This is a genomic window from Ulvibacterium sp. (assembly GCF_028285715.1).
Lineage (GTDB): Bacteria > Bacteroidota > Bacteroidia > Flavobacteriales > Flavobacteriaceae > Ulvibacterium.
The window spans coordinates 57,672-173,014 of sequence record NZ_JANQOO010000007.1 but is presented as its reverse complement, the minus strand read 5'-3'; the positions used below and the strand labels follow the sequence as shown (position 1 = coordinate 173,014).

The 115,343-nt window shown below is 41.6% G+C and carries 92 protein-coding genes (2 of these 92 cut by a window edge); 35 read left to right on the top strand and 57 right to left on the bottom strand.

What is annotated here, in order from left to right; all coding sequences use genetic code 11:
- Window positions 1–469: the end of a metallophosphoesterase gene (locus Q0993_RS03020; protein WP_299529636.1), read on the top strand. The gene continues 3,242 nt to the left of window position 1, outside the view; the window shows 469 of its 3,711 coding nt (coding positions 3,243–3,711); its start codon lies beyond the left edge, outside the window; the stop codon is at window positions 467–469.
- Window positions 470–507: 38 nt separating this feature from the next.
- Here Q0993_RS03020 and Q0993_RS03015 read toward each other — a convergent pair whose 3' ends face one another.
- From Q0993_RS03015 to Q0993_RS02995, 5 genes are all read right to left on the bottom strand, one after another.
- A complete protein-coding gene (locus Q0993_RS03015; protein ID WP_299529634.1) occupies window positions 508–1,359 on the bottom strand; it encodes a hypothetical protein in 852 nt (283 codons plus the stop codon).
- On the bottom strand, window positions 1,356–2,708 hold the full coding sequence (locus Q0993_RS03010; protein WP_299529632.1) for a vanadium-dependent haloperoxidase: 1,353 nt from the start codon (window positions 2,706–2,708) through the stop codon (window positions 1,356–1,358). The genes Q0993_RS03015 and Q0993_RS03010 overlap by 4 nt, the downstream gene beginning before the upstream one ends.
- A 334-nt stretch (window positions 2,709–3,042) precedes the next feature.
- The gene (locus Q0993_RS03005; RefSeq protein WP_299529630.1) at window positions 3,043–4,695 is read right to left on the bottom strand and encodes a sodium/sugar symporter; all 1,653 of its coding nucleotides are present in this window, start codon (window positions 4,693–4,695) and stop codon (window positions 3,043–3,045) included.
- 202 nt (window positions 4,696–4,897) lie between these two features.
- Window positions 4,898–6,223 carry a xylose isomerase gene (xylA, locus tag Q0993_RS03000; RefSeq protein WP_299529628.1) on the bottom strand — a complete coding sequence of 442 codons (1,326 nt, stop codon included), beginning with the start codon at window positions 6,221–6,223 and terminating at the stop codon, window positions 4,898–4,900.
- Window positions 6,224–6,226: 3 nt separating this feature from the next.
- Window positions 6,227–7,711 carry an FGGY family carbohydrate kinase gene (locus Q0993_RS02995; protein WP_299529626.1) on the bottom strand — a complete coding sequence of 495 codons (1,485 nt, stop codon included), beginning with the start codon at window positions 7,709–7,711 and terminating at the stop codon, window positions 6,227–6,229.
- Between the two features lie 266 nt (window positions 7,712–7,977).
- Here Q0993_RS02995 and Q0993_RS02990 point away from each other — a divergent pair, with 266 nt between their 5' ends.
- Genes Q0993_RS02990 through Q0993_RS02975 form a run of 4 tightly spaced genes read left to right on the top strand, consistent with a single transcriptional unit; the run spans window position 7,978 to window position 14,520 of the window.
- On the top strand, window positions 7,978–8,739 hold the full coding sequence (locus Q0993_RS02990; RefSeq protein ID WP_299529624.1) for a hypothetical protein: 762 nt from the start codon (window positions 7,978–7,980) through the stop codon (window positions 8,737–8,739).
- Entirely contained in the window at window positions 8,736–11,498 is a 2,763-nt protein-coding gene (locus Q0993_RS02985) for a TonB-dependent receptor (protein WP_299529622.1), read from the top strand. The genes Q0993_RS02990 and Q0993_RS02985 overlap by 4 nt, the downstream gene beginning before the upstream one ends.
- Window positions 11,499–11,510: 12 nt before the next feature.
- A complete protein-coding gene (locus Q0993_RS02980; protein WP_299529620.1) occupies window positions 11,511–12,707 on the top strand; it encodes a DUF4249 domain-containing protein in 1,197 nt (398 codons plus the stop codon).
- 10 nt (window positions 12,708–12,717) lie between these two features.
- A complete protein-coding gene (locus Q0993_RS02975; RefSeq protein ID WP_299529618.1) occupies window positions 12,718–14,520 on the top strand; it encodes a hypothetical protein in 1,803 nt (600 codons plus the stop codon).
- 3 nt (window positions 14,521–14,523) lie between these two features.
- On the opposite strand, the gene Q0993_RS02970 is transcribed toward Q0993_RS02975, so the two are convergent.
- From Q0993_RS02970 to Q0993_RS02940, 7 genes are all read right to left on the bottom strand, one after another.
- Complete coding sequence (locus Q0993_RS02970; protein WP_299529616.1) at window positions 14,524–15,747, bottom strand: hypothetical protein; 1,224 nt, start codon at window positions 15,745–15,747, stop codon at window positions 14,524–14,526.
- A gap of 108 nt (window positions 15,748–15,855) precedes the next feature.
- Complete coding sequence (locus Q0993_RS02965; protein WP_299529614.1) at window positions 15,856–19,158, bottom strand: FG-GAP-like repeat-containing protein; 3,303 nt, start codon at window positions 19,156–19,158, stop codon at window positions 15,856–15,858.
- Between the two features lie 3 nt (window positions 19,159–19,161).
- Window positions 19,162–22,479, bottom strand: coding sequence for a VCBS repeat-containing protein (locus tag Q0993_RS02960; protein WP_299529612.1), 3,318 nt, complete (start codon window positions 22,477–22,479; stop codon window positions 19,162–19,164).
- Window positions 22,469–23,056, bottom strand: a complete 588-nt coding sequence (locus tag Q0993_RS02955) for a hypothetical protein (RefSeq protein ID WP_299529610.1) — start codon at window positions 23,054–23,056, stop codon at window positions 22,469–22,471. The genes Q0993_RS02960 and Q0993_RS02955 overlap by 11 nt, the downstream gene beginning before the upstream one ends.
- Window positions 23,034–26,339, bottom strand: coding sequence for a VCBS repeat-containing protein (locus Q0993_RS02950; RefSeq protein ID WP_299529608.1), 3,306 nt, complete (start codon window positions 26,337–26,339; stop codon window positions 23,034–23,036). Before Q0993_RS02950 ends, Q0993_RS02955 begins: the two co-directional genes overlap by 23 nt.
- A 253-nt stretch (window positions 26,340–26,592) precedes the next feature.
- Entirely contained in the window at window positions 26,593–28,182 is a 1,590-nt protein-coding gene (locus tag Q0993_RS02945) for a RagB/SusD family nutrient uptake outer membrane protein (protein WP_299529606.1), read from the bottom strand.
- Window positions 28,183–28,192: 10 nt separating this feature from the next.
- Window positions 28,193–31,213: a SusC/RagA family TonB-linked outer membrane protein gene (locus Q0993_RS02940; RefSeq protein ID WP_299529604.1), complete on the bottom strand. Its 3,021-nt coding sequence runs from the start codon at window positions 31,211–31,213 to the stop codon at window positions 28,193–28,195.
- 350 nt (window positions 31,214–31,563) lie between these two features.
- Between Q0993_RS02940 and Q0993_RS02935 the strand changes: the two genes are divergently transcribed.
- The 4 genes from Q0993_RS02935 to Q0993_RS02920 all read left to right on the top strand — a co-directional run bounded on the left by Q0993_RS02935 (window position 31,564) and on the right by Q0993_RS02920 (window position 35,223).
- Window positions 31,564–32,595 (top strand): LacI family DNA-binding transcriptional regulator, encoded by a 1,032-nt coding sequence (locus Q0993_RS02935; protein WP_299529602.1) that lies wholly within the window; start codon window positions 31,564–31,566, stop codon window positions 32,593–32,595.
- A 562-nt stretch (window positions 32,596–33,157) separates the two neighbouring features.
- Window positions 33,158–33,316, top strand: a complete 159-nt coding sequence (locus tag Q0993_RS02930; RefSeq protein ID WP_299529600.1) for a hypothetical protein — start codon at window positions 33,158–33,160, stop codon at window positions 33,314–33,316.
- Window positions 33,317–33,630: 314 nt separating this feature from the next.
- On the top strand, window positions 33,631–34,509 hold the full coding sequence (locus Q0993_RS02925) for a DUF6734 family protein (RefSeq protein WP_299529598.1): 879 nt from the start codon (window positions 33,631–33,633) through the stop codon (window positions 34,507–34,509).
- An 18-nt stretch (window positions 34,510–34,527) separates the two neighbouring features.
- Window positions 34,528–35,223, top strand: coding sequence for a hypothetical protein (locus Q0993_RS02920; RefSeq protein ID WP_299529596.1), 696 nt, complete (start codon window positions 34,528–34,530; stop codon window positions 35,221–35,223).
- A gap of 225 nt (window positions 35,224–35,448) precedes the next feature.
- On the opposite strand, the gene Q0993_RS02915 is transcribed toward Q0993_RS02920, so the two are convergent.
- The gene (locus Q0993_RS02915) at window positions 35,449–36,660 is read right to left on the bottom strand and encodes a lanthionine synthetase LanC family protein (protein ID WP_299529594.1); all 1,212 of its coding nucleotides are present in this window, start codon (window positions 36,658–36,660) and stop codon (window positions 35,449–35,451) included.
- Window positions 36,661–37,101: 441 nt separating this feature from the next.
- Between Q0993_RS02915 and pgmB the strand changes: the two genes are divergently transcribed.
- The 3 genes from pgmB (at window position 37,102) to Q0993_RS02900 (ending at window position 42,117) form a co-directional block, all read left to right on the top strand.
- Entirely contained in the window at window positions 37,102–37,776 is a 675-nt protein-coding gene (gene pgmB, locus Q0993_RS02910; protein ID WP_299529592.1) for a beta-phosphoglucomutase, read from the top strand.
- A gap of 131 nt (window positions 37,777–37,907) precedes the next feature.
- Window positions 37,908–40,229 (top strand): glycoside hydrolase family 65 protein, encoded by a 2,322-nt coding sequence (locus Q0993_RS02905; RefSeq protein ID WP_299529591.1) that lies wholly within the window; start codon window positions 37,908–37,910, stop codon window positions 40,227–40,229.
- Between the two features lie 97 nt (window positions 40,230–40,326).
- The gene (locus Q0993_RS02900) at window positions 40,327–42,117 is read left to right on the top strand and encodes an alpha-amylase family glycosyl hydrolase (RefSeq protein ID WP_299529590.1); all 1,791 of its coding nucleotides are present in this window, start codon (window positions 40,327–40,329) and stop codon (window positions 42,115–42,117) included.
- Between the two features lie 57 nt (window positions 42,118–42,174).
- On the opposite strand, the gene Q0993_RS02895 is transcribed toward Q0993_RS02900, so the two are convergent.
- Window positions 42,175–42,591, bottom strand: a complete 417-nt coding sequence (locus tag Q0993_RS02895) for a hypothetical protein (protein ID WP_299529589.1) — start codon at window positions 42,589–42,591, stop codon at window positions 42,175–42,177.
- A 260-nt stretch (window positions 42,592–42,851) separates the two neighbouring features.
- Here Q0993_RS02895 and Q0993_RS02890 point away from each other — a divergent pair, with 260 nt between their 5' ends.
- The 3 genes from Q0993_RS02890 to Q0993_RS02880 are packed head-to-tail and all read left to right on the top strand — an operon-like array spanning window position 42,852 to window position 45,380.
- Entirely contained in the window at window positions 42,852–43,541 is a 690-nt protein-coding gene (locus Q0993_RS02890) for a glycerophosphodiester phosphodiesterase family protein (protein ID WP_299529588.1), read from the top strand.
- Window positions 43,541–44,818 carry an NAD(P)/FAD-dependent oxidoreductase gene (locus tag Q0993_RS02885; RefSeq protein ID WP_299529586.1) on the top strand — a complete coding sequence of 426 codons (1,278 nt, stop codon included), beginning with the start codon at window positions 43,541–43,543 and terminating at the stop codon, window positions 44,816–44,818. Before Q0993_RS02890 ends, Q0993_RS02885 begins: the two co-directional genes overlap by 1 nt.
- 4 nt (window positions 44,819–44,822) lie before the next feature.
- The gene (locus Q0993_RS02880) at window positions 44,823–45,380 is read left to right on the top strand and encodes a DUF1697 domain-containing protein (RefSeq protein WP_299529585.1); all 558 of its coding nucleotides are present in this window, start codon (window positions 44,823–44,825) and stop codon (window positions 45,378–45,380) included.
- 43 nt (window positions 45,381–45,423) lie between these two features.
- Here the strand turns inward: Q0993_RS02880 and Q0993_RS02875 are convergent, their stop codons facing one another.
- Entirely contained in the window at window positions 45,424–45,897 is a 474-nt protein-coding gene (locus tag Q0993_RS02875) for a TspO/MBR family protein (RefSeq protein WP_299529584.1), read from the bottom strand.
- Between the two features lie 94 nt (window positions 45,898–45,991).
- Here Q0993_RS02875 and Q0993_RS02870 point away from each other — a divergent pair, with 94 nt between their 5' ends.
- The 4 genes from Q0993_RS02870 (at window position 45,992) to Q0993_RS02855 (ending at window position 50,102) form a co-directional block, all read left to right on the top strand.
- A complete protein-coding gene (locus Q0993_RS02870) occupies window positions 45,992–47,089 on the top strand; it encodes a diphosphomevalonate decarboxylase (protein ID WP_299529666.1) in 1,098 nt (365 codons plus the stop codon).
- 149 nt (window positions 47,090–47,238) lie between these two features.
- Window positions 47,239–48,177, top strand: a complete 939-nt coding sequence (locus Q0993_RS02865; RefSeq protein WP_299529583.1) for a mevalonate kinase — start codon at window positions 47,239–47,241, stop codon at window positions 48,175–48,177.
- Window positions 48,178–48,240: 63 nt separating this feature from the next.
- Window positions 48,241–49,146, top strand: a complete 906-nt coding sequence (locus Q0993_RS02860) for a geranylgeranylglycerol-phosphate geranylgeranyltransferase (protein WP_299529582.1) — start codon at window positions 48,241–48,243, stop codon at window positions 49,144–49,146.
- Window positions 49,146–50,102, top strand: coding sequence for a carbon-nitrogen hydrolase family protein (locus tag Q0993_RS02855; protein ID WP_299529581.1), 957 nt, complete (start codon window positions 49,146–49,148; stop codon window positions 50,100–50,102). Before Q0993_RS02860 ends, Q0993_RS02855 begins: the two co-directional genes overlap by 1 nt.
- Before the next feature lie 11 nt (window positions 50,103–50,113).
- Here Q0993_RS02855 and Q0993_RS02850 read toward each other — a convergent pair whose 3' ends face one another.
- Complete coding sequence (locus Q0993_RS02850; RefSeq protein ID WP_299529580.1) at window positions 50,114–52,915, bottom strand: prolyl oligopeptidase family serine peptidase; 2,802 nt, start codon at window positions 52,913–52,915, stop codon at window positions 50,114–50,116.
- Between the two features lie 143 nt (window positions 52,916–53,058).
- Here Q0993_RS02850 and Q0993_RS02845 point away from each other — a divergent pair, with 143 nt between their 5' ends.
- Window positions 53,059–53,901 (top strand): pseudouridine synthase, encoded by an 843-nt coding sequence (locus Q0993_RS02845; RefSeq protein WP_299529579.1) that lies wholly within the window; start codon window positions 53,059–53,061, stop codon window positions 53,899–53,901.
- A gap of 13 nt (window positions 53,902–53,914) precedes the next feature.
- Here Q0993_RS02845 and Q0993_RS02840 read toward each other — a convergent pair whose 3' ends face one another.
- The 19 genes from Q0993_RS02840 to Q0993_RS02750 all read right to left on the bottom strand — a co-directional run bounded on the left by Q0993_RS02840 (window position 53,915) and on the right by Q0993_RS02750 (window position 73,826).
- Window positions 53,915–54,343 carry a BLUF domain-containing protein gene (locus Q0993_RS02840; protein WP_299529578.1) on the bottom strand — a complete coding sequence of 143 codons (429 nt, stop codon included), beginning with the start codon at window positions 54,341–54,343 and terminating at the stop codon, window positions 53,915–53,917.
- 218 nt (window positions 54,344–54,561) lie between these two features.
- Entirely contained in the window at window positions 54,562–55,842 is a 1,281-nt protein-coding gene (gene argH, locus Q0993_RS02835; protein WP_299529577.1) for an argininosuccinate lyase, read from the bottom strand.
- Between the two features lie 62 nt (window positions 55,843–55,904).
- Window positions 55,905–56,969 carry a M20 family metallo-hydrolase gene (locus Q0993_RS02830; RefSeq protein ID WP_299529576.1) on the bottom strand — a complete coding sequence of 355 codons (1,065 nt, stop codon included), beginning with the start codon at window positions 56,967–56,969 and terminating at the stop codon, window positions 55,905–55,907.
- A 2-nt stretch (window positions 56,970–56,971) separates the two neighbouring features.
- Window positions 56,972–57,751 carry an acetylglutamate kinase gene (gene argB, locus Q0993_RS02825; RefSeq protein WP_299529575.1) on the bottom strand — a complete coding sequence of 260 codons (780 nt, stop codon included), beginning with the start codon at window positions 57,749–57,751 and terminating at the stop codon, window positions 56,972–56,974.
- A gap of 15 nt (window positions 57,752–57,766) precedes the next feature.
- Window positions 57,767–58,516, bottom strand: a complete 750-nt coding sequence (locus Q0993_RS02820) for an SDR family NAD(P)-dependent oxidoreductase (protein WP_299529574.1) — start codon at window positions 58,514–58,516, stop codon at window positions 57,767–57,769.
- Window positions 58,517–58,521: 5 nt separating this feature from the next.
- The gene (locus Q0993_RS02815) at window positions 58,522–59,466 is read right to left on the bottom strand and encodes an acetylornithine carbamoyltransferase (protein WP_299529573.1); all 945 of its coding nucleotides are present in this window, start codon (window positions 59,464–59,466) and stop codon (window positions 58,522–58,524) included.
- On the bottom strand, window positions 59,466–60,227 hold the full coding sequence (gene proB, locus Q0993_RS02810; RefSeq protein ID WP_299529572.1) for a glutamate 5-kinase: 762 nt from the start codon (window positions 60,225–60,227) through the stop codon (window positions 59,466–59,468). Before proB ends, Q0993_RS02815 begins: the two co-directional genes overlap by 1 nt.
- A gap of 15 nt (window positions 60,228–60,242) precedes the next feature.
- Window positions 60,243–61,439, bottom strand: coding sequence for a glutamate-5-semialdehyde dehydrogenase (locus Q0993_RS02805; RefSeq protein ID WP_299529571.1), 1,197 nt, complete (start codon window positions 61,437–61,439; stop codon window positions 60,243–60,245).
- Window positions 61,436–62,563 carry an aminotransferase class III-fold pyridoxal phosphate-dependent enzyme gene (locus Q0993_RS02800; RefSeq protein WP_299529570.1) on the bottom strand — a complete coding sequence of 376 codons (1,128 nt, stop codon included), beginning with the start codon at window positions 62,561–62,563 and terminating at the stop codon, window positions 61,436–61,438. Before Q0993_RS02800 ends, Q0993_RS02805 begins: the two co-directional genes overlap by 4 nt.
- A gap of 122 nt (window positions 62,564–62,685) precedes the next feature.
- Window positions 62,686–63,486, bottom strand: coding sequence for a pyrroline-5-carboxylate reductase (gene proC / locus Q0993_RS02795; RefSeq protein WP_299529569.1), 801 nt, complete (start codon window positions 63,484–63,486; stop codon window positions 62,686–62,688).
- A gap of 53 nt (window positions 63,487–63,539) precedes the next feature.
- Window positions 63,540–64,514, bottom strand: a complete 975-nt coding sequence (gene argC / locus Q0993_RS02790; protein WP_299529568.1) for an N-acetyl-gamma-glutamyl-phosphate reductase — start codon at window positions 64,512–64,514, stop codon at window positions 63,540–63,542.
- The gene (gene argG, locus Q0993_RS02785) at window positions 64,507–65,697 is read right to left on the bottom strand and encodes an argininosuccinate synthase (RefSeq protein ID WP_299529567.1); all 1,191 of its coding nucleotides are present in this window, start codon (window positions 65,695–65,697) and stop codon (window positions 64,507–64,509) included. The genes argC and argG overlap by 8 nt, the downstream gene beginning before the upstream one ends.
- Complete coding sequence (locus Q0993_RS02780; protein ID WP_299529566.1) at window positions 65,694–66,314, bottom strand: GNAT family N-acetyltransferase; 621 nt, start codon at window positions 66,312–66,314, stop codon at window positions 65,694–65,696. Before Q0993_RS02780 ends, argG begins: the two co-directional genes overlap by 4 nt.
- Before the next feature lie 205 nt (window positions 66,315–66,519).
- The gene (locus tag Q0993_RS02775) at window positions 66,520–67,896 is read right to left on the bottom strand and encodes a mannosyltransferase (RefSeq protein ID WP_299529565.1); all 1,377 of its coding nucleotides are present in this window, start codon (window positions 67,894–67,896) and stop codon (window positions 66,520–66,522) included.
- Between the two features lie 259 nt (window positions 67,897–68,155).
- Window positions 68,156–69,640: a glycosyltransferase gene (locus Q0993_RS02770; RefSeq protein ID WP_299529564.1), complete on the bottom strand. Its 1,485-nt coding sequence runs from the start codon at window positions 69,638–69,640 to the stop codon at window positions 68,156–68,158.
- Between the two features lies 1 nt (window position 69,641).
- Window positions 69,642–70,331 carry a glycosyltransferase family 2 protein gene (locus Q0993_RS02765; RefSeq protein WP_299529563.1) on the bottom strand — a complete coding sequence of 230 codons (690 nt, stop codon included), beginning with the start codon at window positions 70,329–70,331 and terminating at the stop codon, window positions 69,642–69,644.
- Window positions 70,331–70,816, bottom strand: a complete 486-nt coding sequence (locus Q0993_RS02760; protein WP_299529562.1) for a hypothetical protein — start codon at window positions 70,814–70,816, stop codon at window positions 70,331–70,333. The genes Q0993_RS02765 and Q0993_RS02760 overlap by 1 nt, the downstream gene beginning before the upstream one ends.
- Window positions 70,817–70,823: 7 nt before the next feature.
- Window positions 70,824–72,407: a 4Fe-4S dicluster domain-containing protein gene (locus tag Q0993_RS02755; RefSeq protein ID WP_299529561.1), complete on the bottom strand. Its 1,584-nt coding sequence runs from the start codon at window positions 72,405–72,407 to the stop codon at window positions 70,824–70,826.
- Between the two features lie 72 nt (window positions 72,408–72,479).
- Complete coding sequence (locus tag Q0993_RS02750; RefSeq protein WP_299529560.1) at window positions 72,480–73,826, bottom strand: FAD-dependent oxidoreductase; 1,347 nt, start codon at window positions 73,824–73,826, stop codon at window positions 72,480–72,482.
- A 236-nt stretch (window positions 73,827–74,062) separates the two neighbouring features.
- Between Q0993_RS02750 and Q0993_RS02745 the strand changes: the two genes are divergently transcribed.
- The 5 genes from Q0993_RS02745 (at window position 74,063) to Q0993_RS02725 (ending at window position 78,798) form a co-directional block, all read left to right on the top strand.
- Window positions 74,063–74,779: a DUF547 domain-containing protein gene (locus Q0993_RS02745; protein ID WP_299529559.1), complete on the top strand. Its 717-nt coding sequence runs from the start codon at window positions 74,063–74,065 to the stop codon at window positions 74,777–74,779.
- A gap of 85 nt (window positions 74,780–74,864) precedes the next feature.
- Window positions 74,865–75,737, top strand: coding sequence for a hypothetical protein (locus Q0993_RS02740; protein WP_299529558.1), 873 nt, complete (start codon window positions 74,865–74,867; stop codon window positions 75,735–75,737).
- Between the two features lie 50 nt (window positions 75,738–75,787).
- Window positions 75,788–76,789: a glycoside hydrolase TIM-barrel-like domain-containing protein gene (locus Q0993_RS02735; RefSeq protein WP_299529557.1), complete on the top strand. Its 1,002-nt coding sequence runs from the start codon at window positions 75,788–75,790 to the stop codon at window positions 76,787–76,789.
- Window position 76,790: 1 nt separating this feature from the next.
- Window positions 76,791–77,522 (top strand): hypothetical protein, encoded by a 732-nt coding sequence (locus Q0993_RS02730; RefSeq protein ID WP_299529556.1) that lies wholly within the window; start codon window positions 76,791–76,793, stop codon window positions 77,520–77,522.
- Between the two features lie 13 nt (window positions 77,523–77,535).
- On the top strand, window positions 77,536–78,798 hold the full coding sequence (locus tag Q0993_RS02725; RefSeq protein WP_299529555.1) for a POTRA domain-containing protein: 1,263 nt from the start codon (window positions 77,536–77,538) through the stop codon (window positions 78,796–78,798).
- 133 nt (window positions 78,799–78,931) lie between these two features.
- On the opposite strand, the gene Q0993_RS02720 is transcribed toward Q0993_RS02725, so the two are convergent.
- Together Q0993_RS02720 and Q0993_RS02715 are read right to left on the bottom strand one after the other, a co-directional pair.
- The gene (locus Q0993_RS02720) at window positions 78,932–79,858 is read right to left on the bottom strand and encodes an AraC family transcriptional regulator (RefSeq protein ID WP_299529554.1); all 927 of its coding nucleotides are present in this window, start codon (window positions 79,856–79,858) and stop codon (window positions 78,932–78,934) included.
- Between the two features lie 122 nt (window positions 79,859–79,980).
- On the bottom strand, window positions 79,981–80,850 hold the full coding sequence (locus tag Q0993_RS02715; protein WP_299529553.1) for an SDR family oxidoreductase: 870 nt from the start codon (window positions 80,848–80,850) through the stop codon (window positions 79,981–79,983).
- A 355-nt stretch (window positions 80,851–81,205) separates the two neighbouring features.
- On the opposite strand from Q0993_RS02715, the gene Q0993_RS02710 reads away from it, so the two are divergent.
- From Q0993_RS02710 to eno, 3 genes are all read left to right on the top strand, one after another.
- Window positions 81,206–81,976 carry an SDR family oxidoreductase gene (locus Q0993_RS02710; RefSeq protein WP_299529552.1) on the top strand — a complete coding sequence of 257 codons (771 nt, stop codon included), beginning with the start codon at window positions 81,206–81,208 and terminating at the stop codon, window positions 81,974–81,976.
- A gap of 43 nt (window positions 81,977–82,019) precedes the next feature.
- The gene (locus Q0993_RS02705) at window positions 82,020–83,018 is read left to right on the top strand and encodes a phosphotransferase (protein ID WP_299529551.1); all 999 of its coding nucleotides are present in this window, start codon (window positions 82,020–82,022) and stop codon (window positions 83,016–83,018) included.
- A gap of 121 nt (window positions 83,019–83,139) precedes the next feature.
- Window positions 83,140–84,414, top strand: a complete 1,275-nt coding sequence (gene eno, locus Q0993_RS02700; protein WP_299529550.1) for a phosphopyruvate hydratase — start codon at window positions 83,140–83,142, stop codon at window positions 84,412–84,414.
- 145 nt (window positions 84,415–84,559) lie between these two features.
- On the opposite strand, the gene Q0993_RS02695 is transcribed toward eno, so the two are convergent.
- The 3 genes from Q0993_RS02695 to gap form a co-directional block, all read right to left on the bottom strand.
- A complete protein-coding gene (locus Q0993_RS02695) occupies window positions 84,560–84,814 on the bottom strand; it encodes a glutaredoxin domain-containing protein (RefSeq protein ID WP_299529549.1) in 255 nt (84 codons plus the stop codon).
- Window positions 84,807–85,994, bottom strand: a complete 1,188-nt coding sequence (locus Q0993_RS02690) for a cation:proton antiporter (RefSeq protein WP_299529548.1) — start codon at window positions 85,992–85,994, stop codon at window positions 84,807–84,809. Before Q0993_RS02690 ends, Q0993_RS02695 begins: the two co-directional genes overlap by 8 nt.
- A 134-nt stretch (window positions 85,995–86,128) precedes the next feature.
- On the bottom strand, window positions 86,129–87,121 hold the full coding sequence (gene gap, locus Q0993_RS02685) for a type I glyceraldehyde-3-phosphate dehydrogenase (RefSeq protein WP_299529547.1): 993 nt from the start codon (window positions 87,119–87,121) through the stop codon (window positions 86,129–86,131).
- 359 nt (window positions 87,122–87,480) lie between these two features.
- Here gap and Q0993_RS02680 point away from each other — a divergent pair, with 359 nt between their 5' ends.
- Window positions 87,481–88,488, top strand: a complete 1,008-nt coding sequence (locus tag Q0993_RS02680; RefSeq protein ID WP_299529546.1) for an N-acetylmuramoyl-L-alanine amidase — start codon at window positions 87,481–87,483, stop codon at window positions 88,486–88,488.
- Window positions 88,489–88,535: 47 nt separating this feature from the next.
- On the opposite strand, the gene Q0993_RS02675 is transcribed toward Q0993_RS02680, so the two are convergent.
- The 7 genes from Q0993_RS02675 to Q0993_RS02645 all read right to left on the bottom strand — a co-directional run bounded on the left by Q0993_RS02675 (window position 88,536) and on the right by Q0993_RS02645 (window position 94,112).
- Window positions 88,536–89,309: a DUF6503 family protein gene (locus Q0993_RS02675; RefSeq protein ID WP_299529545.1), complete on the bottom strand. Its 774-nt coding sequence runs from the start codon at window positions 89,307–89,309 to the stop codon at window positions 88,536–88,538.
- A 10-nt stretch (window positions 89,310–89,319) separates the two neighbouring features.
- Window positions 89,320–90,204, bottom strand: a complete 885-nt coding sequence (locus Q0993_RS02670; RefSeq protein WP_299529544.1) for an NAD(P)-dependent oxidoreductase — start codon at window positions 90,202–90,204, stop codon at window positions 89,320–89,322.
- 108 nt (window positions 90,205–90,312) lie between these two features.
- Complete coding sequence (locus tag Q0993_RS02665; protein WP_299529543.1) at window positions 90,313–91,179, bottom strand: helix-turn-helix domain-containing protein; 867 nt, start codon at window positions 91,177–91,179, stop codon at window positions 90,313–90,315.
- A 132-nt stretch (window positions 91,180–91,311) separates the two neighbouring features.
- The gene (locus tag Q0993_RS02660) at window positions 91,312–92,016 is read right to left on the bottom strand and encodes a TIGR04283 family arsenosugar biosynthesis glycosyltransferase (protein WP_299529542.1); all 705 of its coding nucleotides are present in this window, start codon (window positions 92,014–92,016) and stop codon (window positions 91,312–91,314) included.
- 60 nt (window positions 92,017–92,076) lie between these two features.
- Window positions 92,077–92,892, bottom strand: a complete 816-nt coding sequence (locus tag Q0993_RS02655; protein ID WP_299529664.1) for a purine-nucleoside phosphorylase — start codon at window positions 92,890–92,892, stop codon at window positions 92,077–92,079.
- 2 nt (window positions 92,893–92,894) lie between these two features.
- Window positions 92,895–93,509 (bottom strand): TIGR04282 family arsenosugar biosynthesis glycosyltransferase, encoded by a 615-nt coding sequence (locus Q0993_RS02650; RefSeq protein ID WP_299529541.1) that lies wholly within the window; start codon window positions 93,507–93,509, stop codon window positions 92,895–92,897.
- Window positions 93,510–93,617: 108 nt separating this feature from the next.
- Window positions 93,618–94,112 carry a rhodanese-like domain-containing protein gene (locus Q0993_RS02645; RefSeq protein ID WP_299529540.1) on the bottom strand — a complete coding sequence of 165 codons (495 nt, stop codon included), beginning with the start codon at window positions 94,110–94,112 and terminating at the stop codon, window positions 93,618–93,620.
- 77 nt (window positions 94,113–94,189) lie between these two features.
- On the opposite strand from Q0993_RS02645, the gene Q0993_RS02640 reads away from it, so the two are divergent.
- A complete protein-coding gene (locus tag Q0993_RS02640; protein ID WP_299529539.1) occupies window positions 94,190–95,749 on the top strand; it encodes a glycoside hydrolase family 32 protein in 1,560 nt (519 codons plus the stop codon).
- 244 nt (window positions 95,750–95,993) lie between these two features.
- Complete coding sequence (locus Q0993_RS02635; RefSeq protein WP_299529538.1) at window positions 95,994–96,941, top strand: TIM barrel protein; 948 nt, start codon at window positions 95,994–95,996, stop codon at window positions 96,939–96,941.
- A gap of 154 nt (window positions 96,942–97,095) precedes the next feature.
- Here the strand turns inward: Q0993_RS02635 and Q0993_RS02630 are convergent, their stop codons facing one another.
- The 7 genes from Q0993_RS02630 to Q0993_RS02600 form a co-directional block, all read right to left on the bottom strand.
- Window positions 97,096–98,067 carry a hypothetical protein gene (locus Q0993_RS02630; RefSeq protein ID WP_299529537.1) on the bottom strand — a complete coding sequence of 324 codons (972 nt, stop codon included), beginning with the start codon at window positions 98,065–98,067 and terminating at the stop codon, window positions 97,096–97,098.
- Window positions 98,068–98,314: 247 nt separating this feature from the next.
- Window positions 98,315–99,694 (bottom strand): enolase C-terminal domain-like protein, encoded by a 1,380-nt coding sequence (locus tag Q0993_RS02625; RefSeq protein ID WP_299529536.1) that lies wholly within the window; start codon window positions 99,692–99,694, stop codon window positions 98,315–98,317.
- Window positions 99,695–100,180: 486 nt separating this feature from the next.
- Complete coding sequence (locus tag Q0993_RS02620) at window positions 100,181–100,369, bottom strand: hypothetical protein (protein WP_299529535.1); 189 nt, start codon at window positions 100,367–100,369, stop codon at window positions 100,181–100,183.
- A 2-nt stretch (window positions 100,370–100,371) separates the two neighbouring features.
- On the bottom strand, window positions 100,372–101,607 hold the full coding sequence (gene larC, locus Q0993_RS02615; RefSeq protein WP_299529534.1) for a nickel pincer cofactor biosynthesis protein LarC: 1,236 nt from the start codon (window positions 101,605–101,607) through the stop codon (window positions 100,372–100,374).
- Window positions 101,607–102,260, bottom strand: a complete 654-nt coding sequence (gene larB, locus Q0993_RS02610) for a nickel pincer cofactor biosynthesis protein LarB (protein WP_299529533.1) — start codon at window positions 102,258–102,260, stop codon at window positions 101,607–101,609. The genes larC and larB overlap by 1 nt, the downstream gene beginning before the upstream one ends.
- Window positions 102,253–103,050: an ATP-dependent sacrificial sulfur transferase LarE gene (larE, locus tag Q0993_RS02605; RefSeq protein WP_299529532.1), complete on the bottom strand. Its 798-nt coding sequence runs from the start codon at window positions 103,048–103,050 to the stop codon at window positions 102,253–102,255. Before larE ends, larB begins: the two co-directional genes overlap by 8 nt.
- A 9-nt stretch (window positions 103,051–103,059) precedes the next feature.
- Window positions 103,060–104,082: an aldo/keto reductase gene (locus Q0993_RS02600; protein WP_299529531.1), complete on the bottom strand. Its 1,023-nt coding sequence runs from the start codon at window positions 104,080–104,082 to the stop codon at window positions 103,060–103,062.
- 745 nt (window positions 104,083–104,827) lie between these two features.
- Here Q0993_RS02600 and Q0993_RS02595 point away from each other — a divergent pair.
- The 3 genes from Q0993_RS02595 (at window position 104,828) to Q0993_RS02585 (ending at window position 109,374) form a co-directional block, all read left to right on the top strand.
- The gene (locus Q0993_RS02595) at window positions 104,828–107,041 is read left to right on the top strand and encodes a DUF748 domain-containing protein (RefSeq protein ID WP_299529530.1); all 2,214 of its coding nucleotides are present in this window, start codon (window positions 104,828–104,830) and stop codon (window positions 107,039–107,041) included.
- Window positions 107,042–107,556: 515 nt separating this feature from the next.
- Window positions 107,557–108,606 carry a sensor histidine kinase gene (locus Q0993_RS02590; RefSeq protein ID WP_299529529.1) on the top strand — a complete coding sequence of 350 codons (1,050 nt, stop codon included), beginning with the start codon at window positions 107,557–107,559 and terminating at the stop codon, window positions 108,604–108,606.
- A gap of 15 nt (window positions 108,607–108,621) precedes the next feature.
- Window positions 108,622–109,374, top strand: a complete 753-nt coding sequence (locus Q0993_RS02585; RefSeq protein ID WP_299529528.1) for a LytTR family DNA-binding domain-containing protein — start codon at window positions 108,622–108,624, stop codon at window positions 109,372–109,374.
- A 65-nt stretch (window positions 109,375–109,439) separates the two neighbouring features.
- On the opposite strand, the gene Q0993_RS02580 is transcribed toward Q0993_RS02585, so the two are convergent.
- Window positions 109,440–111,806 (bottom strand): c-type cytochrome, encoded by a 2,367-nt coding sequence (locus tag Q0993_RS02580; protein WP_299529527.1) that lies wholly within the window; start codon window positions 111,804–111,806, stop codon window positions 109,440–109,442.
- 269 nt (window positions 111,807–112,075) lie between these two features.
- Between Q0993_RS02580 and Q0993_RS02575 the strand changes: the two genes are divergently transcribed.
- Window positions 112,076–113,053, top strand: coding sequence for a hypothetical protein (locus Q0993_RS02575; protein WP_299529526.1), 978 nt, complete (start codon window positions 112,076–112,078; stop codon window positions 113,051–113,053).
- 44 nt (window positions 113,054–113,097) lie between these two features.
- Here the strand turns inward: Q0993_RS02575 and Q0993_RS02570 are convergent, their stop codons facing one another.
- The gene (locus tag Q0993_RS02570; RefSeq protein WP_299529525.1) at window positions 113,098–114,465 is read right to left on the bottom strand and encodes an FAD-binding protein; all 1,368 of its coding nucleotides are present in this window, start codon (window positions 114,463–114,465) and stop codon (window positions 113,098–113,100) included.
- Between the two features lie 182 nt (window positions 114,466–114,647).
- Window positions 114,648–115,343: the 3' portion of an ADP-ribosylglycohydrolase family protein gene (locus Q0993_RS02565; protein ID WP_299529524.1), read on the bottom strand. Its footprint extends 591 nt past the window's final position; 696 of the gene's 1,287 nt are visible here — the last part of the coding sequence; its start codon lies beyond the right edge, outside the window; its stop codon occupies window positions 114,648–114,650.

Below are 115,343 nucleotides of genomic sequence, written 5' to 3'. Positions count from 1 at the left end.
TCGAAACAATGTGAGCAACTCGGGAAGTTTTGGATATGTTGTCCCAAGTCTTACCGTGGCCTACAAACTGGTATCCAGCGGGCGTTTGGTATTGGGAACCAAAGTGAAGGGCCACTTCAATATTGGGGACGGTTATGAGTTTTATCAAGCGGCCAGTATTGGGGGTGTGGACGGACTCCGAGGATTTCGGAACCAAAGATTTACCGGTAAAAAGGCTTATTATCAAAATACCGATATCCGATATAGCTTTCGTAAGATGCGTACAGGAATTGTGCCTACGGCCCTGGGCATGTACGCCGGGTTTGATTATGGGAGGGTTTGGCAGCCTGATCAGGATTCCGATACTTGGCACACCTCCTACGGTCTTGGATTTTTTGCCAATGCTGCGGACATTTTCTCCTTTAGGACCGCGTTGTTCAATAGCACGGACGGATTGCGGTTTACCTTTGGAGTAGGTTTCGGTTTCTAGGAGCTAAACTTTTAAATGCCTATGGAGAAGCCCTAGGGCTATTTGAGTGGAAACGAATATAAGTTTCTTCCCGTGGTTCCGCGTTTCTCATCGGAAATCAATAGGGTAGAGTCATTCATGAAGCAGACGGCTTCCAATTGGGACCGTGCACCCAGATCAATTTCCTTTGAGGTACCCTGTAAGAACTTATCGTCCCTAAAATGGGTTACTTTCCAAAGCTTTCCATAGCTCAAAAGCACTATGGTCCTTTCATCGGGTGAAATATCTACGGAGGTAATCTGGCAGGTTTTCCAATCATCGCACGTTCTGAAGCTACCCATGAAAAGTGCCTTATGTTGGCCCGGATAATCCGGTATTCTGTAGAGTAAAGCCTTTCCAGAAAATGGGCGGGCCCTATTTTTGGTGATGATATACAAGAAATTACCGTGATGAAAAAAAGCTTCCGCATCATAGTACAGCCGTGCTTTTTTTGGAGGAAACCTTTTTTGTTCGGGATAACTGAACCTAATTGGTAGCGCGTCGATTTTGTCGCCCGGTTCTATCTCCGGGTTGGGAAGCTTGTAGATGACCAAATCCTTCCGGTCATTTGAATTGTTTCCAAAATCCCCGATATAGAGATTTCCTTTTTTATCCTTGGTCAAATCTTCCCAATCCTTGTTTTTGGCATTTTTGACCTTCAATTTTTTAAGGAGGTTACCCTTAAGGTCCACCTGATAAATTTCATCAGGGTTGCCACTGTCCTCTATTAACCACAATGTTGTTTCGGAAAACATGGCAATTCCCGAGTTCTCATCCAATTTTTTCGGAAGCTCCGCGATAAAGGTGAGTTGGCCGTAGTTTGAACAACTGCTAAAAAAAACAATACATAGAAAAGGGACCAACCTGATCATTCGTAGGCCAAATCCTTGTTTACTTTCATCCTTAAATTGTCCAACACAAATTTACCTAAGTCACGCCCTTGCTTAACACCGACTTGCACGGCCGCCCTGTAATGGATGCCACCATACATTCTGCTAATGGCCGCCTCATCGGCTGCTTCGTTAAATGAATTAAAACTTCTTATTGGAAGGCCATAAGGGACTTCAGTGTCATCGTCAAAGGCAAAACCATCCCCAAAAACATCGGTCAATGCAGTTGCCGCCGCCCCCGATACTACACTATGTCCACTGGTGTATTCAGGAAATGGGGGAGTTTGAAGTACGGGCTTCCAATCTTCATCTATATGCTGGTTGATCAAGGTTTCCGGGCGGATGAGGTTACTGCGATACTTTTCATCCCAACAGCTGATAAAGGCATCGGCCATAGCTACCGAAGCCTTGGTATACGCATAAACCGTTTTGTCAAAATCACTATTTGTCTTTCGAGCGGCGATTTTGGTGATACCGATCCAATGCGCTCCAGGGGTTATTTTTTTTGTTGCGAACATTAAATGGCCCCTTGTAACCGAGACATAGGGATTACAATCCCAAAACTGTGCAATTTCTATTTCCTCGGATTCATCACCCTTTTCGGTAATTTCTTGGCTTATGTCATAGACTTCCTTCAATTCCTTATAAAAATCCGAACCTTTTTCCATGGAGAATGGCGGTGGCGGGGTAGGTTTAAACTGATTGGCCGAATCTATTACGAAGGGGCGAATTTTGTTCCAATGTGGCTCAATACCGTCCATATAAGCCGGGGGAGTAGGTTGCCAGCGCGTGGGATCGTCCGTATCTACTGTAAATTTTGGCATAGTACGGGTTTGGGCATAATTGTCCTTATTCATCCAAGCACCGATATGGTCTGCTACTTTTAGACCGTAAGCCTTGGAAGCATTAAATACCGTAGGGTTTTTACTTTCCCAAATTCCGTAAAGACTATCTCGGAATACCTCCATTCTTTCTTCGGAAAAAATCAGTCGTTTGTTCAATTCCATATGGGCCGTCAAGGCGGCCAGTTGATAATTGATAGAACTGCCCTTCTCTGGTTTTGGAATGGAATCCAGTTCTCTTAGTTGCCCAGCCAAGGAAAGATAATCATCATTCCCCTGCGCAATGATTTCATAAGCGGCAACATTTGGATAGGCAAAAATACGACTGGCCACCGGTGGGGAGAATATATCATGGATCATGATTTCAGTAACCTTGTCCACGGAAGCGTGTAACTCTTCGGGACTAATTTGTATAGGTTCTTCCTTCTTTTGCGTGCCACATGAAACCCATAACAAAGACATAATACATATCGCCAATATCTTCTTCATTTTTCTACTTTTTATTTTGTTTAAGTACCCTTTTCTGGTTATTTTGATTAAGTACCCTTTTCTGGTGCGAGGTCGTTACTGCCTCTGGTCGGTTTTTTAGATTGTCCTATTAAGATGTCCTAATTAATAATTGGGAAAGATTTAAACCTAATTAGTGAGCAAAATTACATCATTTTCAATTCGTATCAAAACTTGATAATCAGGGTAAAACGGACGTATGCCAATGTAACAGGGACAATTCTGTTTTTGACGAATACGGATTACACCTTAAATAGGCGAAAATGAATGATTCCTTTGGCTAAGATGAAGTATGGTAACATACGTATTCTACCACTTAGCTCCAAAAGAAGGCATAAATGGCAGCTATGATGATCATGGCTGTAAAAGCCCCAATATTGAATTTTGGGCTTGTATCAAAGATACCCTTACGAAGCGAAATGCCTTTGGGATCTTCCTGTCCCTTATTCTGCAATAAGCTTAATGCAACAATGACCAACATGGTAAGTAGGGCGGTGTATCCCATTTGATCCATAAACGGGACGTCCACGAAAAACGGGCTGGAGGACCATCCGTTTTGGGCTACCTTAAAGTATAAGGCAATCGGTATGGAGACCAATGCACCGATAATAGCGGCCTTGTTGGTCGTTTTTTTCCAGAACAATCCCAAGAGGAAGACCGCCAAGATGCCTGGACTCACCAAACCTGTATATTCTTGGATAAATTGAAAGGCTTGATCTATACCTCCCAGTAAAGGGGCCATTATACATGCGATGACGAGTGCAATGGCTGCGGATAATCTACCGACGCCAACGGTATTCTTATCAGAGGCATTTTTGTTAATGTACTGCCGATAAATGTCCATTGTGAAAATCGTAGAAGTGGAATTTAGCATTGATGCCAAGGATGATACCACAGCTGCGGCCAAGGCCGCAAATGCTACCCCTTTTAAACCTGTGGGCAAGAATTGTAACAACCATGGATAAGCCTTATCCGCTTGCTCTAAGGAAGGTGCATTGTTAAGGGCAACATCACCGAGACGGCCCATGGTTTCCGCATCATTTATCATAACATAGGCCGCTATTCCCGGTACGACCACGATAATAGGAATAACAATTTTCAAAAAAGCGGCTAAAATAATTCCTTTTTGGGATTCTCGTAAGGATTTGGCGGCAAGCGTACGTTGAATAATGTATTGATTGAATCCCCAATAGTAGAGATTGGCCACCCATAAACCACCAACTAGAACACCAAGGCCCGGTAAGTTCTTGTACTCTGGATTTGATTCGTCCAATATCATAACAAATTTTTCGGGAACGGATTCGTAAACCGTTTGAAGCCCCGCCAAAACACCATTGCCATCAGAAACCGTATTTAACGCCAGATAAGTGGTTACTAGCCCGCCCAATACCAGGAATACGACTTGGATAACATCCGTCCAGGCCACAGCGGAAAGACCGCCATATAAGGAGTATGCTGCGGCGAAAAGGGCCAGACCAATCACACCGTAGACCATAGGGATACCCATTATAGTCTCTAAGGCCAAGGATCCCAAATACAGTACCGAAGCCAAATTTACAAATACGTAAAGCGCTATCCAGAAAACGGCCAATATGGTCTTTAGGTTGGTAGAGTATCGCTTTTCAACGAATTCAGGGATGGTATATAGCCCCTTCTCTATGAAAATCGGTAAAAAATATTTCCCCACGATCAAAAGGGTAACGGCGGCCATCCACTCGTAGGAGGCAATAGCCAAGCCAACGGCAAAACCGGAGCCGGACATGCCTATAAACTGTTCAGCGGAAATATTGGCAGCAATCAGCGAAGCACCAATGGCCCACCATGGTAAGGATTTGCTAGCCAAAAAATAATCCTCGGCGTTCTTTTGATGCCCTTTTTTATCCCTGGACACCCATAGACCTACCCCAAGGATCAAGAACGCATAGGCTATAAAAATAAAATAATCCCAAAATTCGAAAGACGAAGTCATAATTGTATTGGCTTTGGCTGGTTGTTATCGCTAAAAATTCCGTAACGGTCTAGCAAAGTAACTGTTTTGCTCAAAAAAACCATCGAATTTCTCAAATTCTTTGGTCTTAAATTATCGATTTAACAAAGACCCGCAAGGTTTTATGAAACTTTGCGGGTCAATACCGTTATAGCGTTAACACCCTAACAGTGAAAGCGGATTGCTAAATGTATTGGTTGATGATATTCTCAAATAACTCCTGTTTGCCACTTTGCAATTGAAGTTCTCCATTTTCCTTTGCGATTTCATATAGGTCCTTGAAATCCAACTTACCGCTTTCAAAGTCCTTCCCTTTCCCGGAATCGTAAGAACTGTAACGTTCTTTTCGGAGTGTCGTGTATTGGGATGAGGCAATGATTTTATCGGCGGTTAGCAAGGCACGGGCAAAGGTATCCGCTCCGCCGATATGGGCATGGAATACATCATCCATGTCGGTGGAATTTCTTCGAATTTTGGCATCAAAGTTGATTCCGCCACCCTGAAGTCCGCCAGCTTGTAAAAATACCAGCATTGCCTCGGTAACCTCCGTAAGGTTATTGGGGAATTGATCGGTATCCCATCCATTTTGATAATCACCGCGATTGGCATCCACACTTCCCAACATACCATGGGCAGCGGCCATTTCCAACTCGTGTTGAAAAGTATGGCTGCCCAAGGTGGCATGGTTGACTTCGATATTCAGTTTAAAATCATCTTGTAGTCCATGCTGGTGTAAAAACCCGACCACGGTGGCAGCATCAAAATCATATTGATGTTTCATGGGCTCCATGGGCTTGGGCTCTATAAAGAACGTTCCCGTAAAACCTTGCTTTCGCGCATAATCCCGGGCCATGCCCAAGAACTGGCCCATGTGGTCCAATTCCCGTTTCATATCGGTATTCAAAAGCGACATATATCCTTCGCGGCCACCCCAGAAAACATAGTTCTCTCCATCCAAGGCTATAGTCGCATCCAATGCCAATTTTATTTGTCCTCCTGCGCGGGCCAACACGTTAAAATCGGGATTGGTAGAGGCACCGTTCATATATCTTGGGTTGGAAAAGCAATTTGCCGTTCCCCATAATAATTTGACCCCCGATTCTTCCTTTTTGCCTTTGATGTAATCCACAATGGTGGCCAGTCTTTTTTCGGATTCAGCAAATGTTGAAGCCTCCTGGATCAAATCAAAATCATGAAAACAGAAATAGTCGAATCCCATTTTAGTGATGAACTCAAAGGCGGCATCTGCTTTCGCCTTGGCGGCATCCACCGCATCCGAGGGTTGGTCCCAAGGGAAATTCTGTGTTCCCGGCCCAAAGGGATCCGCGCCCTGTCCGCAGAAAGTGTGCCAATAGGCTACAGCAAATTTAAAATGCTCACGCATTGTCTTTCCTGCAACCACCTGTTCGGGATTGTAGTATTTAAATGCCATTGGATTATCGGAATCCCTACCCTCAAATTTGATTTCCCCAATTCCTTTAAAATATTCCTTGTTTCCTATTAGTGCCATGTGTTATGAATTATTGATTAAGCGTTTTAGTTCTTGTTTCCATTTGTTATATGCAGATTCATATTTTGATTTATCGTTTGAAGGTTCAAACTTCATAAGATAGTCATTGTTCATGATGTGGTTTCCGAAGGTTTTAAAATCACCTTTGTAGAGTTCACAGGCCCTTGCGGCCCCAATGGCTCCAGTGGTGTCATAGATTTCGATTTCCTGTCCAATAAGGGTAGCTATGGTCTTTGAAAAAATATCCGATCGAAAGAGATTATCATTACCTGCTCGTATTACTGTGGGCCGAATACCGTCCGACTCCATGATCTCCATTCCATAAACGAAAGAAAAGGCAATACCCTCCAAAGCTGCCCTGCAAAGATGGGCCTTGGAATGGTTGTTGAGGTTAATACGGGACATTTGTGTGCCCAACGTCTTATTATCCAACATACGTTCCGCGCCATTTCCGAAGGGATGTATAAGTACCCCATCGGAACCTATTGGGACCGAAGCCGCCAATTCGTTCATTTCTTCATAAGAGGAAACATCCAGATTGTTCATAAGCCATCGGTATTGTATCCCAGATCCATTGATACAAAGTAATTTTCCTATCCTCGGTTTTGAAGTATCGTAATTCACATGGGCAAAATTATTCACCCTTGAACTTTCCTTTACCGATAGATTCTCGGTTATAGCATAAACCACTCCTGAAGTTCCCCCTGTTGCCGCAACCTCACCCGGATTGAAAACATTTAGGGAAAGGGCATTATTGGGTTGGTCCCCGGCGCGATATAGAATAGGGGTGCCCTCTACGAGACCGGATTCAGTAGCGCCTTGCTCGGAAACCTTGCCCTGAACGGAAAATGTATCGGTCAGATCAGGGACCATTTTTCTGTTAATCCCATAGTGCTCCAACAACCAATCAGCGATGTCATTGCTCTTAAAATCCCAAAAGATGCCTTCAGATAATCCAGATATGGTCGAACGGATTTCACCGCTGAACTTATAGGCGACATAATCCCCTGGGAGCATAAACTTATATACTTTTTGGTAAATATCCGGCTCGTTATCCTTTACCCATTTAAGCTTGGATGCGGTAAAATTTGCCGGGGAATTTAATAATTGGGAAGCACATTTATCATTTCCTAAGGCGTCGAAAGCCGCCTGTCCGATTTTTACGGCCCTGCTATCGCACCAAATAATGGAGTTGCGCAAGGGAGCACCATTTTCATCCACAACAACAAGACCATGCATCTGGTAGGAGATACCGATTCCCGTAATATCCATTGGATCTATATTGTGTTTTTGAAGCAGGGTCTTTGTGGCCTTACAGATATGCTGCCACCAGTCATCCGGGTGTTGTTCGGCCCATCCATTTTCGAGGGCGATCATCCCCATCTCCACCTTGGGTTCACTGATTACGTCCAAACTTTTTCCGGATTCCGTGATCACCAAGGCGGCCTTTATCGACGAACTTCCAATATCAAATCCGATGGAGTACATACTAAATTTTTTTAAGGGGTTTAAGATATTATTTTGGAAGCGTTATAGCAAATTCAAAGGAATTTATCTGAAAAGCCCTAGCGCATAATTTCCATTGGATTTATATTGAGAATATTACATTGGTACAAGACGTTATCTTTTTCCGTATTTCCAAAAACCACTGCCAATTTTGTTTGTACTTGATTTGGCAAAGGCCTATGAATACTTGCTAAAAACCCCTATCTTGATTCAAAAATGAAGAACCGCTAAATCCCCAGAACGCTAGCTTGAAGATTTCATCCCTTATTTATCATTTTCTGTATGCCAGTGCACTGTTTTGTACAGCGTTACCATCTTCTAGTTTTGGTCAAACTGTGGTAGACGATCCGTCTACATATGTTTGGTTCGATACTATGATAGGGCGGACTAATTCGGGAATGTTCAAAGGAGTGGCCTATACCGAAGAATACCGTGTAATTAATGAAAGACATCAATTTTTTAAGGAACCCGATTTTGCTCTCGGTTCTGTAGTCTATGATGGGCAACCTTATTTTGATGTTGAACTTAAGTATGATGTCTATCAGGGAAATCTTTTGACCATGAATACGGAAGCTTTAGGTTCGTCCATACTGATATTGGATGGAAATAAAGTAACCGAATTTACGATTCACGGAAATAGGTTCAAAAATTTGAATCAAAACCTCGTGGAAAATAAGGCCTATGGATTTCTAGAAGTCTTAGTGGAAAATGACTCCCTTTCCCTTTATAAGAAACATGCCAAGAAAATATTTAAAAGAACGGATAAGGAAATTTTGTACTACGAATTCAAAGACCGGAATTCTTATTACCTACATTATGCCGACACTTATTATTCGTTAAAAAAGGCCAATGACCTTAATGCAATTTTTCCAGAATATCGAAAATCGTTAAAAGCTATTCGCAATCGTTATGCTTCTTTGGGAAAATCAGATCCCGATGCCTATATGAAATCCATTTTGTTAGACTTATCAGCCTTAATCTCAGCCCAAAGCGCTAAGGAGACCCTATGAGAGTCGTAACTACTATAGCGCTATTGTTTTGTTTCACATTTTTAATGGGTCAGGAAAAAGTGCAAAGGATATCCTTGGAAATCCAAGACAAATCCGTAGCGGAAATATTGTCCGAAATAGAACAAAGGACAGATTTCCAATTCTATTATGCGGAACAATGGCTGGATAGTATCCCCTTGAACAAGAGCTACAGAAATGAATCCGTCGAAGTCATTCTTACGGACCTTTTTCAGGACACGGAAATCAATTTCTTCGTTGCATGGGACAACAGAATCGTTTTGACCCGAAACAATAGTATTTATGGAGACCTTCCAGAAGGATTTCTTGATGTTCCCGGACAAGTGGAGGAGGAAACAACCTTTCAGGAGAATGTTGCGACGGGGCCTATTCTTTTGGAAAAGCAAAAGGATGGGCCGGACAAGGTTCTGGAGACCATACGAATAGGTAGGGAACGCAAAACCAATAGACGGACCCGGTTTACACTTTCAGGTTACGTCACCAATACGAACACAGGTGAACCCATAGCGGATTTGGCAATCGTTGTAAGGGAACGAAATATTGGGTCGGTAACGGACAATAGGGGCTTTTATGAAATTGAACTGCCATCTGGGTTGAATATAGTCGAAACTAGTTCTTTGGGTGTAGAGAGCTCCCGAAGAAATGTGATTATTTATGATAACGGAAGGTTGGATTTCAACCTAGAAGAGAATTTTGAACAATTGGACGAGGTAGTTGTGGCCGCTGATGCAACCCGGAATATCGAGGATACTTCAACGGGAAATACAAGGATCGGTTCAGAGGCATCAAAAAATGTTCCATTGGTTCTTGGAGAACGGGATGTGCTTAAGATTGCGACTACCCTGCCTGGGGTTTCCACTGCCGGAGAGGGTTCCGCAGGATTTAATGTTAGAGGGGGAAAAACCGATCAAAACCTTATCCTCTTGGATAATGCGGTAATTTATAACCCCACTCATTTCTTTGGCTTTTTTCAAGCATTTAATCCGTTTGCCATAAACGATTTGAATATCTACAAAGGAAGTATTCCTGCCGAATTTGGAGGTCGGTTGTCCTCGGTGTTCGATATTGGTAGCAAGGATGCGAGTGATACCAATTTTAAAGGGGAAGTCTCTGTTGGCCCCGTAACTTCAAACGCGGTAGTTGAAATTCCCTTGGCCCAGGAAAAGGCAGGACTTATGGTAGGGGCGCGTGGCGCATACTCGGATTGGATTTTGCGCTCCCTGGACGAAGAGAACCTGAACAATAGCCAGGCTTCCTTTTATGATTTTATAACCAAATACAACCATAAGATCAATGACAACAATGAACTAAGGGGGACCGCCTATTACAGTAGGGACATCTTTAGTATAACTTCGGATTCCTTGTTCGATTATAGTAATCGTCTGTTTTCCGTGCAGTGGAACCGTAAACTGGGTGAAAGAAGTTCCGGGACCTTGATGCTGAACAATAGTCAGTATAAATTCAATATCGATTTTGATGGTAGCACCAATAGAAACTTCGAGCAAGGATTTCAAATAGATGAGACCGAGCTGAAGGTTATATTGAAATATTTGCTCAATGAATCCCATACCATTGATTATGGGATTTCCGGAAAATTGTATTCCGTACTTCCAGGAGAGATAGCTCCAAAAAGCCCTAATGATATCATACTGCCGTTGACCGTGCCCGAAGAAAAGGCTCTGGAGTCCGCCCTTTTTATTTCGGATAATTTTAAAATCAATGAACAATTGCAGTTGGATTTGGGACTGCGGTATTCGTTTTATGCCGCTTTGGGCCCGTCCACACAACGGACATATCAAGAAGGGGCACCTAGGACCGAAGCCAATGTAACAGGTTCCGAAACCTTTGACAACAATGAGATTTTTGAAACCTATGGAGGCCCTGAAGTCCGTGTTTCGGGTCGCTATCTTTTGAATGATAGCCTTTCCATCAAGGCGAGCTTCAATAATACGTATCAATTCATACATACCCTTTCCAACAACACAACAGTATCCCCGGTGGATACATGGAAGCTTTCGGACCGTAATATTGAACCCCAACAAGCCAGTCAATTTTCACTGGGGATTTACCAGAACATTAAAGACTATGAACTTAGCCTGGAGGGCTTTTACAAAAGACAGAACAACATCATAGACTTCAAGACAGGAGCCCAATTGTTTTTGAATGAAAATATAGAGACCGAAGTGTTGCAGGGGAAGGGGAAAGCCTACGGGGTGGAATTATTGATTCGCAAAAACCGTGGAAAATTAAATGGCTGGTTAGGCTACACCTATTCCCGATCATTTTTTCAACTGGATAGTGAATTTCCTCAGGAACGTGTAAACGATGGTGAATTTTTCCCTTCGAATTTCGATAAGCCTCATGACCTTAGTCTTGTATTGAATTATAAGCTTACCCGTCGATTCAGTTTTTCCGGTAATTTTGTGTATCAAACGGGAAGACCTGTGACCTTTCCTGTAGGCAACTATGAATTTAACGGGAACGAATTTGTGCTGTACAGCGAGCGAAACCAGTTTCGGATTCCGGATTTCTATCGTTTGGATATCGGTTTTAATATTGAGGGAAATCATAAAAAAAATAAGCTTGCCCACAGTTTCTGGACGATTTCCGTCTATAATGTTTTGGGTAGGAATAACCCGTATTCTGTTTTTTTTGTTTCACAGGACGGGCAGATAGAAGCGTTACAAAGCTCCATTTTCACCATACCGATTCCGTCCATCACCTATAATTTCAGATTTTGAACCTAAACAACAATGCATCCATTGATTACCTATAAAAAACAACTTTCTATACCACTCCTAGGGATGATAGTAGTGTTATGCAGCTTTGGCTGTACCGAACCTTTTGAGGGTACCGTTGATGGTTTTGAGGATGTTTTGGTCATAGATGCTATCATCACCAATGAAAACAAGCGGCAAGAAGTACGTTTAACACGATCTTTTCGTTTTGACGAAGAAGGGCCCCAAGCCGAAGAAAATGCCGTTGTTACAATTGAGGATGGAGAAGGGGAGCAATTTGTATTTAGGGAAGAGGAGCCGGGAATTTACTTGTCCAGTGCCCCATTTGCTGCGGAAATGGGAAAGAATTACAGTCTGTCCATAACCACGACGGATGGCAAGTCCTATCGTTCAGATACTATGCAATTGCCTGCACCCTCTACTACTATAGATGAATTATATGCGGAGCGAACCACCAATGATCAAGGCGAGGAGGGCATGGGCATTTTTGTGGATACCTTTGATCCTTCCCGACAGTCTAATTACTACCGGTATGAATATGAGGAAACCTTTAAAATAATCGCGCCTCTTTGGAGCCCCAATGATGTGGTATTCATTATTCAGCTATCCACAGGCCCTGTTTTTGAGATAATTTTACGGGAACGGGAAGAACGTGTCTGTTATGGTACGAATAGGGAAAAGACCATTGAGATTGCAAATACTTTAAACTTGTCCGAGGACAGATTAAGCCGTTTTCCAGTCCGATTTATAAATCGGGATAACTATATCTTATCGCATCGCTATAGTATATTGGTCAGACAGTATGTACAGACTCAGGAGGCATTTGCCTATTATGAGGATTTAAAAGGATTGTCCCAGTCTCCCAATAGCGTCTTTACCGAAGATCAACCAGGCTTTTTGCCGGGCAATGTCTTTTCCTTGGATGACGACAGCGAGAACGTCGCAGGTTTTTTTGAAGTGACGACGGTAACCGAAGAACGGATATTCTTTAGTTATGAGGATTTTTTCCCGGGCGAGGATTTACCTCCGTATGTCCAGGAGTGCGTTACTTCCCCGGCTTTTGGAGAGGACCTCAAGGGAATATTGGACCGTGGAACCAGTGCGTTTTATGAATTCAACCCCGGGGAAGGCGGCTACATATTAACCTCTAGGGAATGTGGGGATTGTACGGCTTTAGGGAGTAATAAGGTACCGGATTTTTGGGTAGAATAATCTTTGTGCAATGAGACATTTATTATGTGTTTTATCGATATGGCTCATGACCCTTGTTCAAGGGCTGGGGCAGGTTGCACTTAAAACAAATGAGCAGGTTGAGGGATACCGGTCAATTCCGCAAGAGCGGATTTTTGTCCATACAAATTCCTCTCTATTGTTAACGGGCGAATATCTCTATTACAAGGTGTATTGTCTAGAGCGCGAAAGTGGAAGCTTAAGCAAGCTTAGCAAGATGGCCTATGTGGAATTGGTAGGCCCTGGAGGGAATCCCATTTTCAAGCATAAAATCCTACTGGAAAAAGGGATGGGCTATGGCGATTTTTTTGTGCCGACCGATATCCGTTCGGGTGGGTATAAGTTATTGGCCTATACCCACTGGATGCGAAATCAAGATCAAGCCGATTTTCACCAAAACGATATTGCAATAATAAACCCTTATTTGGTCAACCAAGGTCTGTTACAAAAAACAACTTCTTTGGGAGTTGATTCTTTGGTAATGACAGAGAAACTGGACAACCAAAAAGCTTCTTTGATCGAGGCTGTTTCGAAAAAACATGGCCCCGTGGATCTAACGATTAATGGGACGGAATTTAAGAAACGAACAAAGGTGTCCCTTTTGTTTAAAAATAGTGATAATGGTAAGACCATGGACGGGGAGTATTCCATTTCCATTAGAAAAAAAAGCGGTATACCGGCACCAATGCAAACAGGAATTATTGATTTTTTTGAAAAAGATCATCTTTTTAATGTAAAATCCTTGGCCACGATAGGGGACAGCATTTACCTGCCCGAACTACGTGGCGAGCTTTTCTCGGGCAAGGTTATTGCGCTCCAAGGGAATGGAACCATAAGTGGTTTAAAGGTGGCGCTTTGCATTCCTGGGGAAGATTACTTTTTTGATGTAGCTGAAACCGACGAATGGGGAAATTTTCACCTAAACCTAGATCGGTATTATCCCGAAGGGAAGGCAATCCTACAGGTATTATCGGCCAAGCCGGAAGAGTATAAAGTCAAATTAAGGGATTATGAGCCCTTGGATTATTCCAAACTACATTTTAAGGACATAAAGATAGACTCAACGATGCGGAAGGAGATTTTACAGCGGAGCATCCATAATCAAATCGAGAACTCCTACTTCCAGTTTCGACCAGATTCAGTATTGTCTAGTCTATTTAAACAGTTTTCTGACAACAAGGAAAAGGAAGTATACCTACTCGATGACTACACACGTTTTAAAACGTTACGTGAAACCATTGTAGAAATCATAAATGATGTTTCCTCTAAAAGGTTGGATAAAGACAATGAGACCATTCGCATAAAAGGGTTCGATTATGCCCAAGTAACAGATTTACCGCCACTGATTCTTATGGATGGGTGCCTTCTACAAGATAACAATGCGCTTTTGGATTTCGATGCCCGAAATATTGAATCAATAGCGGTATTGAGGCACAAGCTCGTTTTTGGATTAGAAATGTTTCAAGGGGCAATGGTTATAAAAACAAAAACTGGTGATGGCTATGGGCAATTTATCAAGGACTTGGTAATTTTGGACCAGGAGATTTTTGAATCTCAATTGAACAAAAAGTACTTTGTACAACGTTATGATTCCAAAAATCCTACCGACTCCAAATCTCGTCTACCGGATGATAGATTACAATTGCTTTGGGTACCAAGTTTCAATTTAACCGATGAACGGGACCAACTTGATTTTTTCACTTCTGATGTTTCCGGAGAATTTGAAATCCATTTGGAAGGGGTTACCCATGAAAACGAACCGGTTTCCATCCGAAAATCCATTTATGTGGATTAAACCCTACTCTAGACCTCTCGTCCAACCATCGGTCCAATCGGGTTTTGAAGCTCCGTTTCCTGTACCTGAAGCACTATTTTCCTCATAGAATTGTGGATTGGTCCCCATGTAGTTGGTCGGAACAAAATCTGTTGAGGGGTTATCAAATTGAATGGAATCGATTTTTAGATTACCCAGGTCTATCTGATTTGAAGCTGAAACCCCCTCTACATTGATTCCCAACTCCAGGTCCGTTGTGTAAAAATTGGTCAAGACATATTTTCCTCCTGCCTCCGAATAAGTAAGGCCTCCTTCCAAGGCAGGCCCTACAAGGCTAATATTACGAATGGTATCGGTAACTATCGGATTGGGACTTTCTACTTCATTACTGGCAATTTGGATTCCAGCTTTGGAAATACCGGACAGATGCCATGAATCCCCATTCCCGCTCCAGTCGTTGGTGACCGCAATGCCATTTCCTCCAGAATTGGTAACCACTAGTCTTTCAGCATCTGCATTACCCCCGATAAACCGGATTCCGTTTCCTAGATTCTCATAGGTTTGGAGGTTGGTGATGCTTGTAAACGAACCTACGCCATAAAAGGCTATACCATCAAAATTTTGTTCATTTTCCCCAATGGCTCCCGCATATTCAATTCGTAGATAGTTGATTAATCCTGATGAATCCTCTACTTCGGAGCCTCCATAAAAAATATCAATAATATCGGACCTGCCTACTTCACCGGTATCAATTGGAGCTTGACCACAAATGATAACACCTCCCCAATCCCCCGGCATCGGGTTTTCAGCTCCGGAGGTGATGACCGCTGGATTTTCCGGTTGCCCAAACACGAATAATTGACCGCCCTGTGCCACGGCAATGTAGGCACCTACATTGGGATCGGCCTTGATTACTGTTCCAGCTGGTATCGCTAAGGTTCCTTTGTCCCTAATAAGCAATGGGCCTACAAGACGATACTCTATTGAGGGATCTAATTGTAGTACATCGACTAGTTCCCCATTTTGTGATCTCCCCTTAACTTCACCTCCTAAGATACCTATGGAGGAAAGGGGGCAAAATCCAGGGCATATGCCTCCACAATCAACGGTTACCTCATCACCATTGAGGATGCCGTCAAAACACATGAGCATGGCATCATTATCCTCTACAGGGTCATCATCGGAACACGTAACGCTTAGAAAAAAAGATATTCCTACAAGAACACTTTTTAAAAAAAGGCGCTTCATATAAGATTTACTAAGGAACAAGGGCATCGGCTTTTTAGAATTCTACCGATTAAAAGATACCATTTTTCCTATTAAAACACACATCCAATTTCATAGAAATAGTTAAGTCTACGGTGTGAATAGATTAAAAGTGTACGATGCATTATTATTAGCGACGACCAAAAACGTGTTTTCACTAATTCTTAGTATCTCACGAGCATTTAAATTTGTCGGTAACGGCAAGTAATCGACAAAATTGAACGTTTCATTTTTGTTCAAGGTGAGTATTCCTCCTGAATTTGAACTACTTTGACCCAGTTCCGTAGTATAGCCTAAATAATTACCTGTAAAGAGTATTCTGGGGTTGCCCTTTTTATCGGTGTCCACATGGAAATCCTCAATAGTACTCATTTGGGCCTCCTTAGGAAGGGGTACGCCGAGAAAAGTACTATCCGATTGGAAAAATGCCATAGAGCGCATTTCGTATATGGCTTTGCTTTCGAGGATATCCTTTTCCTCCCACCCGGTCAAATCCGTAATGGTATTAATTTTTGAAAATTCCTCATACCCCAAAAAACGCTTTTTTAGGGCGGGGAGCTGCTCCGCCAACCGGTCTTTAGAGGCAAATGGAACGTAGTTTCCAAAGAAATCGTAGAAAATAATGGGATCTGGTTGGGTGTTGTCATCAAAATCGTCGATATATAAGGTTAAGGGGCGCTCTGGAGAGGCTTTGAATTTGCTATTCTGTCCGGCATTGCCGGCTAAAATGTCATTTTTGCCATCACCGTCCAAGTCGGTTACCCATACCGTATTCCACATACCATTGGTCTTATCCAGTCCATAGGCTTTGGTGCTATCCACAAACTTGGAATCCCCTTGGTTAAGAAGAATGGTAATGGGCATCCAATCTCCTACAAGTATCAGATCCAATAAATCGTCATCATTGATATGGGCCCATTGACTATCGGTAATCATACCCATATTGGATTGCGCCACAACACGAAAACTGCCTTTCCCATTGTTTTCCAAGATATAGCTGCTTGGAGATAGACCATATCCCCCTGGAATGGAACGGTTACCGATAAAGAGGTCCACAAAACCATCCCCGTTGAAGTCACCTGAAGATACGCTGCCACCATTGGTCCTGATCAAATCGATTTTGAGCCGATTAAATATGCCTTTTCCATCATTGATATAGATACGGTCCTCAAGATATGGGTCTCCTTCCATCTTTTCATTACCCCCGCTCATGACGTAAAGATCCAAATCCCCATCATTATCCAAATCAAAGCTGGCAGCATCTACATCTTCATATTCAATGTCCTTGATAAACTCACTTTTTCTATCCTTTAGGAAGGTTCCGTTCGTTTGCTGTATAAAAAGTGCAGGGGATTGATATTTTGAAGATCCGACAAAAATATCGTCTCGTCCGTCTCCGTTGAAATCGGCCCTCAGCACGCTAGGTCCTTCGGTGGACAGTTTTTCGGGCATTAAGATTTCACGCTCATAATCCAAGTAGTTGTTTTCGATATGTACGTATGGAAAAGTGGTTACTTCCTTGCCACCCTCATCTTTGAGTCCATTGTTTTCTAAAGGTCTTCCAACAACATTTCTTTCAATAACATGATGTTTGTCAACGGTCAAGCCCATTTCTGTTTGTTCCTTTCCGTCCAACCACTGAACCCTAACAGAATCGATTTTTTCAGTAGGTCCCAATCCAAAATGCACTTTATGCGAAGAAGAAGATTGGAATCCCTTGGTGGTCGTTAGTTCCCTATAGAATTTCTTGTTATTGGTATAGAGGTATAATTTTGAACCAGTGGGGTTTTTGTATGTTTCGTTGCCCCTTAATTCAAATGAAATGAAATTGTTGCTGGCCTCATTAGGGCTTCTGTTCTCTAATACCAAGGCCTTTTGGTTAATATTATTGACCACAATATCCAAATCGCCGTCGTTGTCCAGGTCACCATATGCCGCCCCGTTCGAATAGGAGGGATGTAGCCCGGACGCTTCCGTAAGTCTTTCAAATTCTGAACCTACCCCACCAACAGGTAGTTCTCCCGTGTTACGAAACAGTACATTTGAAATATTTAACGTGGGCATTTGGTCGATTAACTTTTTCTCGATCTCATTCTGCTTCGTTTGGTCATATTTGGCAAAATCCACATTGCTTAGATACCTGATATAGTTCAGGTCATTGGGACGCTTGTAAATACCGTTGGTCACATAAATGTCCTGGAGACCGTCGTTGTCAAAATCCTGGATCAATGGGGACCAACTCCAATCCGTGGCGTAGGTTTCCGTCATCAATGCCACATCGGAGAAAGATTGGTTATCGCGGTTCAACTGTAACGTGTTTCGCGCATATTGGGTGCCAAAGCCAAAATTCTTTTTAATTTGGCTTACTTTATCCGAATCTTCCCCTCCCGATTTCAAGAATACTTCATGATCAAAGGGCATCATGTCCAAGGTAAAAATATCAGGTAGTAGATCATTGTTTATATCGGCAATATCCACGCCCATGGTGAATCGGGCAGTGTGATTTAGGTAAATGTTCCTTGACTCCTTAAAAGTCTTATCTCCTTGGTTGATATAGAGATAATCATCTTCATGAAAGTCATTGCCTACATAGATATCTATGAAACCGTCCTTGTTGACATCCGCTGTGGTAAGGGCCAATCCATACCCCAAGGCACTACTATAGATACCCGATGCCTCTGTGACATCGGTAAATCTTAAAGTGCCCTCATCCAATCTGTTCTCAAAAAAACGATCCCCGGAAAGCGAGTCTTTCTGTTGTCGGATACTTATATTACCATAACTTCTAGGCGTATGGATGGAGTGGTTCATCAGATACATATCCATGTCCCCGTCGTTGTCATAATCAAAGAAGGAAGCTTGGGTGGAAAATCCTGAAAAATTCAGGCGATATTGCGAAGAGGATTCTGTAAATGAACTGTCGCCATTGTTGATATAGAGTAAATTATGGGCTTTGAGCCCTTTGTAATTGCCAACTTTGGAAACATAAATATCCAGAAATCCATCGTTGTTGATATCTTCCATGGTTACTCCTGTGGACCAAGTTGAGTCCAATGCCATTCCAGCTTCTTTGGTGATATCCTTAAACTTCAGATTTCCCAAATTAAGGTACAGCCTATCCGAGGTTTGGTTGGCAGATAGATAAATATCCTCCAGGCCATCGTTGTTTATATCGCCAATGGCGACGCCACCTCCGTTATAATAGTAGAGATATTCAATGATATTAAGGTCGTCTTGATGATACAGATTATTTGAAAAATCGATACCACTGCTATCGGAAGAAACGCTATGAAAGTATATTGCCGCCTTTTTAATCGGGATTTCCTTCCTGGTTTTGGAGCAACCCGTTAAAAGGAGGGAAGCAATGATGAAAACACCTACCGTGTGTCTCATATGTTAAAATTTAAACAATACTAAAGAATCCCTATTTCTCGCCACAATAAGTTGTTGGCCATCTATCACCATATCTCGAATTTCACCTTTTATGTTAAAACCGCTTCCACTTTTACGACTTACAAATATCATGTCTCCTAGATTTTCCAAATAAACCCCATAGGAAGCATCGTATCTGCCTACTTCCGGTTTTACGTTGTATAGGTTTCCTCCCAAAACAATGTCTTGATCTCCATCATTGTCAAAATCATGGGTGGTAATGGCATAGGTAGTCGAAAACTGAGCTTCAACAGGCAGTTCCTGAAGCTTAAAGTTGAAGTCACCTTCGTTTATCAGAATTTGAGAAGAAAAAGTGTTGGCCTCCAGGCGGTACGCTCCCTCCATTTCCTGGGGTGAGAACATGTCCGTAATGGACGCGTTTTTAAAGGACTGGTAGTCCGGGAATTTCTTGTTGAGGGCTTTTATCTGTTCTATTAAATTATGACGCAGTGCGTATGGATAGTCCTTTCCGTCTTGTCTACGAAAGGTAAGAATGGGATCGGTAAAACCATTTCCGTCAAAATCTTTGGAGTACAATGTGACCGGATTTTCCGGACTGGTCTTAAACCGGCTATTGCGGCCATGGTTGCCCAGAATAAAATCAATATCCCCATCATTATCCAAATCTGCGGGGTGAATAGTGTTCCACCATCCCTTTAAATCGGCTAGCTTGTTATTGATTTTCCTTTTAAAATGGCCTTTTTCATTTATCAATAATTCCACGCCCATAAATTCTCCGAGCACAATCAAATCTTCATCACCATCGGCATCCAAATCCTGGAATAAGGCATCGGTGATCATTCCTATTCCCTGCAATTCCTGGACTTGTTGGCCGGTAACATCGGTAAAGTTTCCCTGCCCATCATTTTGAAGTAAAAAGCCCGAACAGGGCAGACCATACTTAAGTGGAATTATGCGCTCACCCACAAAGAGGTCTTGATCTCCGTCACCATCAACATCCGCGGCTCGGACTACGGAAGTACTATGAAAGGACCCCGTAACGGGAAGCTGTTGATCTGATAAGGTATAATTTCCGGCACCATCGTTGAAATAAAGACGATCCGAGAAATCCGCCGAAAATTGGGAATACTCTATTCCGCCACTACATACGTAGAGATCCAAATCCCCGTCATTGTCCGCATCAAAAAACAAGCTACCCATGTCCTCCGAACTGCTGGTCTTGTCAAAATCCTTGGTGTCCTTGGGCATAAGTCCATTGTTGCCTCCGAGGAACAGTGTGGAAGGATTCCCTTTGGAACCGCCGATGAACAGGTCTTTGTGACCATCATTGTTTACATCGGCCATGGAAACCTTTGGCCCTTCCGTACTCCACATATGATTAAGCAAACGGTCCCTATCGAAATCCACAAAACGATTTTCCTTGTGCTCATAGTTGATGTCCAAATCAACTTTTTCGAATACTTTTTTATCAAGTTCGTTCGTTTTTGTTTCCTTTGTTCCGGCCTCTTTTTCATAAAGCGTTAAGGTTTGATCTACCGCAACGCTATCCAATTTCGTAATATTTCCAGAAGGCCAGGTTATGGTGATGGTAACAGGGTCGGCAGTCTTTAATCCAATGTTGGGACGTAGATCCATACTGGATTGGAAACCGCGTACGGGCTGGTTCTCGATTACGATGGAATAGGGCTCGATCTTTATTTTGGAACCTACGGCATTTGTGTTTCCATTTTCTCCTTTTAGATGAAACTTGATGTAATGCGATTCGGCATTGTCCATTGTTGTATTTTGATAAATGAACGATTCCATATTGAGATTGTTCACCACCAAATCCAAGTCACCGTCATTGTCCAGATCCCCATATGCGGCCCCGTTGGAAAAACTTTCCTGCAATAGACCGGATTTTTCAAAAATCTCAAAATTAAGTCCTCCCATATTTTTATAGGCATGGTTTTTAACTTTGTTTGAAGGAATAATCTCTATCAATTTTGCATAATTGATGGTATCATTGCTGATCATGGACTTTAGGATTTCCTCGTTGGAGAGGTATAACAGATAATCTTGATCCGTGAGATCTCGATAAACCCCGTTGGCTATAAACAGGTCTTTAAGGCCATCGTGGTCCATATCAAAAATTAGTGCACCCCAACTCCAATCGGAGGCTTCAACGCCACTTAATCGACCAATCTCACTGAATGAGTTATCCGCATTGTTCAGCTGAAAAGTATTTCGTGTAAACTGATGGTAATACCCACTGTTGAGGTTTAATTGGTATTTGTTCCAATCCTCGAATGTCGTAACGGTCTTAAGACGCTCATAATCCGAAGGCAACATTTCCGTAACGAAAATATCGTTGTACCCATCATTGTTGATATCCGCCATATCCGCTCCCATTGAAGCCACACTTGTGGCGGTAATCCGATCTTCGAGCTGCTCCGAAAAGGTCCCATCTTGATTATTGATATAGAGATAATCCCGCTCGAAAAAATCATTGGACACATAAATGTCCTCCCAACCGTCATTATTTACATCACCTATGGTTACCCCGAGACCAAAGCCTATTACGCTCCCATAAATGCCTGCCTCTTCACTTACATCGATGAATTTTCCATTGACGTTTTCCATTAATTTGTCACCTCCTAAAACATCCCTTTTGTTACGTTGGTTCAATTTCAGATCAAAGCCTCCAATAGCCTTATAGGAGTTGTTCAGGATATATACATCCAGATCTCCATCCTTGTCGTAATCAAAAAATGAGGCATGAGTGGAAAATCCTTTGTCATCCAAATTGTATTCGGCGGCCATTTCCTTGAACGTCGTATCCCCTTGATTTATGAAAAGCTCATTTTGTTTGTTTTCCCCGTTTAGGTCACCGGAATTGCAGACATAGATGTCTAGATAACCGTCCGCATTGATGTCTACCATGGCCACTCCAGTGGACCAAGGTTTTGTTCCCCCAGTAAGGGATTGATCGGTAATATCCTCAAATTTGAAATCGCCTTTGTTGAGATAAAGTCGGTTCTTTTCCTGATTGGCAATGAAGTAAATATCAGATAGACCGTCATTGTTGATATCCCCAATAGCCACACCGCCACCGTTGTAGTAATTTCGATATTTGTATACGTTGAATTCATTGTCATACGCCAAGTTGTTTGAAAAATTAATGCCTGTACTGGATTCGTCCAACAATCGGAAAACTTTTTCTGGCTCGGGTTTATCCTTATTATCGGTCTCCGAGATACAAGAAGTTGCAAAGGACAAGAGCATGGCTACCATGCCCAATTGCCCAATTTTTCCTAATGGGGCAATTTTTTCATTTCTCATCCAAAACATATCTAAGATCATCTATTTTTGCCTTTACTATTCTATTGTCATCCAAAGGTTTAATGGTAATTCGCCGGTTACCATCAACTTTTACAAAGAATTGAAGAGAATCCTTTTTCAATTCAAGGAAATCGTTTCCCGGATACCATTTTTCTAGGGAGTCCTTCACCGCTAAGAGCAGCTTATCGGATTGTACTGCTTCGTTCCATAGCGCCCAGGCCTCATAATAGAACTGAAGTTGTATTCCGGTCATAACAGTTTTTTCCCGATTAAAATCACCATAGAAGAGCATGGTTATATCATTTTCCGCTTCCAAAGATTTCTTTTTGGGCAAAGGGTATTTGACAAATGGAAACAATTCACTGTGGGTTACCTTTTTTTCCCGATTCAAATCCCAGCAGATTTCAAAGAAATCCTTTCGACTTTGTCCCAACCGAAGTCCTAAAAAGAGCGAATCATGAATTACACCGCTAGCCAGTTCCTTTTTTACCAAATCCGAATACTTGTTCTCCGAACAGCTTATGGAAAAAATGAGCCAAAAAACGGTCCAAAATTTAAGGAACCCTTTTAAATTCATAAAACTTGGTTTTTTCATCATTTATCATTGCTGTTAGGATTTTCCGGTCTTCTTCATCCACCCAATTCAAACTTCTAATCTGTCCCTCTATCCTTAAGGGAATCGTTCTGTTATTTATGTCATTTGATTTATGGGGTCCAAAGATAGCCCATCCTGCTGAAGCATCATATCGTCCGAACTGGGGTTTAACTAAATACTGATTCCCTCCAAGGAAGAGATCCACATATCCGTCGGCATCAATATCGGAAGCATTTATAGCATATATGGGCGCGTACTGTGCTTCATGCGGAAGGCTTTTGGCATTAAGTTTTCCGTTATCGTTGAAAAATACCATGCTTTCTACTACTTGAAGGTCTAGGGAGAAGACATTTTTTAATTCTTCCTTTGGGAATATGGAAAAGATATCTGCCTTGGCATAATCCTTATAATACAATAGTTTTTTCTTAAGATCTGGAATTTGGGAGATTAGCTCATCCTTGTCCGCAATGGGATAATATCTACCATCCAAAAATTGACATATAATTTGTTCTTGGAAGCCATTGCCATCAAAGTCATGGACAAACATTTTCATCTGGGGCCTAAAAAAACTGTTTTGTCCTATGTTCCCTGCTATGATATCCAAATCACCATCATTGTCAATATCAATTATCTCCAACGCGGTCCAAAGACCAGAAGAGTCTTCAATTCCAAATGCCTCGGTCTTGTCCACTAATATGCCTTCTTTATTCAAAAAAACCTTTATGGGCATCCATTCTCCAAGTACTACCAAATCTTCCCACCCGTCATTATCCAAATCGCCCCATTGGGCATTGGTTATCATTCCTAAATTTACAAATCCATCTTCTTCTAAAGTCTTGAACGTCCCATCACCATTATTCTCTAGAAGGTGGCCGGTACCGGGTAATCCGTAGAGATTGGTCTTATAACGTTCCCCTACGAAAAGATCAATATCCCCATCCTTATCATAGTCGGAAGCTGCAACAGTAGATGAGCTAAAGGTTTTTGAGAATTGGAGACTGGTCTTGGATTTTGCAAAGGTACCTTGGTCATTCTGGTAATACGCATCGTTAAGGGCTACGGAATAAGGTGAAAAGGCTTTTCCCCCATGACATACGTAAAGATCTAAGTCTCCATCATTATCACCGTCAAAAAACAGGGCATCCGTATCCTCGGATCCAGCATCCTGTACAAAGGGGACATCGGTTTCCTGGTATCCTGTTGGAGAGGAAATGAACAGTCTTCCTGTCTGATTTTTGGCACCTCCCACAAAAAAATCAAGTTTTCCATCCTTATTGACATCCGCCATGGCAAAGGCCGGTCCTTCATTACTGTTCATTTGAGGTAGCAATCGTTCGTTGTTGAAATCCACATAATTGTTTTCCTCATGCTCAAAATCAAAAAGTGGTATGGTTTCCCCTAAGATGGTTGGGGATAATTTTTTAAAAGAACGCACTGGGAGACTCCCGTTGGGACATATAGGCTGCTTAAAGGAGTAGGTTTTATTGGAAGTAAGGTCTGTATATTTGGACACGGTGCCACAGGGCCATTGAATCCAAAGGGAATCCACTTTTTTTGTATTTCCCATTCCAAGATGTACACCATGGGGAACACTACTTTGAAATCCTCTTGAAACATAATTCTCACCCGAAACATAGTTGTTGTTCCCATATTTAATGGTGGCTTTGGCGCCAATGATAGGAAGACGATTGGTAGAATCCATTAGTTTCAAGGTAATGCTTCTGTGCGTGAGGGTATCCGTGGTATTTTCGTATACAAAAGAAGGCATGTTTACATTGTTGATAACTAGATCCAAGTCACCGTCGTTATCCAAATCCCCATATGCACTTCCGTTGCTAAAACTTGGTGTGCCCAAGCCCCATTCATCACTTTTTTTTTGAAATATTAGATTTCCCTGATTGGAATATGCGGCATTTGGAACTGCTTGGGATGGCATGGCATCTATCAAGGAGGTTATTACATTTTTTTCATTCTTTCGAATTCTACTTTTTACGGTTTCCTCATTGGCCTGGTAGGCCAAATAGTCACGGTCCAACAAATCCTTATAAATACCATTGCTTATAAAAATATCCCTCAAACCATTGTTATCCATATCAAATAATAGCGCACCCCAACTCCACTCGGAACCTGATATGCCGGCTAGCCTACCGGTTTCCGCAAACTGCCTGTCCCCAAGATTCTTTTGAAGGGTGTTGCGGGCAAATTGATGGAAATAACCTTGATTCCGAGCCATGGTGTATTTGTCCCAAGATTCAAAAAGGGTCTTGGTCTTCTGCCGTTCTAGATTTTCGGGCAGCATTTCCGTAACGATAAGTTCCGACAAAAGGTCGTTGTCCAAATCAGCAAGGTCGGCTCCCATGGAACCCATGGAGATGGATTGAAAATAGTTTTCCAACTCTTCGGTAAACCCCCCTTGGGTGTTATTAATGTAGAGATAATCCCGTTCAAAAAAATCATTGGATATAAAAATATCCGTCCAGTTGTCCTGATTAAAATCGCCCAGGGTTATCCCCAGGCCAAATCCTATCTTACTGCTGAACACCCCAGCTTCCTGCGTAATTTCAGTAAATAAACCATTGTCATTTCTGAGAAATTTGTTTCCGTTACCACTTTCATCTGGAATGTTGCGTTGATCTTTTACCAAATCGAATGCACCTACTGAACGCAGGGAATTGTTAAGAATATACGCGTCTAGATCCCCATCCTTATCGTAATCAAAAAAAGCGGCGTGTACCGAGAGCCCTTCTATATCCAGACCGTATTCTTTTGCGGATTCCGTAAAGGTTATTTGCCCTGAATCTTTGGAAGGGCCATTGTTGATAAACAGCTCGTTATACCTATTGTTGCCTTGGGGCTTACCCGATTTACAGACATAAAGGTCTAGATAACCGTCTTGGTTAATGTCCACAAAAGAGGCCCCTGTGGACCACACATCCGGACAGGCAACTCCAGCTCGGGCGGTTATATCCTCAAATTGCCAATTACCCCTATTTAAATAGAGCTTGTTATCTACCATGTTCCCGGTAAAATAAATATCCTCCAAACCATCATTGTTAATGTCACCTATGGCCACACCCCCGCCATTGTAAAAATTTCGATAGAGATAGGGGTTAAATTCCTCATCGTAAGTCAATGAATTTTCAAAGGAAATTCCAATGGTTGTATCCTTAAGCACAAATAGCGGAGTCTCTACTCCTAACTTTTGGTCTTCATTCCCACAAGAGATAAATAAAAAAAGGATTCCGAATATGATAAACTGCCTCATCTAATAAACACGCTCTTTAAAGGCTTAAAACTGGAAAAAAATGGTTCTGCAAAGATACGTATCCAAAGGTGTATAAACTATGGATTCCGATAGAAGGTCGGAGTAGGCCTGCCTGCCGGTTTGCATGCCTAGGGTATGCAAGGCAAGTTCTACCCAATTTATTTTACCTATTTGGACTGATGAAAAAAGGTTTTAGCAAAAAGGGTTGCCCATAAAGGACAACCCTTAAACTTATAAATAATCCCAGTTGATATTAATAACCTGGATTCTGTGTCAAATCTGGTGCTGCATTGATTTGGTTTACAGGAATCGGGAACAAATTTCTAAATGCGTCAGCATTGGTTTTTTCCCACCATGAATCCTGGAATTTACCGAATCGAATCAAATCGGTCCTTCTACTGGATTCTTGGAACATTTCCCGACCTCGTTCGGCCAAGAATTCGTCCGCATCAATACTTCCCAAAGTAGAAACTCCTGCTCTTGTTCGTATCGCATTTACATCAGGCAAGGAAAGATTCCAGTCCCCTGCGGCCCTAGCTCTTGCTTCTCCCCGCATAAGGTGGATATCTCCAAGTCTAAGTATAGGATAGTCATTATTCATATCCTGTCTACCCAAAACCTCGAAACTGAACTTCTTCATTCGTGCCCCACCTTGTCGCAAGGCATTGGGTTCCAACTCGTTAACTGCCGGAGTATAATTTACTTGAAGGTCATCATCATCCGCGGCAAAGTCGATCAATGGATTACCTGAGAAATCAGTTTGCGGCCCTACCAAGAAGTTGGCCTCTTTACGCAAATCTCCAGTCTCATAACTGTTATAAAACTCTTCTAGAGTCACGAAGCCATTCCATGGAGCAGCGTCAAGACCATATGTCAATTGACTTGGACCATGAAGTGTCATTTGCGCAAAGTTCATTCCACCCCCTCCTACAGAAGCATACTCTATAGAAAAAATGATTTCCGGATTGCTTTCATTATCGGTTGCAAATATGGCAGCATACCCTTCCAATGTAGCTGGATCGGTTTCCACATCCGGCCGCCTAGCCCGGTTAGGAGCTGTACATCCTGCGGCACATAACTGGTACGGACCATTATCAATTACATAGGTGGCCGCCCAATCCGCTTCTTCATACCGGGGGGTTCCCGTATATACTTCGGCATTCAAATACAGTTTGGCCAAAAGCCCAAGAGCTGAAAATTGGTTGATTCGATAAGGATTTACATCTGTAGTCAATGCACTTGCGGAAAGGTCTATACTTGCGGTTACCGCTGAAATACCCAAGGCAGCCAACAATTCACTTTCTACAAAGTTAAAAACGTCTATACGATCGGACTGGGGGGCATCCCCACCTGCAGTGGTAATGAGTTTTACACGCCCGTAAAGATCTAGCAGTCTGTAATAAAAATAGGCCCGAAGTGCTCTGATTTGCGCAGTACCATTGGCATCCAAAGTGCCACCATCCAAGGCAATGTTACATTCCCCGATACCTCCATAGGCATCATTCCATCCTTCGTTGATACGGTCATTGGCTGCATTCCAGGTATGACGGTGTAAGTCAATCCAAATGCCACCATCAAACCAGTCACCTCCTTTTTGGGGTACCGCCATATCATCTCCAGGCACACCTTGCAAAGCGAAATGCCCAGAATTCCCAGCACCACCTGCACGCAATCTTGCAAAGGCCGATAAGAGGGGTCCTCCATCTCCGCCGCCACCGCCGGTGTCTATTCCATCCACAGAAAATTCCTCCGTGAGCGTATCCTCCAATTCGTCATCGAGATCCGTACAGGAGAAGGCAATGAATACCGTACTGATCAGTGTTAATTTAAAGATTCGTTTCATAGTATTTTTTTTAAAAGTTAACATTCAATCCAAGAGTTATGGTCGTTGAGGTAAAATACGCTTCCCGTCGCTCTATCCCTGCAATTAATGGATTAGCCTGTATTTCATCAATCTGATCATCAGCATCATCCCCTCGAAGCTCACCGGCTGGTAAACCACCATCCTGTAAGGAAGGTTCGGGATCTACCCCGCTATAGCCCGTGATGGTGAAAAGATTTTGCGCTGCCAAGGATAATCGCAACCCTTTTATATAGCTACCTTCTTTTAAGTCAAAGTTATAGCCTATAGACATATTATCCAAACGGAGGAAATCCGCTTTCTCCACATAATAGTCACTAAATTGGGCGGTTCTAATATCATCCCGTTGCAATTTGGTGTTTACAAAGTTATAAGAGGCCTGAGAACCGATAATGGGTTCATAAAAGGCACGGAAACTGTTGACCAAGCTATGACCTACCACTGCCCTAAAGAAGACATTGGCATCCCAGTTTCCGAAGGTTACTTGGTTGGTCCAACCGATTTCAAAATCAGGAATACCTGTACCTAGTACACGGAAATCGGCATTGTCATCCAAGGCACTACCCTGACCAGTGACCAGTTCCCCGTCTCCGTTGATATCCAGTAAGATAGGTGTACCATTGGCGTCTACTTCTCCGGAGAAGACGGGACCCCAAATTTGTCCAACTTCCTCACCTTCCCGTATTAGAACCACATTGGTATTATTTTGACCTGGAGCTCCTAGATTACCATCTACTTGGTCACCTTGTGGATTCTCTTCCAAAGTATTCTTGTTATGGGTTAAGATTACCCCTGTATTATAAGTCAATTTATCGTTTCGAATCACATCATAATTGGCAGATAGCTCAAACCCGGTAACCCCTAGTTGACCCGAATTTTGCCAGCGGCGATCAAACCCGTTGTTCTCGGCAGCATCCACATTGGCAAAAGTCACGAAATCTCTAATATCACGGATAAAGTAATCCGCAGTGGCCCCAAAACGGTCCATGGCAAATTCTACTCCAAAGTTGAACTCCGATTTCTCCTCCCATTTCAAATCGGGATTGGCGGCTCGCCCATTGTCTTGGGTACTGGCAGCGCCACTTTGTCCATCAACCCCATTCTGTACGTTGAATATCTGTTGGTCCAAACCAACCGCTGGTGGGATGGCTCCTGTGAGTCCCCAACCTGCACGTACTTTTAACAGGTTTACATTGGGCAATTCCAAGTACTTGTTCAAATCGGCACCCATACCCACGGCTGGGAAAATACCCCAACGGTTCTCGGAACCAAAACGGCTGGATCCCTCACGGCTAATGGAAGCGTCGAAGTAAATCGCATCGTCAAAGGTAATGTTCGCCCGGCCAAAAAACCGGATGATACGGTCCCCATCCTCGCGACCACTATCTGCTTCAATACGTCCACCTTCCAATAGGTCTTGGGCCGCGTTGATGTTGTTGCTCCAATCAAAGTCGACTCCTGGAGGGAAATCCCCGATTTGGAAGTAGCTGTAGTTGAAATCGTTTTCCTGGAAGGAATATCCGGCAGTGACTGTAAAATTAAATTTATCCGCAAAACTATTGGTATAGGCTGCGTAGCCTTCCAAAAGCCTAAATCTACGCTCCGAGTTTCCAAAGTCTGCACGTCCCCTTCTCGTAGGGCTTAGCGCACTACCTCTCCAATATCCAGTAGTTGGATAGTATATGTTGGCATCCTCTTTAATGTTCTGGGCCGCATAGTTGAGATTCACGGTTAGGTTGTCGGTAACCCTATAATTTAGGTTTACCCCATAGTTTAAAGTAGTAGCGAAACGGTCATTCCTATTTAATTCTGCTATCGCAACAGGGTTAAAACTATCAAACAAACCTAAAGTTTCAAAATACCCTCCAAACTGTGCTGAATTGAAGGGAAAGGGCGCATCTTCCCCAAAAACAGGTGCGGTCGGGTTGTAACTGGTGGCATATCGCAAGGCCTCGTTAAACCCGATTTGGGAATCCCGCTGTGTAAACGCCGCATTAACATCGATTTTCAGTTTGTCGTCAAACAAAAGTCCAGTAAAATTGGTACGGAAGTTGAACTGTTGGAATCCAGAATTGATTAGGATATTATCAGTGTCCCGGATGTTACCCGCCACACGGTAATTAAATCCTTCACCTCCACCGGAAGCTGATATATTATGAACTTGAGCAATTCCCGTTTGGGTAACTTCATCCCTCCAATCGGTATCACTGCCCAAATCATTACCACCTACGGCCAAAAACTCACCACGATCCATAATCTCGATTTGATTGGCTATGGTAGAGACTCCAAGCTGACCATTATAGGAAACCCGCAAGGGTTGCCCTGCCTTTCCCCTTTTGGTAGTGACCACGATTACCCCGGCAGAACCTCGGGAACCATATATAGCCGCAGCAGAACCATCCTTTAAGACGGTAATGTTCTCAATATCCGCGGGATCCACACTACTCAAGGAGCCTCCCAAGATACCGTCAATGACGACCAAAGGCTGTTGGTTACCCCCAACAGTGGAGATACCCCTTAACCGAATAACGGGTTCTTGGTTAGGATTTCCACCCCGGTTTACCACACTTAAGCCGGCAACCTTACCTTGTAATAACTGGGTCGGTTCTTGAACGACCCCCTGGTTAAAGTCTTCGGTACTAACACTGACCACCGAAGAGGTAATCTCCTTTTTTGCCTGGCTACCATAACCTACGATGACCACCTCATCCAACGCCTGCGCGTCCTCTTGTAGCACCACGTCAATGGTAGCTTGCCCGGCAACGGGAATTTCTTGGTTGCTGTAGCCTATATAGCTAAAGACCAAAATTGCATCATCGTCCAATCCGTCTATGGTATAATTACCGTCAAAATCGGTCTGTGTACCGTTGGTCGTTCCCTTTACCACAACACTGGCCCCTGGCAGGGGTCCTAGGGCATCGGAAACCGTTCCGGATACTTCCTGCGCCTGGGATAAACCGAAACACAAAAGTGCCCCAGCCATCACTAGGCTTCTTAGTAGCGTAATCTTCATAAAAAGCTAATTTTAAGTTGAGTTAATTTATAATCGAAAGTTAAAAATATGTAAAATAGTTGTTAATATCCTATCACAACGAAATCCAGACCAACGAAAACGGTTTCGTGTTAATAACTTTTTCAAAATATCACAATCTCAAATTATAGTTTGTTACTTTAAACTATTCGTATTTTTGCTCAAAAATAGTGATAAAACTGCAATTTTATCCAAATATAGCATTTTTTGCTTTTAGCCCGATTTTTGGAAATGGTGCCATTTCCAAAATCTTAATGTTAAATGATAACATTTCCTTAAGAGTTGGATCTTTAATGGTTACTTTTCTTTTATAATAGAATTAAAGCCACATTTTGAAACGAAAAATTACACTTAAGCACATTGCACGGGAACTGGAGGTTTCTATTTCCACAGTTTCGAAGGCCTTAAAGAATAGCGAGGAAATAAGTCGAGACACCAAAGAGAAAGTTCAGGCTTTTGCTAGACTTTACAACTACAAACCCAATAATGTGGCCATTAGTTTAAAGAATAAGCGCACTAAGAATATTGGCGTAATTATACCCGAAATCGTTCACCACTTTTTTACGACCGTCTTTAGGGGAATAGAGCAATATGCGAATCAAAAGGGATATAACGTAATTGTGTGCGTATCCGATGAATCCTTTGATAAAGAGGTAATTAACATGGAACTATTGGCCAACGGTAGTGTGGATGGCTTTATAATGGCCCTGTCCGCCGAGACCCAACTTAAAAACGATTACAACCATTTGAATGAAGTTACGGAACAAGGCATTCCCCTGGTTCTCTTTGACCGTGTTGCGGATGAGGTGGCCTGCGATAAGGTATTGATCAACGATAGGGAAATTGCCAAACAAGCGGTAAATAAGCTTCTAGACCAGGGAAGAAAAAGAATTGCCCTAGTAACCACGGACAACTACCTTAATGTAAGTAATAAAAGGGCAAGGGGCTATTTTGATGCACTGGAGGACAGAAATCACGCAATTGATGAAAACCTCCTCATAAAACTGCCCTATACCTATTTAGGTATGGATAAGGTGCCAGTCCAGGCTTTTTTTGAAAAGGAAAGGGTGGACGCCGCATTTTGTGTCAATGAAATGTTTGCGGTCCATTGTATGCGGGTGGCACAGGATATGGGATTAAAAATTCCCGAGGATATTTCCTTTATCGGGTTTACGGATGGGATTCTCTCCAAATATGCCAATCCTACATTAACTACAGTAGCACAACATGGGCAGCAAATGGGGGAAATAGCAGCAAAAATGCTCATAGAGCGGGTGGAGCAGGAAAATGAAGAGGAAGAGGAAATGTTCCATACCAAGATTATTGAAGCTACTTTAATAGAAAGGGATTCTACAATTAACTAAATACACCACTTAATAGCTTTGTTAATTCGGATGGCCCATTGACAAAGGCCATTATTCAGCCCACAGCAATTTGCCGAAAACCTCTATCGAGGCAAAGCATGTATCGTGGGAGAGTCATTTTTGAATGCGCACCTCCTTATCATGAAAAGAAGTGACCTCAGGGACAGGATCGCAAACATGTAGAGATTCCCAAAAGTTTGTTCACTGTTGTATCGCCCCCACCCATGTAGTAAAGAAGGTGGACTTTAAATAAAGGATACCGTTGATTTTGGAAATAGGAATCAAGAATCCGGCTATATTGTAAAGTTTCGTACCCATAGCAACAGGTTTTAAAGAGGTATTGAAAGTGTTTCGATTGTTGGGGAAACCACAAAAATTGATAGTAGGTATTTAAGAATGGTTATCATATTCATAAAAGTTACTAATGTTTTGTATAAAAGAAAAAAATAGTTAATGTATTCTAAAAAACCTACATAAAAAGAAGAAAAAACCTACATTTATGAAAATCTTAAATATATATGTCATGAAAAAAAAGAAGTCTTTAAAGTTAACGTTGAACAAGATGAAGGTTAGTGAATTGAGTTTATTGGAGAGCAGTCGTGTTCTTGGTGGAAATGGAGCCACTAGTGGCTATCCCTCGGCCACCGGATGCGGATGCGGAGGAGGAGGTCGAGCAAGCGAGGCGACCTGCCCCACAACTCCATCACAGTCTTGTGGCTAGGCACTATTAAGAATTATTAAGTTCCTTGAAAAAGCGGTCGCCTGGCAAGGCGACCGCTTTTTGATCATAGAAAATAACCAGTCACTTTTTAGAGAAGGTGTTTCATAGGTGTTATATTAAGCATATTCAGGTGCTTGTAATAGATCCTTAATTTTGAATTTAGTTTTTCAATAAATACATCGGGATATAGGGAAGTATTTGAGGCTTGAGAAACTTATCATTTCACAAAGATTTTTTTCGTCATTTAATCAAAGCCTTTGTAGGCCATGAAGTAATGAAACGGCATTTCCATATACGAGCTGAACTTAATTTCAATGAAGATCATCCATAGTTATTGGTCCAAACCTGCACAAGCTACATTTAATAAAAAACCTACTGAGAAGTTAAATGGCGGGTGGCGTCATCCAAAGTACCAATATATGAGTTGGGCATTGAGTTGCTTGAGCTTTAAAAAATACTATGATGAAATTGAGTTGGTAACGGATATTGCAGGAGAAGAGTTATTAATAAATCAGTTGAAACTACCCTATACATCGGTAAAGGTAGAATTGGATAAATTGAATAATTATTCCAAAAAGTTATGGGCTATTGGAAAATTGTTTGCCTTTGGATTGCAGGATAAACCTTTTATTCATGTGGACAACGATGTATTCATTTGGGAACAATTCAGTAAAAGAATTGAGAATGCACCATTGCTTGCTCAACATATGGACATTGATGAGGGCCATTACACCTTTGCAATGCAACATTTGAAAGATAATGGAATCAAGATTCCTCTAATTTTGCGACAGGACTTCAAAAAACATAAGAGGTATAATGTTAGTAATGCTGGAATTATTGGAGGAAATGATATTGAATTCTTCAAAAAATTCTCAAACCAAGCATTTGAGTTTATAGATTCCAATATCGAATATGTAAATGGAAACATTATTGGTGCCACCTACGCCATTGTGTATGAGCAATACCTATTTAGTGCAATGGCTAGAAGTGAGAATATTAGAATTGAGCACTTCATTGAGGACTTAAGAACAGAAAATATGGGTCTAAGCAACTTTATTCAGAAATATGAAAAAAGGAAATACGTCCATTTAATTGCAGGGGCCAAATCTTATTTTGAATCATGTAGGGAGCTTGAACAACAATTGATATTGGATTACCCTGAATATCACACTAGGATAATCTCACTTTTTTAAACAACAATTATACTGAACATGGATACCATACATTTCTGGAGAACAATAAGTTTTGGGGAAACTATCAATTTAGATATTCTTGAAATTTTGAAAAAGGTGTCAGGCACTAACTTTGATAACTTCGAAACTGACCTCAAGAATTTATTCTCAATAGTCAACTCTGAAACCAAATTGAATCAGAATTATCTCGAAATGCTTTGCGAGATACAGGCAATAGAAATGAAGAAATTCAGATTGCGTGATGTTGAACGCACCATTGAAAAGGTTTTCAGAGAAGATATAAGACTTAGCGCCGAAAGGGAAAAACTATTGCTAATGGACCATAAAAGTCTAAATAACATTCGGTTTATATTAAACCCAATGGTTGAAATCTATGAGTCCTTTTGGGAATGGACGGTTAAAGAAAGTAGACAAAAATCATTCAATCTTGAGAATGTTTTGAAGGAAGGGAAAGGCGATTATTACTTTTTATTCGAAAGAACGGGAGTCTATGATCAATGGCTGGACACTAATGTTTTTGAATATCCTTTAACCCAATACCAGTATTTTCTACTTCAGCTTTTTGGCGAAGAAAGAGAAATTCAATCCGTTACCAACGAGTTCATCGAAACCTTCGATACATTTACATTGGAAGAGGAGCAAGAACTTTTGATCTTGACCAGAAGACTTATTAAGGAGCATATTTTCAAAAAACATATAATAAGAAAATATTAATCTATAGGCAAAGGCTTAGAGATAGTAGGTTTAATCTAGGCAAAATTTGGGTAATTTTAAGAAATTGGCTTTTACAACAGGAGCATCATTATTGACTTCTTTTAAGGTTTGGCTTGAGATACCCTGCCTTTAAGCTAAATTTTTTAAAAATCTAAGTTATTATTGGAGGTTCTTAAGACAAAATTGAAAGAGTTATTCTAATGATTTCAAGGTGTTTTTAGGGATCTAACTAATCATTAAGCATTCGTCCCAAGTGTTAGAATCCTCGGAAAGGTAATCAATGATTACAAGCCCTATACCACCTATTCCTTCTAATAAGGATAACTGTGGCGCCCAATTTTGAGCTGGGGGGTTCCACTGTTTGTAACCCGCATAACCGTCTTTGTGAATTGCTTTTTGTAAACCGTCCACCATCCAAAACTTACTTGACTTTTTGAATAATGGATTATTCGTTTTTTGAAATACTCTTTCATAGATTAAAGCATTTCCATAGGAACCATGACATATTCCCGAGTCAATAACCGAAGTCTCATTTTTTGTTTTCCTTTTTGTAGAGCTTTTTAATATTCTAAGAGCGCGCTTTTCCAGATAAATATCTCCAAGAGATGCGCCAATTTGCAACAATGATAAGCCAATGCCTAAATCACCATAACACCAAGCTAATCTACTTTTGTATTCAGCAGGAATGTTTTTCTCGATATAAGCCGGGAAATGGGATAAACCTTTGGTGTTCTCTTCAAAACTAATCAGGTAACCAATACCTCTGTTGATGAGCTCTTCAGTAGATTTTTTGAATTCTTGGAATCGATATAGTCTCCCTAAAAAGTTAAGGATACTAGCCATGCCATGGGAAAGACCTAGGTTATATACTTTGTTATTCTTCCTTCTATCCAAAGTAGATTCCCATTTTATAAAATTCCCATCTGAGATTGAAAGTTCTTTTAAGCTTTTGATAGAATCATAAAGAAAGGATGCATATCTTTTCTTCAGATTAGAATCATCCGTGTATTTATATCGGCTAAGAAAATAGAAGGCGTACCCCAGTGCACCATGAAAAAAATCGTAATTGCTACGACCAAATTCAAAAGTCATTTGATTATGAAGATAATCATCGAAGTAAGAGAGCAACTCTTCACAATCGTCGTCTAAAAACCCTTCTTTTTTTAAATGCTGCATCGTCCAACCCATACCTGCTATACCATCACAATAGGTAGGGTACGAATACCCGCTGTTTACTTTTTTGATACATAGAGAGATAGTTTCCAATCCATCATCTGCGATTTTATCATTATCAAGATATTTTGCATAATAAAATTGGAACAATGCCAGACCCGATAGGCCGGTAAACAATCCAACATCTTGACTTTCTGTATGCTTTTTTTTAATCACAAGGTTAATCTCCCTTAATTTTTTTTCAAGACTATCCTTAAGAATCATTTGGATTTTTTATAGTAAAAGTACTACAAAATAAACAAGTTTATTCTGTTTTTGAAACAAGAAGTTATTTAAAAAGTTGTTAATTCTATATTCATTATAGGGCAATACCTTGTTTTGACCAGCTTTACCTTAAAAAAGTCTTTTACTTAATAAAATAAGCCTGTATTAAAACATAAGTCCGAGTAAAAGTCACAATTAGAAACGGCGGGCAAAAGTCATTCTAAAGAATAAGAAAAGTAATATTACAAAGAAAGAAAAACCGAGCTAGTATTTCTTTCCATACCTTCACAAAGGACACAATATTACCAAAGGCGCATCTAATTTGCCTTGCTTAGTCCAAGATTAATGTTAGGGCGGCGATAAGAACTTGTTAACTTTGCTTAACCTATTTTGAACCATTTAAAGTTTTCATATAAATTTAAAATCATTTAAGTGAGCAAAATGAAACATAAAACCGGATTTATATTTGATTTGGATGGCGTAATCGTGGACACGGCCAAATACCACTATTTGGCTTGGAAAAAGTTGGCCGATGAATTGGGAATAGCATTTACCGAGAAGGACAACGAACGTTTTAAGGGGGTAAGCCGAAAAAGATGTCTGGAAATCCTTTTGGAAATGGGGGGCATAGTGGCTTCGGAAGAGCAGTTCAATGCTTGGCTTATTGAGAAAAATAAGGACTATTTGGATTATATCAACACCATGGACGAGACTGAAATATTACCGGACGTCCCCAAGGTCTTACGGTACTTAAAGACCAAAAACATCCCTACCGCCCTAGGTTCCGCAAGTAAAAATGCCAAACCTATTTTGGAAAAAGTTAACTTATTGTCGTATTTTGATACAGTTGTGGATGGCAATGAGGTGTCCAAGGCGAAGCCAGATCCGGAGGTTTTTATCAAAGCTTCTGAAAAACTGGGCACAAAGCCGGAACATTGTGTAGTATTTGAGGATGCCTTGGCCGGAATAGAGGCCGCAAACACTGCAGGCATGACTAGCATAGGTATTGGAGATGCAGAAGTACTGTCCAATGCAAAATTCAACTTTGTCGATTTTACGGAAATTGATGACAATTTTCTGGAATCATTGTTGGATAGGGTGAGCACTAACGATTAAGGAATAGGTATCTGCAATTCGCCGTTGAAGCCCTATATTTGGGCTTTAGGTGATTTAGTGCAAACAGCGGCCCTATGGCCTGTTTGAATTTCAAAACTTCGTACATTGTAAAACTAGCAAAAGAATATAAAATGAATCAAGATTATATAAGTCCTGATGAATGGTCTATCATTGAGGAAGGGTTTGATACTGAAAATGTAAAGGCCTCCGAAAGTTTATTCAGTTTAGGTAATGGTGCCATGGGGCAACGTGCCAATTTTGAAGAACAGTATACGGGCCCAACTTTTCAGGGAAGCTACATTGCCGGAGTGTATTATCCGGACAAGACCAAAGTCGGTTGGTGGAAAAATGGATATCCGGAGTATTTTGCTAAAGTATTGAATGCTCCAAATTGGATTGGGATACATGTACTGCTTAATGGAGAACCTCTCGATTTAAATACATGTAAAAAGGTAGCCAATTTCCGTAGGGAACTCAACATGAAAGAGGGTTGGTACCAAAGATCATTTAAGGCAGTAACAGCCAACGACTTCACCGTAGGTGTAAAGGTCACTCGATTCTTAAGTCTTGATTTGGATGAGGTAGGGGCAATCAAATTTGAAATTTCACCTTTGGATAGTGCGGTCGAAATAACATTTAATCCGTATTTGGACAGCGGCATTACCAATGAGGACAGCAATTGGGACGATAAGTTTTGGAATACCACAAATATCGAATCCGAGGGTAATCAAGCTTTTATAGAGGCACACACCATGAAGACCCATTTTGCCACTTGCACCTTTATGGAGGCACAAGTGTATCATGAAGGTAAAAGAGTCGATATTGCTCCGTCAGAGCAAAAAAAGGAACTATGGGTAGGTCATGAATATGTTCAAAAAGTGAACAAGGGCGACAATTTATCGTTAGTCAAGTTCGGGGGATATACTGTTTCTACAAACCATGAGCCCAAGGAATTAATCCAGGCGGCAAAGGATGCTTTAAAAAAGGCCACCGGTTTAGGGTTTGAAGCGCTATTGGACGCTCAAAAAAAGGCTTGGTCCAAAATATGGGAAATGAGCGATATCACCATTTCAGGTGATATAAAGGCGCAGCAAGGCATTCGTTTCAATATTTTTCATTTGAACCAGACCTACCTGGGGACAGACTCCCGCTTAAATATTGGCCCAAAAGGATTTACCGGTGAAAAATATGGTGGAAGTACTTACTGGGATACAGAGGCGTATTGCATTCCATTTTATATGGCCACAAAAGACCAGAAAGTAGCTCGCAACCTTTTGCAATATCGGTACAACCATTTGGAGAAGGCTATTGAGAATGCCCAAAAACTGGGATTCAACAATGGGGCTGCCCTTTATCCCATGGTGACCATGAATGGGGAAGAATGTCATAATGAATGGGAAATTACATTTGAGGAAATCCATAGGAACGGTGCCATAGCCTTTGCCATTTATAACTATTTCCGCTTTACCGGGGACTATAGTTACATTCCTGAAATGGGGTTGGAAGTCTTGATTGGAATTGCGCGTTTCTGGCACCAACGTGCCAATTTTTCGGAACAGAAGCAACAGTATGTCATATTGGGTGTTACCGGACCAAACGAGTATGAGAACAACGTAAGCAACAACTGGTACACCAATTACATTGCCAGATGGTGCATCAACTACACTTTGGAGCAGTTGGGAAAAGTTAAGGAAGGATACCCCGAAGATTATAATAGGATAATGGGTCTTACCAAGTTAAAGGATACTGAAACCGACGAATGGGAGCAGGTGGCGGCGAAAATGTACTTTCCGTATTCCGAACAGCACGATATTTATCTTCAGCAGGATGGGTTCCTGGACAAGGAATTAATCACTGTTGCCGATTTGCCTAAAACCCAAAGACCCATTAATCAGAAGTGGAGTTGGGACCGAATTTTAAGATCTCCCTACATTAAACAGGCGGATACACTTCAGGGGTTTTATCTCTTTGAAGATCAATTCACCATGGAAGAACTTAAAAAACATTTCGATTTCTATGAGCCTTTTACCGTACATGAATCCTCCCTATCCCCTTGTGTACATAGCATCCAAGCGGCCAAGTTGAATCGTATGGAGCAGGCGTACCAATTTTATCTGCGAACCTCACGTTTGGATTTGGACGACTACAACAAGGAGGTGGAAGAAGGGCTGCATATTACCTCAATGGCGGGTACTTGGATGAGCATTGTTGAAGGTTTTGGCGGTATGCGTATTGTAGAGGATAAACTGTCCTTTGTCCCAAGGATACCCAAGCAATGGGAGGGATATTCCTTTAAAATCAATTTTAGGCATCGTATCCTAAAGGTTACCGTAACCAAAAATGAAGTCAAATTTGTTTTGGAAGGCAAGGAAGATATGTCACTTCGCGTCAATGGTGAACGCGTAGTCGTTTCACCGAACAAGGAAACCGTTATTGAAAATCAACTTGTTTAAATTTAGTAGTCACTTTTACCGGACAAAGAACTGTTTCGTCCTTGCGCTATTTTTTATAGGGTGGGGTTGCAAGCATGAGCAAAAACATACAGAGCCTATGCATCAGAAAAATGAAGAAGCAAAAAAGGAGGTTGTATATCAAGTTTTTACACGATTATTTGGTAATACCTATACCAACAATACACCTTGGGGCACCTTGGAAGAAAACGGTATAGGAAAATTTAGCGATTTTACAGATCATGCACTAGAGGAAATAAAAGCTTTAGGGGTAACCCATATTTGGTATACGGGTATTCCGCATCACGCTTTAGTGACGGATTATGGCGCGTACAACATATCCCAGGATGACCCGGACGTAGTAAAAGGTAGGGCTGGATCTCCCTATGCCGTAAAGGACTATTACAATGTGAATCCAGATTTGGCGGAAAATCCCGAAAGGCGATTGGAGGAGTTTGAGGCATTAATTCACCGTACCCATAAAGCAGGTTTAAAGCTGTTAATTGACATTGTTCCCAACCATGTGGCCCGGAACTATGAGGGCCAATCCACCCCGGAAGGGTCCGAACCTTTTGGTGTTTCGGATGATACCACTGTGGAGTACGGGCGCGACAATAATTTTTACTATATACCGGATAGTGTTTTTCAGGTCCCTCATTGGCAAAATGGCTATTTACCTTTAGGGGGTGATACTCATCCACTGGTAGATGGACATTTTAAGGAAGTTCCGGCCAAATGGACCGGAAACGGTTCCCGGTTGGCCCAACCGCACTTTAACGATTGGTACGAGACCGTAAAAATAAATTATGGGGTACGTCCTGATGGCTCCTATGATTTTGATGTACTGCCACTTGGGTTTGAGTCCAAGGACCACCAAGCACACTTTCAATTTTGGCAAGATAGGGATGTACCCAACTCTTGGATCAAGTTTAAGGATATTGCCTTGTATTGGTCGGATATGGGTGTGGATGGATTTCGATTTGATATGGCGGAAATGGTTCCGGTAGAGTTCTGGAGCTACATGAACAGTCATATTAAAATGAAAAATCCGGACGCATTTCTACTAGCGGAAGTATATAATCCGCAATTGTACCGTGATTATATCCATAGAGGGAAAATGGATTATCTCTATGACAAGGTAGAGATGTACGATTCGCTTAAGCATATTATGCAAGGCCATGGTTGGACGGATCATATTCCCGTGGTAAAAAAAGGGACGGCTGATATAGCCCACCATTTATTACATTTTCTAGAAAATCATGATGAACAGCGCATTGCCAGTCCTGATTTTGCCGGAGATGCCAGAAAAGGAAAACCGGCCATGGTAGTTTCCGCCACAATGACCACGGCTCCTTTGATGATCTATTTCGGTCAAGAAGTAGGTGAGCCGGCACAAGAAAACGCAGGCTTTGGCAGTCCCACCCGAACCTCCATTTTTGATTATATAGGAGTACCCCATCACCAAAGATGGGTAAATGACAAAAAATTTGACGGAGGACAATTATCGGAAGACGAGCAATCGTTGCGTGATTTTTACAAAAGGCTTCTAAATTTTACCATTAAGAGTAGTGCCCTTATGGGCCATTACCAGGATATCCATTTCTTTAATAAAGAAAACTCCGAAGGCTATGATCATAGGGTATTGTCCTATGTACGCTGGTCCGATACTGAAAGATTGATTATTGTTTCCAATTTTGAGGCCTACGATTCCCGTGTTTTTCAGCTCAAAGTTCCATCGGAGATTGTTCAAAAATGGCATCTGGAAGATGGGGATTACAAAGTAATGGATGCGCTATACGGTAGTGTAGATACATTAAAAGTAGAGGATGGGGTAGGAAAACTGAACGTATCGCTAGAACCTTTGCAATCCTATATCTTTAAGCTTTACTGATTCTACAAAGAATAAAGACCTCCAATGGAGGCCTTTATGCATAAAATTCGTTAGGCGCTATTTCACCTTTTTATAAATCCAACCTACCAAAAGCCCCATAACGGCATAGAAAACTATGTAGATAAATCCATTTACTATGGATCCGGTCATATCCAAGAAATTGGAGGTGGCATGATTGATAAACCCATGACCGAAACCTACCAAAATACCGGCCCAAACACCATACTTTAGCCCATCCATAGAAGTATAGCTATCGGAACCCCATTTCCTAAAGATACTGGCAAAGGCAAAGGCCTGGATAAGGCAACCAAAGGCCAAAAATCCAAAATCGGGCATTTCCTTGCCTACACCGGTGGCCGTACCCAAGTGGTTGTTCATAAAATCTTCCGCTAAAATACCCCAGAACAGAAAGCCGCCCATAAAAGACCATACAGCGGCAACAATCGTCGAAATTAAATTGGTTTTTGTAAACATTGTTTTGATTTTTAATTGGTTGTTATACATTAAATATATTGAAAAATCCAAAATAAGCATTGGTATAATTTGTTTATTATGTTGATTTTGTGACATTTACAACTCAATTTAAGAAAATGATTTTTGCGTTTTCCGTAGGATTTTCTCAATGGATTCTTAGCGTACGGTAGTATATTTGTTTCAAAAGTGTTGTAATGGAAAATTGTAGCCGATTTATCACGATATTGGTTTTGTCAATTATACTACAAAGCTGTAATACTATGGAGGAACCGCTAGTTATTGGCCACAGGGGAGCTATGGGCCATGAGACGGAAAATACCTTGGCTTCCATACAGAAGGCTTTGGATTTGGATGTGGATATGATTGAAATCGATGTTTTTAAAATTGCTAGTGGCGAAACCGTTGTATTTCATGATGACATGGTTGATCGCTTAACCAATGGAGGAGGCCATATTGAAAAATATGACATAGACGAGCTCAACAAGCTTGTTGTAGAAGGGAATCATAAAATTCCCCTATTAACGGACGTTTTGGAGCTTATCGATAGCAAAGTCCGGCTGAATATTGAATTAAAGGGCGCAGATACTGCCGATTCGGTACAGGTCATAGTCAACCACTACACAGAACAAGAAAAATGGGCCTTGAATAGTTTCATCATTTCCAGCTTCCGTTGGGACGAGCTTAAAAGAACACGTGAACTCAATAAGGAAATTCCAATCGCCATACTAACTTCGGACAATCCGTTGGATGCCCTGCGCATTGCCAAGGAACTGGATGCCGAAGCCATCAATCCCAATTATAGGCAATTGGATTCGGAAATTGCCGGAGAAATCCGGAATGCGGGCTTTAAGATTTACCCATGGACCGTAAACGAACCTAGGGATATCAACAGAATGAAACAGATTGGTGTTGATGGTATTATTACCAATTATCCGGAACGTGTAAACTAATGTATGATGTAATTATCATAGGAGGTGGAGCAGCCGGATTCTACGCCGCTATCCATATTGGGGAATCTGATCCAGATTTGAAAATTGCCATCCTTGAAAAAGGCAAGGAAGTGCTTTCCAAGGTGAAAGTTTCCGGAGGCGGTAGGTGCAACGTCACCCATGCAGAGTTCGATCCCAATGAATTGGCACATAATTATCCAAGGGGAAACAAGGAGTTGTTGGGTCCTTTCCACAAGCATTGTAGTGGTGATACCGTTGCCTTTTTTGAAGAACGGGGAATTCAATTAAAAGTTGAAGAGGATGGCCGGATGTTTCCCATAACCGATTCTTCGCAGACCATCATAGATTTTTTTCAGAAAGAAACGGAACGTTTGGGTGTGAAAGTGCTAAGGCATAGTGCGGTTACCGATATTGTACCTCCAGATTTGGACAATGGTAGTGCCCTTTGGGAAATAACAACCATAAAGGGCATCTATACCTCAAAAAAAGTGTTGGTCGCTACAGGGAGTAATGCCAAAATATGGAAGTTGTTGGAAAATCTGGGGCATACCTTGGAACCCGGGGTCCCCTCTCTTTTTACGTTCAATATCAAGGATAAGCGTATTTCCGGTATTCCAGGTGTCAGTACCCAAGCCCGAGTAGCGTTATTGAAAAGAACATTCAACCCCAAAATCACCATAAAATTAAGCAGCAAAGTAGCGGAGGAGACCCTTTTGGTCACCGAGGGCCCTCTGTTGATTACCCATTGGGGCATGAGTGGCCCGGCTATCTTAAAATTATCGGCCTGGGGGGCAAGGATTTTAAATGAATACAGCTATCGGTTTAGGATTCGGGTCAATTGGTTGCCCGAATATCACAAGGGAGCCATACTACCCTTATTATTGGAGATTAAGGATGTAGAGGCCAAGAAGACGGTTCTTCGTACCAATGCTGTGGATGTTCCCCGTCGCTTGTGGACCAATTTGGTAAAGGCATCCGGAATAAATGGGGATACCAAATGGGCCGATGTTTCCAAAAAACAATTACAGCAGTTAGCGGAACAACTTACCGAATGCGAGTTTCTGGTGGAAGGAAAAAGCACCTTTAAGGAAGAGTTTGTTACAGCCGGAGGCGTCAGTTTGAAAGAAATCGATTTTAAGACCTTTGAAAGCAGATTATTGCCCAACCTCTATTTTGCCGGAGAAGTGATAGATGTAGATGCAATTACCGGAGGTTTCAACTTTCAAAATGCCTGGACGGGAGCATATATTGCGGCCCAGGGAATCATAGGAAAATAAAAAGATGCAGACCTATATCATTTTATTACGGGGCATAAATGTTGGCGGCCAGAAGAAAATCAAAATGGCCGATTTACGAATGCTGCTGGAAAAATTAGGTTTTCAAAACATTACTACCTACATACAGAGTGGTAATATTGTTCTTGTGGCCAAAGATAAGACCCGTAAAAATGTGGAGGACAGCATTGGAGATGGAATTCGGGAATATTTTGGATTTGAAGTCCCTATCTTCGTAAAATCCAAAAAAGATTTTGAAAGAATAATCACGGAAAATCCATTTAAGGATAAACCTGCTTCGGAGGGCAATCGGATCTATTTTGTGTTATTGAAAAATGCTCCGGATCAAAGGCACATTACAACCCTCGAACAAGAGACCTATAAAAACCAGGAATTTAGTATTACCGATACATGTGTCCATTTATACTGCAAAAATGGCTACGGCAATGCAAAATTGGAAAATAACCTCATAGAAAGAAAATTAAAAGTACAGGCCACTACCAGAAACCTCAGAACCATGTTAAAATTATTGGAAATGGCGAAAGATGAGACCAGGATAAACTGAAAACATATGGCTTTTTACGTTCAAGTTTTTCTTCCATCAGACATCAATTCAATTCCCAGATTTTATAATTCAATAAGGTGGCGAAACATACCCACAAAAAGTAGGGAATCAGTAAGTAGGCCGCTAAGCTGCTTATCACTTTAAACCATTTTATGGTAAGGCCCAAAAGAACAAGTAAGGATAAAATGACGATCAAGGCCCAAAAAGGACTTTGTAGCCCAAAAAAGATAATACTCCATGCACCATTGAGCAGTAATTGAAATCCAAAGTGGTATAGTGCCGTTTTCACCCAGCGATGATGTAGCCCTTTCGCCCATACAAGCCCCGCAGCTATGCCCATTAAAATGTATAGTAGGGTCCAAACCGGGGCAAAAATCCAATTGGGGGGGTTAAAACTCGGTTTTTCCAAGGTAAGGTACCAATCGTTTACAGAACTCTGGGTAGCAAATCCGGATAAGAAGCCGATAACGAGACATACACAAATGGCTATTGCAATATGTAATAGTTTTCTTTTCAATTTGGTTAGGGTATTCCCCCTAAAATAGCAATTTATTTTAATTGCCCATGTTGAAAGAAGGCTAAAAACTATCTTTGTGCAAAACAAGATATCCGTGGTAGAAAACGACTTTGTTCCAACAGGCTATGCTGTCCAGAGAGAGAGAGGAACAGTAACATGGAAAGCACCCAGCAACATTGCTTTGGTAAAATATTGGGGAAAAAAAGAAAATCAGATTCCGGCCAATCCTTCCTTAAGTTTTACCTTGGATGCCTGCAATACAACTACTACGCTTTCCTTTATAAAGCGCGAAAATGGGGGAACGGATTTTTCCTTTGACCTTTTTTTTGAAGGTAAGGCCAAAGAGGATTTCAGACCTAAAATTGAGCTGTTTTTTAGTCGTGCCAAGCCCTATCTTCCTTTTTTGACGGACTATCATTTTAAAATAGAAACCTCGAATTCCTTTCCCCACAGTAGTGGTATAGCTTCATCTGCAAGCGGAATGGCGGCCCTATCCCTTTGCTTTATGGACTTGGAAAAACAACTTAATCCCGATATGGACACGGATTTTATGTTGCAAAAAGCCTCCTTTCTCGCTAGGTTGGGATCGGGAAGTGCCTGTAGAAGTATTCAGGGAGATCTAATCCAATGGGGCACACATTCTGAAATTCCTGGAAGCTCCAATCATTATGGAATACATTATCCGTTTAAGGTACATGAAGTCTTTAAAAACTATCATGACACTATTCTGCTGGTGGACAAGGGCAAAAAACAGGTAAGCAGTTCCGTGGGACACAACTTAATGCATGGACATCCCTATGCCGATAACCGTTTTGAACAGGCACATGAAAACATATCAAGGCTAAAGCCGGTTTTTGCTGAAGGAAACCTAAAGGAATTTATAAACATCGTGGAAAGTGAGGCCCTGACGTTGCATGCCATGATGATGACAAGCGTGCCCTATTTTGTGCTAATGAAACCAAATACCCTGGAAATCATTAATACAATATGGGAATTTAGAAAAGAGTCCAATACTAATCTATGCTTTACCTTGGATGCCGGAGCCAACGTTCATGTGCTTTACCCTGAATTTGAAAAGGAAAAAGTACACCAATTTATTAAAAATGAACTGATTGTATTTTGTGAAAAGGAGCAGTATATTTGCGACAGAATTGGATTTGGAGCAAAAAAAATAAACATTGCTTACAAATAATTAATATTGACAGAAAACGTTATTGGACGATAGGGAATGCCCCGAAGGCGAAGAGTTTTGATTTCGAAGCCAATAATGTTTATCTTTATGTCGTTTTAATTGAACAGAAGAAGATGTGTGATGTTAAAACCCATTTTTTACCATAGTCAATGAAAGGACCGTTATTTTATTCCAAGATTCTCTTGTTCGGGGAATACGGTATCATAAAGGATTCCAAGGGGCTCTCAATTCCTTATAACTTTTTTAAGGGAGCGCTGAAGACCGATGCCAATCCATCTGAAGCTTCCAAAAAATCCAATCAGAACTTACGGGAATTTACGGGCTACTTGGAAATGGTGGTGAAGAATACGCCAGATTTGGTTTCCTTTGATTTTGAGGCTCTGAAGAATGATGTAAATGCAGGGATGTATTTTGACAGTTCCATTCCCCAAGGTTATGGTGTAGGCAGTAGTGGAGCTTTGGTCGCCGCTATTTACGATAAGTATGCCAGCCATAAGATTACGGTATTGGAAAACCTGACCCGGGAAAAACTGTTAAAGTTAAAGGTAATATTCGGGAAAATGGAGTCTTTCTTTCATGGAAAATCCTCCGGCCTAGACCCCTTGAACAGTTACTTAAGTCTTCCTATCCTTATAAATTCAAAAGACAATATAGAATCCACCAGTATCCCGTCACAGAACAAAAAAGGAAAGGGAGCAGTATTCCTATTGGACAGCGGTACTACTGGCGAAACCGCCCCAATGGTGCAGTTGTTCATGGAAAAAATGAAGCAGGAAGGTTTTCGAAATATGTTAAAGGACCAATTTATTAAGCATACCGATGCTTGTGTCGAGGATTTCATCAACGGCAACGTAAAATCCCTTTTCAAAAACCTTAAGCAATTGTCTCACGTAGTATTACACAATTTTAAACCCATGATTCCGGCCAAATTCCATCAACTTTGGAAACAGGGAATCGAGACCAATGCCTACTATCTCAAGCTCTGTGGTTCTGGCGGAGGTGGTTATATCTTGGGCTTTACCCAAGACCTGGAGAAAGCAAAAAAAGCTTTAAAAGATTACAATTTGGAAGTGGTGTACAACTTCTAGTACCAAAATTGATTCACATTCCATACGATATTTTGGCGTTGGTCTAGTGCAAAACCCCAAAACATGCTTAATAGACGTAACAGGCTCTTACTACTAAAGTTATTGAGTTTGTTCTCCGTTGTACGGGGTTACAATATCTTAATGATCGGGTTGGCCCAGTATTTGGCCTCAATTTATATTTTATCTCTGGACCTACCCTTGCGCAAGGTAGTTTTTGATTTTAATCTTTTCGCCATCGTTTTGGCCTCTGCTTTAGTTATTGCGTCAGGCTATATTATCAACAACTTTTATGATGCTGAAAAGGACCTGATCAATAAACCGAGGAAAAGCATGTTGGATCGTTTGGTAAGTCAAAGATTTAAGTTGACCACCTATTTTGTACTTAATTTTTTGGCCGTATTTGCGGCAAGTTATGTCTCATTTAGGGCTGTATTCTTCTTTTCGGCCTATATTTTTGGTATTTGGTTTTATTCCCACAAACTCAAACGCGTACCTTTTATAGGGAACTTCGTTTCTGCTACCTTGGCCATAGCCCCATTCTTTGCTGTATTTGTATATTATAAAAATTTTGAAGCGAGCATTTTTGTTCACGCCATGTTTCTTTTTCTCTTGATCCTAGCTCGTGAAATGATAAAGGACTTGGAGAACATGGCCGGTGATATGGCCCAGGACTATCGCACAATTCCCGTTTTATATGGAACAAAGGTCTCCAAGATTCTAATCAGTATTCTCATTTTGCTGACCTTATTACCCTCTATTTTGCTCATCTATTTTTTTGATGTCGGATATATGTATCTTTACTTCATCGGCTCCATATTTCTGCTATTTCTGTTTTTGGTCATGTTATGGAAGGCAAAGACCAAACTACATTATGTAGGACTCCACAACATTTTAAAATTTATTATCATTGTTGGTGTCTTTAGTATACTACTGATAGATGTTGATCTTGTACTAAACCGGATTTTGTGATGGATAACCTTTTAAAAGTGGCCATGGCCCAGATTGCCCCTGTCTGGTTGGATAAGGAGGCTACCCTTCACAAAGTGGAACAAACCATTCTCAATGCGGTGAAGGAACAGGTAGAATTACTGGTTTTTGGGGAAGCCTTGTTACCCGGGTATCCTTTTTGGTTGGCATTGACCAATGGTGCGGCTTGGGATTCCAAGGTAAACAAGGAACTGCACGCCCACTATATGAGAAATGCCGTTCAAATGGAGGAACTGGGCGCTATTTGTAAATTGGCCCAGGATAACCGTATAGCGCTCTATCTGGGGGCCATAGAACGGGCTAAAGATCGCGGTGGCCATAGTTTGTATTGCTCCTTGCTGTACATTGATAGGCGGGGAAAGATTAAATCCATCCATAGAAAGCTACAGCCCACATATGACGAACGTTTAACATGGGCTCCCGGCGATGGTAATGGACTGCAAGTACATTCTTTGAAGCAATTTACCGTAGGGGGGCTAAACTGTTGGGAGAATTGGATGCCCCTGCCCAGAACGGCACTGTATGCACAGGGTGAAAACTTGCATGTTGCGGTATGGCCTGGCAACGAACATAATACAAAGGATATCACACGGTTTATTGCACGGGAATCCAGAAGCTTTGTCATTAGTGTCTCCTCCTTAATGCGTAGGACAGACTTCCCTAAAAGCACACCCCATATTGAAAAAATCCTTGAAAAGGCCCCCGAGGTCTTAGCCAATGGCGGTTCCTGCATTGCCGGACCTAATGGGGAATGGATCGTTGAGCCCGTACTGCACAATGAGGGCCTTATAATTCAAACTTTGGACTTTAATCGGGTCTACGAGGAACGTCAGAATTTTGACCCATCCGGGCATTACTCCCGCCCTGATGTAACCAAGTTAATAGTGAATAGGGAAAGACAATCTACATTGGGCTTTGAAGACCAACAAAGACCATAATCAGTACTTCCTCAGTCGCTTTCGCCCCCTTGTATGAATTCGTAACCCAATTCAATACCTTTTTTCATAGGGGGAAGCCCATGCTCCATCCACTTAGGTTTTGGGGCTCCCTTTAAGTAATGATCAAAAAATTGGGTCATACGGATATTAAAATCCTTTCTATTTTGCAATTTTAATGGCCAATGGGGTTCACCATTGTAGTTAAGGAACCACGAAGGTTTTCCCAATCGTCTTAGGCTAACAAAAAATTCGATTCCCTGGTACCAAGGTACATGCCCATCGGCATCATTATGCATGATCAATAGAGGGGTGTTGATCTTATCAACGTTGAAAATAGGGGAGTTCTCGATATAACGGGAGGGATATTCCCAAGGTGTTCCTCCAATCCTACTTTGTGTATGTTCGTATTGAAATTGACGACTTAAACCGGTCCACCATCGAATTCCTCCATAGGCACTTATCATATTGGGGACGGGTGCACCAGCTTCTGCAGCTTTAAAAATATTGGTTTTTGTAACTAAATAAGCAATTTGATACCCTCCCCAACTATGTCCTTGAACACCAATGTTATCTTTATCCACAAACCCTTTTTCTATTAACGCGGTAATCCCGGGGATTACACAGTTGAACGCACTCTCACCCGGATATCCGATTCGGTAATGCACATCTGGATTAAAAATTAAATATCCCCTACTGGCATAAAAGCTATAATTAAGAGAGGATCGTTCGGCCCTCGGATGCCGATGCCGGTGTAAACCGTCGGAACTTCTCTCATAGAAGTTGACCAAAAGGGGGTATTTTTTGTTGGGATCAAAGTTGTCTGGTTTAACCAGCATACCGGTAAGCTCCTTACCGTCAAGAGAAGCCCAGTTCACCAATTCTATGGTGCCCCATCGATATTCTTTCTGTTGGGGATTGGCATTACTGAGAACATTTTCCTTTCTAAAACTAAGATCGGATAATCTTAGGTCCGGAAATTCCTGAAAGGACTGACGGGTGTAGATCAATGCATCGTCCAACAAGGCTTTTATCGGGGTTGAATACTGGAAAGGCCCAGATATCAATGGTTTAATGCGATTTTTCCTAAAGTCGAACTTTACATAACCGCCATCTTTGCTCTTTTCATTAAACGATGTTAGGAGCCATTGTTGGTCCGTTGGAATATGATGAATTTCCTTGTCCAAAGCTACATATCTAAATATCGTTTTTTCTTCCCTTCCAAATGTTAAACGGGTTCCTTCCCCATTTTCAGGGTCAAATTTCCAAAGGTCGTAGCGATCGTATAGGATCAGGTATTTGTCATTCTCCGTCCAGCCCGCAACACCATAGGAATAGGGATAATTGGGGTAATCATTCAACTCCTCGTAAAAAACCTTTCCCTTGGTCAGCGGCCTATACGTTCCTTTGGGTAAACTGTAGGTAAACCAGGTACTATCTACACGGTTATAGCCATAGGCATACTTTGCCTTTGGACTCAAACGTAAAGAGGGAACCTTGGTCAGTTGCAGAAGCGTTTCCCCGGTTATCGTATGGACCAAACGATAATCATTTTCGCGTCTCCCCGTCCATTGGCTTTCCAACTCATGGGGTAAGGTAGTGCCTGAGAGGGCGTATATAGCATTGCCCTCATCGCCCAGCTCCGTTTTAGTGTAATGGGCATTGCCCAGTTGAATCAAAGTATTGCTTTCCAGGTTTATGGCCGTTTGGTAGGATTGAATGGTATCGTTCTTTAATTGTAGTTCTTGAACCGTATAGAGCCTCGGTTCCTTATACGTCCAGACCTCTACATTTACAATTTCATCTTCGGTAAGCGTAGTATCCTTTATAGTTGGAGGGGTAGCCAAACCAAAGAACAGTTTCGATTCGTCTTTGGAAAAACCAACCTTACCATTATGGGATACCATATATCCGTTGGGCGCTGTGGATTTGTCGATCATTTTTTCAGCTGTGTTATCCCCTTCTTGCCATAGGAATAGTTCATTGGGCCGTACCTGTATCTTTGTGGTATCGGTATCGACAATAAAACCCAATTTTTTACCTGATTCGCTGAAGTTGAGTTGAAAATACTTTCCTTTTTTTGAGTCATGCACTTTAGTACTTTCACCGGTCTCCAAATTCATGACAAAGACTCCTGCATTGGCTTCCTTATTTTTTCCGGTGGTGGAAAAGGCAAACCATTTTCCCTTTTTTGCGAATACAAAGTGCGTCACAAATTTAAGGGTGTCCTCCTGTAGGGTTTTTAAATTTCGCAGAACCACATGATATCCGTTTTTTTTGCTTGGTTTTTTTGGCTTGTTCTTTTTCTTTTCTTCTTTTTTTGTAATCGAATCTTTTTTCTCCTCTTTTTTCTCCTTGATATCTTCCAATTGATAAGCCGCATACCCCGACCATTTTTCAGGTATTTTATGAGACTTAACATGGCCTATTTTCACCAAATTGCCATTCGTTAGATTTATAATACCTAGAGAGTCCTTGGGTAGGTCTTCTTTTTTCACTTTGCGGCTCTTCATGGCCGTAACACTGTCCGTCCAGGCCTTTATGGTAAACAATGCAAATTGGGAGTCATAGGTAAATCTACCCTTCTGAGCCCGTTCATGCTCAAAAATCAGGGAACCCCCGGAATCCTTAATCTTTAAAAAACTATCCTTTTCCCCTTTTTCCAAGGTATACAGTACGTGATTTCCGTTGGGGGAAATCGCCTCATCCTGTATAGTGTTCCACAAATCGAAATCAGTATGGTCCAGAACCTTTTTTTGGGCAAGGATCGCAGTAGGGATGAGGATAAAAAAAAGGGCAAATAGTCTTGTTGTCATTTGGATTGTATTGAATCCTATAAAGATAATGGTAAAAGGGAACATAGCAGGGTAAAACGGTTGGCTATCACCATAAGATTAATTAAGTGGGAAAACTAGAAATCATCCATTTACCTTCCCTACCTTTGCCTAAAATTTAAAGTATGGGTCGGTCGGACTACAATAGGGGAAGGAAATCTTCAGGAGGGCGAAGAAGTAGTTATGGAAAGCAACATAACCCTGGAAGGAATGCCACCGTTCAAAAACAAGTACAACGCAAACAGTCCTCAGACCCCGATTTGATTCGGTTGAACAAATATGTGGCCAACTCTGGGGTGTGTACCCGTAGGGAGGCCGATGTTTACATTGCGGCCGGTAATGTTACCGTAAATGGAAAGCCGATTACCGAAATGGGCCATAAGGTACGATTAAGCGATGAGGTGCGTTTTGATGGCAGGTTGCTTAATCCAGTTAAAAAAGAGTATGTTGTATTGAACAAGCCGAAGGATTTTACGGTCACTACCCGAAACGAAAAAGGAAAACGTACGGTACAGGGGCTTATTTCCAATGCTTCGAAATCCGAACTTTTACCAGTAGGAAAATTACATAATGATACTACCGGACTATTAGTGTTCACCAACGACACCGATTTGACCTTGCGTTTGAGCAGTCCTAAAAATGGACTCCGCAAAATCTATCATGTGGAATTGAACAAAACGCTGCGAAGTAGTGACTTAAAGAAAATACAGGGCGGATTGACCATAGATGAAAAAATGGTAAGGGTGCATGATGTCAGTTTTGTCGAGAATGCTCCCAAAAATCAAATTGGCATCGAAATTTATAGTACCCGTAGCAATATCGTACACAGGATTTTTGAAGAACTGGGTTATGGAATTGAAAAACTGGACAGGGTGATTTATGGCCCGTTGACCAAAAAGGATTTGCCTAGAGGGCATTGGCGGTATTTAACGGAGCAAGAGGTAATTAATTTAGGAATGATCAAATAACGGGCTATTACCCTTAATTGGATTTTAAGGGTGATTTTTTGTTTATAAGCTTACTGACTTCCTTCCAGAAAGTTACCTTGGAAGTACGCCCCCAGAAAATGCTTTCTTCTTCGGTATAGTCGTTGGCAAATAGTTTCAAAAAGGACATATGCTCATTTTCTCCATCACAATTTTCGAAAGCCATATCCCACTCTTTGAACTCCCTTTGCTCTACCTCGCTATGGGAAAGTAAACGTACTTGGGTATGGCGGAGGTCTTCCTTTATTTTGTCGAAGAGCTTAAGTACCTTTATTTGATTTCCCTCCAGATATTGAATAAAGATCCCTTCATAATAGAGCAAACAACCTGTAATTCCTTGACTATTGTTATAGATTCTGGCAAGTTCCAACATTTCTTGAATAGCCTCTTGCTTAAAACTGGGTTTGGCTATCGATTTGTACACTAAACTAAACACGATTTGTCTGTTGAAGATGGGATTATATAAAAATAATGCATTCTAGCCATTTTGGAAAATCACTATTGTGGCATCCTTTGGCCATAGCCAAGAAGATTGATTCCAAATCCATGATTTGGAAGGTGGAAGGGATGGTTTTTCAACCCTTTCCGTCAGCGCAAAGCACCGAAAAATTCCCTTAACCTGGGAAAAAGGCTCTTTATGGGTTACAGGATTTTATCCATCTTCGCCCTGATCTCCTTCAAACACAAATTCCCTAGACTGCCTTCGTGGGTGTGTGAAATATCCCGTTTTGGCTTGAAGTTTCCAGATTCAATTTCCTGCCCCATCTTTTTATACGCATCCCGAAAAGGCATTCCGACCTGTACCAATTCGTTCAGGGTATCCACACTAAAGAGGTAATCGTATTTGGGGTCTTCCAGAATACTGGTATTGACCCTTATTTCCTTTAAGCTAAATGTCAGAATCTCCAAGCAAGCCTTCAAATCTTGTAGGGCCGGAACAGTAATTTCCTTGACCAATTGCAGATCCCTGTGGTACCCACTTGGTAAATTATTGATAACCAAGGAGAGCTGGTTGGGTACCGCTTGTATTTTATTGCATTTGGCCCGCACCAATTCAAAGACGTCCGGATTTTTCTTGTGCGGCATAATACTGCTTCCAGTGGTCAGTTCATTGGGAAAGGAAACAAAGTCAAAATTTTGGCTCATGTACAGGCAAATGTCCATGGCTAGTTTTGATAAGGTAGCGGCAATGCTCGCCATGCCAAATGCTGCCCCTTTTTCCACTTTTCCCCGACCCATTTGGGCAGCCACCACATTGTATTTTAAGGTTTTGAAATCCATCTCCCGGGTAGTGAAGCTTCGATCTATAGGGAAAGAACTGCCATAGCCTGCGGCACTTCCCAACGGATTTTGGTCGGCTGCTTTATAAGCGGCCTCGATGAAATACAGATCAGCGATCAACGTTTCCGCATAAGCCGAGAACCAAAGCCCAAAGGAAGATGGCATGGCAATCTGTAAATGCGTATAGCCGGGCAATAAAACCTCTTTGTGCTTTTCCGCCAGGTTGAGTAAAAGATCGAATAATTCTTTGGTCTGACTTTTAATCGTGCTAAGCTCATCCTTCAAATAGAGATGCATAGCTACCAGAACCTGATCGTTTCGTGATCTTGCCGTGTGTATTTTTTTTCCGGTATCCCCAAGTTTTTCGGTGAGTAAAAACTCAATTTTGGAGTGCATATCCTCAAAGGAATCCTCTATGGTAAAGGAACCTTTTTCAATGGTTTTTGCAATGGTATCCAGTTCAGTGACCAAAGCTTCTGTTTCCGGATCCGTCAATAACCCCATTTTGCCCAACATCTTGGCATGGGCCTTGGAGGCGATTACATCGTATTTGGCGAGTACTAGGTCTAACTCACGATCATTGCCTACGGTAAATTGATCTATTTTCTTATCGGTACTAAAACCTTTATCCCAGAGTTTCATAAATATCGGTTAATAATTTAGCATGGACAATTGTCGATTGTACCACGTCAACTAATTCATAATCATTGCAAAAATCCTGTTAGGATTTTGATATACAGATCAATGCCTTCCTCAATCTCCCTTACATAAATAAATTCATCCGCCGAATGGGAACGTGTACTATCGCCCGGACCCAATTTCATGGATTGACAGGTCAATGCTGCTTGATCCGACAAGGTGGGCGAACCATAGGTCTTCCTTCCTAAAGCAATTCCCGATTGTACTAAGGGATGGTCCCTGTCTATTGCGGAGGAATTTAACCGTAATGATCGCGGTTTGAGCTCACAGGGCGCTTCTTTTGTCAAGATATCCGCGATTTCCTGATTAGAATAGGCATCATTGACCCGAACATCGACGACCAGGTCTACATGGCCGGGAACAACATTGTGTTGATTTCCAGCATTAATCTGTGTTACCGTCATTTTCGTCTCACCCAGAGCATCGGACACTTTTTTGAACTTATAATTTTTGAACCATTCCAATACTGGGATGGTATTGTAAATTGAGTTGTTGTCGTTGGGGTGGGCGGCATGGGATGGAGTACCTTGGATGGATGCATCAAAAACCACCAAGCCTTTTTCGGCAATGGCCAGATCCATTAAGGTGGGCTCACCAACAATGGCCACATCAATTTTGGGAAGACTGGGAAGTAATCCCCTCAAACTATTTTGCCCAGCGTTTTCTTCCTCCGCAGAGGCGACCATCAAAAGATTGTAGGATAGTCCTTCCAGCGCATAAAAGTGCACAAACGTCGCCAAGAGGGATACCAATGCCCCTCCCGCATCATTGCTGCCCAGCCCGTGCAATTTTCCATTTTCTATATGTGCCTGGAACGGATCCTTGGTATACGCGGAATTGGGTTTCACAGTATCGTGATGGGAGTTTAACAAAAGGGTAGGCTTTGCATCGTCCCAATATTTATTTTTGGCATAGAGATTATTGTTTTCGCGTTCAAAAGGAATGTCATAGAAGGCAAACCAAGCTTCCAAGGCGGAAGCTGTACCCTCCTCCTCACCCGAAAAAGATGGGATGGAAATCAATTCCATTAAAAGGGCTATTGCTTTTTCGGTAAGTTTTGCTTTCTCCATTTTTAAAGAGTTAAAGTAGTATAAAGACCGGGTTCCGAATCAATCATTGAAATAGCGCCGATGCAGACTTTATGCACGTTTTTTTGCAGTGCATGAAAACAATTCTCCAGTTTGGGCAACATACCCTGGGAAATAATACCTTTTTCCCGTAACTCCATGTAGTTTTTGTAATCTATGGTCTCAATAACTGAATTATCATCGGTCATATCCGACAATACTCCCCTCTTTTCAAAACAATAATACAATGTGGTCTCATAGCTATGACCCATACCTATGGCAATTTCCGAAGCTATGGTGTCCGCATTCGTGTTCAACAGCTGTCCCTTTCCATTATGGGTAAGCGCACAGAAAACAGGAACAAATCCGGAGTGTAACAAATTTGCGATTGCTTCGGTATTTACGATATCTATATCCCCGGCAAAGCCATAATCAATTTCCTTTACAGGTCTTTTATGTGCCCGGATCGCATCGGCATCCGCACCACTCAATCCAATGGCGTTACACGCTTGTGCCTGAAGCTTTGCTACAATGGTTTTATTGGCAAGACCTCCATAGACCATGGTCACGACTTCCAGACTTTCCGCGTCCGTGATTCTCCTTCCTCCTTCCATTTTTGGGGTTATCCCCATTTTTTTTAAGATTTGGGTCGCTTTCTTGCCGCCTCCGTGTACCAAGATTTTAGGACTCTCCATTTGGGCGAACAAGTTTAGAAAACCGGAAAGCTCTTCTTTGTTTTCTATGACATTCCCCCCAATTTTTACGACTGCCAGTTTGGATTTCATATTCACCTATTCAAGTTACGCGTTTAAAATTCCCCCGTCAATGGTCATGGCGCTGCCTGTAATCCAGGAAGAATCCTCGGAAACCAGGAAAAGGGCCAATTTTGAGATATCCTCCGGCGTACCCAATCGATTCAAAAGAGTTGTCTTTCCGGCATTTTCCACCGCGGTTTCAGGATCTTCGAAGGCCTTGGCCGAATCCCATAGCAATGGGGTATCCACCGGTCCGGGACAAATGGCGTTGACCCTAATTTTAGGCCCATATTCTACGGCCATTTGTTTCATTAAAGCCAATGAAGCAGCTTTTGAGGCACAATAGGCCGGATGGTTGGGAAAACTTTTAAAGGCCGCAATGGAGGAATTGATCAAAATGTTGCCTTCTCTTTCCAACAAATAAGGGATAGCGTATTTGGACAGATAAAAAATTGAGTTAAGATTGGTATCCAGTGTTTTTTGCCATTCTGCCAAATCCAGTTCAACCACGCTACCCAAGCCCAAAATTCCCGCATTGATGGAAAGCACGTCCAACTTTCCAAAACTTTCAATTGCGGCTTGGACTAATTTTTCGTTATAGGGAGCCTCACTGACATCACCGGGGATAAAAATGGCTTCCTTGAGCTTTGTGGCCAATACATTCCCTCTTTCTGTATTCCTACCAGAAAGAACAAGTTTTGCCCCTTCTTCGGAAAAGACCTCTGCTATTGATTTCCCCATTCCGCTTGTGGCCCCGGTAACAATACAGACTTTGTCCTTTAGTTTTTGTGACATGCGCTTTATTCCTTAATTTCTTCCAGAATTTTTTTTAAAACAATTTGAGCGGAATAAGTCCTGTTATCGGCCTGTTCTATAACTAACGACTGATTACCGTCCAAGACCGCATCTTCCACTACCACATTCCTGCGTACCGGAAGGCAGTGCATAAATTTTGCCTTGCCTAGTTTCTCCTGGGTGATCATCCAATCCGGATCTTGATACAACACCTTTCCATATTCCGAATAACTGCTCCAATTCTTCACATATACGAAATCCGCATCTTTCAAAGCTTTGTTTTGATCGTATTCTATTGGGACGCCCTTTGTAATTGCCGGATTTAGTTCATAACCTTTGGGATGGGTTATGATGAATTCCGCCTGTTGTTGTCGCATCATTTCTACAAAGGAATTGGCCACCGCATGGGGCAGGGCCTTGGGATGTGGTGCCCAGGATAATACCACCTTTGGTTTAGCTTTTTCGTTATGTTCGGCCAAGGTAATGGCATCCGCCAAAGCCTGTAAGGGATGGCCTAGAGAACTTTCCATATTTACTATAGGAACGGAGGCAAAGGCCGCAAATCCGTTGAGGACCAATTCCGCCTCATCCTTATGCCTGTCTTGCAAACCTGCGAAAGCCCTAATGGCAATGACATCACAGTACTGGGATACCACTTGGGCCGCTTCCTTAATATGTTCGGAGGTGCCTTGGTCCATAACCGTACCGTCTTGATATTCCAGCGCCCACCCCTCCTTACCAAAATTCATGACCATTACGTCCATTCCTAAATTCGAAGCCGCTTTTTGTGTACTTAACCGCGTCCTAAGGCTATTGTTGAAGAACAACAATCCTACAGTTTTGTTTTTACCCAAATTTTTTAATCCGAACGGACTTTTTTTCAGGGCCCTGGCTTCGGACACTAAATGGGTTAGGGAATCGATTTCGGTTATGGAAAGGAAATGCTTCATTATTTAATTTTGGTAAAGTTGCCGATTCCTTTTAGGGAATCCGTTATGAAATTGTCTTTTAACCCGTTTACGATCCAGGTCTCGATACCGGAATTCTGTGCGATGGTGGCCGCTTCTATTTTTGAATGCATACCACCGGTACCGTGTGTCGATTTTAAGGTGCTGATTTCCTGTTTTAAAGCACCAATTCCGGAGACGGAAGATATGGTCTCCGGGGTATCATTTTCCAAGGAGACTTTGGTATAGATCCCATTGGTGTTCGTGGCGATAATTAGCAGGTCTACCTGAAGCAAAGCCGCTGTTAAGGCGGCCAATTTATCATTATCGCCAAATTGGATTTCATCTGCGGCTACCGTATCATTTTCATTGATTATGGGAATAAAGTCATTGGAGACCAACACGTTTATGGTGCTTTTGATATTGGCCTTGGCGTTCGGGTTTTCAAAATCCGAATACGACAACAAGCATTGCGAGGTGAATAGTCCCAATTCCCTAAAATTTTCCTGAAAGATTCGCATCAGGTGGGGTTGACCTATAGCGGCCAAAGCCTGTTTTACATTGATTTCCGCGCCATTATGCTCCAATTTCACAAATTGTTTAGCCGCTGCAATGGCGCCAGAACTCACGATTATAAATTCATAGTCGTCCTGCAAGGATGCTATTTGCCTCCCAATATCCTCAATTTTCCCGCGGGAAATCTGATTGGTTTCCTTGGTTAAGGTATTGGTGCCTATTTTTAATAGGATTCGCTTTTTGCCCATAGTCTTGTTTTTACGCTATCGTATTTGTCCATTGCCTCGTACGTACCATTTATTGGACACAAGGTGCTGTAAGCCGATCGGGCCTCTTTGATGTAACTTGTCCGTGCTAATGGCAAGCTCGCCTCCCAACCCAAATTGCCCCCCGTCCGTAAAACGGGTAGATGCATTATGGTAGACCGCCGCGGAATCCACGCTATTCATAAAGATTTCGGCCGCTTCATCGTTTTGGGTGATAATTGAGGCGGAATGTCCACCACTATAGCGATTTATCTTAATGATTCCTTCTTCGATGTTCCTTACTTCACCCAGGACTATTTTGTAATCAAGAAACTCCTCATGCCAAATGGATTCGTCTGCAATTTTGGAAACCCCTTCAAACTGAACAAGTACATCATCACCTAGGATTTCCACATCACTTTTCCTTAAGACAGCGAGCAATTTTTTAATAAAGGAATCCTTGCCGGGAAGTTCGTTGTTGATCAGTACTTTGTCCAAGGCATTGCATGCGGATATTTTTGTCGTCTTGGCATTGATAATAATGTCCATGGCCATATCCAAATCGGCATCCTTATGTATGTATACAAAATTATTGCCCCTACCACTTACGATTACCGGACAGGTGGCATGCCGTTTTACAAAAGCGATTAGTTTTTCACTTCCCCGAGGAACGATTAAATCCACATTTTGGGTGGGATTTTCCAAAAAGGCCTGTGTTTGGGTTCGGTTAAACTGTAAATATTCTACCCAATCGGTGTCGGCACCGTTTTGTTTTAGTGCTTTGTGCCATAAATCTACCAAGACCAAGTTACTATTCAGGGATTCCTTACCTCCTTTTAATAAAATCCGATTTCCTGACTTAAATGCGATTCCTGCAGCTTCAATAGTGACATCGGGACGGGACTCATAAATGATGAGAACCGTCCCAAAAGGTGCCGTTTTATTGCTTACCTCCATCCCGTTCTCATGGGTAAATCGGTAACGCTCAATACCTAGGGGGTCATCGGATTCTTCCAGTTGCTTTAAGGACAACAGCATTTCCCCTATTTTGGCATCGTCTACCTTTAATCTATCGCGCATGGCGATATCCCCATTGGCAAAACTGGTCATATCCTTCGCATTGGCCGATAGCAAGGTTTTACTTTCCTGTTTTAGTAAATCGGCCATGGTCGCCAAAACGGCATTTCGCTTTTCTATATCCAAAATTAAACTCATACCAGTTCTGCTTTTAAGGCTTTGAAGAAAATATCCAAGTGTTCTTTAGTTACGTTGAGGGCGGGCAAGAATCGAAGCACATGTTTATTCTTTGCACCTCCCGTAAACATATGTTGATTAAAAATGAGTCGCTTTCTAAGGTCCGTCACTTCAAAATCAAATTCGAGGCCTAGCATAAGTCCTTGGCCCTTTACCCGTTTTACCTGAGGTATGGCCTTGGCTTTCTCGGTAAAATACTTCCCCATAAGAGTTGCGTTTTCCAACAAATCCTCATTTTCCAAAACCTCCAATACGGCTAGGGTCGCCACACAGGCCAAATGATTTCCGCCAAAGGTAGTGCCCAGCATTCCGTAGGATGCCTTTATGCTCTCATGAATCAACACACCTGCCACTGGAAACCCATTGCCCATGCCTTTAGCAATACTTATGATATCCGGTTGAATACTATGATGCTGAAATGCAAAGAATGTTCCACTGCGTCCAAAACCGGATTGCACTTCATCGGCGATCAACAGTGCCTCATGTTCCTTACAAAGCTGTGCCATAGTTTGGTAAAACTGGGTCGAAGGTTCATCCAATCCCCCAACCCCTTGGATGGCCTCAAGGATTACAGCACATACATCACCTTTTTCAATTTCCCTTTTAAAAGTCCCTATATCCTCGAAAGATAAAAAAGTGACTTGCTGTTGTTGGTTTATTGGGGCATTGATTCTGGGGTTGTCCGTGGCCGCCACAGCCGCAGAAGTTCTGCCATGAAAACTATTAGTAAAGGCAATGACCCTGGATTTTCCAGTTTGGAAGGAGGCCATTTTCAATGCATTTTCATTGGCCTCGGCACCCGAGTTGCACATGAACAGATTGTAATTCGGACAACCTGAAAGTTGCCCCAGTTTTTTGGCCAATTCTTCCTGTAAGGGATTTTTGATGGAGTTGCTATAAAACCCGATTTTATCCAATTGGTTTTTAAGCCGCTTTATATAATGCGGATGCGAATGTCCAATGGAGATGACGGCATGTCCCCCATAAAAATCCAAATACTCCTGACCTCTGTTATCCGTAACCACAATTCCCTGTGCGGAAACAGGGGTAACCTCATATAACGGATATACGTCGAATAATTTCATAGGTATGGTATAAAGTTCAAATTCAAACTCAAATTCGGAGGCATACTGAAGTGGTCAAAAATGCTTTTGTATTTGAGATTGATATTTAGGTCTTTTAGTTTCCGTGTTTCAAACTTCGCTTTTTAGAGTTGTCCTTCCTTGATTCTACTAATTTTTTCATAAGAGGCCACAATGCCCTGTATCAGTGAGGAACTCAATCCTTGGTGCTCCATTTCATTCAGACCCTGAATGGTACATCCCTTGGGTGTTGTTACCTTGTCAATCTCTGCTTCCGGGTGACTACCGGACGCAATCAATAAACTTGCTGCCCCATTACAAGTATGCATGGCAAGCTCTTGGGCTTCCTTGGCATCAAAACCCAATTGGATGGCCCCCTGCGTCGTTGCCCTGATCAAACGCATCCAAAAGGCGATACCGCTGGCGCAGATTACCGTTGCGGCCTGCATTTGTTTTTCGGGAATCTCTAGGGTGTGCCCCATCCGATTAAAAATAGCCTTGGCTAAATCAATCCGTTTCTGTCCCATGTCATTACTACAGACACAGGTCATGGATTGACCCACGGAAATGGCCGTATTGGGCATGCTGCGGATAATATATTTATCTTTCCCGATAATGTCCTCCATTTGGGCAATACTAAAACCTGTTATTGTGGATATAACCACATGGTTTTCGGTCAAAAGATTTTTAATATCCTTTAGAATTCTCTCCAACTGGCTGGGCTGTACCGCCAAGATCAACACATCTGAATTTTTAACGGCCTCACAATTATCGGTCGTTATGGTAACATTCCCATACTTTTCATAATCCTTAATTTCTGCAGTATTTCGTTTGGTAAGATACATAGTGGTGGCACCGTTGGTGTTTAATACACCCTTAGCGATGGAAAGTCCCAAATTTCCAGCTCCTATTATGGCTATTTTCATGCTTTTGAAATTTATTCGTTTAGGTATTGGTTTATACTCATCGAGAATTGAAATTAAAATACACCTGCTTTTAATTGTAACCCCAAATCCTCCTGAAATCCGAACATCAAATTCATGTTCTGAACAGCCTGGCCCGAAGCTCCCTTCAACAGGTTATCGATGGCCGAGGTAATCAAAAGGGTATTTTCATGTTTATGTAAATGGATATGACATTGATTGGTGTTCACCACTTGTTTTACATAGATGGGGCTGGAAGCGACATGGGTAAATACCGCATCGTCATAAAAACTTTTAAAAAGCACCATCGCGTCATCCTTACTTCCTTCAAATGAGGTATAGGCCGTGGCCAAAATGCCCCTCGTGAAATTTCCCCTGTTGGGCAAAAAGAACAATTCACCTATACTATTTCCAGAGGAAGATAAACTTTCATTGATTTCCCCCAGATGTTGGTGGGTAAAGGGTTTATACCAGCTGATATTGTTGTTGCGCCAACTAAAATGTGAGGTGGCCGAAGGACTTACACCTGCCCCTGTACTTCCCGTCATGGCATTTACGTGAACCTCATTTTGCAAAAGATCGGATTGTGCCAAGGGTAAAAGAGCTAATTGAACTGCCGTGGCAAAACATCCCGGATTGGCAATGTATTTGGCTTTCTTGATCTTCACTTTTTTTAATTCAGGTAAACCGTACACAAACTCCTTTCCATCGAAAATAGCATCGGCCTGCAATCTAAAATCGTTACTTAAATCTATGATTCTCGTATCCTTGGAAAATTGATGTCCCTTTAGGAATTGAGTAGAGTTGCCATGACCCAGGCACAGGAAAACAATATCCACATTAAGGTTTGCCTTGCCGGTAAATTCCAAGGAAGTCAGTCCCAGCAGATCCGGATGTGCCATTGAAACTTGTTGGCCCGTCCTAGTAGTACTGTATACAAAATCGATTTCAACCTCCGGGTGGTTCAGTAAAATTCGAATAAGTTCTCCGCCTGTATAACCAGATCCCCCAATAATACCTGCCTTAATCATAATTCTGGTTTACATGGTTCGCTATTTTTCCCGAATTGGAAAGAATTTTGATAAAACCTTTGGTATCATCCGCCGTCCAACCTTTGTTCATTTCCCCATAACTGCCAAAAGAAGCGTTCATCAAATCGTGTTCTGAAGAAATGCCGTTCAATCTAAACTGAAATGGATAAAGAGATATGAATACATCACCCGAAACGTTCTTTTGGGTGTCGGTGAGGAAGGCCTCTATATTTCGCATTACCTCGTCCAAATAGTTGCCTTCGTGCAATAGCATTCCGTAAAAATTGCCCAGTTGTTCTTTTTGGAATTGCTGCCACTTACTTAGGGTGTGCTTTTCCAATAGATGATGGGCCTTGATGATGATGAGCGATGCAGGAGCCTCAAAGCCCACCCGGCCCTTGATGCCAATAATGGTATCGCCGACATGGATATCCCTTCCAATGGCATATTTTGATGCCATATCCTCCAGCTTTATGATATTGTTTACCGAGGTGTCCTGTTGACCATCAATCGCGACCAATTCCCCCCTTTCAAAAGTGAGTTTCACATCAGCCGGAGTCTTTTCCCGCAATTGACTCGGGTAAGCAGAATCGGGTAGGGGCTTATGGGAGGTTAGGGTTTCATCACCACCAACGGATGTACCCCAAAGTCCTTTGTTTATGGAATACTTAGCCTTTTCCCAAGGATAATCCACACCGTTTTGATTCAGATAATCAATTTCCGTTTCACGGGCCAATTTATTATCCCTAATAGGGGTAATGATTTCAATATCGGGCGCTATGATCTGAAAGATCATATCAAATCGCACTTGATCGTTACCTGCTCCCGTACTGCCATGTGCGATGTATTGGGCACCGATTTTTTGGGCATGCTTTACGATTTCCAGAGCCTGTACAATCCGCTCTGCACTAACGGATAAGGGGTAGGTATTATTCTTTAAGACGTTACCAAAAATGAGATACTTCACTACTTTTTCGTAAAAGATCTGTACAGCATCTATGGACGTATAGGAGGTGGCGCCAAGTTCCAAAGCCTTTTGCTCAATGCTTTTAATTTCTTCGTTGGAAAATCCACCGGTATTTACGCTAACCGCATGTACCTCAAACCCTTTTTCTTTGGAAAGATATTTGGCGCAGTAGGAAGTGTCCAATCCGCCGCTATAGGCTAAAACTAATTTCTTCATTTTTGTTTCTTTTTTAGGAACAATTGTTCCTTTATGCTTTTTAATCTTTTAAAGGCCTTGCTGTTTACCTTTTCTTTTTTTGAGTTTTTTTGTTCGGCCGAGGCATCATACAACATTCCGGTGCATAAACACATTTTTTGTTCGGTCCGCGTAAGGATATCAAAATTCTTACAGGTCTGGCAACCTTTCCAAAAATCGGGATCATCGGTAAGTTCGGAAAATGTAACCGGTTTATAGCCCAATTCATAATTCATTTTCATTACGGCCAAGCCCGTTGTGATGCCAAATATTTTAGCCTTGGGAAACTTCTTTCTCGAAAGCTCAAAAATCTCCTTTTTAATTTTCTTGGCGAGCCCTTGGTTTCGATAGTCCGGATGAACGATAAGTCCGGAATTGGCTACAAAATCCTTATCGCCCCAGACCTCAATATAACAGAAGCCTGCAAACTTTTCCCCATCCAAGGCGATTACAGCATTCCCATTTTCCAGACGCTCTATGATATACTCAGGGGTACGTTTGGCAATGCCCGTACCGCGTACTTGGGCGGATTCCGATATGGTATCGCTAATAATTTGGGCATATTTAAAATGTGATGCGTTGGCAATAACAATTTCCATTGCTATCTGGTTAAAACATAAATATTAGAAAGATAATTATTGGATTTTGCGGAAATGGACTCACCTATTTCCAAAGTATATTCGCACCCTTACGGGCGACGGCGTGGAAAGAACGGACGTACTTGAGCTGGAATGCTCTTGGTGTTTGCTATGTATCTGTGCTCGTTCATAAGAGTATCAAATGTACAAATAATATTGAAACTGCCTAATCCAGGGAAGAATTTTTGTGGAAAATCCGTTTTACTCCCTTGAGCTTGAAAATTTCGTAAACCAAAAATCCATATACCGCAAAATATTCAATAGCGAGCAACCATAGGTTTTCCTTGAATTGGGTCTTGGAATAGGCAAAATAGCTTAATATGACCATGGCAGACCATACCAGAGCAAAGCGATATTCGGTAAAAATGACCAAGAAGACCAAAAAGACCAAATACCAGGGATGCACCGTTGTGGAAAGAAGGTAGTAACTTCCCAAAATCCATAACATACTGGTTATGAGCACTTGTATTTTTTTGTTGTGGGCCAAGAAGGTGAATAGAAGGGCTATGGCAATTATGGTCAATGGGGTTATTTTTCCATATATTTTAACCAGTTCCCAGGGTTTGGCATCAAAAAAGTTTACGGCCACTAGCTTTATCCCATTGTAAAGGCCTGCGTTGAATTCAAAATTGGAAAACCATAGCCCAACGGAATCGGAATAGTGCGCAAAGAATTCCGAAGTATAAAAAGGTCCCAGTAAAATGAGTGTGGTCAATGCAATTAATCCATAGAACGAGATACTCTTTTTTAATCCTAAATGTGTTAGAAATAAGGGCAGGAACAACAAGGGTACCAGTTTTACAGAAATAGAGAGGGCATACGGAATAGCGGCCCACAACGCTTTTCCTATAGATAGCAAATACAAGGCCCACACAAAAAAGAAGAGCATCACACCTTCAAAGTGGAGATTTCCCGTTAGTTCAATGATAACAAGGGGATTTAGAAAATACCAAAATATGAGATGTGGAGAACGGTTTAAATTTTTGAGCAATTTTCGTCCGAAATAGAAAATGCCGATATCGGACAAAATAATGATGACCCTCATGGCCATAACCGAACCCAAGATACTTTTGCCTCCCAGAAGGGCTGCCAGGGCAAAAATAAGCTGATTCATGGGAGGGTAGTTGCTAAAGTGGCGTGCACTTAGTCCTCCCATTCCTTGGTGTAGTTCCTTTGCATTGGCAATAACAAGGTCCTTTTGCCCTATAAGTATATCAGGAACCTCCAGATATGGGTTTAGCATATGGCTTACCAATTCCCCGTCCCATATAAATCGATAAAAATCCTGGGACAAATTGGGCTCGGCCCATAGGAATATCAAGCGAAACAGTATGCCGACCACGAGAAGAAACTTAAAATTCCATTTCTCGAATTGAATAAGTTTAAAGGACAGGAAGAACAACGCCGCAAAAAGCGTGATAAGCTTTATGAAGTCCGACCGTATCAGGTGGTATGCAAACGTAAAGTAAAGGGCCAAGCCCAATAGTGCCAATATAATGGGCACTTTATGAAGTTTCCAATAGGTAACAATTGGGTAGGGCATTTAGTTTCGGATGTCTGGTTGTCGCAAAACACCGAAAATTAGGGAATAAAATTGAATGTTTAAACCCGGGAAGCGGTTTTAGTCGTTGTTTTAAAAATTTTTGTTCCCGGTCACTTTCAAGCTCTTCTTCCGGGCGATACGCGGCCCAAAACATTTTAGTTTATGGTGTAAAACTGCATTAAAGAGGTATTCTTCCTACAGGAATACGAAATCTGGACTTTGAAAAATGAGGTACAATTTTTTAAATGACTCATCCGCTTTAGGCCTTGGCCGTAAGCGATTTAAAAAAGACAAAGCCAAAGCCCAAAAAGAGCATGAAATGAAAAGGAAAGAGCCCAAAATCATTTAAGGGAATTGCGCTGTACATGCCGAACAGGAAGTATACCATTAAGGCAAATTCCAAAATCATATTGGGGGATAATTTTTTTGCAAGATATTTATTTCCCTTCCAGCTATCGGTAAGGCTGTTGATGTTAAATTTCGGGGTACGAACAAATTCACTTCGCTTGCCCATATGCCCTTCCAAAACGGCCATGGAGTTGTGCAACGAAAATCCAAGTGCCACGGAAAAGAAAGTGAAGAACAGTTTTATATAGTCCACAAAATTATCGAAACTACTTCCTTGGATACTTTTGTACGTAAACCAATAACAGATGAATAGGATTACCGTACTTAATACAAAAAAGCTCAAGACAGAAAACACCCAATCAAACTGGGGGAATATCTCCTTGATGTACATTGTAGGGATACTTAATATGGATACTAAAAAAACACATAGGAACATGGAACTGTTCAACAGATGCATTACCCCATGAAATTTGGTCTTTAACGAGATGTTCTTGGCAGAAATAACACTCCAGACGGATTTCCTAAAATTTTCGGCACCACCTTTGTTCCACCGGAATTGTTGTGAACGTGCAGCGCTTATGACCACTGGAAGCTCTGCGGGGGTCTCCACGTCTTCCAAATATTTGAATTTCCAATTTTTTAATTGTGCGCGATAGCTTAGATCCAAATCTTCCGTTAGGGTATCACCTTCCCAGTTTCCGGCATCCAGGATACATTCCTTTCGCCAAATACCTGCCGTACCATTAAAGTTGATAAAATGTCCTTTCGCGTTTCGTCCCACCTGCTCCAAGGTAAAGTGGGCATCCAAGGCAAAGGCTTGAATGCGGGTTAGCGTGGAATAATCTCGATTAATATGCCCCCAACGGGTCTGAACCACACCTATTTCCTCATCCTTAAAGTAAACAACGGTTTTTTTGAGCCAATCACCTGAGGGAAGAAAGTCTGCATCGAATATGGCTATGAAATCGCCTTTTGCAATTTTCAAACCTTCCTTGAGGGCACCTGCCTTAAAGCCCTCACGGTTTTCCCGACGTATGTGCTGAATGTCCAGTCCGGTTTCTTGTAGTGCACTTATTCTAGCGGCCGTCTCGTTAACGGAGTCATCCGTGGAATCGTCCAAAACCTGGATTTCGAGCTTACTTTTAGGATATTCGATTTTTGCAATGTTCTCCAATAAACGTTCCACCACATATTCTTCATTGTATATGGGAAGTTGTATGGTCACAAATGGAATCTCCCGGGGATCCAGAAGATTGAATTTTGGAGCCTCCTGGTTACGCTTCTTATATCCTAAATAATTGACCAGAAGATTCAATTGGGCCAAGCTATAGAAGAAAATCAATAACAGCGCAATACTGTAAATGGCGATAATGATGTAAGCAATTAGTAGTCCCATATTATTTAATGCTATACTTAAATATCCAACCCAATATTTTTACGCCCGCAAATATACTACCTTTTACGGTACCTGACACCTTGGAAATTCCAATTCTTTTCTTGTAACGTACTGGTACTTCGGTATATGTCAATTTCCTTTTTAACGCCTTTAGCTGCATTTCCACTGTCCAGCCGTAGGTCTTGTCCTCCATTTCCAGTGTTAATAACTTATCATACTTTATAGCCCTAAACGGTCCAAGATCCGTAAATGTTGCCCCAAAGAGTAATTTCATTAAAAAGGTGGCCAACCAATTACCGAAAACTTGTTGCGGTGTCATGCTTCCTTCTTCCCTCAGTCGTTTTACCCGTGCACCTATTACAAAATCAGTATCTTTTTCCAAAATTGGAGCAACCAACTCATGAAGCTCTTCCGGATAATCGGAATAGTCTCCGTCGATAAATACGATGATGTCCGGTAGTTTGGATTGTTTGGCCACATAATCCATTCCACATAGACAAGCATAACCATAACCTTTCCGGTTTTCGGACAGAACGGTAGCCCCCGCTTTTTTTGCATTTTTAATTGTGTCGTCCGTAGAATTATTGCTCACTACTACGATTTCCGATACTATATCCGGAATTTCTGCAATTACTTTAGAAATGGAATCGGCCTCGTTAAAGGCGGGGATGATGACCTTGATATCCGTCATTAGCGTAAATCGGAAAGTTTGTTTTCGCGATTAAAACTACTAAAATCAAACCATTCCTTAATTTTTTCGCCATTTTTATACTTTTCAGCAGAGGTCAATTTTTCGTTCTTGTACTTAAGGCAGTATCCATTTTTCCTTCCATTGTTCAATTGACATTTATGATCTATTCTTCCTTTTAGGTCATAAAACAACCACCATCCTGTCTTTTTTCCATTCTTGTAATGGCCCTCCTTTGTTCTTATATTGTTTTTGGTGTAGAAATACCAATATTTGTCCTTGGTATTATTTTTATAGCGCCCTTCTTCGGATAACCTTCCATTGGTATGGTAAAACTTCCAGTATCCCTTTTTCTTGCCATTCTCCAACCAACCTTCCGACTTTAGCTCCCCGGTATCATAATATTCTTTATGATATCGGGCCGATTTTTCAGAAGGAGTCCCGTACATCAAAAAAACGGCAATTAAAATAAGAAGCTTAGCAGACATGGTGCCTTTACTTTTGATTTACAAGATCCATCAAATTCACATCGTTGCCCAGTAAAACCTCAGTGGGATTGATGCGGCCTTTCTGCGGGCCATTTTCCAGCTTCAATACACCCCTGGGGCATACCGCTGAACAAATACCACAGCCCACACAACTAGAACGTACAATATTCTCTCCTTTTTGGGCATAGGCCCGGACATCGATGCCCATTTCGCAATACGTAGAGCAGTTGCCACAGGAAATGCATTGTCCTCCGTTGGTGGTTATCCTAAACCTTGAAAACAGTCTTTGCTGAAAGCCCAAAATTGCGGCCATAGGGCAGCCGAAACGACACCATACCCGATTTCCAAAAATGGGGTAAAACCCTGTACCGATAACTCCTGAGAAGATGCTTCCTATCAAAAAGCCATAGGTTTTACGGAGGGTTTCGGATTTAAAAAGAAAGATGTTTCCGTCTCCACTGAAAAAATGAAGTCCGATCAATGCCATTATGATAACAAAATAGCCGACGGCCCCGTATTTGGCATCTTTTTGCAACTGTTCCCGTTTATAGAGCATTACCCAAACAAATATGGCGGTCAATATCAACGCCACACCGCCCAGGAAAACACTTTTGGTCAACCAATATTTACTGGTGTCATTGCCCAAATAGGAATAGATTACAGCAGTAGTCATTAGGGTCACAAACACGACAACGCTATGTACCACCCAACGCTCTACTTTCCAAGCCATCTTTGATTTATCGCTTAAATGCCGAAAAGAATCCCCGGCCGTCTCCGCCAGTGCCCCGCACCCACATACCCAGGAGCAATACCAGCGTTTTCCATACTTGAAGGTTAATATGGGGGAAATCACAAAAATGGAAAGTATTCCAAAAATAAGCATAGCCATACCTATGTCCCCGGAATCAATAAAGCCGTTTATACGGTAACGCTCAAAGTTATAATAGTTTAAAGGCCACATGTTCTTTAAATCGTAATAGGGAATCTTACCATTGAGCCTGGCCATGATCTCGGGAATAAGAAAGGCGAAAGCGGTCTGAAAAAACATCACGCTTATAGTCCTTATTTTTTCGTAACGGTTGTGGCGATATTTCCAGATGAACTTAACACCGAAGGCCAATATGGCCACTGTGTAAAGCGTACCATATACGAACCATTGACTGGCAGGATTCCCACTTAACAGTCTGCTCAATGGGTCAAACAATGCAATAACTCCTGTGTTTTCGCCATCCTTTACCAATCCCAGATATTGGGGGTAAAAGTAAAGGACCACATAAAAACCCGTTAGTGCTATCCCTGCAATCCAGCCCCAAAGCCCCCTGCTTGAGACCGATTTAAACCATACACCATCATTTTTGATGCCTTTGAGTTTGCTGGCATAGGCGGCTTGGGAAAACCAAAAGACCCCGATAAATATTGCGGAGAGGGAAATGGTCAACCACAAACCTTTATTGGGAAAACTTATATTAAATAAGGCTAGGGTAAGAATGCCCAATCCGGACATTCCTAAAAGAGTAGCTAATTTTTGGCCTGTGTTGAGTGCCTCTGGCGGTTGTCCTGTAAGGGCCATACTTTTATCGTAAGTGCTCATATATTCTTAATAGTTTATGGCTATCGGTTTTGGCAAAAGCTGGCTTCAAAGGCCAATTTTTGTCCAAAACGTTCAACCCAATGCAAATACTCGTTTTAAACTTTTCTTTTTCGATGTTATGGATTTTCCGAAATCCGAATTGAACTTGGATGTTAGTTCGTTTTCGTAGTGCGCATAAAACTCAGGGTCAAAATTGGCATCAGCGAGATGTTCTATCACGTAATCCACATGGCGTTTTTCGGTGAGCCATCGGTCAAAAATCTCATGCCGCAAGCGAATCCCAAAGGTATTGATGCCCAAAAAAAGTCCGGTTTCCTTATGAAAGGAAATAGTGATGCAAACTTTCTCCTTGGAATGCCTCCAGTGAAAATGCCGCTCATACTCTTTCATTCCCCGTTCACTAAATACCCACCCATAGGTTTGGTATTCAATGTCCAGAAACTTGGCGGAATTGAACCAGTGCCCTGGATTATATTGTGTTTTGTTGCCGCAAATGGTCTGGGCCACAGCTTCACCCATCATCCGACCTGTATACCAAACAGCTTCTATGGGTCTTCGATTCCCAATAGCCTCATGTTGCTCGGCACAATCCCCGATAGCGTAAACATACGGGATATTCGTCTCTAAATAACGATTGACCTTTACGCCCCGGCCCAGTTCAATTCCGGAATCCTTCAAAAAGTCTATATTCGGAGATACACCCGCTGTGAGTCCTACTAAATTGCATTCTATGGTATCTCCCTTGTCCGTGATAACCGCTCTGGCATGTCCACTATCGTCTGCCAGTATCTCCACAAGGTTGGTCTCTAATCTCAGGTCAATATGGTGTTCCGCAATATGCTCATTTAGCATTTGGGATTCCCCTTTAGGAAGTACTCCGTTCCAAAAGCTGGTTTCCCGTACTAAAAAGGTAACTGGAATATCACGGGAACGCAGCATTTCGGCCAGTTCTATTCCGATAAGGCCTCCACCGACAATTACTGCTCGTTGGCAAACATCCTTATTTGGAGCACTCACTTCCAATGCATCCAAATCCTGTTTGGAATATAAGCCTTGGACACCTTTTAAATCTTGCCCCGGCCAACCAAATTTATTGGGCTTGGACCCTGTGGCTATGATAAGTTTGTCGTAATCAATAGTCCTCCCGTTTTTTAATACCAGGTTCTTTCCAGTATGCTCTATCTTTTCCACATAGCCATTTACCAAATCTATCCGATTCTTTTCCCAAAACCAATTTTCATAGGGTTGGGTGTGTTCAAATTTCATATGACCCATGTATACATACATGAGTGCGGTACGTGAAAAGAAATAATCCGTTTCTGCAGAAACTATGGTGATTTTTTTATCGGATTTTTTTCGGATATGTCTTGCAGCTGTAACACCCGATATTCCGTTACCAATAATTACGATATGTTCCATAGGATTGTGTTGGATTTGCGAGTTAGGTCGTTTCTAAAAATAAGAACTTAATCCATAGCATTAATTTAGAAAGAATTTAAATATGGGTAACTTTCGTAAGGACGGGATTGTTATTTCGAACGTGCAAGCCTTTGTTAGTCAAATCCTTAAATAAATCATAAAATTTGAATTTTTCTGTAGGGATGTTAAAAACACACCGACCTAAGCGCCAACATTACCTTAACAAAATTTACCTTATGAAACGCTCTATCTTAATGTTGATATTTTTGGTGCCTACCTTTGTGGCCCTAGGTCAGACCACCACAACTTTTTTTTCCGATGCCGATGTATTTCTCAAAGAATATGTGCAAGACGGAAGGGTGGATTATAAGGCGCTTAAGAAAGACCCCGCGCAACTGGATGCACTGATAAAAATGGCCGAAGGAATGTCCATTTCTAAGGACCATTCCGATGTTTATCAGGCCTTTTGGATCAATGGATATAATTTACATGTTATTAAAGGTATTGTTGAGAATTATCCGTTAAAATCGCCCTTGGATATTCCCGGTTTTTTTGATAAGACGGAACGGAACATAGGGGGTAAGAGGATTACCCTGAACGACATTGAGAACAAGCTGTTACGGGGCAACTTCCCTTCGGAGCCACGTTTTCATTTTGTCCTTGTATGTGCAGGCTTGGGATGTCCCCCCATTATAGCCGAAGCGTATCTACCATCCAAGTTGGATTCTCAATTGGAGCGGCAGACCAAGAAAGCATTGAACGACCCTAATTTTATCAGGATAAATAAAAATAAGGTTAAGGTGTCCCAGATTTTTGAATGGTACAAGGGAGACTTTACCCAAAATGGACAAAAACTTTCAGATTTCATTGACATCTATAGGATGGAAAAGTTGCCGGGAAAGGCAAAAATATCCTACTATCCTTATGACTGGACATTGAATGAAATCCAATAAATAAATACCCTTCAATTTACAGCGGTAAACAAGCGGATAATGATTCGCCTAGAAATAACTATTCCATAAATTAAAGACAATTGTTATGAAATCAATTAAAAACTACGTTCTCCTAGTTGTATCGGCGACTTTCTCTTTGGCGACATTTGCCCAGGACGATCCTCCGCAACAGAGCAATATTCAGCAATATACCCCTTCAAAATTGATTGGGAAGGGACAATGGGACCTCAAATGGTTCAATAATCTTTACACGGAGACAGAGGATACATTCACGGGCGATATCCCAAGAAATACTTTCTTTACCTCTACCTTGGAGGTATATACAGGTGTTGGACAAAATAAAAGATGGAATGTTGGGGCCATATTTGAATTCCGTTCCAATGTAATTGGAGGCCGGGGGGCCTTGGAGGTTTTTCAGTTTGACGGAGAGGAAGGCACGGCGCGCTCCGGGTTTACCTCCATTGCCCCTTCGGTTAAATTTGTACCGATAGCTTCTGTCAGTAATTTCAGTATCCAAAGCTCCTTTTTTATCCCACTAGTAGACAATGAAGTGGAAAATGGGGTATTCTTGGATCAAAATGGATTTATATGGCAAAATCGTTTTTTTTATGATTATACCTTTCCTGGAAACAAATGGCAAATATTTTCCGAAATCAATTCCGAACTCAACTTTGGTGATGCCGATAAAAGTTTTGCCAATAATAGCTTAAGACTTACGCCTGGCGTTTTTCTAAGCTATTTTCCAAGCAGTAAGTTTACGGTACTTGTTCTGGCCCAACATTCGCAGTTATTGGATTTGGGAAGTGATTTTTCGCAGGACTTTACTGCCCTTGGTGGTGGTGCCAAATATCAGCTGACCAAAGAACTGAATGTGGAATTTTTGTATACGAACTTTGTAAGGGGCTCCGATACGGGACTGGGAGAGACCTTTAACATAGGATTGCGGGCCATTTTCTAGCCCCCATTTCTGTAAATGCCGTATTTTAGAGGTCTTAATGCCATTTTTTAGTGAAAAAATTAGGACTTCTTTTTTTGTGTTCCCTCCAGTTTTCCTGTTCCAGTCAGATCAAGGAAAAAATAAATGGGGTAAGTTTTGTGGCTTCCCGCGAAGAGGTAGCGCAGAAACATGTCGAAAAAGTATTGAAAATCCATGCGAATCATGCCGCTGTCATGCCTTTTGCGTTTACACGGAACATACATTCGCCCGAAGTGATTTTTGATACGGACCGGCAATGGTTCGGCGAGACAAAAGAGGGTGCCAAACAATATATCGAGTTGTTGAAGAAGAATGGAATAAAGATAATGCTCAAGCCCCAAATCTGGATTTGGCGTGGAGAATATACCGGGACCCTCAAAATGCAATCCGAGGGGGACTGGAAATCATTGGAAGCCTCCTATAAAAAGTTTATTTTGAGTTATGCCCAGTTAGCGGAAGAGACCCAGGTATCCATTTTTTGTATTGGAACAGAGTTGGAGCAATTTGTAAAAAACCGGCCTAACTATTGGAAGGAATTAATTCATGAAATTCGGGGAAAGTATTCCGGGAAACTCACCTATGCCGCTAATTGGGACGAATATCCTCGGGTCCCGTTTTGGGAACAACTGGATTATATTGGTATTGATGCCTATTTTCCATTATCCGAGGAAAGAGACCCAACTGCTGACCAACTACGAATAGGATGGGAAAAATGGAAAGTGGCAATGGCAGAACTTTCAGAAAGTGTTAAAAAACCAGTGCTATTCACAGAATTTGGTTACCGGAGCATGGACTATACCGCTAAAAAGCCTTGGTTGGTAGATTATAATGAGGAGAAGACAAATTTGGATGCCCAGGCTACGGCTACCCAAGTTGTTTTTGACGAATTTTGGAGCCAGGATTGGTTCGCAGGGGGCTATATATGGAAGTGGTTTATAGACCATGAAAAATCTGGAGGACCAGAAGATAATCGTTTCACACCTCAGAACAAACCAGCGGAGGAAACTATTAAGGCACATTATAAAATAGATTGATTTGAAATCCTATCCTGTTTTATTGGCGTTGGTCCTATGTAGCTGCTCGGTAGATGAGGAAATACTCAGCGGAACCCTTAGGGCCGTGGTAGAAGATCGAGAATTTGTTTTGGACAACGTCATTGCCTGTGCCGCAAGCAGTGAAACTGGGGATCTTACCCATGTTTTTCTGTATCCGAGACCAGGTGCCACGGATATTCGATATTTTGAGACTTCCTCTTTGGAGGCGGACAAAAATAATTTTGCCGAATATAAAGAGGTTGAGTTAATCCCAAAAGATGTTTTCAACGGATATTTAAAACAAGTGGACACTCAGGTAGAGGAGGGTAAATGGGTCATTGTTTCGTTCGAGGAAGAAGGCAAGATACATTTGTGCAATCCTATCAGGATAAAAAAAGATTCCAGGCCTACAGAGTACTTGGCAGAAAATGTAGAAGTAGCGGATATAGATTCACCCACGCCGCATTTTTCTTGGACAGATGGCACGTATAATGATACCATAATATATTTTCAAGTGGTTTCCACCAGTGATGACGACTTATTGTCCGGCACCTACACTCAAGAACAAATGTTTCGCTATTACAATACGGAAAATGTAACTTTAAATATAACCCGAGGTGCACCCCCTGATCTGATTATAGGTCGTTCCTATGGATTTACCTTGATGGGGGTCAGCGAGGATAACTGGGTAAATCTCTTTTCCGAACTATCCTTTACAATACAGGAAAACTAAAAGCAACCTTTTTATGAGACTATTCGGTGCGATCTGCTTTTTTCTTCTTGGACTACATGCTTTTTCGCAGACCACCATAGTAAACATAGAAATTCAAGGAACCAAAAAAACAAAGCCCGTTTTTCTCAAAAAACTGCTACAGGTGCAGGAGGGTCAAGAATTGGATTCCGTAGTAATCGAAAAGGATATACAACGTTTAAAACGTTTGCCGTCTATTTCCCACGCCGATTTTGAAGTAATAATGGGCAATAGTAGCCAGTGCGACCTTCGCTTTACTATTGAAGAGAATTTTACCCTTATCCCTTTCGCCAACTTTTATAGTACGGTAAACGACGAGTTGGCCTTTCGGTTGGGGCTACAGGAGTTCAATCTTTTAGGTCGTAACATTACCTTGGGGGTCTTTTACCAAAGGGACGTCTTCAATTCCTATGGAGTAAACCTTAGGGCGCCCAATCTGTTCGGTAAACGCACCGGGGTGTCCCTCACTTATCAAGATTTTACCACGCGCGAGCCGGTTTTTTTATCCGAGGGTACCGCAGATTATAGGTACAACAATAGATCTTTTGAGGCCTTGCTGTTACACGAGTTTAATTTTAAGAATCGTATTGAAGTCGGAATGAATTTCTTTACAGAGGATTACAGCTATATTACTGGGGCCACATCGCCCAATGTGCCGCAAGACCTGGTCGTGGATAAGTATTTATACAAGCTCATTTACAATTTTGACGCCCTTCGTTACTACTATCAATACATATCCGGATTCCGCAGTATACTCAATTTTCAATACGTTCGTAGCCAGGATCAGCGCCTCCCTGGGTTTTGGATCGGCTTCAATGACTTTATGTTCTTTAAGCGTGTGGGAAAGAAAGGGAATTGGGCCAATAGGTTACGTTTGGGAATTTCCGATAATGTTGAAACCCCCTTTGCCCCTTTTGCCTTGGATAATAACCTAAATATTCGTGGTGTGGGAATTCTGATCGATCGTGGTACTGGAGCCATTGTATTGAATACGGAATTTAGGCAGACCTTAGTAGAAAAGGATTGGTTTGTACTGCAAGGCAATGTTTTTGTGGATAGTGGTTCTTGGCGTTTACCTGGAGGCAGTTTTTCCGATTTTGTGGATTACGATAATGTTCGGGTCTATCCTGGAGTAGGACTTCGATTTATCCACAAACGTATTTTCAATGCTATTTTTCGAATCGATTATGGGTTCGGACTTATAACCAATGATTCCTCAAGTGGAGGCATTGTATTTGGTATCGGGCAGTATTTTTAAGGGATGCTTCAATACCATTGGCCTTGGGGATTAGGTCTTTAGAAAACACAGGATTCAAGGGCCGATATACGAGGAAAATACTCCTAGGGATGCATTGTCCATTATCACATAAATTTTGGTACGGTCGTTTTGCTCAGTTAAATGCAGCCCGAAACTCCAATGGTGTTTGCCTGGTTTTGGATTTAAACAATTTACTGAAGGATTGTGGATGTTCAAACCCCAATTCATAGGCAATTTCACTCACTGACAATTTAGTGGTCGATAATTTCACTTTTGCTCTTTCAATCAATTTGTTGTGAATATGTTGCTGAGTGGTCTGTCCGGTTAAACTCTTTAGCATACTGCTCAGATAATCAGGGGTGAGGTTCAATTCTTGGGCAATATCATGTACCGAAGGCAAGCCTCGATCCACTAGTGGTTCGCTATTGAAATAATCTTCCAGTATGCTTTCCAATCTCTCCAATATTTGATGATTGGAAACCTTTCGGGTAAGAAATTGTCGTTGATAGAACCGTTCAGCATAATTCAAGAGTAATTCTAATTGACTAATGATGATTTGTTGACTGAACTGGTCCAGATTAGCCTGATATTCGGCCCTTACATTTTGAAGAATTCCAGTGATAATGTTTTCTTCTTTTTCCGATAGGAAAAGGGCTTCTCGTACCGAATAATTAAAGAATGGATATTTTATGATGTTTCGTGCCAATGAAGTTCCAAATAAAAAGTCGGGATGAATGGCCAATATCCACCCTGAGGGTTTATGGGTGGTTGCATCCGCTTCGATCAATTGCACGGAAATTACCTGCTCTGGAGAAAAAAAGGTCATTAGGCCTTCATCAAAATCATAGGATTGTTGACCATAGCGGTATTTGCCACTAACATTTCGTTTTATCGAAATGGTATAAAATCGCTGTATCCATTTCAGTTCATTATTTACGGGGGTAGGTCTAATTTTGCTGTAATCCAGTAAACTTATGAGGGGATGTTCCGGAGGTGAAAGTCGATTAAAACGATGTAAGTCGCTTATGGTGTTCAATGTCTCTATTCTTGTATGGGCCATACGTAAAGGTATTTAGAATTTTAATTTAAGGCTTTTATTGCAGGCAAACTCCTAGTTTCATTTCATGAAGAAACAGGTGATGTTCTTTAATCACCTGTTATTTTTCTGATCGATACTTTACCTTAGGCTTTTAACCTTAACATTTCCCCCATACCAAAGGCATTATAAAGACCTTCATGAATTTGTGCCAATTGATTGTTGTATGGCTCAATATGTGCCCCCATCCCCATGTTATCAACGACGGTTCGCATGGGTCGTTGTCCTGCTGGAGTACGGATAAGATCAGCTATGGCGTCTGCTACATTTTGAGGGTTCTGGGCAGGATTGCCCGCCAATGCACCCTCAAAACTCTCAAACGCCTGCTTTGGTGCATGGACCATCTCGCCGTAGCCCTCATTTTGGGAAAGGTCCGAAGGTTGCATTAGATTTGTCATAAATCCGGTGGGATAACCTCCTGGCTCTACTATACAGGAATCTACCCCAAAACCGGACAGTTCTACCCTATAGTTTTCGGCCAACGCTTCCAAGGCCCATTTGGATGCATTGTACGGGCCGTAAAAAGGAAATGCAATTCTTCCCAAAAGGCTCGAAACATGAACAAGCAAACCAGAGCCCTGATTTCTAAAATGGGGAAGTATGGCCCTATTTATGCGTTGTACACCAAATACATTCACATCGAATAGGCGTTTAAAGTCATCAATGGTAAATTGCTCTTGAATCCCCAAGACACCAATTCCTGCATTATTAACAACCACATCTAAACCATCCAAAAGATCAATGGCTTTTGCCATACCCGAATTTACACTTTCGTCATTGGTAACATCAATATTGACAATTTTTGCACCCAACGCCGATAGTTCATCGGCTACGGCCTTGTTTTTTGATTCCGTATTTCGCATTGTGGCTACAACACTATGGCCTTGGTCCAGTAATGTTTTTACCGTTAAGGCTCCAAAGCCCCCATTGGCACCTGTAATTAAAATTTTTGACATGATTTTGATTTTTTAATTTCTTTAATAATGCAAAGTTGCCTGTAAAAGGATTATTCCATGTAGCCGAATCCGTGATTATCGTAGTGAGAAACGACTTTAGTAGCCATTTAACCAGACATTTTTTCGAAAAGCGAGGGACTTTTATAGGATTTTTTAACTAGTAGGTCGAATATGGAGGCCTTATAAACCGTTTCGCCCAAGGAAATTTCCGATTCTCCAATGGGTACGATATAATGAAGCCGGAGGTTGCAAACTCCAATACTTTTGAATGGCCATGGGCACTCCTATATTTTCCTTATCTTGATGAGTCGAATAGCCAGGAGATAAAATCTATTAACAGTGTAAATAAGAACCCATGGAAAAGCGATTTAAGGATAAGGTTATTGTGGTTACGGGGGGTTCAAAAGGTATGGGTAAGGCTGTATGCGAACTTTTTCACAATGAAGGTGCAAAGGTAGCTGCCTTGGATGTTGATGAAAAGGCGGGAAACGAATTTAGGACTGGATTCAGAACGAACTTTTTGTTCAAAAAATGTGATGTCTCCGATAATAGGCAGGTAACAGAGTGTTTTAAAGATGTCATAAAAGCGTTTGGAGAGATCAATTATCTGGTCAACAATGCGGGTGTATTGGGCTATACCGATGCTGTGACCACAACCGAGGCGGAATGGGATCGGGTCATGGATATTAATCTAAAGAGTGCATGGTTATGTGCACGGCAAGCGATTCCGTCGATGCAAAGAATTGGGAAAGGTTGTATTGTCAATGTAGCTAGTGTTAATAGCTTTCATTGTCAAAAAAACACCATGCCCTATGCCACAAGTAAGGCCGCCTTATTAGGGTTGACCCGAAGTATTGCCGTGGACTTTAAACCTCAAATACGCTGCGTAGCCATTTGTCCTGGTACCGTGGATACGCCCATGTTACACGAGGCACTGGATTCTTTTGAACACCCTGATAAGGTGATGGGCGAATTAAACGATATACATCTAACGGGCCGAATTGGCCAAGCAGCGGAAATTGCCGAACTAGTCGCGTATCTATGTGGGGAGAGCGGGAGTTTTATTACGGGTCAGGCAATCCGTATAGATGGCGGTTTGGGTATTGAACTGGGGGGTGTAGAATAAAAAATGTCCTTGTGGAAGGTATGGAAATTACAAAAACGGTTGTATGAATCCTGAGTTTTTGGAACAACTTGCCTCCGATGGTATACCCATAACAAAGACTTCGAGATTTGAACTTCTGACCGGAGGCGTTTCCAGCGAAATCTACAGGATAGATACAGTGGGGAAAACCTTTGTGGTAAAAAGGGCCTTGAAAAAGCTTAAGGTCCAATCAGATTGGTTCGCGGATGTCTCCCGAAATGATTTCGAAATCAAGTATTTGGAATATGTCTCCCAGTTTTTGCCGGAAGCCGTTCCCAGACTACTGGGTAAGGGGCAGGGCTATTTTGTCATGGAATTTCTGGACAAAGGCTTCGCCAATTGGAAGACCTTGTTAATGGAAGGAGAATTCCAAGAGTCTCACGCCCGGGAAGCTGGCAAGCTACTAGGGAGAATCCATCAGTATTCCTATTCCGAAAACGTTGTTGCAGAACAGTTCAATTCCCTTCAAAACTTTACCCAGTTGCGTATTTCACCCTACCTCTTACGCTGTGCGGAAAGGCATCCCTTGGTCGCCCGGGAAATCCTAAAAGAGGCAGAACGTTTAAAAAGCACGAATGAATGTCTGATCCATGGGGATTACAGCCCAAAAAACATTTTGATTTCAGGGAAGCGTTTGGTAATCTTAGATTGTGAAGTTGCCTTCTACGGCGACGCTGCCTTTGACATTGCCTTTTTGTCCTCACATCTTTTGCTGAAGGGGCTATATCATGCGCCCCGTAACACAAATCTTGAGAATCTTGTTAGCACTTTTCTTGTGACCTATGGCAAGCAAAGGGAAGGCTTCCAAGATTTTCAGAAGTTACAAAAACGTACCGCAATATTATTGCCCATGCTCCTTTTGGCCAGGGTAGACGGTAAATCCCCTGTAGAATACCTTGACCCGGACCGACAGGCATTGGCCAGGGAATTTGCCTTAAAGCAGATAGTGGAAAAGAATTCGGAGTTGCAGGATATCATCCAAACCTGGTTCAAAAAGCTAAAAAATTCCACCTACCTGAACTGAAGATGTTTAAAGTTCCCAACATCCATTTATATTTGTTTTCAAACATTGTCCCAAGCGTATCAGAACGTATTTTGATTAAGGTATATGGCCCGTGAGTAATAATCAGATAAAAATCAAGCAAATGATAATTAATGCCATTGAGGCTTATACCATCTTTGATTCCCGTGGCAACCCCACTGTTGAGGTAGAGGTGCAACTGAACAATGGAATAACTGGTAAGGGCGTGGCCCCGTCGGGAGCATCTACGGGACAGTATGAAGCCCACGAGCTGAGGGATGGCGATCCGTTATATTTTGATGGGAAATCAGTGAACAGGGCTATAGGGAACGTTAATGGGATTATTGCCCCAGAGCTGATAGGGAAGGATCCGAGAGACCAGAAAATGATAGATGAACTAATGATCAAGTTGGACGGAACCCCCAATAAAATAGCATTGGGAGCCAATGCCATACTTGCGGTTTCAACGGCCGTTGCAGCAGCCGCAGCAAATGCGCTAGGCTTTCCTTTGTTTGCCTATTTGGGAAAAGAAGAAGGAAATCTGCTTCCAATTCCGGAGATTCAAATTATTGGTGGCGGTGCCCATGCCCAATGGCGCACCGATGTCCAGGATTTTTTATTGATTGCCAACGGGGCCAATAGTTACGAGGAAACTTTGGAAATTACTTCCAATGTATTTAGAGCCACTGGCGAGATCCTTAAAGGGCAAAATCGATATTTTGGCGTGGCGGATGAAGGAGGGTATTGGCCAGAATTCGAAAGTCATGCCCAAATCTTTGAAACCTTTATAAAGGGTATCGAAAAAGCTGGATACAGACCTGGAACCGATGCCTCGATCGCTTTGGATATTGCGGCCAGTGACCTATATGACGAGAAAAGTAAGACCTACCGTTTTCGCTTGGAGAACAAAGTGTTTAGTCAGGATGATTTTTTTGGTATGATATGTGGTTGGTTGGATAAATACCCCATCATTTCCATAGAAGACCCTTTCGCGGACACTGATTTGGAAAATTGGAAAAAATTGACCCAAAACTATGGGGATAGGGTTCAAATTATCGGAGATGACCTTTTTACTACCAATCCGGAAAGGATCAAATATGGCATTCAACATGAATTGGCCAATGCCGTGTTGGTTAAACTCAACCAGATAGGCACGGTTACAGAAACTCTGGAAGCCATACAGATAACCCAAAATGCCGGGTGGCGGCCTGTAATTTCTGCAAGGAGCGGGGAGACCGAGGATAGCTTTATTAGTCATTTGGCGGTTGCCAGCAATGCTGGACAATTAAAAGTAGGGTCCTTTACGCGAAGTGAGCGCATGGCTAAATGGAATGAAGTGCTAAGGATCAAACGTGTATTGGCCTCAAAGGCCCAATTTCAGAATTGGCACATCGTTTGACATTCACAACCTTTTTTATCATCGGTTTTTTTCTTGGCTTACATCCCGTGAGCAATTTAGTTTGAGCCTTGGAGTTTTTCAGGGACAACAGACCCTTATGGATAAGGTCATGAAGGTATTCATGCCCGGACAGAATAGGACTTTCCTAGGCGTCCAGCAATCCATGCTTTTCCAGAAATGTTTTTAGTTCACTTGTAGTAGGATTTTTAAGGAATTCTGTCCCATAGGTTACCGTTGGAAACTTTAATGCACCATCATACAAGGCCCGTACCGTGTTTTCGGCGGCCGCATCGGTTTCCACGTTGAAGTCCTCGAATTCAACCCAAATGGATTGCAGGTAATTTCTAAGATTGGCCGACTTCATACACCAATCGGCCCCGTAAAGTTTTAGACTAGGCATTGGATTTTGGTTTTAAAGGGTTCGCTATCAATTGGGGAATCTTTTCCGCATTGGACACGACAAATGGGGTAAATGACATCAACAAGATAGACACCGCAAGGAATATTTGGTAGTTGTTCTGGCTTATTAACTCATACTTCAGACCACTTTGCGCCAGGACAAATGAAAACTCCCCGATTTGGGCTATGGAGAACCCTACGGCAATTGCCGTCTTCCATTCCAGTTTCATAACTTTTACGGCCAATATACCTGCAATAGCCTTGACCAAAAGGGCAAAGAAGAACCAAAAAACAATCCACAAGGTGTCGGTCAAGAAGATTTGATAATCCAATAACATTCCCATGGATATAAAGAAAAAGCTCATAAACACGTATCTAAAGGGTAAAAAGCAGGAAATGGCCATTCGGTTGTAGTCGGTTTCCGCAATGATGAGTCCCGCTATAAAAGCGCCCAAGGCCAAGGAGAGTCCCAATTCCTCTGTAAGCAATGCAATACCAGTAACTATAAACACCGTGGCGATTAAAAAAACCTCCTGACTTTGGATTTTCATTACAGTCTTTAAAAAGAAGGGAATAACGAATTGAGCCAGTACATAGGCTATTCCTCCCATAAGGATCAACTTTCCTGACAACCACAACAATTCCTCGCCCACATTGCCGCCGGCACCAGCCAAAATAGGAGTAAACAACATCAGGGGAACGATCATAATATCCTGAAAGAGTAGAATGGCCAGTATAAACTTTCCATGCGGGGTATTGATCTTATTGTTGTCCTGAAGTACCTTAACTACAATTGCCGTACTACTCAAAGCATACAAAAATCCCCAAAAAATGCTTTCTTCCACTGAAGGTCGCATTAAGGTCCAAATGAGTATTGAGGTAAGGATAATGGTAAAGAATACCTGGGATGCACCGCCAACGAGCACATAATTTTTAATTCGCTTTAGGTTGGTGAACGAAAATTCCAGACCCACGGTAAACAATAGTAGAATAATACCGATTTCCGCATAGACTTCTACCTCTTCCATATCAGCGAAATATTTGCTGGTATTGGGACTCAAGAGTACACCGGTTATCAAATAGCCAATGATATAACGTACCTTGAGGAATTTACAAATAATAATTACCGCCGTAGCCACTCCAAAAATGGCACAGATGTTAATAAGGATATGGTGTTGCATTTAAAAAGCCAGTTTGAATTATTGCCCGGCAGCACATTAGCCTAAATGCTTAAAAGGGCATATAACACAAATATAGGCTACCCTAAAATATATTGATAACAAAAAGCCGGCCTAGGCCGGCTTTTTGGCATATATTAATTTTTTAGCTCTAAAATTTGACGGATCATTTGATTGGTAAAGCCCCATTCATTATCATACCAGGTCATTACCTTCAGTAGGTCGCCATCCACTACACGGGTCATGCTTAGATCTACTGTAGAAGCATAGGGGCTCTTGATAATATCCGAAGAAACTATAGGTTCTGTAGTAGTGTCCAAAACATGGGTATAACGTTCCGTTTTCGCCTCTTCTTCCATAATTTGATTTACCTCTTCTACAGTTACCGGTCTTTCCATAACGAAGACCATATCCGATATGGAACCTACGGGAACCGGGACCCGAATGGCAACCCCATCAAACTTTCCGGCATATTCCGGTAATGCCTTCGTCGTAGCAATAGCGGCCCCTGTGGTCGTTGGGATTAAGTTTTGGGCTCCTGCCCTTCCCATCCTAAAGTTCTTTTTGGAGGGAGCATCAACAATACCCTGGGATGCGGTATATGCGTGCACTGTGGTCATAATGGCCTTTTTTATACCTATCCTTCTGCCCAATACCTCTACAACGGGACTGATATTGTTTGTGGTGCAACTAGCGCATGAAAATACACGGGTATTTCCATCCTGTGAATTTACGCCATGGACCACAGTTGGGGTATCGGTACTTTTTGTCGGTGCGGATATCACCACCGTTTTGGCCCCGGCCTTGATATGCCTTTCCGCATCCTCGCCCAAGGTAAAAACCCCTGTACTTTCTATCACCAAATCCACTTTTTGTGCTGCCCAGGGCAATTCTTCGGGGGTCTTAATAGACGTGTACTGGATTTGCTGCCCATCAACCAGGAGTACATCGTCCTTATGCGAAACCTCTTTTTCGTAAACTCCATATACCGTGTCGTATTTTAACAAATAGGCTGTGTTTTCGATGGAAACTATATCGTTAACCGCCACAACTTCAAGTCCAGGGGTTTCATTGATAACCTTTAGGGCGGCACGACCTATACGCCCCATACCGTTAATTGCTATTCTCATATTTTTGTTCTTAGGATTAGTATGTCTTTTTTCAGTTTCTTAGTCAGAAAAACGGGAGAGAAATTACAGGAATGGAATCTTGTTTCAAAGCCTGGAATGCAATGAAATGGTTAAGGAATTCGAAAAGAATGTTGCTGATACCGTGACTATGTATTACCAATTCCCAAGCTTGGATTTACGAGCTCATTGTTAAATAAATCGTTGACAAATCTTTCTTCTCTTGGTTTCATGGTATTTTGCGTTGCCTAATTTTGTAAGGTGTTGGCCTTTTGGGCATTGTTTTTGATTTTTTATTTCGAGAAACTGAAATAGTCATGGTTTTTCTTTTGAAGAGGTTTTGTTTTTTACCCTTGTTGGTCATGCTCTATTATGGAACCCATGGTGCCAATGGGCAGGATTCCTTGTCCACCATTATAGCCCAAAAAGGGGATGGAATACTTTCCCTATTACGAAAACAAGGCATGAACCCTTATGAGGCTTATGATGATTTCATTGCCTTGAATATGGATAATCTTAGGGACAGCGTGCACCTGTACGAGGGAAGAAGTTATATAATTCCACCAATTCTTGTGGATACGGTTTCGGTTGTAGACTCCATTCAAGAACAATCCACTAAAATCAAAGAAGTGAAAGGGAAGGAATTTTCCATTTTTGGCAAAAAACATGCTTTGGTACTTCCCAAAAGTGAACGTTTAAAAGGGACAATCTATTATTTGGTCTCTGGTCATGGGGGGCCAGATCCGGGAGCTATGGCTGTTTATCGCGGGAAGTCGATTGCTGAGGATGAGTACGCCTATGATGTTACTCTGCGGTTGGCTAGGGAGTTGATAGCGCATGGAGCTACTGTACATATCATAATACGTGATCCCGATGATGGTATCCGGGACGATCGTATTCTGGAAATCGATAGGGACGAGGTGAATTATCCCAAAGAGACCATCCCCTTGAACCATGTAGCCCGATTGAAACAACGCGTGGAAGCGGTCAACAAGTTGTACCTAAAAAATAAGGGAAAGTATCAACGCCTTATTGTAACCCATGTGGATAGCCGCAGTAAAGGGCAGAATATCGATGTGTTTTTCTACCATCATGAAAAGAGCAAGAACGGAAAGAAACTAGCAGAGAGTATCCATAAGACGTTTCAGGCAAAGTACAAGAAGTTCCAACCCAATCGTACCTATTCTGGTACTTTTAGCGACCGCACATCGTTGTACCTGGTAAAGAAGACACATCCGGCCATGGCCTATATCGAAATCGGCAATATCCGTAACAAAAAGGACCAACGTAGAATTTTGGACCCTGATAACAGGCAGGCACTGGCTAAATGGATTTCTGAAGGGATATTGCTGGATTATGAAGGAGAGTGACAAAGGCCCTATTCGGCAATAACTAACGAATAAGGCCTTGTTAAATCCTATGGCCGTTCAAATAAAGACGTATCCACATCAGTATTGAACTCGATGTTGGTCCAATTGGTGGTTACCCATTGCTTCCCCTTGATATTGCCTTCCCAATCGGCCTCTATATACTTTCTTTTACTTCCAATTTGAATACCGTCGATTGTTTCATATTCCATAACCATAAGCTGAGGTTCGGCCATTTGAAAGCTCATTACGGTAAATAGAAACTGATCTACCAATTTAGTTTCCCGATTGATAAATAGCACATAAATGTCCTGTGCATCGCCCACGTTATTGCCAAAGGTCACTTTAACCTTGTCATAGGCCTTTCCATCTACGGTTTTCGAACCCAAATACTCATGGTTTACCCCATTGTCCAATAGTTTAAAGAACATGGAGAACCAATAATAATTGGTCTTGCGCATAAAACGGGCAAAGTTGTTGGCCTGCGCATCGTCCGATAGTTTTCCATCCATGGTAACCCAGGCATTAGTACCATCATAACCCTCAACGACCTTCTGACCATTGGGAGCCGTGACAGTATTTACGGAATAGGCGGCATATGATTTTTCTTTATGAAACACATAGGTTTCATGACTTTTCAAGGTCATGGGAGCCTTGGGGTTAATGTATTCATAATCGTAACTTACATTTTTTAGTTTATAGAAACTGGCTTTTCCACCTACTGTTTCTATCATATCCGTTATTAATTGTTTTGCATCCTGAGCCTTGATGGATAGCGTGAATAGCATCATCAAGAAATACGTAAAAACTGTTTTTGTCCTCATTGGTAAAAATTTAGTAGTTGTCATTTGCATTGTTAATTTTTAGGTAGTCGTATATAGACGAAAAATCTTTCGTCCCATACCCGTATTGTTTGGCCAAGGCAAAGATTTCTTTGGCAATATTAAGTGAAGGCATGGCTACGTTGCGTTCGTAAGCCGTTAGTGAAGCCAAGTGCATATCTTTTTGCATCCACTGTAATGGGAAATTTGGTTCATAATCCCCATTTTCCATTTTGGGACGTATAGCACCCAAAAATGGTGCTGTAACGGGAACATTTAAAAGCACATTAAAAAGAGTTTCCTCGGGGAGCCCCATTTCTTGTCCCAGTACCATGGCCTCGCTGAAGGCCAACATGGATTGGGCCAATAAAAGGTTGATGAGCATTTTCATATTGGACCCCTGTCCTATACTGCCAAGAGGGATGATTTTTTTGCCCATAATCAGCATTACAGGATTAAGCTTTGCCATTGTATCACTGTCTCCGCTTACCAAGAAAACCAATTCCCCTTTTTCGGCGGGTCCTTTGGTACCAGCAACTGGGGCATCTATGTAAACAATCCCCTTTTCTTTGGCCTTAGCTGCCATCTCCTGGGCGAAGGAAGGATTTACCGTACTACAGTTCATCCAGATATTTTTGGTTTGCATGGCCTTCAAAAATCCATTTCTTCCCAATGCCATCTCCCGTATTGCCTCTGGGGTTGACAGCATGGTAATGATTATAGTAGTATCTTGAACTACTTCTTTAGGGGAATCCGCCCATTTTGCGCCTTGGTCAAGTAGATGTTGGGCCTTACTCTTTGTACGGTTATATACAGTTAATCGATATCCTTGTTCTTGAAGATTACGGGCCATACGACTCCCCATAATACCCAATCCTATAAATCCTATGTTTTCCATTTTTATGATTTTGGGGCAAGATAGGTGTAACCGGGACCGCTAAATCCTTGAATATTTCAAAAATGGTGGTTTTCGGTCAAAACCATGTGGGAGTGTTTGATAAAAGCTCTAGATCAAGGCATTCTTGCGATACTGAATCTGATATTGTTTGGGCGAAATTCCAAAGTTCTTGTGGAAAGCCTTTATGAAATGGGAGGTGTTTTCGTAACCCACTTCCACAGTAATTGCATTTACCGAATTAGCGGTGGTGCGCAAAAGGAGGGCCGCTTTGTCCAAGCGTTTTTGTATCAACCACTTTTTGGGTGAGATATGGAACCTACGCTTGAAATCCCGTTGGAAGGTGGACACACTTCTTCCGGTCAAGTAAGCATAATCGTCTATATCCAAGGGCTTATCAAAATGTTCCTCCATGAAGGACCGAATACTTTTTCGTTCCCTTGCCTTTAAGGATTGTAGCCGATTAATAAAATCTTTTCCCTGTTTGGAAAGTGCTATTAAATGAAGGAACTCAATAAGTTTTGCCCGCGTAAACTGGTTTTGATTTCTACCCTTGTAAAGACTGGTCAGGGTGTCCGTAAACAATCGTAGGTCCTCATTAAAATCGATACGTAGTGTTCCAAAAACTTTTTTGGAATCCAACTGTTCAAAATTGGATAGAAAAGCGTCACAAACGTCATCATCAAAGAAAAAAACCATAGCATTAAAGAAGTCATTCTTAGGGATGATATCGGAAATCATGTACATTCCCTTGGGCAAGAGAATCAGTTCATTTTTTTGGACGACCCGCACTTTTCCTTCATAAGTCTCTATCTGCAGTTTGCCGTTCCGGACAAGGGTAATGGCATGTGATGCGAGATACCTTTGATTTTGTGTGTCCGTATGGGACACCGTTTTTTCCAAAGCACAGGAAAGTCCATCCCAAAGTATTTTTTCAATCTTCGAATTCTGATAAAAGGCTTGTGGTACTACTTTCATAAAGGCAAGATAAGAGGAAAATGTACCTTGGAATTGTGGTTTTCACCAAAAATAGTCATTTTCGGTCAACTACCCGATTTTTTGATTTTTTGTGGTTTTGTAGCGGTTTGACCCGATATCCCAAATATGCATCTATATTGGGATTTTTCTTTTGTAATACTCATAGAGTTGATCTGGTCCTGCTCCCAAATAATTTTTAAGATGAATTACCCCAAAGTGGTATTGTAAGCGGATGGCCCCCATCTTTTCATATCTTCGTGCCGAAGTTTTTACTTTTAGCGGAAGTACCCTAAACCTGGTTTTTTTGTACAGACGTCCTATGAATTCGTTGTCCTCGTATATTTTGTAATCTTCATTAAAACCTTGGGTGCGTGAGAAAAGCTTTTTAGTGACAAAAAGTGATTGATCGCCTCCCCTACAAATTTGATGGTTGATCCGAGTAAACCAAGCAAAGAACTTTAGAAATCGGCTATTGCTATCAAATCGCATCTGAAAACAACCGGCTTGGAATCCGTCTTTGACCGCCTCCAAAATATGAAGCACAAAATTTTCTGGAGGAAGCGTATCGGCATGAAGGAAGTATAGTATTTCGGCCTTGGCCATATGAGCACCCAAATTCATCTGTTTTGCCCTTCCTTTTTCGGAGTGTACTATCGTTGCCTTATATCCTTCGGCAATTTTAATGGAACCGTCCCTACTTCCACCATCTATCACCAAAATTTCTTCCACATGTTCTGGTGAAATTTTATCTTGAAGGCAAGACAGGAGCTTTCCGATATATTCGGCTTCGTTTAGAATGGGTACTATAATACTTATTTTGGGGAACTTCTCTTTCATTCGAAATCTGGATTACCAATTTTAGCATTATCCGCTCTCCATATCCCCCGATTTCATTTGTCAAATTTCTTTGATCAACTCTGCGAACAGTTTTACCATTTTCGGCTCTGTTTTTCCGGCAACCTCTATAATCTCCTGTATATTAATAGGTTGTAAGTTGTCCGGATCGCATTCATCGGTGAGGACGGATACGGCTACAATGGGTAGTCGTAAATGATTGGCAACAATTACTTCGGGAATCGTACTCATTCCAACCGCATCCGCCCCCAGAATCCGCAGCATGCGGTATTCTGCCTTAGTTTCCAATTGGGGCCCGATTACCGATGCGTAGACGCCCCTTTGCAACGAAATCCCCTCCCTTTTTGCTATGGCCGTTAATTTTTGTCGCATTTCCAAATCATAAGGCTCGCTCATATCCACGAATCGATCTCCAAACTCGGATACATTTTTGAAGGCCAAGGGAGAACCTCCCTGGAGGTTGATATGATCTTCCAATAACATCATATCCCCCTTTTTAAAGTTGAGGTTTATAGCCCCCGCGGCATTGGAAATAAACAATCTTTGAATGCCTAATCGGTGCATGACCCGGATAGGATAGGTAACATCCAAAAAATCATAACCTTCATATAGGTGGAAACGGCCTTGCATGACTACCACTTTTTTGCCCTCTATTTTTCCAAAAATGAGTTTGCCGGAATGGAATTCTACGGTAGCCAAGGGAAAAAATGGGATATGATTGTAGTGGGCCACTATAGGATCCTTTATGGCATCTACCAATTTTCCCAGCCCCGTTCCGAGTACAATCCCGATTTCAGGCGAATCAAAACCTTTGCTCCTTAAGTATTCCGTGGATTCCTCCAGTTGTTTTTTGGTTATTCTCATTGTTGCTTTAAAAAGGGTTGAAAGGCCTCTATGTCCTTGACATCCTCATAAACATCGATATCGTTTTTGATGGGTAAAACACTTACTTTTTCGCTTTGTAGATTGGCCATACTATCCGCGAATACGGTATCTTTTCCCCACTGCTTCCCTTTGAAGAGTTGGGGCTTAAAATACTTCATTCCCAACAAATAATAACCACCATCCTCCGCCGGGCCAATGACAAAATCATTTTCTTCCAAGGTGGCAAAGGCATTTTCTATGTCGGATTGGGATAAATCGAGCATATCGCTTCCGATGATAACGATTTTTTCAAAACCGTTATTGAATCCTTCGGAAAATGCCCTAGCCATACGCTCCCCTAGGTTAACGCCCTGTTGCGCCCTTTTATCATATCTCTTTTCATCCCAGACATCATTCTCCCAAATGGATTCAGAGTAGTACACTTTTTTATGGACGTTTAGCCTATGAGTGATGCTTGCCGTATGTTGTAAGAGAAATTTATAGACCTCCAAGGCATTGGTATCACCGATGGTTGCTGCCAAACGGGTCTTACATTTTCCCAGTTCTGGGTTACGCGTAAAAATGAGGAGTAAATTTTTGGAATTTGTCAAATTGTAACGGGTAGTCTTTAATACTATTCTTTTTTTTTGCTGGAAAATGAAGTACGAAATGCCTTTGCCTATGGCGTAGGAGCGATATGTAATCTTAGGGTTAAACCTTTAATCATATACTTTTTCACCGGCCTTTAATAATTTGCCCCAATGCTTGTCAAAGGCGTGTACTTTTTCAGTTTCCCTCCCTTGGTCGTCATAAACGGGATATCCTTTATTTTTCCATTCGAAAATCCCACCATATAGATTTTTAACATTGAGATACCCCAATTTCACCAATTTTTCGCCGATATCCTCCGATCGCACGCCAATGGAACAATACACAATGATTTTGGCATCCTTGTTCGTAATTTTGGTCTTTACATCCTGGGCATCGAACATTTCGTAACCTACCCAAATGGCATCTTTCAAATGACTTACATCATATTCCTTCCTTTTCCGGGTATCCAGGTATAGAACACTGTCCAGCAGGGTGGCTTCTTTTAAAGATATATAGGGAACGCTTTCCGTGTTGAACTCTTTGAGTGCACGGTCTAGCCTATTTTGGCCCAAGGTATTTAGGGGAAAGGCCAAAAATAGGAATACGCCCAAAAGAAATCTCATGCTATTTCACAATTATACATACAAAGATACTATTTTAGAGGTGTTCCCTAGAATTGTTCAGCTAATCCTAAAATAAAATGAAGCAATTAAAAATTGGGCTGTTCTTTATTTTAATAGCTTTGCAAGCTTGCAAAAATAAAGTGGAGGAACAAAAAGCTATTTTGGATACTGCCAAGACCGACTACTACATGGAGCCGTACCGACCTCAATTTCATTTTTCTCCGGAGAAAATGTGGATGAACGACCCGAACGGACTGGTCTACCACCAAGGTGTTTATCATCTTTTTTATCAATATTATCCGGATGATATCGTATGGGGCCCCATGCACTGGGGGCATGCGGTTAGTACAGATTTGGTACATTGGCAACACAAACCTATAGCCCTATATCCTGATGAACTAGGTTTTATTTTTTCTGGGAGTGCAGTGGTGGACGAAAACAATACTTCAGGTTTTGGTTCTGATGGGAATCCTGCCTTAGTGGCTATTTTCACCTACCATGATATGAAGGGCGAAAAAGCCGGGCGCGATGATTTTCAGACCCAGGGTATCGCATATAGTCTTGATAATGGGGATACCTGGACAAAGTTCGAGGGAAACCCAGTATTGGGAAATGAAGGTATCCGGGATTTTCGTGACCCCAAGGTAATGTGGCACGAGCCATCTCAAAGTTGGGTTATGACCCTGGTGGCTGGAGACCATGCCAAATTCTATACCTCCAAAAATTTGAAGGATTGGGAATTGACCGGCGAATTTGGAAAGGATCAAGGGGCGCATGGTGGAGTTTGGGAATGCCCGGATTTGTTTCAATTACAGGTGGAAGGTACGGATGAGAAGAAGTGGGCGCTCATTATTAGTATTAACCCAGGAGCCCCCAACGGTGGAAGTGGAACACAATATTTTATAGGTGATTTTGATGGAAAAACATTTACTTCCGATCAAAAGGAGAGTCGCTGGATCGATTGGGGCACGGACAATTATGCGGGGATTACCTATAACAATGTACCGAACGATGAACGTATCTTTGTTGGATGGATGAGCAATTGGGACTATGCCCGTGACACACCCACGGAAAAATGGCGCAGTGCCATGACGGTCCCCAGAAAGTTTTCCCTGAAAAAAGTTGGAGATACATATGGCTTGATCAACTACCCCGTTGCTAGTCTCGAAAACCTAAGGGAAGAGGGAATAAAGAAAACGCTAAGGTTGAAAGCAGGTGAAAAAGATAGCGTTACATTTGACCATTTTAACCAGGCAGAGGTGGAATTTACAACTGTGACCAAGGATTTTCGGCTCGTCTTTAAAAACGATAAAGAGGAGCAATTGGTATTGACCCTCGATTCAGAAAGAAGTATTTTCTATTTGGATCGTACCCAATCGGGAGAAACGGGTTTTCAAGAAAACTTTGGGAATAGGGTACAAGAAATGCCTATTGAACATCTGCCAAAGGACGACTTTGAAGTACGCATACTACTGGATCATTCCTCTGTTGAAGTATTTATCGATAAAGGTCAGTATGTGATGACCGCACAGGTGTTTCCAAACAAGTATTATACCCTATTGGATATTGAAAACACTTCGGATACGATTTTGGAATTTAAGAACTTTGAAATACACAGGGTGAAAGGGATTTGGTAGCGATTACTCTCTTCCAAAAAAACAAAGGTTCTCTAATTTGAAAAGTTCACTGCCTGCCCTATTCTGCATTCCGCAAAAAGTGAATAAAAGAAACTATTAAGGAAGACTAGGAAGGAGGGACTTTGTAAAAGGACCGTACTGTCAAAAAAGGATTTCATAAATCGGCAGAGGTATTTTGAAGAGAGATTATGATCAGGCCAATTGAATATTTGTCAAATTCATTGGCAAATAACAAATCACGAAAATGAATCGAAGAAGCTTCTTGTTATCAACCGCCTTAATGGCTCCTATTATGGCAAAGGCGATCCGAACGGGGTCGTTAAACCCGGAGCTCGATTTTTCATTTGTAAAGCCTTCTTTCAAACTTTCATTGGCGCCATGGTCACTAATGCGAAAACCGGCCGGTAATCCGGATGCCCAGGGTATCCAACTTATGGACTATCCCATGGTTGCCAGGGAATTGGGATTCAAAGCCATTGAACAGGATAATCTTCATTTCCCGGGAGAGCTGCCCAATCAAGGTCTATTGACCAAAATGAAGAAAAGGGCGGACGAAGCCGGGGTAATACATACCTTGTTGCTCTGCGGTGCCTTGGGAGATATTGCGGATACCAATAAAAACAAGCGAAGGAAAGCCATAAAAAAATACCAAACATGGTTGGAAGCTGCCAAATTCCTGGGATGTTACCAAATGCGCATAGTATGTGCCGACAGGATTACCATATCTCGCACGGAAAAGTTGAAATATGCCGTAGAGGGAGTCTCTAGTATGGCCGAGTATGCCGAAAAGCATAATATGGAATTGCTTATTGAAAACCACAACGGGTATTCTTCGGACCCAGATTGGCTTTTGGAATTGATAAAGACCGTAGGGATGAAAAACTGTGGCATTCTTGGGGACTTTACTGAATGGCGAATGGAGCATGAACCATTAAAAATGTACCCTGACCCATATAAAGGATATAAAATCTTAGCGCCTCATATAAAGTCTGTTGGTGCAAAGTCGGTTGATTTTGATGAAGCTGGAAATGAAACCAATGTAGATTACTTCAAAATGCTACAAATCTTGGCCGATTTTGAATATAAAGGTTATGTCGCGGTGGAATATTTTGGTGAAGCTCTTCCCAGGAAAAAAGGAATTACGATGACGAAGCATCTCATTGAAAAATTCGTTAAGTCATTTGAAGAATGACCTGTTGAAGGAAGGCAACTTCGAGAAAGCTAAGAAAAGAAATCTTTTATCCATCAGAAAACAAATGAGTCAAAACCAAAGCGAAACCATTCACAACATGGGTTACGTATTGTTATTGTACCAATGAAATCTCCTAAAGTAGGTCTGTTGGTTTTTAAAGTTGGTAAAAGTCATATGTAATAGTCCAAGTTGCCGTAGCGCCTGGTGCAATATCGAGGTCAATATAGGGTTCCGGGCAAACTGCTTTTTGGGCTGACCAAAAAACTAGGCGGGATATTGGTCTGTCGCATGTAATTTTCACAGCTGCGCCCGAACTTCTATTCTCTACCCAGATTTCATAACCGCTACCATTGTTATCAAAACCTGTAATTTCTCCGATATAGACATAATCCTTTTTGCCAAGTTTTTTGATAAATTCAATTTCCTTACCCTCTATTTTTACGAATTTTTCGACTCCATTTATCTTTCCTTGGCTAACAATTTTGAATGGAAACCGCACTACATAACCAGGGCCAATATTTAAGCTATCCAGAAAGAAAAAATTATGGTTATACACCTCGGTTGCAATCTTATTGTCCCCATTATTGGTAAGGCTATGGGTTATTACCATTTCGGATGTTTCGGGAGATAAACGGATCACTTTTTGATACTCGTAGGAATAGGGTCGGTCATTTAGTACATGTTTAAAAGAAATCTCGTTTGCGAGATGCTCCACTTTCCATTCCCCTGCATCTTGAATTTCATAGGTGTTGAAACTGGAATACTTTGGTTCCTCTGGTTTCCGAAGGGTCCCAACTCCGATTTTGAGGAAACTGGCTCCAATTTTCGCCTTGTCGTACCCGATAGGTCCAAATTCTTCCACTGGGCCCATTACAGACTCATGAACTTTTGGGTCATATTTTTTGAACCATTTTCCGAAATAAGAGTGTCCTCCATGCTCAAGCATGGGCATTACTCCAGACCAATCAAAACGGGTACCACGATAGTAGCCCTTGTGTTCGTCAGGTAAGTATATCATGGCTTTGATCAAGCCATTTGAGATATGAGCTTGAGGAACCTCTTGACCGATACCGCCTAAAAAAAATAAATAAAACACGGAACTTAGCCAATTCTTTAATTTCTCCATTTTACTATTTTTAAACCTATGTTATTCGGACAATAAAAACAACATAGGGGTTATTTACGGATTCTTTATGCCAAAACCCAAGATAATAATTCTCGAATACAATGCTAGGGTTGGAAGAGGCTGGGCACAAATTTTAACCACCCTTGTCCTTATTCGTTGAAAGCCTACATGCCAATTCAAAAACCTGCCTTTTTCGTTGTATTTGGAAAATTTCAACTTACATCTATATCATTAGCTATAATTTATACTACGGCCGAATTGGTGTGCCATCTTCTCCACGAAGTTGGGTCCAATTGTAATTGTAGACGACCGGAGGATATTTCTTGGCCAACTTTTCGTTGATGTCGATTCCCAATCCAGGTTTTTCATTTACGGACATATAACCGTTCGTTACAGTAGGCATTCCAGGAAATACCTCGAGCACCTTATCCTCTGGAGTTCTGATGACCCTGGCGGCCTCTTGAACACCAAAATTCCAAATAGCATAATCAATATGTGCATTGGCAGCATGCCCAACTGGCGAAGTATCGCCAGGACCGTGCCATGCAGTCCTTACATTAAACCATTCCCCTAACCTTGCCACTTTCATGGCCGGGGTGATTCCCCCGATTTGTGAAATATGTATTCTTATGTAATCGTATTGTCTATTTTTCATAGGCTCCAGCCACTCGTGTGGATTGTTCAATAATTCACCCATGGCAATGGGTACGCTTGTGTGTTCCCTTAACATATTAAACCAGCCCATGTTCTCGGGAGAGAAGGGATCCTCTATAAAAAAAGGTCTGTACTCCTCAACCTTTTTTATCATATCGATGGCATCCATGGGTTGAAGGCGTTCGTGCATATCGTGAAGTAACTCTATATCATCGCCAAACTTTTCACGAACCTTTTTGAACATTTCAACCGTTCCCCGTTTGTATGCCTGCGGATCAATGGTCTGGTCACCTTGACTTCCGAAACCAGCCCTTTTCCAATCCGGATCGGTCGCCAAGTGTGTAGATCCATAACCCCCTAATTGAATCCGGATATTTCTAAAGCCTTCCTCCTTGTACTTGGCTACATTATCAATGACCTCACTTATGGATTTGCCGGAGGCATGGGTATAGGTGTCAATGGCAAATCGAACTTTTCCGCCCAAAAGGTCATATACGGGCATACCCGCCATTTTGCCTTTAATATCCCAGAGCGCTTGATCGAGGCCACTTAGGGCATTGTTCAAAACGGGTCCGTTTCGCCAATAGGAACTCTGATAAGCAGTTTGCCATATATCTTCAATATTGGAAACGTTTTTACCCTTACAAAAAGGGTCAAGGTATTCTTCGATGGCCGAAACTACGGTGTGAGCCCTTTGGGTGAAAGTTGCGCAGCCCAATCCGTAGAGACCACCTTGATCGGTTTCTACTTTTACAATAACCAGATTGGTACCGTAAGGTGCGGTAATAATGGCCCTAACTTTGGTGATTTTGACTTGTACTCCAATGGTATAAGACGGGGTTGGAGCGTGGGATTTCGGGGTAGATGCCCTGGTATCGGAACTTCCAAAAAAACCTAGAATTCCTGCTGTGGAGCCAAGGCTTAGTGTTTTCAGTGCATTTCTACGGTTAACTTGATTTTTTGAATTTTTCATGATCGGTGCTTAAGTTGTTGTTTTATTTTCGTTTTTAGGAATCTCTTCTTAACGGGTTGGTTTTATGCTTCTGATAGAGAAAGTCTTTTATTGGCTACTAGTCCGTTCCCGTTTTCATAATTCGAAATGAGTTGCCATAATCCAGAATTGATTTTGACTTACCATTTGAATTGGACGCAATCCGTCTGAATGTATGACTACGGCAACGTAGATTTTAAGCCCAGGGGACAAAAGAAATTCTTGAAACAAAGATTTCGTGTTTTACCCTGGTAAGAATTGTCCTGAAGGACGGTTCTCCTCTCAAGTAGAAGTAAATTGAAACCCGGGCCAAAAGGGTGAATCCTGGGATTTAAATCCTTTTTTAGATATGGATGAATAACATAATCAAGGATTTTCAAATGTTGGAAAATGAGGTGCGCAAAATAGGCTGTATCACTAATTGCACTATCAGGGTTCAAATAGGAAACCTACTCTTTGCAATATGGTTTATTCCAACCCTTTTTTTCCCTGTTTTCGGTAATAGAAGGAACCAAGGGCGATAATCGCAATTAAAGGGAGTATTATCCAGGCCAATTGGCCAAGTATGGAATCATGCGAATGATTTTCTACACTGGGGTGGGCGTTGATAATCTGTGCAGATAATGCCAAAACTAAAATTGAAAATGCTTTTTTCATTTTTAAGAATTTAAAGGGTTAACATTTATTTTGTTCAAAACCTGAATCGGCGTCTGGTCATTTCTTGCTGCCAAATTTTTGATATCCTCATATTCCGGTTTTACTTTTATAGTATCCGTAGGGGTGCGAACCTCTTTTACGTGAACTTCTCCTAAAGGTGTAGCTTTTAGATGTCTTTTTCTTGGTAGCTCAATTCTGTCTATGTTATAATAGCGTAGTCCAATGGTAGTGGTACTGTCAAAAATATAATTGGATACTTTCGTCAATGATGCTACAGGGAGAATAACACGAAGTAAAAAACCGAATCGCCCTTTTTTCATTAACTGCTGTGACATGCTAAAATCAACTGCCCCGGCATCCAAAAGGCCTTGCTGAAAATCCGTTCCAAGATATTCTGGCGTCATATCGTCTATTGAAGTCTCTAGTTGGATATAAGAATCTTTGCCATTGGAATCATTTTCCTCTATGAGGGAAATTCTTACTACGTTGGGATGGTTAAAATTCTTCTTTCCAGGTCCATATGCCGTTTTTTGTGCGACATATGTATTGCTTTCGAAATCAGGATTGAGATATCTTAAAATTGCCGCCCCGGTCGGTGTTACCTTTTCCCCTTCTTCATTGCCGGAATAAATTTGCATCCCGTGAAGTAATTCAGCTGTAGCGGGCGCCGGAATCGGCAGCATGCCATGTTGGGTTTTTACCATACCAAAACCTGTGCAGATCGGGGTACAAAAAACCTGGGAAATCTTGAGCTTATCGATCATAACGGCATTTCCGACAATATCGATAATCGAATCCACACCACTTATTTCGTGAAAGTGAATGGTTTCAAGCGGCATCTTATGAATCTTGGATTCGGCTTTGCCAATCAACAAAAAAATCTCGTGGGCTATCTTTTTTGCACCCTCGCTAATATGTGCATGATCTATAAGCTTTTGTATATCCGAAAGATGGCGATGTGCACTGTGATGATGACTATGGTCATGATGATGTGAGTGTCCATGATCATGTGCTTTTGGCTCATTTGAGTCATCGCGCAGGTTCAAATCCAGCACCTCTACATACTTGCAATTAATACCGTTTTTATCAACTTCCTTGATTTCGATTTTTGCATCGGGCAAATGCAACTTCTTCGGCAAGTCTATCAGCGACTGATAATCATCGAGCAACTCGCAAAAGGCGCTCAGGAACATATTACCCGATAAGCCCGAAAAGGCTTCTATGTAGATAGCACTCATTACTTCTTAAGATTTAGCATTCTAAGGGCACCCATGGCAGCACCATACCCGTTATCTATATTGACCACCGTAATTCCGTTTGCACAGCTTGTCAACATAGCATGCAACGCCGTTTTCCCATTTTTGGCTGTGCCGTAGCCCACAGATGTCGGCACGGCAATTATAGGTTGGGGCAACAAACCGCCAACGACAGTAGGAAGGGCTCCCTCAAATCCCGCTACTACGATTAAAATATCGTAGGTGCGCAAGTCTTCAATTCTACTAAGCAAACGATGTAAACCGGCAACACCAACATCATGGATTAGTTCTGCACTGATTCCCATATAGGACAAGGTGTAATACGCCTCATTCGCCACTCCTATATCAGAACTTCCTGCTGAAATTATGCCAATACGCTTTGCTCCCTCATTTCCCTTTAAAGGTTTTAGCATGAAGATTCCGGATTCTTTATCGAAAAAAGCCGAATGATGTTTCTTCAGTAATACCTTTGCCTTTTTATGTTGCACCCTTGTGATGAGCACATTCTGGTTTTTACTCTCATATTCCGCCAACAGACCTAATAATAGGTTGATACTTTTGGCTTCGCCGTATATAACCTCGTCAAAGCCCAGTCGCTGCTTTCTGTCATAGTCGATGATAAAAGGTTTATCCATTCAGAGCACGATTTAGCTTTCCGGAGACGAATCCCTCTGTGTCCAATTTAACCTGTTGAAAGCCTAACTGCTTTATTTCTTGTGAAATTTCTTTGAATTGACTTTCCAAAGAAGGTATTTCATCGGACGGAACTTCTACCGAAGCTTCACCGCCTCTATGTCTTACCCGAACACGATCGAAGCCAAAATCATTAAGAATATACTCGGCCTGTTCAATTTGCCGAAGTTTGGTATTGCTCACTGGTGTTCCGTAAGGAATTCTTGAACTTAGGCAGGGGCTTGGGGGCTTAAAAGCTGTCTCAAGCCCTAATTCAGCTGCCATTTCTATAACTTCCTTTTTGCTAATTTGAAGTTCGGCAAGCGGAGATCTAATTCCATATTTTTCAGCAGCTTGGAGACCTGGCCGGTAATCTCCCAGATCATCAAGATTGGTTCCGTTCAAAATAGTATATCCGGGATATTTATCTTGGATGATGTCTACCATTCCCGCATACAGGTGATTCTTGCAGAAAAAACATCGATTTGCGGGATTGGAAGTATAGTTAGCGTCCTTTAACTCTTCTGTCTTGATTACCTCTAGCTTTATATTGTGGGTTCTACAGAAAATTTGGGCCACTTTAAAATCCTTGGATTTTAAACTTTCTGAATTTGAAATCAAACCTATTCCATTTTTCCCCAGAACCCTATTGGAAACATAAAGGACCAAAGAAGAATCCACTCCGCCGGAAAATGCGGTCACCGTTCCCTTATGATTTTCAAACCATTTTTTTAACGACTCCAATTTTTTCATAGGGCGGGACTAGGCAAAGACTCTTTTGTAATTTTCAACGATAAGACCGGCATAGGGCTTTGCATAATTGACCAGCCTATCCATATCTTCAACCGATAGTTTCTTGAAATCCTTTAACACCTTAACATTTTCTTCAAGCTCATAGTTGAATCTACAACCGCTACATAGGCTTGATACGGGTAATGAATACACATATTGATGTAGATTTGCATGTGTGAGCTGGGTTTTTGCTACAACATCCGGAATGTCCTTTGTTCTAATATCCTGTGGTGTTGTGTCTATTCTTCCTCCCATCATACTGCCTCCAGCCATGGTTTTCATGGCAATTACACCATAACCCCTTTGGTTCAAGACCGGCAAGACTTCATGTTGAAATGATTCAAAAGAAGGGTCGCAGACGTTCAATGGCATTTGGCACGTGTCAAACTCAATACCCAATTCGTCGAGTTTATCAAGGAAATACAGGTGTGTTTTTGGATTCTGATGGCCCGTAAACCCCAGGTAACGTGTCTTTCCTTTTTCTTTTGCCTCTAAAAAAACATCAAGGACACCATCACGAAGGCGATTATCCACGTCCTGAGGCGTAGTAAAGGTATGTATTTGCCAAAGATCCAAATAATCGGTTTTTAATGCTTTTAGGGACTCATCCAATTGTTGTTGCACCCCTTTGCCCGTTCTGGCTGGGGCCTTTGACATAAGAAAAATCTGGTCTCGATATTTAGGGGTAAGGAATTTCCCCATGTATTCCTCGGAACGTCCATTATTATAACGCCTCGCATTGTCAAAAAAGCGCACACCCAGTTCCATGGAACGCTCTACCATCTTTTCTGCCTCCTTCGGATCTTCCGTAAGCCCCAAATGATAGCCGCCCAAACAAAAGGCGGTAACTTTTTCCCCATTTCGTATTAATTGTCTTTGGGGAAGGGTTTCGCCCAATTTGTCATAGGTCGGCATTGCGGAAGCCCAATCGGCAACTAAACTAAATGCTGCTGCAGAAGCAGATTTCTTGAGAAAATTTCTACGATTTTCCATGGCTATGATTCGATTTTGAATTGTGTTTCACTTTGGCCTAAAAATTCAACTGTACTACGATTTCCAATTAGGTAGTACTAAAGATAAGGGTAAAACAAAAAGGGTAATATGAATAATTGATTAATAACTAGTTAAAATTTTTTGCCATTTAACCTAATAATGAAAAATAAGGAAAATTTTACTCATTTTGGCCAAAATCGAGGTCATTTTTAGGGATACGATTTTGTTTTTATGCGTATGCCATTTTCATTGTTTTGGTATTTTGGTTCGGTCAAGACGCATCAATTATTTGCTTGTTTTCAGAATCACAACACAGATTATGGTATTGGCGATTAACATCTCTTTTCATTAGGCGTGGATTACAAAGGGGCCTTGATGCTCTTGTCAAAACAGCTAATACCTTTTTAAGAATCAGGTGTTGCCGTCATTGTCAACTTTTCTTTGGGCAAGCATACCAGGGACAAATCCTTTTATCAAAATTAAACTGGAAGATACCCTAATAATTCGCTAAATCCGATCAAGAAGTACGGGACAACTTAAATAATGTGATTAATAACGCTCACTTAACACACTAATCAATATAGGTGTGTATTTTGTACTATGGACCTTAATCTACTAAAACCGCTTATTTAGTTGTTAAATTACGACCAAATTACCCTTGTATTCGTCAAGGGATGTCATTACGATTTGGTGCGCTAATTTCATAGCTATTTTTTAAACGGTTACTTCAATCACTAGTTGTTACATGACCTTCATATTTAAACGCAAAATCCGTTTTATACCTGCAGGAATACTTTTTGTTCTTATTATTATGCTTATGGCCTTGCCTTCAATTATTAAGAACTATGCTATCAATAATAGCAAAGAGCTTATTGGACGCCAGATCGACTTAGGGAAACTGAAGTATAATTATTTCACAAGCACGGCGAAAGTTTATGACTTTAAAATGTTTGAAGCGAATGATAAGGAGACCTTTCTCAGTTTTGATACACTAATTATTGATCTTGAGCCGCTTCGTTTGATTTTTGGGGAGAAAAACCTAGAACAGTTTTTTGTTCATGGACTGCGGGTGAATCTTGTAATGCAGGACTCAACGTTTAATTTTGATGATGTAACTGCCTTTCATTCCATGCCTGCGGACAGTGTCCTTGAAGAAGAGGAGCAGGAATTCAAATATGACCTCTCCAACTTGGAATTAAAAGATGCCAATTTTTATTTCGATAACAGAAATGTCGGTAAGGTAACCCGAATCGAAAACTTTTCATTCTTTATCCCGCAGATCGTTTGGGATCAAACCGAAAAAAGTGAAGCTGACCTAGAATTTGCCTTTAAAAATGGCGGTTTCTTTAAATCTAATCTGAATATTAATCCAAGTAATGGGGAGTTTGACGCTGACATTCAAATCAATGGATTAAATCTAAAGGCCTTTTATGAGTATGTAGCGCAGTATGCCGAAGTAAATGACTTTGACGGTGTATTGAACAGTACCATTAGGATTCATGGAAATACCCATGATGCAACCAAATCTATAGTTTCCGGGGATGTGGAGGTAAGCGACTTTAAAATGGCGGATCGATCAAACAAAGAATTCTTAAGGGCGCATCGTATTACAGCAGACCTGGACAAAATAGATTATGCAAACAATATCTATGAATTCGGGACCATTGCCCTAGCGCAACCCTACGTCTATTTTGAAATGGATTCCATTACCAATAATTATTTTGAAATATTTAAACTGGAAGAAGAACCCACAGCAGATGCAGGTAATCCGTTTCCAGATGCGATAAAGGACACCGTTGCATCTGAGGAGCTGTATTATCAAATAGACAAGTTAAAGGTGAATCAGGGATTGATGGACTATAGTGACAATCTTACAGGTCAACGCTTTGATTATCATTTAAACGCCATAACCATTGATTCGGATACCATAAAAAGTGATGCTCGTTGGATCAATATATATTCTGAGATGTTGCTGAATAATAGAGGGAACCTAAAATCAAAACTGGGAATCAATCCCGATGACTATAACAACCTGGATTTGGACATTGTTATTGAAAACTTTCTACTCTCCGATATTAACATTTATGTCAATTACTACACCGGACACAACATCCTTTTAGGGGATTTTTATTATTATTCCAAGTCCAAGATTACGGAAGGGGATATTCAAAGCGATAATCAACTTTTGGTAAAAAATGTTACCGTGGAGAACAAAAAAGGAGGACTTTACACACTTCCTTTGAAATTTGCACTGTTCTTATTAAAAGACAAAAATGGTGATGTTAACCTTACCATACCAGTGCGGGGCAATACCAATGATCCTGAGGTCGATATCTGGAAATTGGTATGGACGACCCTTAAAAATAAAATTACCGGAGCCGCATCCAATCCTATTACCTCACTTGCGAGCCTGGTAGATGTAGATCCATCGGATTATCAAGAACTGATATTTGCTTATAACGACACTGTCCCAAGTGATGAAAACTACCAAAAATTGGATAAGCTCTTGGAGATGGAAACGGCCAAGGAAGGACTTAAGGTACAACTAGAACATTATGTTGATACCACTTTGCAAATGGAAGCTATAGCTGTGGAAGTCTTAGGGCGGCGATATTTTAAAGAGAAAAAAAAGGACTTCCGGAAGCATAAAAAAGCTTTTGAACGCTATGTCAGGCGGGAAACTAAAAATGATACCATGAGCGTTAAAACAGCGTCCCTTATGCTAGTCCCCGAAAAAGAATTAAGTGGACTTGCACAATCCTATAATTTGGCGTTGAGAAGAAATGTAGACATGTATTTAAAGCAAAAGAAACCCAACACCAATATTGAGGTTATAGCGGCCAACCCTGAAGAATCCGAACATGGAGGCTCCCAAAACCGATTGTTGATTAATTTTGATATGCTCACGGTAATTGCGGATGACCCAATTCCCAATGATAGCACGGTTGCACGCAAATAAAATACCGATCAACAAAGTAAATCGGTATATGGCAACATCCTTAATACCGTTTGATTAGGTATAAATCATTAGTTGGTTCCCCAAGAACTTTAAGTCTGTAATCGGTATAGGTGTCTTATCAAAATGAATCCTTTTATGAGCCTATTTCAAAAAAGAAACAGATGAAAAACTTCATTACTTTATCTTGCCAATGCCTGTTTGGCAAATAATTATCAATAGAAATAATCCCTTCATCGTTGTTCAAATTACTCAAGATCGTGCAACGGATTTGACAATACAACTGCATTTAACGACGATTGAACCTAAAGTCATTTCATTATCCATCCTTCTTGCCAATTTTTGAACTGCGAGGGATACCGATAATTCCAGTATCTTCTTATGAACGTTTTAGTAAATATTCGATTGAAACTAAATGATACCTTTACTATGCTTTGGAGCACCGTTCTTCTTGCAAAACCGATTTATATTTATCACCTAAAGGAAAGAGTACAGTTCATTTTGAAATATAAAAGCTAGTGTTACTGAACAAAGCGAAACGTATACAGTATTTGGGATTTGATGACCTTTGGTTTTCCATCATTGGAATTCTGGTTATAAGTTGTATAACAGCTTACCTTTTTAGTGATCCGCTTCAGGTACTCTCTTTGACCGAAAAAGTGCTAAGTTGGGCGGTTTCCCTGTTCTTTACGATTATTGATTGGTTTATCAATAGATCGATCATGATTTATTTACGAAAAAAATACCCTGCCTTTAGTGACGATGCCAAGCGTATTACCATATTTTTTCTGGCTATAGTATGTACCGTGGTTTTGGTCGATTTTCTAGGGGGTACGTTACTATCCCAAATCCACGGTGTTAACTACATTGTTTCACTATCCAGATTGAAAGTACTGTTGCCTATAATTTTAATAACCATAATGAGCATGGCCATCTACGAAGCGATCTATTATAACGTACGACTTAAAAAATCGGTCCGTGAGGAGGAACATTCCAAACGTCTTCTGGTACAAGCGCAATTGGATGCCCTTCTGAATCAAGCCCAACCCCACTTTTTCTTTAATACCTTGAACACGCTTCGCGATATCATTGATCAAAACTCCAAGGAGGATGCCAAGGAATTTGTGGACAAGCTATCGGATATGTACCGCTTTTTATTGGAAGCTGGCAACGAAAATTTGATTCCCCTAAAAAAAGAATTACGATTTGCCAAGGCCTACATTCACATACAATCGGAACGGTTTGGGGACAATCTGAAATTGAATTGGAATATCCCCCAGAGTTCTTTGCATAAAATGATAGTACCCATGAGTCTACAGCTTTTGCTGGAAAATGCGATAAAGCACAATGTAATATCCAAAGCGAGACCATTAACAGTATATGTAACCGTTGGGGATAACAAATTGGTCGTTGATAACAAAATCCAACCAAAATCCACGCAATTACCATCAACCAAGGTGGGACTTGCCAATATCGAAAAGCGATATACATTGATTGCCGGTAAATCGGTTGAAGTCCAAAATGATGGAAATCGCTTTGTGGTTTCTCTCCCATTAGTAACACCGTAAATATATAGAACAAGGATGCACATATTGATTATCGAAGACGAACAGAGGGCGGCCGCCCAATTGCAACGTATGTTGAAAACATGTGATTTCAATTTTCATTTGTTGGGTATACTGGATACCGTTGAGGATGCGGTGAGGTGGTTTCAGGAAAATACAACCCCTGACCTGGTGTTTATGGACATTCAATTGGCCGATGGATTGAGTTTTGAAATCTTTCAGAAAATAGATGTGAAAGCTCCCATTATTTTCACAACGGCATTCGATCAATACGCTATCCAGGCCTTTAAAGTGAATAGCATTGATTACCTCTTAAAACCCATTCAAAAAGATGACCTGAGCCTTGCGCTGGATAAATTTGCCAGATCTAACACCTCGACTACTTTTGCTCCTGGCGTTTTAAAACAATTGTTAGGTAGCCTTCAAGTGAGGCAAAAACGTGAGGGCCTATTGGTAAAAGAGGGCAACGGGTTTGTACAGATTAAAACTTCAGAATTGTTGTATTGTTATTCGGAGGATAGCATCACTTTTGGGGTTACCGTCAATAAACGTTTTATAATCGAAGAAACGATGGACGAATTGTTCAGTTCCCTGGATCAAAACGAATTTTATAGAATCAACCGCGGACAGATTATTGCCAAAACTGCCATACAGAAAATAAACCCTTACTTCAACCATAGGGTCAAACTCTCCATTTCTAATCCGCGGGATCAAGAATTTATTGTCAGTAGACCAAAGACAAGCGATTTCAAAAAGTGGATGAACAGGTAGCCCAGTTGGTTACAATTAAACGACCCAGGCCATCAAAGTTTGTACCAATCTTAGTAGCATTGTTCCTATTTTTTAGGGATGTCATTCAGGGTATACCAAGCTTCGGAGGACCAAAGGTTCCGGCCATTTATACTCAGCAGTTCCGGATTCAAGTTAAACTTTACTACATGTTCTTTTTTTAATCCCGGAATCGTTAAATACACTTTTTTTCGGTTGGCACCTACCTTTACTTCAGTGGCCTTTAGTATCTCAAGATCCATTTTAGGCCCTCCATAGGCCTTGGTAGGTTTGTACCACCATTGTTCCACCGAATAATCGGAGGGGGAATCTCCTTGTCCAACCCCCAATGGTTCCGTAAACTCGATTTGGAATCCATCGGGTTTTGATTTAATCGCCAACATTTCAAAAGTAACCTTTTCATTGTACTTCAATCTTTGGAGACCGTGCCTGGTTTCGTTCCATCCCCAGCCTCCTCCCATTCCCACGCCACCTGCATATATCGCTCCATCTGGTCCCCTCCTGATTCTGTTAATGCCCACATTTAGCCCTTGGGTAAACCTAAATACGGCACCTTGGTATGACCCATTGACGATCTCAAGAAAAACTCGTTTAATTCCACCATGGGTCACATCGCCAAATATCATTTGGTTTTTATAGGGTGCGTCATACAATAAGGAAGGTTCCGAAGGGGAATTCGCAATCTCATTTTGAGGCAGCCATACTGCAGGAGGTACCATTTTTATACTTTGCAGGGAGTCTGGAAGCCCCCACCGCATTCCGTGAAAATCACCAGATTTTACATGTATAAATTTATTTGCGGGTAGCCATTGTCCCTGATTATCGGTTACAAACAATTCTTCATCCATACCTACTCCGATTCCATTGGGTGTGCGAAGGCCATAAATTACTTCTTCATAGCTTCCATCCTTTGCTATTTTAAGGGTCTTTCCGCGATCTGGAAGCGGTTTCTCGTTGGACATTAACCGCATAGGCATGGAAAGATTGGCATAGAAATAATCGTCTTTATATACGAGTCCAAAAGCGAATTCATGAAAATCCATGGATACATCGAAGGTATTGCATATGGATTTATATTCATCCGTTATCCCATCTCCATCATGGTCAATAAGTTGTGTGAGTTCTTGTTTCTGCAAGACAAAAATTTCACCTTCAACAACGGCAAGTCCCAATGGTTCTGCAAGTCCCTTTGCCATGGTTTTGATTTTTATTTTGGTGCTATCGCCTGTCTCTACCCCCTCAAGAATATAAACCGCTCCCTGGGGGGTCCAAGAGGATGCCAACAATCTACCATCGGGCAAAAAGGCCAGACCGCCTACCTTAAATTCTATTCCTTTTATTCTTATGGTTTGAAGGTCATAACTGGGATGGACACCGTCTAAGGATGACCCAAAACCGGGTCTTAGAGCCTTCTTTTCCGTTGAAGGAGGATTGTTTGCGATAACTTTCTTTTCCAAATCTGGCTTCTCCTTTTTCCAATCCTTATCGTCAAGGGAGAGGATATAGTTGACCATTGCCTTTAAGCTGGAATCCTCCAGATTTGGGTGTGGGTTCATGGCTGCATCGCCCCAGACCCCTGATCCTCCTTCCTTGATTTTCTTAATCAGTAGGTCTACCGTCATTTTATCGTTGGGATATTTTTTGGCAATTTGCTGAAACCCGGGACCTACGGTATTTTCGGACCATTCATGACACGTAAAGCAATCCGAACGTTCCATCCAATACTTCCCTAGATTTTCTGAATTCTTCGGGCCCGTCGGCCTTACTTGATCTGGGATTTTTTTGAAATAGGTTCTAGAAATGGTCTTGGTATTATTTTCCAAAGTGATCGCGTTGGGCTTTGTGAGCAAAGTCATGGATAAGTTGTTGTCCATACCTTCCGTGATAAATACTCTTTCCAGTCCAGGATTGCCCTGGTCATCCCTTATAAATTCCGGGCGTTCCTCTAAAAAAATGGTATCGTTTTCAGTGGTCAGTTTATACTTAAGGTATATCTGTCCGTTTTCAAATCGATATCCCTTAAATCGTATTGCTACGTCCTGTTTTTTGCCGTTTCGTTCCAATAACCATGATTCTTGCAATGACGCATTTAGCATGTAATCCTTTCCCCAACTGGTGGGTTGTGCTACCTTTTTTTCCGTGTATACGGTACCATCCCAGTTAACCCCGCCTTTCCATGCACGGAACAGGCCACATGCATTCAGGTCATAGGCCAAATAGCATTCGGAATCCAAGGCAAGGGTGAGCATTCTCGGTCTTAAATCAAGGACCGATCGTAATGCCCAGGGATCAATGGGCCTATTTCCTTTTTCATGAGTTTGTCTGGAAAGTTCGGAATTGCAGGAAATCAAGAGAATACATCCCATTAAAATGAGTATGTTCATATTGTGGGTCCATTCCTTTTTTATATCCATACTTCTTTGTCCTTCACTCTTTACCAGAATCCAATTTGTTTGGTCAAATATCTCTTTTGTCAATGAGGCATTCCCAAAATTAGTGTTGTTACCAATGCCTGCCAAAACAAGATTCAAGTCGTAATAGCACTTTAAAAGTATGCTAAATTCTAGTTTTTGAAAAGTCCCGTGGAACAACCTTTCCGTCTTAGAATGTACATACACCTCTTCAAAGAAAAAACTATAGCTATGGCTAGTCTCTTTGAAAGTTTAACAGATTATTATGGCAAATGCGGGAAGGCGATGATTATTTTGTAGGCATGAATGAAGCAAAAAGATACTTTCGTTACATTATTTTCCCCATTACCCTTGGCATTTGTTTTTGTTCCTATGGACAGGAAGCGAGCAAAATAGATCCTTTGTCCAAATATGAAAATGCAGATGCTCCTGTAAAGTTGTTTCCCGGGGATATTTCAGTGGATGGTATGCAATGGAACAATGCCTTTACCCGGGACAACCGGAAGATATTCTATTGTCAACAATTGCCAAATCGGGCACAATTGGTTTATCAAGAGTTCAGGGGGAAGCGTTTTTCTATACCAGAGCCTATACCTTTTGATACCCTTTACAATTATTCCGATCCCTATATCAATGCCCAAGGAAACCATTTGATTTTTATGTCGAACCTTCCGTATCACTTGAATAGGGATAGTGTTACCACCCATTTCCAACTATGGCAGTCCCACAAAAGATCGGATGGATGGAGCATCCCAGAAATTGTATTCCCCACTAAAACGGGAGTAGGGTATCCCTGGAGGACTAAAGATGGCACCCTTTTCTATTCCTTGATGCCTTCCGATGGAACACGAAACTCTAACATCTATTTCGCCACCTTTAAGAACGGGCGGTATGGTAAACCCATGGCACTTCCAAACAACGTGAATTCAACGGATAAATTTGAAGGGGATGCCTTTGTGGCACCCAATAGGGAGTACCTTATTTTTGCGGGCTTCGATCGGGAGGATAGTATGGGATTTTCCGATTTATACATCACCTTTAATCAAGGAGAAAATACATGGAGCGATCCCAAATCGTTGGGTACTGGAATTAACTCGACAGGTTACGATGGAAGTCCTTTCGTGACGGAGGATGGAAAGTTCTTGATTTTTACAAGCAGCAGGAACAGCCCTGGTGAAAACAGTTTTTTTAACCGGTATATCGTAAGGTTTCACGTGGATGCCTATCGAGAATGCGAACTCTTCAATTGATTTGATTTTCGCAGCCCATCCAAGCTGTCCTTAGGAGTTTTCAATCAAACCCCATAAATATTTCGATTTAAAAAGGCATTCCGGAATTTCTGCTTCGAATCGTATTGCCCGGCCAGTTGTACGAAATCAGGCAATTTTTGATACTGCGACTTCAAAACCTCAGGTGATATCGTAAACAGTTTGCCCCAATGCGGACGGGCGTTAAATGGTTGAAGTTCTTCCTCTATCATGGTAATTAGTTTACCAACTTCGTCCGGGTTTTGCTTCCAGGTGAAATGGATGGCAACACAATCCTGCTGATAGCATGGGCTCATCCAGAGGTTATCCGCCGCAATGGTCCGTATCTCCGTAATCATTAACTGGGGATGTATCAGATCCCGTTTTTTTTCCAAGGCAAGTATAGCCTCCAAGGCACTTTCATAGGGGACAAAAAACTCGGATTGCAACTCCTCACCACTACTGGGGGTAAAACCCATCTTAAAATGGGGTAGACGATCATACCAGGGTCCTGGGACACCCATTTGAGCCGTGCAATTCTCTGCAGAAAGTTCGGTAATGGGATGCAGGTCCCTCGTCGCGGCCTTTGCCCCGTAGAAATCCTCTCCAAGGTCCACAAGCTCCTCATCGGTTCTTCTTTTGACCCAAACTTGGCTGACCTGATCATTTTGCCAATCCGTAAACAGGCTAACACTGTACCCAGAGGACAGAATAGCATCAAAATTGTCCTTTAGGGATTGTAAGGGTAGTTCTTGGAAGACATCCTGACGTACTTGAAACGTTTTTTGAATATCCAATGTCATTTTGGTCAAAATACCCAAAGCGCCGAGGTGTACCACGGCCCCATGAAACAATTCCCCATCATTTTGTTTGCTAAGGGTTATAATTTCCCCTTCGCCATTGACGAATTCCAAGGCCGAGACACTTGTCGCCAAATTTCCATTTTTTACTCCGGAGCCATGGGTGGCCGTAGCACAGGCGCCGGCCACTGAAATATGTGGGAGGGAGGCCAGGTTGTGCAATGCATAGCCTTTCTCATGCAATTCGGGGGCGATATCGCCATATTTTGTACCTGCACCTACGGTTACGGTCATTTTATTTTCGTCCAACGCGATTATTCCTGTAAGGTGTTTTGTAGAGATTTGGTTCAAAGGATTATCAGCAATATTGTTAAAGCAGTGGCAGGAACCCAATGCCTTTTGTGTATCCAGCTTTTTGACCAAGGCCTGAACCTCGGAAACTGTTTTTGGTTCAAAGAGATTTTGTGCGGTATAGGTGTAATTGCCCGCCCAATTCTTACGTTGCACTATCTTGGCAATGACTTCCTTTTTTTCTGATTTGCAAGAGGCCATTGGCATTAAGACCGTACCCGCTGCAAAGGATGTCGTGGTTTGAATAAAATCCTTTCGTTTCATGCGTCTGAATATTTATAATTTATTGATAATAAATTAATTAAAAAACTGAGAGCGTCTGTAATCGCTGCGCTCTCGTATTAAACCGGTCTGCTGGCAGGCAGGAATCTTAAACATTGCCTTTTGTGAAGTAATTTTTAAAATTTCTTGATGGCCGTTTCATCTTTATTTTTGGTTAGAATTGTTTAGTAGCCCACCATTTCCCGAGCCAATAGCTCCAAGTCGATGCCGAGATTTTCCCTATTAACGCGAAGCACTTCCTCCTTTAGGTCTTGGGGCAAATTAGCATATCCGTCCTTGGCCCCCATAATCATCCCCGCTACCGCTGCTACGGTATCGTTGTCCCTTCCATAGTTGACAATAAATTGCAGGGTTCTTTCAAAATCGCCTTCACCGAATTGCAATCCAGCAATCAATATCTGCCAAATTTCCCCGGAATGGAAGGGAATAGCACGCTGATCCTTTTCCAAAAATTGATATACCATTTCTTGGCGAGCCCATTTCTTTTGACTTTCCGGGAACCCCTCGGGAACTTTAAAAACAAGGGAATCCTTGGCAATTAGGGAATCCACCAGCGGTTTTTCCTGTATGGCCAATACATTTTTAATGGAAGCGTCTGCAATGCCGTAGGAAATACGACCGACAAGGCGACTATCCTGATACCCATAGGGATCTACAAAAGTTGCGGCATCCAATATGGAATCCATGTTGTTGGTCCGAAGTGCCATATGGGTTAGGGTAGACACCAAGGCCGAAATATCCTTGGCGTAGCCCAGATCAAAAATAGAATGATTATAGGCCATTGTATAGGCCTCTTCCGGGGTTTTGGCCAGTATTCCGAACATCGGGGTATAGAGTTGGCCAGCGCAGGACAGTTCCCC

Bases quoted from the DNA above. Each gene is read 5' to 3' on its own strand.
- Q0993_RS03015 (WP_299529634.1), bottom strand. From the start codon at position 1,359: ATGATCAGGTTGGTCCCTTTTCTATGTATTGTTTTTTTTAGCAGTTGT.
- Q0993_RS03010 (WP_299529632.1), bottom strand. From the start codon at position 2,708: ATGAAGAAGATATTGGCGATATGTATTATGTCTTTGTTATGGGTTTCA.
- Q0993_RS03005 (WP_299529630.1), bottom strand. From the start codon at position 4,695: ATGACTTCGTCTTTCGAATTTTGGGATTATTTTATTTTTATAGCCTAT.
- xylA (WP_299529628.1), bottom strand. From the start codon at position 6,223: ATGGCACTAATAGGAAACAAGGAATATTTTAAAGGAATTGGGGAAATC.
- Q0993_RS02995 (WP_299529626.1), bottom strand. From the start codon at position 7,711: ATGTACTCCATCGGATTTGATATTGGAAGTTCGTCGATAAAGGCCGCC.
- Q0993_RS02985 (WP_299529622.1), top strand. From the start codon at position 8,736: ATGAGAGTCGTAACTACTATAGCGCTATTGTTTTGTTTCACATTTTTA.
- Q0993_RS02980 (WP_299529620.1), top strand. From the start codon at position 11,511: ATGCATCCATTGATTACCTATAAAAAACAACTTTCTATACCACTCCTA.
- Q0993_RS02975 (WP_299529618.1), top strand. From the start codon at position 12,718: ATGAGACATTTATTATGTGTTTTATCGATATGGCTCATGACCCTTGTT.
- Q0993_RS02970 (WP_299529616.1), bottom strand. From the start codon at position 15,747: ATGAAGCGCCTTTTTTTAAAAAGTGTTCTTGTAGGAATATCTTTTTTT.
- Q0993_RS02965 (WP_299529614.1), bottom strand. From the start codon at position 19,158: ATGAGACACACGGTAGGTGTTTTCATCATTGCTTCCCTCCTTTTAACG.
- Q0993_RS02960 (WP_299529612.1), bottom strand. From the start codon at position 22,479: ATGAGAAATGAAAAAATTGCCCCATTAGGAAAAATTGGGCAATTGGGC.
- Q0993_RS02955 (WP_299529610.1), bottom strand. From the start codon at position 23,056: ATGAATTTAAAAGGGTTCCTTAAATTTTGGACCGTTTTTTGGCTCATT.
- Q0993_RS02950 (WP_299529608.1), bottom strand. From the start codon at position 26,339: ATGAGGCAGTTTATCATATTCGGAATCCTTTTTTTATTTATCTCTTGT.
- Q0993_RS02945 (WP_299529606.1), bottom strand. From the start codon at position 28,182: ATGAAACGAATCTTTAAATTAACACTGATCAGTACGGTATTCATTGCC.
- Q0993_RS02940 (WP_299529604.1), bottom strand. From the start codon at position 31,213: ATGAAGATTACGCTACTAAGAAGCCTAGTGATGGCTGGGGCACTTTTG.
- Q0993_RS02930 (WP_299529600.1), top strand. From the start codon at position 33,158: ATGAAGGTTAGTGAATTGAGTTTATTGGAGAGCAGTCGTGTTCTTGGT.
- Q0993_RS02925 (WP_299529598.1), top strand. From the start codon at position 33,631: ATGAAGATCATCCATAGTTATTGGTCCAAACCTGCACAAGCTACATTT.
- Q0993_RS02920 (WP_299529596.1), top strand. From the start codon at position 34,528: ATGGATACCATACATTTCTGGAGAACAATAAGTTTTGGGGAAACTATC.
- Q0993_RS02915 (WP_299529594.1), bottom strand. From the start codon at position 36,660: ATGATTCTTAAGGATAGTCTTGAAAAAAAATTAAGGGAGATTAACCTT.
- pgmB (WP_299529592.1), top strand. From the start codon at position 37,102: ATGAAACATAAAACCGGATTTATATTTGATTTGGATGGCGTAATCGTG.
- Q0993_RS02905 (WP_299529591.1), top strand. From the start codon at position 37,908: ATGAATCAAGATTATATAAGTCCTGATGAATGGTCTATCATTGAGGAA.
- Q0993_RS02900 (WP_299529590.1), top strand. From the start codon at position 40,327: ATGCATCAGAAAAATGAAGAAGCAAAAAAGGAGGTTGTATATCAAGTT.
- Q0993_RS02895 (WP_299529589.1), bottom strand. From the start codon at position 42,591: ATGTTTACAAAAACCAATTTAATTTCGACGATTGTTGCCGCTGTATGG.
- Q0993_RS02890 (WP_299529588.1), top strand. From the start codon at position 42,852: ATGGAGGAACCGCTAGTTATTGGCCACAGGGGAGCTATGGGCCATGAG.
- Q0993_RS02885 (WP_299529586.1), top strand. From the start codon at position 43,541: ATGTATGATGTAATTATCATAGGAGGTGGAGCAGCCGGATTCTACGCC.
- Q0993_RS02880 (WP_299529585.1), top strand. From the start codon at position 44,823: ATGCAGACCTATATCATTTTATTACGGGGCATAAATGTTGGCGGCCAG.
- Q0993_RS02865 (WP_299529583.1), top strand. From the start codon at position 47,239: ATGAAAGGACCGTTATTTTATTCCAAGATTCTCTTGTTCGGGGAATAC.
- Q0993_RS02860 (WP_299529582.1), top strand. From the start codon at position 48,241: ATGCTTAATAGACGTAACAGGCTCTTACTACTAAAGTTATTGAGTTTG.
- Q0993_RS02855 (WP_299529581.1), top strand. From the start codon at position 49,146: ATGGATAACCTTTTAAAAGTGGCCATGGCCCAGATTGCCCCTGTCTGG.
- Q0993_RS02850 (WP_299529580.1), bottom strand. From the start codon at position 52,915: ATGACAACAAGACTATTTGCCCTTTTTTTTATCCTCATCCCTACTGCG.
- Q0993_RS02845 (WP_299529579.1), top strand. From the start codon at position 53,059: ATGGGTCGGTCGGACTACAATAGGGGAAGGAAATCTTCAGGAGGGCGA.
- argH (WP_299529577.1), bottom strand. From the start codon at position 55,842: ATGAAACTCTGGGATAAAGGTTTTAGTACCGATAAGAAAATAGATCAA.
- Q0993_RS02830 (WP_299529576.1), bottom strand. From the start codon at position 56,969: ATGGAGAAAGCAAAACTTACCGAAAAAGCAATAGCCCTTTTAATGGAA.
- argB (WP_299529575.1), bottom strand. From the start codon at position 57,751: ATGAAATCCAAACTGGCAGTCGTAAAAATTGGGGGGAATGTCATAGAA.
- Q0993_RS02820 (WP_299529574.1), bottom strand. From the start codon at position 58,516: ATGTCACAAAAACTAAAGGACAAAGTCTGTATTGTTACCGGGGCCACA.
- Q0993_RS02815 (WP_299529573.1), bottom strand. From the start codon at position 59,466: ATGAAGCATTTCCTTTCCATAACCGAAATCGATTCCCTAACCCATTTA.
- proB (WP_299529572.1), bottom strand. From the start codon at position 60,227: ATGGGCAAAAAGCGAATCCTATTAAAAATAGGCACCAATACCTTAACC.
- Q0993_RS02805 (WP_299529571.1), bottom strand. From the start codon at position 61,439: ATGAGTTTAATTTTGGATATAGAAAAGCGAAATGCCGTTTTGGCGACC.
- Q0993_RS02800 (WP_299529570.1), bottom strand. From the start codon at position 62,563: ATGAAATTATTCGACGTATATCCGTTATATGAGGTTACCCCTGTTTCC.
- proC (WP_299529569.1), bottom strand. From the start codon at position 63,486: ATGAAAATAGCCATAATAGGAGCTGGAAATTTGGGACTTTCCATCGCT.
- argC (WP_299529568.1), bottom strand. From the start codon at position 64,514: ATGATTAAGGCAGGTATTATTGGGGGATCTGGTTATACAGGCGGAGAA.
- argG (WP_299529567.1), bottom strand. From the start codon at position 65,697: ATGAAGAAATTAGTTTTAGCCTATAGCGGCGGATTGGACACTTCCTAC.
- Q0993_RS02780 (WP_299529566.1), bottom strand. From the start codon at position 66,314: ATGGAAATTGTTATTGCCAACGCATCACATTTTAAATATGCCCAAATT.
- Q0993_RS02775 (WP_299529565.1), bottom strand. From the start codon at position 67,896: ATGCCCTACCCAATTGTTACCTATTGGAAACTTCATAAAGTGCCCATT.
- Q0993_RS02770 (WP_299529564.1), bottom strand. From the start codon at position 69,640: ATGGGACTACTAATTGCTTACATCATTATCGCCATTTACAGTATTGCG.
- Q0993_RS02765 (WP_299529563.1), bottom strand. From the start codon at position 70,331: ATGACGGATATCAAGGTCATCATCCCCGCCTTTAACGAGGCCGATTCC.
- Q0993_RS02760 (WP_299529562.1), bottom strand. From the start codon at position 70,816: ATGTCTGCTAAGCTTCTTATTTTAATTGCCGTTTTTTTGATGTACGGG.
- Q0993_RS02755 (WP_299529561.1), bottom strand. From the start codon at position 72,407: ATGAGCACTTACGATAAAAGTATGGCCCTTACAGGACAACCGCCAGAG.
- Q0993_RS02750 (WP_299529560.1), bottom strand. From the start codon at position 73,826: ATGGAACATATCGTAATTATTGGTAACGGAATATCGGGTGTTACAGCT.
- Q0993_RS02745 (WP_299529559.1), top strand. From the start codon at position 74,063: ATGAAACGCTCTATCTTAATGTTGATATTTTTGGTGCCTACCTTTGTG.
- Q0993_RS02740 (WP_299529558.1), top strand. From the start codon at position 74,865: ATGAAATCAATTAAAAACTACGTTCTCCTAGTTGTATCGGCGACTTTC.
- Q0993_RS02725 (WP_299529555.1), top strand. From the start codon at position 77,536: ATGAGACTATTCGGTGCGATCTGCTTTTTTCTTCTTGGACTACATGCT.
- Q0993_RS02720 (WP_299529554.1), bottom strand. From the start codon at position 79,858: ATGGCCCATACAAGAATAGAGACATTGAACACCATAAGCGACTTACAT.
- Q0993_RS02715 (WP_299529553.1), bottom strand. From the start codon at position 80,850: ATGTCAAAAATTTTAATTACAGGTGCCAATGGGGGCTTTGGAGCCTTA.
- Q0993_RS02710 (WP_299529552.1), top strand. From the start codon at position 81,206: ATGGAAAAGCGATTTAAGGATAAGGTTATTGTGGTTACGGGGGGTTCA.
- Q0993_RS02705 (WP_299529551.1), top strand. From the start codon at position 82,020: ATGAATCCTGAGTTTTTGGAACAACTTGCCTCCGATGGTATACCCATA.
- eno (WP_299529550.1), top strand. From the start codon at position 83,140: ATGATAATTAATGCCATTGAGGCTTATACCATCTTTGATTCCCGTGGC.
- Q0993_RS02695 (WP_299529549.1), bottom strand. From the start codon at position 84,814: ATGCCTAGTCTAAAACTTTACGGGGCCGATTGGTGTATGAAGTCGGCC.
- Q0993_RS02690 (WP_299529548.1), bottom strand. From the start codon at position 85,994: ATGCAACACCATATCCTTATTAACATCTGTGCCATTTTTGGAGTGGCT.
- gap (WP_299529547.1), bottom strand. From the start codon at position 87,121: ATGAGAATAGCAATTAACGGTATGGGGCGTATAGGTCGTGCCGCCCTA.
- Q0993_RS02680 (WP_299529546.1), top strand. From the start codon at position 87,481: ATGCTCTATTATGGAACCCATGGTGCCAATGGGCAGGATTCCTTGTCC.
- Q0993_RS02675 (WP_299529545.1), bottom strand. From the start codon at position 89,309: ATGAGGACAAAAACAGTTTTTACGTATTTCTTGATGATGCTATTCACG.
- Q0993_RS02670 (WP_299529544.1), bottom strand. From the start codon at position 90,204: ATGGAAAACATAGGATTTATAGGATTGGGTATTATGGGGAGTCGTATG.
- Q0993_RS02665 (WP_299529543.1), bottom strand. From the start codon at position 91,179: ATGAAAGTAGTACCACAAGCCTTTTATCAGAATTCGAAGATTGAAAAA.
- Q0993_RS02660 (WP_299529542.1), bottom strand. From the start codon at position 92,016: ATGAAAGAGAAGTTCCCCAAAATAAGTATTATAGTACCCATTCTAAAC.
- Q0993_RS02645 (WP_299529540.1), bottom strand. From the start codon at position 94,112: ATGAGATTTCTTTTGGGCGTATTCCTATTTTTGGCCTTTCCCCTAAAT.
- Q0993_RS02640 (WP_299529539.1), top strand. From the start codon at position 94,190: ATGAAGCAATTAAAAATTGGGCTGTTCTTTATTTTAATAGCTTTGCAA.
- Q0993_RS02635 (WP_299529538.1), top strand. From the start codon at position 95,994: ATGAATCGAAGAAGCTTCTTGTTATCAACCGCCTTAATGGCTCCTATT.
- Q0993_RS02630 (WP_299529537.1), bottom strand. From the start codon at position 98,067: ATGGAGAAATTAAAGAATTGGCTAAGTTCCGTGTTTTATTTATTTTTT.
- Q0993_RS02625 (WP_299529536.1), bottom strand. From the start codon at position 99,694: ATGAAAAATTCAAAAAATCAAGTTAACCGTAGAAATGCACTGAAAACA.
- Q0993_RS02620 (WP_299529535.1), bottom strand. From the start codon at position 100,369: ATGAAAAAAGCATTTTCAATTTTAGTTTTGGCATTATCTGCACAGATT.
- larC (WP_299529534.1), bottom strand. From the start codon at position 101,607: ATGAGTGCTATCTACATAGAAGCCTTTTCGGGCTTATCGGGTAATATG.
- larB (WP_299529533.1), bottom strand. From the start codon at position 102,260: ATGGATAAACCTTTTATCATCGACTATGACAGAAAGCAGCGACTGGGC.
- larE (WP_299529532.1), bottom strand. From the start codon at position 103,050: ATGAAAAAATTGGAGTCGTTAAAAAAATGGTTTGAAAATCATAAGGGA.
- Q0993_RS02600 (WP_299529531.1), bottom strand. From the start codon at position 104,082: ATGGAAAATCGTAGAAATTTTCTCAAGAAATCTGCTTCTGCAGCAGCA.
- Q0993_RS02595 (WP_299529530.1), top strand. From the start codon at position 104,828: ATGACCTTCATATTTAAACGCAAAATCCGTTTTATACCTGCAGGAATA.
- Q0993_RS02585 (WP_299529528.1), top strand. From the start codon at position 108,622: ATGCACATATTGATTATCGAAGACGAACAGAGGGCGGCCGCCCAATTG.
- Q0993_RS02580 (WP_299529527.1), bottom strand. From the start codon at position 111,806: ATGGATATAAAAAAGGAATGGACCCACAATATGAACATACTCATTTTA.
- Q0993_RS02575 (WP_299529526.1), top strand. From the start codon at position 112,076: ATGCGGGAAGGCGATGATTATTTTGTAGGCATGAATGAAGCAAAAAGA.
- Q0993_RS02570 (WP_299529525.1), bottom strand. From the start codon at position 114,465: ATGAAACGAAAGGATTTTATTCAAACCACGACATCCTTTGCAGCGGGT.